Raw genomic sequence first — 89,433 nt, 5'->3', positions numbered from 1 at the left:
TAGGGCGCTCCCCTCTCCGTCTCGGCTTCGCCGAGCCACCTCTCCCCACTTCGTGGGGCGAGGAACCTTGATCTTGCGGCGCCTCGTTTTCTTCGCGCCCTCCTCTGTCCTGCCGGACATCTCCCCCGTGAGGGGGGAGATTAGAAGCTCAACCCTCACATCCCTCTCCCGCGATGGCCGTGGAACCGCGCGTGATGATGCGCGCAGTAGGAGCGCGTGCCTGTCGTGCGCAGACCGCAACAGAGCATATCAAGGCCAGGGCGCGCGCCCGGTGGGTCGTGTTCCGGCTCCTCGCGCAGCGCGAGGTCGAGCGGGGCGCGGCAGCGGCCGAACAGGCAGTCGAGGAAACGCATCGCCGCCACATGCGGCTGGCGGCCGGGATTTACCGGGGGTGGCGGTGCGGGGAGCTTGTAGCGCCGGGCTTCGGATTTCTCGCGCTCACCGGGGGCGAGCCAGGCGGGCGGCAGCGTGCGCGCGGGTACGCGGGGTTTGGGTTTTTTGGACTTGAGGGCGCGGGCAGAGACAATCTCCGTTTGCTTGGCGGTGCCATGGGCCGACACATCGGCGGGACAGCGCCCTCCTCTGCCCTGCCCGTCCTGCGCGACAGCTGCGCTGCAGCTGCGGAGGGTGGACCGGGCACCTGCCTCACAAAGAGGGAGATCGGCAGTGTCGGCCTCGACGCATTCCGCCAACTCTACATATCTCGAAAGCGCAGCCGGCTCGGACAGCGTGACGCCCCCGGCCGCCGCCGTACTCCGCCTTCCCGGACGATCCGGCCGCGCATGTTTTCGCGGCCTGCCGCCGGCGCGGCCGCCCTTCGGATTGGCGAAACCGATGGCTCTCAAGCCGGCGTTGCGGTGGACGATGCCAATGATGGCGTTGCGCGAGACCGGGGCGCCGCGCAGCGCGCTGAAGCGACCGGCGATGCGAGAGGCCGAAAGCCCCTCTTTCAGCAAGGCGGCGATCTCGTCGATTTCCTTTTCGGTATAGGCGGCTGCCATCTTCTCATTCCATTGATTGCTAAGGGCGTGCGAAGGGCCGAGCTTGCGGCCAAGCGCCAGGGTTCGGCCGCGAGGCCGTCGCTCAGGTCAGGTCGGGGAAAGTGGTGGGTTCAGGCGGCGCCGGGCGCGGCGCCGTTCAGTCGATCAAGCGCCGCCTCGGCGGCGGCGCGCGTCAGGCCCGACACCGCCCGGCCCGTCATCCGGTCGAACAGGATGACGGTGCCGTCCTCGGTGCGGATGCAGCTTGTGGCCGAATTGGCGGCCGGAGCCGGGGGAGGAGCGGCTCCGGCCGTTCCGGTGAACCGGGGTGCGGGCGGTTCGACCGGATCCGGGGCAAGCGCCCCGGGATGCGCCCGAACCGGGGAGGAGGACGGTCCGGACGATTGGAATTCGACAGGTGACTTGAATTGGAAGGATTGGGGCAGCGCGTTCATGCCGCCTCCCCTCGCGTGGCCGAGAGGCTGCGATGGCCGGCCAGCCATTCGTAGCTGATGCCGGCAATGCCCAGCCTGTGGCTTGCCGCCACCACATGCGGCCAGTGCTGCGGCGCGATGCGGCCGCGCCGGCGCATCTGCCGCGCCGCCTCGTAGCCGCAGCCGACATCGGCGGCGAAAGCGCCGATGCTGTGCCAGCAATCGATAAGCCCCGAGATATTCGTGGGCAGCTCGGAGATGCTCATCGGCCGTGCCGCCATGCTGACGGGCAGAACCGGAATCACCGGTCGTGCGGAAATGCTTGCGGGATGCTCATTCATGCGCTAAGCGTACGTTATGTACGAACGACGCGCAAGCGAAATCGTACACTTTGGACGATAATTTTCAGGCATTTTGTACGATGATGGATTCTCGGCACAGACTGCAGCAGGCGCGCGCCCAGGCCGGCTATGCCTCGCCCAGCGATGCGGCGCGGGCGCTGCGCGACGTCAATAAGAACACGCTGATCAGCCATGAGAACGGCAACCGGCCGCTGTCACGAAAAGCTGCCGAGAAATACGGCCGGCTGTTCGGCGTCGACCCCGGCTGGCTGCTGTTCAATGCAGATGGCGCCGAGGCCGCACCGGTCAATCTCATGCCCTCGCCCATCACCGTCGACGTGCCGATCGTGTCGTGGATCAGCGCCGGCGAGCTCGGCAGCCAGGACAGCGTCGTCAACCTTTCCGACTATCCGACGATCCCCACCGCCGACCTCGAGGAAGGCGAGTGGATCGCGCTGCGCGTCGACGGTCCGTCGATGAACAAGATCTCGCCGCCGGATTCGATCATCTTCGTCAACCTGCGCGACAAGCGGCTGGTGACCAATGGCTGCTACGTGATCTCGGACGAGACGGGACGGGCCACCTACAAGCGCTACCGCCCCAACGACAATCCGCCATTCCAGCCGGCGTCCTATATGGACATCCCCCCGCCGGAGCTGGAGGGCGCGATTACGATCATCGGGCGGGTGAAAAGGTCGATGATCGATATGTGAGGGTGGGCGTGGAACAGGCCCAGAAGCCGCCCCGGTCTCGCTGACGTTAACCTTAGAAGCGCAGGAATGCAGCTCTCGCAATTTCTGCTTGCAATCCAGAACAAAAACAGAACTATATAAGCAATTGCAGCCGCCGTCGCGGCATCTCCGGGGGGAGGATCAAACCATGTCTCGCCGCACTGGCGCGGTCTCGCGCCTATTCGTTGCCGTGCTCTCACTTGGGCTGGCGCTTGCGGGAGTGGTGGTGCTTTGCGCGCTCGCCGCCGAGGCGCCCGGGGCGGAAAAGGCGCCCAAGCCGGATCTTACCTCTTTGACAAAGCAGTTGGAGGCAGCCGGCAACCAAGTTCGTTCAAAACTTGCTGCCAGGGAGATCAGACGAGGGCTGGAGCAGCAGCAACAGGGCGACCTAGCAGGGGCGATCAACTCCTTCAGCATGGCTATCGCAGACGACCCTGACAACGCCGACGCGGTTTACGACAGGGCGGCGGCAGCGGCCGCAAGCGGGGATGACACTCTTGCCGCCAGCGACTGCCGGCGCGCCATCGAACTCGACCCGCAACGCGCCGGCGCATGCGCCGCGCTCATGGCCGGCCAGCCAGCCGTTCAGGTCGCCGAGACACAGGATCAGGCCGCCGCTAAGATATTGGTCGACCGCGCCGGCGCGCGCCTGGCAAAATATGGCGTCGACGGCGCGCTGCTCGACTTCGACAAGGCGATCGGCCTCGATCCCAAAAATGCCGACGCCTATCTGGGCCGCAGCCGCGCCAAAGCACTCAGCGGCGACCAGACTGGCGCGGCGGCGGATTGCCGGCGTGCCGTTGAACTCGATCCCAACCGCACGGGCAGCTGTGCCGGGCGGGTTGCCGGCGACGACGAAAAAACCGCGCCGGCGCCGGACCCCGAGCAGCCAAGGCCGGCGGTCGCCGCTTCGAACCCGCAAACCGTTCGTCCGAATTTGACGGCCACGGACGACACGCTGGCTGCAAAGACCTTGGAGACAAAAGACCAGCGCGCGCTGCAAGCGATCCTGGGTGGCGATGCCTGGCTGGACATGGGCAAATACGACAAGGCGATCGGCTCCTATGACGTGGTGATCGCGCTCGAACCCGACAATCGCTTCGGTTATTTCGGCCGTGGCAGGGCCAGAGCCGCCAGAGCCGAGTACGGCCAGGCGATCGCCGATTTCGACAGGGTCATTGAGCTCGCCCCCAATTTCGCCGCAGCGTATTTTCGCCGCGGCCTCGCCAAGGTGACGTCCGGCGATGTCGACGGCGCGCTTGCCGACTGCGACCGAGCCGCTAGTCTCGACCCGAAAGCGCGCGATGCCCACTATTGCAAAGGCATGGCCTGGCATGCCAAGGGCGACGCCGGGCGCGCGATCGCGGCCTATTCGGTGGCGATCGGCATCGATCCCAAGGATGACGCCAGCTTCTATGCGCGCGGCATGGCCCGAGCCGACCGGAAAGACTATGCCGGCGCCATTGCCGATTTCGACCGGGCGCTCAAGCTCGATCCCGGCAATGGTGACTATGCCATCGCCCGAAGGGCAGCAGCGGCGGCGAACGGCCAAAGCGATGAGGCGGTCGCTGCGGACGGCACGGATCTGCGGGCTGCCATGCCACTGTTGAAGCGCGGCGACGCCTTCTATGCAAAACGCAAATACGACCGCGCCGTCGCTGAGTACAGCCGCGCCCTGGCGCTAGCGCCAAACGAACCGTCGACCTATTCGGCGCGCGCTAGGGCGCGCATGCAAAAGGGCGAGTATGACGCGGCCTTGTCCGACGTCAACCGAGCGCTTGAGATCGATCCATCCTACATCACAGCCTATCATGCCCGCGCTCTTATACTGATAAAGAAGCGCGAGCCGGAAAAGGCCATCGCCGATTTCGACCGTGCGATCGAAATGAAACCGGACTATGCCCCGCTTTATTTCGGGCGCGGCAGCACTTGGTATTCTATGGGCGACTTCGACCGCGCCGCCGCCGATCTCGACCGGGCGCTCGAGCTCGATCCTAAATCCGACATGGCACGCCCGGGTCGTAAATTGGCAATGGCTGCGAAGGAAAAAGCTCTTGCCTCGAAGACGTCAGGCAAGCTGGCCAGCCAAGCCGGCAAGCAGACGCCCGCGCCCCAAGCGTTGACCCATGCCTACATCGACGCCGAGATTCAGAAGCAGGACTCGCAGATATTGAAGGCAATCGCCGAGGAGTTCCCGGACGATTACAGCGCGTTGATCGACAACGTCATGGTCGTGGCGCGCTTGGGAGGCAAGCAGGCGGTGCGCGACACCAGTCGGGTTACGGTCGCCAAACTGCGGCGTAGGTATGCGCCGCTGTTGCCTTCCACTCCGGACAACGAAGCTTCGCAGGCGCTCTCGGCTCAGCTTGGCATGCTCAACTACCTGATGACGCGAAAAACGCCAGCCACCTGTGACAATTACCTGCGCAAAGGGCCGGACGCGGTCAGCGCGCCTGATAGTGAATTTATGGTTCATCTGGACAAGATCGGCGCAACACTGTTTCGCGCTTTTGGTGCCGCCAAAAGAAGCGGTCTGCCGGCGGCCGAACCTGCCGATCAGGATTGGTCGCTGCTCGCGGACGCCTTCACCAGAGGCGGCGGCACGCCGGCCGAGATGGACGCCATCGCGAACGCCAATGAGGATTTCGCGGACCTGTGCCCCGCAACCGCGAAATTGTTTGCGGCAGCCCTTTCGCTGCCGGGCGAGCCTGGACGACATGTCAAAACCGCCCTGCTCTACGCCATCGTGAAGAATTAGGCGCGCCGCGGCGATGCCGGAACGTTACAGTCTGCATGAAGAACAAAAAAAGAACTTTTCCGTCTTGTACTTGTCTTCGAAATCCTCTTAGATCACGACTGCGTGAGGTTGGGTTCCCGCTGGCGGGAGGGGGTCATGAACAAATCCATCAGGGAAAATCTGATTTTCATTGCGGTGGCGCAACTCTGCCTGTTGGCGCAGCCGGCCATCGTGCATGCCGAGGACGCGAACTATCATCCGCAGGATTTTACCCAGCCTCTGAGCGCCGCCAGAGGTACGATCGCTCCGGCCGGCAGTGGCGCCTTCTACCTGAAGCCGGAGGAGCGCTGCGATCTGGTGGTGAAGGAATTCGGCTGGGACCGCGGCGAGTGCGGCTCGATCGATCAGCTGATCTTTGGCTTGACGCCGGAGATCGACAACCTGACTGTCGAGAAGCCGGTTTCGGATGGCTATGTCAGCCTCGCCGACTGGGACAGCGGCGACCGCAGCTCGGAAATCGGCTCGATCGAGGAGAGTTTTAAGGATTCGGTCAAAGCGCAGTCGCAGCGGCTCGGGCAGGACATCCGCTTCGACGGCTGGCTGGTCTATCCGCAGATCGATAAGGGCAAGAACATCCTCTACTACGCCAACATCCTGAACTGGGGCGGCGACCGGACCATCAACATCTCGGTCTCGATCTTCGACCGGCAGGGCTATGTCCCGATCAAGATCGTGCCGGTAAGCGGCAACATCACAGGCGATGACGTGCAGAAGATCGTCGCGGCATCAGCGGCCGCCTACAAGCCGCAGGCCGGCTCGTCCTATTTCGAATTTTCCAGCGGCGACAAGGTGGCCGGCTATGGCGCGCTGGGCGTGCTGGCGACGATGCTCGGCGTCAAATACGGCGGGGCCGCCAGCGCCGGGCTGATTGCGCTGGCCCTGGTGGTGCTGAAGAAAGGCGCCTTCCTCCTGCTGTTGCCTCTGGTGTGGCTGAGACGGCTGTTCAGCAGGAAGAAGGCCGATAGTTGAGCTTTCGCGCCAAGGCTGATGGCGAAGACGAGAGATCAATCTCCCGCCAGGGGGAGATTGACAGCGTCGATGTGCCTACCCCAGAAACGCATTCGTGAAATACGCGCCCAGATCCGGCTTCTCCTTCAGCGCCTTGCCATTGCCATCGAGCAGGATCCCCGAGGCGAACAGATAGCCGCCCATGGCCTCCATCTTGGCCTTGTCCATGGTGCCGATGGCGCCGGCGGCGCTCTTCAGGAAATGCCCATCGTTCAGGGCCTTCAGCGAGGCATCGATCAGCGCCGGGTTGGTGAGCGTGTCCTTGTTGGCGGCAACCAGCAGCGCGCCGGCTTCTTTCGCGTGGTCAACCGCGAATGCATAGCCGGCCCGCGTCGCCCGCACAAAGGCCGCGGCAGCCTTCGGATTGGCCGCGAGGAAGGCGTTGCTGGAGACGATCAGCGTGGTGTGCTCGTCCGGCACGCCGTAATCGGCGTAGCGGAAGCTGCGCTGCTTGAGACCCTTCAGTTTCGCCTCGACGCCTTCCCAAGTCGCGACCTCCAGCGTGAAGTCGACCGCGCCGTTGGCCAGTGCGTCGTAGGCGGAAGTGCCAAGCGTCACGGTCGAAAAATCGCCCTTGCCGCCGTCATGCCGGATGATGGTCTGCAACAGCGTGTTCTCCCAGGCGCTGCCGAAGCCGCCATAGGTCAGGCCGTCGAGGTTCTTCGGGCTTTTGATCGCGGCGCGGTCGGCGTTGAAGACGACGCGGCCGGTCTCGGACTGGACGACGGCATAGACGGCCTTCAGGTCGGCGCCCGCGCTCTTCTGGGTGAACAGGCCAAGCGAACCGGAAATGCCGAAATCGGCGACGCGGTTGGCGACCAGCGTGCCCGAGCCGGTGTCGCCATAAGGCAGGATTTCGACGTCGAGGCCCGCATCCCGGTAAAAACCTTTGTCGCAGGCAACGAACAGGCCGATGTGGTTGGTGTTGGCGGTCCAGTCGAGCGCGACGGTGATTTTCCGCGCGGTGGCCCGGGCACGCGTGACGGCCCCGGCAAAGGGCAGGCTGGCAGCCAGAAACAGCGCCTGGCGGCGGGTGAAGTCGGTCATTTCATCTCTCCATCGGATGGTCGGGAAATCGGATCGGCGGCGAGCAGTGTGTCGAGGATGCCGGCCTCGATCGCGGCCGCCTCGCGGGCAAGCTCGGCACTTTCGGTGCGCGGGCGCGGCAGCGGCACCGCCACTTCGCTGACGACACGCGCGGGCCGCGCCGACAACACGTAGATGCGGTCGGACAGAAGCACCGCTTCGCGCACGTCGTGGGTGATCAGCAGCGCCGTCCAGCGATGGCTTTGCCACATACGCTCCAGCCAGCGCTGCATGGCGGCGCGGGTGAGCGCGTCGAGCGCGCCGAAGGGCTCGTCCAGCAGCAGCATGTCGCGCTGTTGCACCACGGTGCGCAGAAGGGCGGCGCGCTGGCGCATGCCACCGGACAGCTCGGTCGGCCAGGCGCGCTCGAAGCCGGCGAGGCCGAACTCAGCGAACAGCGGCGCCACGCGCTGACGTGCGGCCCGGCGCTTCATGCCCTGCACCTCCAGGCCGAGCGTTGCGTTGTCGATGACGCGCCGCCACGGCATCAGCGCGTCGCGCTGCGGCATGAAGGCGAAGCGGGCGCCATCGAGCGGCGCGCCGTCGAAGCGCATCTCGCCCTCACCCTGGATCGCGCCGGTCAAGAGCTGGAACAGCGTCGATTTGCCGGCGCCGGAGGGACCGAGGATCGAGACGAACTCGCCTGTCGCGACGTGGAGCGAGATATCGGCCAGAACCTCCAGCGGGCCGAAGTTCTTTCGCACGTCACGGAGCTCGAGCCGGGTCATGGGCGGCCCTCGGAGGGTTCGACCTTGCTGTCGCGCCCTGCCCTTTCCCAGGGCATCGCAAAGTGCTGCACCAGCACGGCCAGACCGAACAGTGCCAGCGTCAGCGCCGAACTGACGGCGACGGCGGCGAGCACCAGGTCGGGGCGGAAATTGTTCTTGGCGCTGAGCATGTAGATGCCAAGCCCCTTCGCGGCGCCCGCATATTCGGCGAAGATGGCGCCGACCACCGCATAGGTGATGGAGATGCGCAGCCCGGCGAAGAAATAGGGCAGCGCAGAAGGCAGCCGCGCCAACCAAAAGATGCGCCAGCGCCCTGCCCCCATGGCGGCAAGCATCTGGCTGATCTCAGTGCTCGTGGCCGCATAGCCTTCGACCAGCGCCACAATCATCGGGAAGAAGGTGACCAGCGCCACGAGCAGGATTTTCGGCAGCAGCCCGAAGCCGAACCACAGCACCACCAGCGGCGCGATCGCGACCAGCGGCAGTGTCTGGCTGGCAATCAAAAGCGGAAACATCGCGCGGCGCAGGCGGGGAAGAAAGTCGACCAGCGCCGAGAGGATGAAGGCGGCGAGCAGCGAACAGGCGAAGCCGGCCAGCGTGGCGCGAATGGTAGGCAATGTGTTGTCGGCGAGCGCGGCGCGGTTCTCCCAGGCCTGCGTAAGCACGCGCGAGGGTGCGGGGAGCACGGTGGGCGCGATGCCGCCGAGGCGGGCATAGAGCTCCCAGGCGATGAGGAGGAGGGCGAACGCGAGGGCGGCGGGGGCGAGCTTGGCGAGGGCAGACGTGAGGGCTGATCTCCCCCGCAAGGGGGGAGATTGGACCGCACCCCGGCTTTCGCCAATCGCCGAGGGTTCCCCTCTCTCCTGCGAGATGGGACTGGGGGCATCTCGCCCACGCATTGGATCGAACGAAACAGCCACGACAATATCCCCGACGGCGCTTACGCGGGCTCAAACCGCGGTCGGGCTGTTCGCGGAAATGGTGATGTCGAGCGTCACGTGGCCGGCGCCGGGACCGAAGCGGCAAAAGGCTTCGGCGAGCGTGGCGAACACCGCGCCGGCATCGCCGCGCAGCTTGGTGCAGAAGTTTTTCGAGCGCTCGAAGACGCCGGAGTTTTTCAGGAAATCGATGCAGCCATAGATCTCGTCCATGTGGTCGCCTGTGCCCATCACATAGAGCGAGAATTGCGCCACCACCGGCTGGTCGGTCGAAGGCGTCGTCTCGACGGCGCGGAGCGCCGCGAGTTTGCGTTCGTCGAGCGGGATCGCGGGGCCGCCGATCTCGTCGGAGCGGCAGATCGGATCGTCCGGTTCGCCGGGACAGCCGCGCGAGACAGCGGCCGACAGAACGCAGTGCTTGCCGCTCTTCGCCGCCGCCACGAACAGGTCGCGCATCGCGGGGAACAGCACCTCGGGCGGCCCGACCAGCAGCGTCGAGATGTCGTCGGTCTCGATCCTGAGCCTGTCGCGGTAAGGATCGAGCGCGCCGAGCGCGCCGAAGATGACGCCGACGAAGTCGTCGGTCATGGGATAAAGGGAAATCTGTGCGCCGGAAAACATGGCCCGCCTCGCTCCGCTGGTATTATCCAGATCAGCTTTAGGGTCCGAAGGCTTGCCGCCCCCATCTCAGCCCCGACCGTACGGAGCACCCCTGTGGATGGCGGCGTTAAAGCACTGTTTGCAGCGGCGGGAAAGTGATTTTTTGCCGCGTCGATTGGCTGAGGCGCCTCATCTCCCCTTGGGGGGAGATGGACGCGTGATAAGATTTTCGCGAATTTCTTATAACGGCCTATCGTTCAAATTGTACGAACCGTGCTTGACGATGTTTCGTACATAAAGTACGATATTTCCCTTGTTGAGGGAACATCCTTGAACACCGCGAACCATGCCGCTTTCGCCGACCTCTCCCGCCCCTTGCTGTCGCCCTTGCCGCTCGCCGAGCGTGAAGGCCTCGCCACGGCATGGCGCATGGCCAGCCAGGACATCGCCGACGACATCCGCTTCATCCGGCAATATCTGAAGGTGATCGCCGAGAAGGAGGAGCGGCTTTCGACGGGCACGCTGGTGCATGGCCGCGCCTATGTCGAGGCCTGCGCCGCCTGGCTGCCGGAGACGGTGACGCGGTATCTGCGCAATCTGAGGCTGATCAGCGAATGCGAGGCCGCGATGATCGCCGCGGGGGTGAGCTTCGCGCGGTCGAGCGATGCGTGGTGAAACGCCCTTCCCTTCTCCCAAAGGAAGAGGAGAAGGGAAGAGCTTTCCACCGGCTACAACCCTTGGGCCGCCTGTCGAAAAATGCATCGTTTCACACAATTGCCAATTGGTGGACGCGGGTGAGAGGCGGGTGGTTAAATTCGTCCGAGGCGAAGGAGGGTAAAGCCGCGCACCAGGGAGGAACTCGTTTTGATGGACCAGCAAATCGACATCGGCATACAGCCCGACGACCAGCCCTACGAAGTCACCTCATTTGCCAAAAAGCATGGCCTGCCGATCCCGGTCGCGGACGCAGTCCTTTTCGCCCGGGGACCGTCGCCGTCGCGGATCGCCTGCGATACGGCGGCGCTGGCCCTCATCTGCGCGGTCGCGCAATATGCAAGGAAGGCGGCGCGCTAGAGTCTTTGTTTGGTGCAATTCCGGACGGAAGGCTACGGCGAAGTCGCCGAACCTAACCGCTAAACACTTTTCCTGGAATTGCGCTAGCGGCGGCGCGCCCGCCATTCTCCCTACCAGCTGAACTGCAGCCCCGCATTGCCGCCGACCTGGCTGCCGGCGAAGGCGACGCCGAGCGTGGCGGTCAGCCGGCCGCCATGGGCAAAGCCCTCGCTCAGAACCGCGGCGCCGGTGAGGCCGAAGGCATTGCTATCGCCGGCATTGCCCCAGTTGAGGCGCAGGCCGAAATGCTCGCCCTGGACGAGGTCGGGGGCGGCCAGCGCGGCCGAGATCGAGGCGTTTTCGAAAGCGCGGGTGATGCGGTTGTCGATATCGTCGACCTGGCTGGCCAAAGCCGTCTTGCCGGTGACGGTGGTGGTTCCGCCCGCGCCGTCATCGACTTTCCGCTTGGTGACGCCGGTGTCGGCGTTGATGCAAGTGTCGGTGCCCGGACTGTAATAGTAGTTAGCCCCATAGCTCGAGCAGACCCTGACATATTCGACCGCGGCCTCGGATGGCGCCGCCAGCAGCGTTGCCGCGCCAAGGATCGCCGGTGCAAGGAAATATCTGAACATCGTGCCCCCCGGCCGTGCTTACCAGGTGAGCTGCATGCCGGCATTGCCGCCGACGGTCTTGCCGGAGAAGGCGACGCCGGCGGCGCCGGTCAGACGTCCGTTGCCGCTTGGCAAGAAACCCTCGCCCAGCACGGCCGCGCCGGTGACGCCCATGGCGTTGGACTGGCCGGCATTGCCCCAGTTGACGCGCACACCGAAATGCTCGCCCTGCACCAGATCGGGGCTGCTCAAAGCCGTGGCCACGGAGGCGCTTTCGAAGGCGCGCTGGACGCGGCCATCAATATCGTCGACCTGGCTGGCCAAAGCCGTCTTGCCGGTGACGGTGGTGGTTCCGCCCGCGCCGTCATCGACTGCCCGCTTGGTGACGCCGGTGTCGGCGTTGATGCAAGTGTCGGTGCCAGGGCTGTAATAGTATCGCGCGCCATAGCGCGTGCACACCTTGACATACTCGACCGGCGCGGCCAGCGCCGACACCGAAAAGCCGCCTGCCGCGGCCAGAAATGCCAATGAAACAAGACGATGAACGCCCCGCATACCGTAGTCCCCCGAAGTTGGATTGAGAAAAGCCCTGGGCCCGAAAGCCACCATTGGAGGCGGCACCGCGTCAACAGTGGCTTCGAGCCAATACCTGACTTTTACTGGGAGTATTTCCAGCGAAAGCGAGACTGTTGCCATATGGCCACAGTGAATTGCTCATCTATTCAGCAACGCACGAGGGGAGCGAAGCTTACCCATTAAGAACTGCTAATTTTAGCGATATCTAATCTTATCGGACTAACGACTTCAACCGGGGTTCGAGCATCTCCACGCCGCAAAAACTCGGCGCGGGCCAGCCACGTCCTCGGTCATTATCACTATCGGGATGAGCCTGCGGCGGAACGGCCGCAGGAAATCAAGCCTTGGCCTTCGGTTTGGCTGCCTTTGCCTTGGCGGGGGCTTTGGCCGGCTTCTCCGCTTTGACGGCTTTTGGCTTTTCCGCCTTGGCAGCGGCCACCTTCTTGGCGGCTTTCTTCGGCTTGCCCGCGGCGTCGACCTCGGCGGTCGCCTGGTCCCAGTGCTCCATGTGAGCGCCTTCGGGCCGGCCGGCCTGCTCCCAGATCTCATGTGCCCGCTGGCGAATGCGTTCGTGCCTGTCGTCCGTCACTGTCGCCTCCTGATGTTGGGACGGTTCCCCGGCTCGAACATTAGCCGAATTTTCAGCCGGCGTCTTCGGCATCACGCATATAAGCGACCGACTTTGATGGCAATTTCGCTCAGTGTCCGTCTATGACGACCGCGACGCCCAGATGCGCTGCCTTCTTTGTAATCAATCCGGCCAAATCCGCGTCAGAGCGGTCGGTTCCTGTGCGCTGGCGCAGCAGGGAAATTGCCTCTTGCATCGACAGCAGGCCGGTCCTGTGCTCGGCCAGCAGTTTGTCGACCATGGCGGCGATACTCGGTGATTCGACGTGTGGATGATGCATGGCAACGACTCCTTCCGCGCTTCGTTGCCTCCCAAACCGTTGCTTATTGTAGGCGTTATGTCCGGATGCGAGAAGAGCCCGATCCTGCCGCGATGCGATCGGGGAAGGATCGGGCTCTGAGTGCCGGATGTTACTGGATCACCTGGATGACGCGGCGCGTGCCAGGATCGATCAGCACCGTGTGGTCGTTGACGACCGCATAGCGATACTGCACGTCCGGAACCTGCTGCAGCTCTACGGTATCAGGTACCGTTGAACCGACACCAAGCTCGAGGCCGAGCACGTTGACCGAGGCGATCGGGTGCTTGTGGACATACTCCTTGACCACGGTCTGCTGCTCGGGCGTGACGATCACCTCGTCCGCGGCCGCGACGCCGATGCCGGCCATCAGAGCCAGGCCGGCGACAGCTGGAATGAGGGTGGTTTTCATCGTTTCTCTCCTGTTGCGTTGGCGAGCTCCGCCGTGCCTCCGCGGGGGCGGAAACATCGGCAGGTCGAACATTGGAGCTCCCGGGGCAAACGCCTGCGGCAAGGGGTTGTTCCGTCAGCGACGACTAATTGATTTGGCGGAACCTTCGCATCGGCTCCGCATTGGAAGGCATTGAAACTGCCCGAGACTTTGAAATCCATAAGGCGGCGTCATGCGAGAAGGCCCCATCAGAAGCGACATCGAACTCCGAGCCCCGGTGGCGATCGCCGTCGGCGCCGGCTTCAAGCGTGAGATCGCCTCGCTGACCGCGATGCAGAACTTTCTCAAGGAATGGCCGCGGGCCTCGCAGCGCGAGAGTTGCGCAACGGCGCTGCACGCCTGCGAGGCGGCGCGGGCCGGAGAGATCGATCTCGACAAGGCGCGGCAAGCGTTCCTGGTCTTTGCGAGGAAGGCGGGGATCGAGTGGACCGGTGCCGATCCGGTGGCGGTGCTGCGGGCAGCAAAGATCAGGCGCAACCGGGCCCGCGAAGGCCGCGCGCAGCACGGAGCGCAGCGCTGACAAGTGCCGCGCGTACCAGCCTCCCTGCAAGTTCTAGGATTTGGCCCCGGATCGCGGAGCGACCGGGCGCCGTCTGGCGTGCGTTGTCCACGGGTCGCCGCTTCGCCGGTAGGCGGGCGACTGGATCAACCGGTGATTTTCGGCTGAGGGCCGCTGTCAGTTCGGCGTCGGTTCGCCCAGCGGCTCGGTAACGAAGGACGCGGCGATCAGATCGTCCGCGTCTATGCGTAGGGAGCCGTCGTTGCCCCCCATGATGGCAGCGACCTTCTGGAAGGTCTTCATCTCATGTTCGGTAATCCGGGCATCGCGCATCCTCGCCTTAAGATCGGCGACGCGCATCCCGAGCGAACGGGATGTTCCGATTTCTCGTTTCGACATGTCGGTTAGACTCCTCCCCAACCCGTGCCCTGTTTCGCCGCCGCCCGAATCCACATCCTGCGCATGCATGTGTTCTCTATGAGGCAATTTCGAACACAGCAGCGGCAACGCATGCCCGGAACGAAGGTTCCGTTAGCAGATGGTAACGAATTAATACTGGTTAACGGCCGGCCGCTCTGTTGGCGGCGGGCCGTCAACTCAGATGCGGACGGATCTTACTCGATGACCTGGACGATCTCGCGCGTGCCGGGGTCGACGACGACCGTCCGGTTGTCGATCACCGTGTAGCGATACTTGACGTTGGGAACCTCGTGCAACTCCACGGTGTCCGGCAAAGCCGTGCCGACGTTGAGTTCCGCGCCGGGAACCTTGACCGAGGCCAGCGGCTGCTTGTGTACATATTCGCGGATGACGGTCTCCTGCTCAGGCTGGATGATGACGTCTTCGGCAGCGGCGGCGCCGATACCGGTCAAGAGCAGCAGGCCCGCGGCAGCGGTTGTGAGACGCATTTTCATGATCTTCTCCTTGGTGTGCATTGATGCCTCTCACGCTGCGCCTGCGATTTCACAGCCGGTCGGCACTGTGCCTAACGCCCTTCGACAGGCCTTGTTCCGGCAAAAATTTGCCGCCGCCGTTTTTCACAAAACGTCTTCGGCGCCTGGCGAAACAATTTCGGAACAATGCTTTTCGGGCGGGGTTTTCTCAGCGAAGGGACCGACTCTTCCGAGGAGAAATCTGATGAAACACCTGCTTATCACGAGCATGATCGCGCTCGGCGTCGGTTGCGGCGCCGCGATGGCGCAGACCGAATCCGTGCAACCCAGCGGCGACAATGGCTGTGCCGCCGGTCAGGCCGACTGTCAGAAGGGCGGCAAGGTGGGCGAGCAAGCCCAGGGCAAGATGAAGACCGAGCAGAGGGCCCAGGGCAAGGCCGGCGCCAATACTGAAGAGCAGGCCCAGGGCAAGGCCAAGATGAAGACCGACGAACAGGCCCAGGGTCAGGCCGGCACCAAGACCGACCAGAACGCCGAGGACAATACGCAGCTCAAGAAGAAGCAGCAGGCTCAGGGCAAGGCCGGCGCCACTACCGAGCAGAACGCCCAGGGTAGCACCAAGATGCAGACCGAGCAGAACGCCCAGGGCAAGACCGGCACCAGCACCGATCAGAATGCCCAGGACAACACCACGCTGAAGAAGAAACAGCAGGCGCAGGGCAAGACGGGTACCAGCACTGAGCAGAACGCCCAGGGCACCACCAAGATGCAGACCGGGCAGAACGCCCAGGGTAAGACCGGAACCGCCACCGAGCAGAACGCCCAGGGCAACACCAACGTCGAGACCGACCAGAACAAGACGGCCTCGATCAACAATGTGACGGTCGAGCAGAGGACGCAGGTCACGCAGATCATCCACGAGACCAAGGTGGAGCCGGTCCGCGACGTCAGCTTCGACATCTCGGTCGGCATCGAGGTGCCGCGTCACAAGATCCGCTTGCACCGGCTGCCGGCCCGTATCGTCAAGATTGTGCCTGCCTACGAAACCTATGAGTATTTCGTGCTTGCCGACGGACGCATCGTCATCGTCGACCCCGACACTTACAGGATCGTGCTGATCCTGACCTGATCTGGACGGCGTGACGAGAAAGGCCCGCCATTCGTTCGGCGGGCCTTTTTTGCGAGACTTGAAGGCCCCCTCAGGCGCGGCGCTTCCTGCCCGCGCCCGGCGGGCGCAGCGTTCCATCAGGTGTTCCTTGAATGCAGTTCCCCGGGAACGATTTGGGGCAACTGCCAGTTCTCACACAGAAGTCCTGCGTCCGTGGTCCCAGCCGGACCGGACGAAAGGGCGACTGGGCCGCCAGCGGATCGTTCAAGCTTGCGATCCACTCGGAAAAGGTGCATGGGTCATGGCGGGTAGAGATATGGGCGAGATCGTCGACGACCGGACATGGTCGCGGCGCTCGGTTGGGCAAATGTATTTTCCGCAGTTCCTTGTGGGAATGGTGGCTACGCTTCTGGTGATCCTGGGTTGGATATTCATGTCCACCGGATCGATCTGGGAGGCATTGGGCTGGACGGTCCTTGCCGCCGTTATTCTTCAGGCCGGCTATTTCCTGGCGGTGCTGTGGCTCGTCCAGCGCGAAGGCCACGCGGCCGACCAGGCCAAGCCGAGCGATGGCGCCGCGTCGCCCGCCAAATTGCCAGGTCCGTTCGAGCGGGACGGCATTATCCAGGCACTGCTGTCGCGCCTCTTTCCACGGCTACCCTAAGCCCGAGACCGGCCGGAAACGGAGCTGGGCCGCATGGCCCCGAGAGGCGGAAGCCAAGCGGCGCAATGCCGCTCGGCTATGAAGTGACGCTTTTAGCGCGCGCGGGCGGATGCGACCGAGCCTACCGGCTGCGCGGGCGAGAACACCACAAAGGCAAAGACCAGCACGCCTGCAGCGATGATCAGTGAACCAATGCCCAGCAGCGGCTCGACGGCGTCCATTCCATAGGCGTATTTCAGGTAAAGCGGCGGCAGCAAGACCACGAGGCCAAGCGTGTAGAGGCCGTAATGGATCATGGCGAGGCGCTTTTCGGCCTTGGCCGGATTGAACGCATAATAACCGCCAAAGATGGCGCTGGTGACCCAGCCCAGAAGGTTGAAATGCGCGTGCGCCGGGAAGGCGCCGTGATCGCCTGAAATGCCCATCTTGATGCCGATGGCGATGCCCAGCAGGAAAAAGATGGTGGCCGTCTTGAAGAAGAGTTCCGATACACGTGGCATTCTGCTTGTCCTCCCAATGCCTCTGTAAACCCGACTCCCGCAAGTCTACATCCTGGAAGCCGCATTAGCCACGACACACCTAAGTCGGTGCGGCCCAGGGGCGAAAAGCCGTGAGGTCGATCGGGCCGCCCCGTCGACGGGCGCCGGACTCGGCAAAATGGGGTTTGGCAAAAAAATGGCTCGCCTCTTTCGAGGCGAGCCAAAAAAGGGAGCCGGGCTTGAGGTCGGCCCCCATCCAGGTTGCCACCTGAATATCGAACTTGGTTAACGTAGCAGAGGTTGGGGTTTATTCCACAGGAATAGTGCAGCAACCCGTCAGCGTGTCAGGGACGTCTTCCCTTTTCAACTCTTCAACCGGCGGGCGAAAGCATGCGCTTCAGCGTTCCGTCCCGCAGCCAGAACTGATGGTACAGCGCGGCAAGGGCGTGGACGGCGATCAGCACGATAAACGCGGGCTTGGCAAGCGAATGGATGTCACCCCAGGGGTCGCCCGCATAGAATGCCAACAGTCCAACTACCGGCGTCGCAAACAACAGCACGTAGAACAAACCATGTGATGCATGAGCGGCGATTTGCATCCATCGCGAGCCCCGGTTGGCGGGCGCAGGCGCGCCGGACGCGAGCCTTAGAACCAACCGAAGAAGCACAAGCGCAAGTATGGCCAGGCCGACCCAGTAGTGAGCGGATCCGAGCGCCTGGTCCGTCGCGGAAGCCGGTTGTCCGTCTTCGGCGGCGTCCACGACGCTCGTCATGCTCTCACCGAAGAAAAGCTGAAATAAAACGAGCGCGGCGATCAACCAGTGCAGCGCGATTTGATAAGCTGAATATCCGTGTCTGGTTTCCATTGCATCCATTCCCCTGAATATGAGGCGCCCCACGCCTTGGCGTTACTGAATAAGTGAGAGGAGGATGGCCAAATTTGGCTCGAAAACTCCCGCAATTGTGGCCGTAATCTTACAGATTCGTATGGCGGGCACCGGAGCCGGCCGTGGCTGTTCAAAGCCCGGCCTTGCGCCTTGCATGCGCGCGGCATTTGGGCAATGCTCCGGTTTGGGGGCGTGGTTTCCGTAATTTCGGAATCACAATTACATGTTCATCGACTACTACGAAACGCTGGAAATAAGCCCGAAGGCCAACTCCGAAACAATCGAGCGGATTTTCCGCTACTTCGCTATGCGCTACCACCCCGACAACCGGGAAAGCGGCAATGAAGCGCGTTTCAGCGAGATCGTCGAGGCCCATAATACGCTGCGCGACCCGGTCAAACGGGCGCAGTACGACATCCTCTATCGCGAGCATCTGGGCCTTCGCCACGAACTTACCGAGGAAGCGCGCGACGCCCGCGGCTTGGCGAGGGATTCCGTCATCCAGGCCAATCTGCTGTCGCTGCTCTATGTGAGGCGTCGGCGGGACGTCAACAATCCGGGTATCGGCGACGAAGAGCTCGAGCGCCTGTCGGGCTGCCCACGTGAGCACCTGGAGTTTCACCTGTGGTATCTCAAGGCGAAGGGCTTTATCGGCAGGACCGAGAACGGAACGTTCGCCATCACGGTGGAAGGCATCGACCACGCCGGGACCATGAGCGGCAAGGATCGCCCCGATGCCACCCGCCTGCTCAATCACGCAGAGTAGGCCGAGTTATTGTGCGGTCCCATCAAAAGCCCGCCTACTGGCGCCTGAACCAGTGGCGGGCTCTGTGAAGGAACAGCTACATCCCTGAGGAATCGACTGCCGTCTTCTCAACTCCCCATTTCTGGGCTCGGTTTCGCCGGGGGCGGCGGAGTCTGAACCATGCGCCATGGCGGGCAAGAACAGGGAGTGCGCCAGTGTCTTAGGCGCTCCGCACTGTCGATTGCAAGGCGACTGAGGTCCGACGCGCCGGCGCATTTGGCCCCGGCCTGCCGCGGCAAAGACAACCGCTCATACCTTTCCTGTCGTTGCTCTCGCGACCGACGGTTCTGTCGGGCGACCGGTGGCGCTCGACCAAATGGCGACAGAATCTGTCGGTCGATGATCCCGATCGGAAGCGGCTGATCTCAGGATTCGCGGCGATGGCGACGATCGTCCACGACGCGCGCGAGCACTTCGGTGGGGTCGCGGTCGACCGGCAGCGCCAGCATATTCTCGATGTCGAAGGCGGTGACGCCGATATCGCGACGCTCGCATTCGCTCATGCCGGCAAGGGCGGCGAGGTCCTTGCGGGTCTTCCAGAAGCGCGGCAGCCATAGCAAGGCCGACGTGACGGCGGCCAGCAGCCGGAAAGACCGCGAGAAAGAGGCATGCGACCGGCGATCGGCAGCGAGGCCGATGAAAGGAACCAGCGTGGTCATGGTGTTGTCTCCATCCTCGGAACTGTCCTTGAGCGACAGCAAGGATGAGGGTAGCCGCCGCCCGGCCGGAGATCGTGATGGCCCGGCGAAACTTCGGGGAAATTGCGACGAAATCGGCAGGCGGCGCAGGGTTGTCGCCGGACGCGATATCAGTCCGGCAGGCCGGCCTCGCGCAGGCCGGCGGCGATGCGTTCCAGCGTGCCCGCCTCGAAAGGCAGCTGGTCACAAATCTTGGCGATCGTCATCCCCGGATAGGCTTCCAGCAGCCTGCCGCAAACGCGCCGCGCCTCGTCCTTGCGGCCGGCATGCACCAGCGTCATCGCCAACCAGCGCAGCGCCCAGGTCGCGCCGGGCTGCCGGCTGAGCCCCCGTTGCGTCATGACCACCGCTTCTTCGTAGCGCGCGGCAATGAAATGGGCGACGCCGATGCCGATCTCGGCCATGTAGCCCATCGGGTCGCGCGGGCTCAGCCGCTCGAAATGCTCGAACTTCTCGATCGCCGCCTCGGGCCGCTCGCGATAGACATCGAGCCAGGCGCTGCGCAACCAGGCCCAGGCCGAATTCGGATCGAGCGTGCGCGCCCGTGTCAGGTGCATGTCGGCGACATCGAAGTCGCCGGCAAAGGAATGTGCGGCGCCGAGCACGGCAAGCACCATCGGGTCGTCGCCGGAGAGCGCCGCCCCCTTCTGCGCCAGGCGCAGGCCCTCCTCCCAAGACGCGGCCGGTGTTTCGGTCCAGTAGTAGGAGACGCGCTGCAGATGGCACCAGGCAAGCAGCGAAAGCGCCAGCGGATAATCCGGCTCGATCGCGATCGCCCGCTCAAGCAGCGCGCCCGCCTCCTCGTTCTGTGCCCGCTCGAGCGACCAGGTGAGCGGAAAGGCGCGCAGCACGTAGTCGTAGGCGGCGAGGCTTTCCGGCCGCTTGCGCCGCGAGCGCTCGATCTCGGCCGACAGGATGGAGGGCTGGATGGCGCCGACAACACTCTCCGCAAGCCGGTCCTGCAGGTCGAACACATCGGCCATGGTGCCGTCGTAACGGTTGGCCCAGATCGTCTTGCCGGAAGCGGAGTCGATGAGCTGCCCGGTAAGGCGGATTTGGTCGCCGGCCTTGCGGACGCTGCCGGTCAGCACGTAGCGCACGCCGAGTTCAGCCCCGGCCCGTTTCAAGCCGTCGGCCTGCCCCTTATAGGCGAAGCTCGAATTGCGGGCGATCACGAACAGCCAGCGCATGCGCGACAGCGCGGTGATGATCTCGTCGACCATGCCGTCGGCGAAATAATCCTGCGCCGGGTCGCCGCTGAGGTTCTCGAAGGGCAGCACCGCGATCGACGGTGCGTCGCCGGCGCCTTCACCCGCCCCGGCGGCCGACGCCTCGCGGTCGCCGAGGCGGCGCACGCGCTCCTCGTCGATCACATAACCCCGCCGCAGCACGGTGCGGATCAGGCCATCGGCCTCGGCGCCGAGCGCCTTGCGGATGTCCTTCATGCATTGGGTGAGCGAATCGTCGGAAACGGCGATGTTGGGCCAGACGGCATCGACCAGTTCGTCCTTGCCTACAACGCGGCCGGCATTCTCCAAGAGATAGGTAAGCAGCGAAAGCGATTTGGCGCGCAGATCGACGTCGTGCCCGCCCCTCTGCAGTCTGCCCTTGCGCAGATCGAGCCTGTGGCCGGAGAATTCGAACGTCGTCATGTCGCCCCTCGAGGAGACGTCAACCAATTCGATCCGCGCGACGGCTAGGAGTCTGTCACGGCCCTCGCATGCTCGAAGACATCACGCCCGCCCCAAGACATCAAGGCTTTCGCCCGCTGAAGATGGCGTGGCCGGCGAACAGCCAGGCGCAGTCGACTTCGCTGAAGCCCGCTTGCGTTAGCCAGGTGAGTTGCTCGGCCAGCGAAGACGGCTTGTCGATCGGCTCGCCTTCGGGATTGCGGAAATAGTTCCAGCCGAGGCGGTTGAACTCGGCGAAGGCCGCCAGGTCGCCGTCGATGGCGAGCGAGCGCGAACGCACCGCCTCGTCCCACTGCCGCGCGGCGATGGCCAGGCCGGCCGCGCTGGGCGGCCGCACGATGTCGGCCACCACAAGAACGCCGCCGGGCCGGAGCGCCGCTGCCAGATCGGCGAACAGCATCTGCTTCTGCCGGCTGTCGAGGTGATGGATGGCGAGCGAGGAGACGATGGCATGCGGCGGCTCGGAAAAACGCCGCCAGTCGCGATCGGCCAGTTCGAACGTGCCCGTAGCCAGCCGGTCGGCGTGATCGCGGCAGGTGGCTCGCGTCTGCTCGAGCATCGGTTCCGAACCGTCGAGCGCCAGCACCCGGCAGCCAGGAAACCGCTCCAGCAGCGCGCGGCTGAGCAACCCCTCGCCGGGGCAAAGCTCGACCAGCAGGCCGTCCGGCGCAACCGGGATCAGGTCGGCGATCATGTCGATCTGGCGCTCACGCTCGGGAACGAAGTAGCGACCGTAATCGAGAAAGCTGCGGGAATTGTTGTCGCTCCAGTGCTGGTCGCCTTGCATGCCTGCCACTCCTTCCCTTTTCAGCCATGCTGCCCGAAGCCGCGGCTGGCGCCATGATGCCCGGCTGAAATTCGGCTGAAATCGGCGTGAGGCGACGGAGGAATCCTGGGCGTTCCACCCAGCACCCCGTGCTTGCTTTCGAACACGCAGCCGCCATCCCGACAAAAAAACCGCCGGGCGAGGCGCCCGGCGGCTTTCGTTCACCCTCTGGTCGGTTCGACCGGCCTTATGGGGTCGTCGTCGCCGTGGCGGCGGCTTCGGCGTCGATCTTGTCGGCCAACATGGCCTTGGCCGCGGCGGTGACATCGGGGTCGACCGGCTTGTTGGCCATTGCGGCAAGGGCCGCGTCCAAATCCGCATCGGTGGGGGCGACGGTGGCAGCGGCCTTGGCCTGGGCGTCCGCGAGCGCCGCATTGGCGGCAGTCAAGGCATCTTGTTGCTCCTGGGTCGGGGTCTGGCCGGCCGCGGTGGCCGCATCGATCGCGGCCTGGGCATCGGCCACGGCCTGGGTCGCCGCGTCAACCGCGGCTTGCGCGTTCTGGGCTGCCGCGGCCTGCGAGGTGTAGGCCTGGACGGCGGCGAAGTTCTTGCTCTTGGAATGCGCATAGGCCGAGGCGCTACGCGTCAGCGAATTCAGCCGGCCGAGCTTGGAATGGATGTTCGGCGTCGCGGCCGTCGTGGTGTCGTCGGTACCGGTGTCGTCGCTCGAGGAGTCGTCCGACGCGGTGTCGGTGCCCTTGTTGTGGCCGGGAGCGGACGCCGAATTGCCATGCGAGCCGCCGCTGTTGCCGTTGCCACCGGAATTGCCGCCGCCGTTGCCGTGACCGCCGCCATTGCCGTTGCCGCCGCCATTGCCGCCGGCGCCTGCAAGCGCCGGAGCGGCCGCGAGCGCGAGAATGGCGAGGGATGCCAGAAGTGTTTTGCGCATTGTCATTGTGCTTCTCCGCATAGGAATCGTCTTCATGGCCCAACCGCTAGGCAGCCTCTTATGAGAATTTCCTAATGGCGTCGGATAAACTTTATGTAATTGCGGTCGCGAAATGCGAGCACGCCCGCCGCAGCACAGTGATTTTCGCTAAATACTTCGGTAACGCATTGAAATTTAATTGAAATACAAAGGGCCGAGTTGGCTTGGGCCGTTTGGAACAAAGAGGGCCCCTGTCTTGCCGGACCATGGTCCTAAAGACCTTCTTACTCCGCGGAAAACGCGCGAACCCGGAAATGTCCGTGCCAGCCCACGGGCAGGCTCAGTCGGCAGAATGCGCCTAGAGCGTTTCACCGTTTCACGGAAACGGCGAACCGCTCTATCTCTTTGTTTTAACGCAATTCCGGGCGGAAAACCGCTCACACTTTTCCTGGAATTGCTTCTAGGTCGGCGGAGCTAAATGGAAGGATCCGCTACGTCCGTATTGCCGGCGTCCTGATCCGTAGGCGCCGTGGCTTCAGCTTCCTGTCCATCGTCCGAACCGCCGGCGGAAAGCACCGTCAGATCCATGCGTGCGATCCGGGACGCTGCTTTTCCCTGGGCGTTCGGTTCGCTGTCGCCGGTCTCCAGAACAGAGGCCTTGGCAAGGTGGCCAACGCTGTCGGCGCTCTTGCCCGGAAAGGTTTCCGACGGCGGCTGGGGCTTGCTCGCATGATGCACCGCGCCAGCGCCGTGCTGGCTTCCAATGGGAGAGGTCATGGCTGCGCTCCTGATGTAGATGACAGCAAATCCCTAGCATTCCTGGCTGGCGCCAGCCTTGCAGCTTTAGCGATTGCTAAGATGGCTCGTCGATGCCGACCGGCGACCGGTGCCCTACCCGCTGATCATCGGCACCGTAACCGAAGTCGAGTAGCTGATCGGGTAGTTGCTGAAATAGGGGAAGCTGATGACGAAGGCGTAGCTGGCGTTGACATGCGCCATCGCGAAGCCGCCGCTCGCCGGATCGGTGGTGACGGTGACGTTCACATTCTGCAGGCCTAACGCCTGCAGCTTCTGCGTGGCGATCGCCTGGATGTCGGCCTGGGTCAGCGTGTTGTTGAGCTGCAGGGAACGCGCGGAGGCCTCCAGCGCGTAGCGCACGCTGGAAATGCTGTTCATCGACCAGCCGAATGCGAAAATGGCGAACAGCAGCATGACGAGGAAAGGCACGATCAGCGCGAACTCGAGACCGGAGCCGCCTTCAATATTGGCAGCAAATGCTCGAAGCTTTTGCTTGTAACGGATTGCTTTAGCGGACACGGACCACCTGTACATGGCCGATGACGGTGTTGTTCGGATAGGGGCCGAACGTGAAAGGCGGCGTCCAGGTGCCCGATGCTTGGATCTGGACGAAGACCGTTGGCACTTTCGGGCCGCTGCAGATGGTGGTCGAGGTGACGACGGTCGTTCCGCATTGATAGCTACGTGTAACGGTGACCGCGGCGTCGGCCGGTTTCTGTTCCCAGCTCGCCAGTGCCGCGGCCTGCGTGGCGGTATCGTCGCCACCGGCCATCACGAGGTTCGCCGCCGTCTTGACCCCTGCCCGCATCGCCAGCGAGCTGGTGACGTAGGACCAGCCGTCGAGGATGCCGAGCAGAGCGGCGCATAGCACAGGCATCACCAGCGCGAGCTCTACCGCGGCGACGCCGGCACGGTCTCTGCCAAAACGAATTACCGGTTGCCCCATAGCGCTACTCGGCGATCGCAACCGACTGCGCGGCCGGGATGTTCTTCATCCCGAGGCTCGTGCAGTCCTGGTTGATGGTCGAATTGCCCGACCACTGGATGGTGTCGGCAACGACCTGGGTGCAGCCGTTCACGCCCGAGAAATTGCCGAGATAGTTGACCTGCTGCCGGGGAAAATAAATCGCGCCGGTCAAAAGCGAGCTCGCCGTGCCATTGAAGGTGCTCTGCGCCGCCGTTCCTGTCCTGTCGCCGTAGAACAGCACGCCGGAATAGACGCCCGAGGTCGGCGCGCTCAGCGTCACGGTTGCGTTGCCGTTGATGCTGACAGTCGAACTGCCGGACATGAAGATGGTGACGCCGCTGCCGGAGACATTGGCGTTGGCGTTTATCTTCAGATTGCCCTGTACGACATAGACGCCGGGGTCGAGGGCGACATTGCCGCTCAGGCTCATGCCGCTGCAATAGGTGCCCGGCTTCAGCGTCGACTTGTTGTCGTTCTGGCATGGGTTGGAAGCCGCGGGCGTCGGCAGGCTGGCGAACGGGTCGGCTGCCGGAAGCGCCTGGGTGATCGCGGCCTTGCAGACCATCGTCGGTGGATTGTTAAGCACCACACCGCCGACGGTGATCAGGCAGTCGGTCTGGACACCTGCCGAGCCCTGGATCTTGATTGCGTCGGAGGCGTTCGAATTCGCCATGTCAACGCAGCCGATTTTCTTCGCGTTGGTGTTGCCGGAGAAAAGCAACGCCTGCGAGGCTGTGAGACTGAGAGCTATGTCGCAAGCTTTGGAGGCATCCGTAATCAACGCCACCGCCCTCGCCTGCTCCGGCACCTTGGTCTGCGTGAAGATGGAGGTGAACATACGGTCGAGATTCTGGTTGAGGATCACTTCGACCGCCTTCTTGGCCGTGTTCGGTCCCGACGCGGGCGGGGTGTTGACGACGATGGTGCCACTGCCCAGCCCGTTCGAGGCGGCCGATGAGGTGGCGGCCGTGGTGATGGTGGCGGTATCGGATCCAGCAATCTTTTCCAAGGCGCCGGCATAGGCCGCCGCGTCGGCGATCGCCTGCAGCTTCAGGCTCGAGTAGTACCAATAGGAGGTCTCGACGCCGAAGCCCGCGCCGCCGACGACGACCGGCAAGGTCAACGCGAAGATGGTCGCGACATTGCCGCCCCTGCCTTCGCAAAAGCGCCATGAGGCGAGCCGAGAAAAAAGATGTCCGAAGAACCGCCCCGAAAAGGCCATGGCCAAGCGCGCCCAAGCTATCCCAGCCATCACGTCATCATTGCCGTATGAATGAATGCCTAATTAATTCGCTCGACTTGCGCCGGTAGGACCGCAGCGGGCCGTCGCCCCCATCTTGCGGCGCACAAATTAAGACTTAAGGCCTAAATTACCTCAGACTTAAGGTGTAAGCATCAGTAAAACCATATATTTTAGCACTTTCTGCATTTTAACTTTTTTGCAAATCGCTCGTTGAGACGGCGCGCCTATCACTCTTGCTGATACGGCAAGGGCGGGCTCCATGTTTGGACGGTTTTGGGCTTCGAGGCGCGGCAATTTCGCGGTCGCGACGGCGGTCGCCATGGTGCCGCTGATGCTTGGCGTGGCGGCTTCCATCGACCTGACCGGCACGAGCGACGACGCCGCGCAGCTGCAGAACTCGCTGGACGCGGCCGGCCTTGCAATCGGCACCAAGTATCTGGCCAGCATGACGGCGAACGACGTCCAGCAACTCGGCCAGACCTTCTTCGCAGCCAATATGAGCGCCGCGGACGCGCAGGAGTATTCGGGCAGCGTCGCCGCCTTCCAGGCCACGGCCAGCGGCGATCCGAGCGCCTATTTCCTATCGCTGACGTCGAGCATCACCCGGCCGCCCGTGGTCAGCCTCATGCCGGCCTGGCAGGCGACGCGCTCCGCCCAGGTCAAGATCAAGCCTGGCGCGCAGGCCTGCGTGCTCGCGCTCGACCAGCACGCCGACAATGCGGTGAACCTGCAAGGCTCCACCAATGTGGCGATGACCGGGTGCGTGATCGCGGCCAATTCGGATGCCGCCGATTCCGTCAACCGGGGTGGCTCGGCGATCGTCAGCGCCGCTTGCGTCTCGACGGTCGGCGGCACGCAAGGATTGACGCCGCCCAGCGCCACGCTTTCCTGCGGCACGCCGCACGAGAAACAATACGCCTCGTTCGATCCACTGGCCGACGTCGTTCCTCCGGCCTACACGCTCTGCCTGCCGGTGCCCAACGGCAAGACGATAACGCTCTCGCCGGGCACCTATTGCGACAAGACCCTGTCGGGGAAGATCACCCTCAATCCGGGCACCTACATCATGCGCAACGTCACCATCAAGCCCGGCGGCAATGGCAGCCTGAGCGGCCAGGGCGTGACGATCTTCCTGATGGAGAACTCGCAGATCTACATCAACGCCAACGAGCAGGTGAACCTGTCGCCGCCGACCAGCGGCCCCTATCAAGGCATCACCATCTACCAGGCTCACGGCAACACGCAGGCGCTGACGCTGAACGGCGGGTCCGGCTCGCTGGTGAGCGGCTTCATCTACGCCCCGGACGCCGCCATCACCTACGCTGGAAATTCCGACATGAGCAGCCAGGGCAGTTGCCTGCGGCTGGTCGGCGACACGGTCACGATGACGGGAAACTCGGCCGTGAAATCGGACTGCACGGCCGTACTCGGGAACCGTGAAATGTATGCTGGGCGAATGATCACTCTGGTGAAGTGAACCGGGTTCCGTCCTAAAATTCCGCGATGATGTCGGCGCCCGGCTGCTCGTCGAACAGCACCGCGCAGCCGCGCTCGAGCGCAACATGCGTCAAGGCGCTGGTTGCTTCCTCATCCGACGACACGAAATCGCCGGTCAGCACGCGCAGTTCCTCGACGGCCTTCGACATCGGCACAAGGCGCCCGGCAGAACGGTCGCTCGCGCAGGCGTCGATGACGCATAAGAGATCGATGAGTTCAAAGCTGACCATGGCGGCCTCCGCCCACTGCATCCCTTCGAACAAAGTCAACGGCGGGGCGTGCTCGAGGGTTCCATCAGTCCCGGCTCCAGTCACAACTCGGGCGGCCTCGCTGGCGCGAGCTTGAGATCGAAGCGGGCCGGCAGGCATGGCTCGACACAGGCCCTGCGCACCGATCCGGTCGCCATCGTGTCGATGGGCAGAAGGATCGCCATCCGGGCATGGCGTTGGGGCCAGAGCGGCCCGCCGAAGACGAGGAAGACGGCGGCAACCAGGGCCACCAGAAGCAGCGTGGCAAACAGGTTCGCGATGATCCTGCCGGGTTGCATGGCCGGCAACTCCAAAAGCGTTTCCAGAAGGGAAGGAGTGCCTGCCATATCGCAGGGATGGCAGGCACTCCGTGGTCAACCACCGATGAAGGGACTTTGTCCGGCGGCTTGCTAGCCAAATGAATTGACAGCGCTGTTGTTGCGTGGAAATCGGCGCCTCAGGCCTCTGCGTTCGGCGGGTGCGACTTCAGTCCGAAAATGGCCCGGGCCCTCGGCCAGCATCGTAATCGCCCTGATTATATTAGTAATTCCTCATGATAAGGCGTATGAATGGCGAGGCGGTCGCCGAAGATCGCAAACGTCAGGCGCCGCTTCACGCATGGGAGGGATACCATGGCCGAAGTTGCAACGAAGGTGACGAAATTCGAATCCAAATCGCACAACAATCCTGACGAGGTCCGCGCGCCCGCCAAGACGCGCGTCGAAATCGTGCGGCTGCCGGGCTATACGCTCGGGCGGATGAACATGCAGCCGGGCTGGAGATGGTCCGAATGCGTGAAGCCGGTGGTCAAGACCGACAGCTGCCAAGTCTCGCATGTCGGCTATGTCGTCTCCGGCTCGATCACCGTGCGGATGACCGACGGCACGCAAAAGACTTTCGAGGCCGGCACTTCCTACACGATTCCGCCCGGCCATGACGCCTGGGTGGAAGGCAACCAGCCGTTCCAGTGCATCGAGGTGCTGAGCGCCGAACAATACGCCAAGCCGGCATAGCACGAACAGCCGATGGCGAAACGGCAGGCGCGACCGCAGGGTCGTCTCGTGAGCGCCTTTCAGAAGTGAAGAACGAGGCGCCGTGCACGGCGCCCCTCCGTCGCTTTGGCAACATCTCCGCAAAGCGACTATGCACACAACCAGCACACTATCTGCGGCTGTACTGCCAGGTTGTGGAAACTTGCACCTTCGGACGTGGCTGCTTGACATAGGCCTGCTTTTGTTCTCTTTATGTTCTACTATTTCCCCTTACAACAGACGCCGCTAATGCTGCAATGCCACACAAATGGCGACGGAAGCGTGCGATGCCCCGCCACAAATGCCGCCGCGGCTGCCACCATCCTGCATGCCGATCTCGACGCCTTCTACGCCTCGGTCGAGCAGTTGCTCGATCCGTCGCTGCGCGGCAAGCCGATCGCCGTCGGCGGCGGCGTGGTGCTTGCCGCGTCTTACGAGGCCAAGGTCTTTGGCGTGCGCGGCGGCATGCCCGGCCGCAAGGCGCGCGAGCTTTGCCCCCAGCTCATCTTCGTCGGCGGCCATTTTTCCGAGTACCAGCGCCTTGGCGATGCCGCGATCAAGGTGCTCGACGATTTCACGCCGGTGGTCGAGCGCATCTCTATCGACGAGGCGTTTGCCGACGTCGCCGGCTGTACGCATCTGTTCGGACCGCCGGACGAGATCGCGCGAAAAATCCGCCACAGGGTCAAGGCCGAGCTCGGCCTGCCGATCTCGATCGGCGTGGCGCGGACAAAGCATCTCGCCAAGATCGCCTCGCAGGTGGCCAAGCCGGACGGGCTGGTGATGGTCGAGCCCGGCACCGAGCTTGCCTTCCTGCACGACCTGCCCGTCACGCTGATGTGGGGCGTCGGCCCGGCGACCAAGGCGAGGCTGGCCGAGATCGGCGTCGAGACCATCGGACAGCTGGCGCGCACGCATAGCGGCGCGCTGGAGCGGCTGATCGGCCATGCCGCCGGCCAGAAGCTTGCCGCGCTTGCCTGGAACCGCGACCCACGCAAACTAGCGACACATCGCCGCGCGCATTCGGCCGGCGCGCAATCGGCGCTGGGCAGGAAGCCCGCCCTGCCCCGCGTCTTCGTGCCGACGCTCTTGCACCTGGCCGACCGCGTCGCCAGCCGCCTGCGCGCCAAGGACCGGCCGGGCCGCACAGTGACGGTGCGCGTGCGCTTCGCCGATATGCGCGCGGTGAGCCGCTCGATCACGCTCGACCAGCCGATCCAGGCGACCGCGATGCTGGCCGAAATCGCCGAGGAGCTGGTTCGCGGCGTGCTGGCCACCCATCCGGGCGAGCGTGACATCTCGCTGCTCGCCATCTCGGTCTCGCATCTGGAGGAGCATTCCGAGCTGCAACTCGAACTGCCGCTCGGCCTGGAGGATGAGAAGCGCAAGCCCGGCAGCCGCAAGGGGCTCGCCCGCTTCGGCGCCGACCGCGCCATCGACAAGATCCGCCAGCGCTTCGGCAAGGAGGCCGTCGGCTACGGCACGGTGGCGCTGGAAGGCACGCGCTCGGTGCCGGACGGATTCAGGGAGCTGGCGGAGAAGGAACTTTGAGGGGAGCGCCCTACGAAGGCCCCTCTCCGCCCGCTTCGCGGACACCTCTCCCCGCCTTCGGCTGGGGCGAGGAACCCAAGCTTTCCAACGCTGACATTCCGCGATTCCGCAGCTTGCCAGAAGCCCCGCGCTAGGCTGGATTGTGCGCCGAGACAGCCGCGCTTGAACGATCGGAGTCATTCATGGCCAGTGAGACGGCAACGCCGGATTCAGAGGCGGCGCCAGTTGATACCGGCGACAAAGCCGAGCGCTACGATCTCGGCCTCTGCCTGTCGGGCGGCGGCTACCGCGCCATGCTGTTTCACGCCGGCGCGCTCTGCCGCCTGAACGAAGCCGGGCTGCTTAAAAAACTCGACATGGTGAGCTCGGTCTCGGGCGGCTCGATCGCGGCCGGGCTGCTGGCGGTGCTTTGGCCGCGCTTCAAATTCGCCAACGGTGTCGCGAGCAATTTCGATATCTATCTCGACAGGATCCTGGAGTTCTCGCAGGTCTTCCTCGACGCGCCGTCGATCTTCAAAGGCCTGTTCAACCCGTTTTCGAGCGCCGCGCGTGAAGTCGCGGCCTGCTACGAGCGGCACTTGTTCGACGGCTCCAGGCCGATGCTGAAGAGCCTGCCGGAGAAACCCTGGTTCGTGTTCTGCTCCAGCAATCTCGACACCGGCTCGCTGTTTCGGCTGTCGCGGCGCTACATCGCCGATTACCGCATCGGCGTTGCTTACAATGCCGACCTGCCGGTGGCTCTCGCGGTTGCCGCATCGTCGGCCTTCCCGCCCTTCCTGTCGCCGCTGCGGCTCGACCTCACGCCCTTCGCGTGGAAGAACGACAAGCTCGACCTTTCGGTCGGCGCGCCGGTGCCGCCTGCCCGCGCCGTGCTCACCGATGGCGGCGTCTACGACAATCACGGCATCGAGCCGGCGCTGAAGCGCTGCCGCTGGCTGCTGGTCAGCGACGCCGGCGCGCCGTGGCAGGCTTCGAAGGCGGGCTACTGGAACTGGTTCTCGCAGTTGAAACGCGTCGCCGACACCACCGACAACCAGGTGCGCTCGCTCAGGCGCCGCGACCTCGTCGCGCGCTTTCAGGCAGCCAAGGACGCCGACGATCGCGGCCTGCCCAACGACGCGACCCGGCCCGATTATGCGGCGACGCGCGGCGTGTTCTGGTCGATCGCCAGCAAGCCGGACGCGACCGAGCCGACCTTCAAGCAGACCGCCGCCACCCAGCCGGCCGATATCGGCACCTCGCTGCATTTCCTGGGAGCCGAGGAAACGGTCGATCTGGTGAACTGGGGCTACTGCGCCGCCGACCAGGCCCTGCGCGGCTGGTTCGAGCCGGCGGTGCCGGCGGGAAAGGGCGTGCCGCTGAGGCCGGGCGCGGTGAAGCCGGGGCGCTGCGCGAGGGTTTCGAAGGCTGTGATGGGTGCATTCAAGGTTTGAGCGCCTTTCCTCGCCCCCACGAAAGTGGGGGAGAGGTGGCTCGGCGAAGCCGAGACGGAGAGGGGGAGTGCCCTACGAAGGCCCCCTCTCCGTCCGCTTCGCGGACACCTCTCCCCCGCCTTTGGCGGGGGCGAGGAACCCAAGCCTTCATAGACTGGCGCAATCCAATCCGGTTCATTGCCCTGCCCTGCGCATGCTAACAGGGTCGCTTTCAACCAAACAACCGAGATGGATCAGGACATGGCAGGCGAAAAAGTAGCTCTGGTGACGGCGGGCGGCAGCGGCATGGGAGCCGCGGCGGCGAAGCGCCTGGCGGCGGACGGATTCAAGGTCGGCGTGCTGTCCTCCTCCGGCAAGGGCGAGGCGCTTGGCAAGGAGCTCGGCGGCTTCGGCGTCACCGGCTCCAACCAATCGAACGAGGATCTGAAGCGCCTTACCGACGGCGCGCTCGAACGCTGGGGCCGCATCGACGTGCTGGTCAACAGCGCCGGCCACGGCCCGCGCGCGCAGATCATCGAGATCAGCGACGAGGACTGGCACAAGGGCATCGACACCTATTTCCTTAACGCCGTGCGCCCGACCCGGCTGGTGACGCCGGTGATGCAAAGCCAAAAATCGGGCGTCATCATCAACATCTCGACCGCCTGGGCGTTCGAGCCGAGCGCGATGTTCCCGACCTCGGCCGTGGCGCGCGCCGGGCTCGCCGCCTACACCAAGATCTTCGCCGACACCTATGCCGCCGACAACATCCGCATGAACAATGTGCTGCCCGGCTGGATCGACAGCCTGCCGGCGACCGAGGAGCGGCGTGGCGGCGTGCCGATGAAGCGCTACGGCACGTCGGAAGAGATCGCCGCGACGATCTCGTTCCTGGCCTCCGATGGCGCGGCCTACATCACGGGCCAGAACATCCGCGTGGATGGGGGCATCACAAGGGCGCTGTGAAAGGTAAAGAGGACGTCGCCTCAGTTGCGGCTGCGCGAATTGAGCAGCCACATCAAGGCCAGCGATGCCGCGATGTTCAGCCCGTTGCCGACGACGATGTTCCAGAAGCGTGTCGGATCGTCGTCGAGCGCGACCCAGTGCAGCCGGCCCCGGATCTCGCCCATCTTCAGGCCGTAAGCGATGTTGTACGTCGCCAGGGCGGCGAACGCGGCCATCAGGACAATGACGTAGTTGGTCTTGCGATCCATGAGAGCCGCTTTTAACAGCGCTTGGTGAAATTTTACTTACCTTGGGCAAGGCGGCGGCAACACCGGCCGCCGCCTTACACCAGTCTACTGGTTGATCTCGGGCTCGACGAGCTTGGCCAGGTTGCGCAGCGATTCCTGCCAGCCGAGATAGCAGGCCTCGGCGGGGATGGCGTCCGGGATGCCGGCCTGGGTGATGTTGATCTCGGTGCCGACCGACACTTTCTTCAGGATCACCGTCACTTCGATCTGGCCCGGCAGGTTGGGGTCGTCGAAGCGGTCGGTGTAGCGCAGGCGCTCGCCCGGAACGAGTTCGACGAATTCGCCGCCGAAGGCGTGGCTGTCGCCGGTGGTGAAGTTGCGGAAGGACATCTTGTAGGCGCCGCCGACCTTGCCCTCGAACTCGTGCACCGTGCAGGTGAAGCCGTTCGGCGGCAGCCACTTGGCCAGCGCATCGGCCTCGATGAATGCGCGGTAGACCTTCTCCGGCTTGGTCGCCAGGACGCGGTGCAGATGGATGGTGCTCGGCATATCTCGATATCCTTCCCTAGTTGATCGATGCCCCAAGGACGGGCGGCCCCCAGCCGATCCGACAAAGCCTGTCAAATTTTTTGCCTCGCGGCTACCGAGCCGCTTTGTAACGTGGATAAGACGTAGGTGCTGCGATCGGAATTCCGGCTCGAATGTCCATCGTTGCGCTTGGCGACTCAGCGCTCGTTCATCCCAGACGGCCACGCTGGTCAACTGCGATCACACGCAGCACCATGCCCAATATTTCAACATGAGTCTCGCAATATTGAGTAAAATTGAGTAATTCCGGGTGTAATTATCGCGCTTAAATTGCATTAGAAAAACCTTATTATAATCATTTCTAATCATTAATCGATGAGCGGTAATTTTTTATCTGTACTGCGACGCGAATCCTTGGAACCATAGGCCGACTTGCAGGTTGGCCTGAAAATCAGGCGCCACCGAGGAAGGAGTGTCCGATGAGCTTCGTCGTCAACGCGATAGGCGTTCCTCTTTATTATAGCGGCGCTTCCAATCATTGGTTTTCGGCAACGTCCGGACCGACATTCAACGGCAGCAGCGGCAACGACTCCATCTGGGCCTCCAGCGGCGTCAACGTCACCATGTATGGCGGCACCGGCGACGACATCTATTACCTCTATTCGGCGGGCAACAAGGTGGTCGAGTACGGCGGCCAGGGTGTCGACACGATCAACACATGGATGAGCTACACGCTGCCGAACAATGTCGAAAACCTCGTTGTCACCAATGCCCACAACTATGCCTTCGGCAACGCGCTGGACAACATCATCACCGCCACGGCGGGCGGTCAGACCCTGGACGGCGGCGCGGGCAACGATGTGCTGATCGATGGCGGCGGCGGCAACGACACTTTCATTGTCGCCAAGGGCAACGGCAGCGACTCGATCGTCAATTTCGCCGCGAACGATGCCGTGCGGCTCGATGGCTACGGGTTCACGTCCTTCGCCGCCGTCCACGACAGCATGATCCAGGCGGGCCCCAATGTGGTGCTGAATCTCGGATCGGGCGAGATCCTCGAATTCAAGAACACCACCATCGACAAGTTCCAGCCGAACCAGTTCGAGTTGCCGATCGACAAGTCGGGCATGACGCTGTCCTTCAGCGACGAGTTCAACACGCTGAACCTTCACGACAGCCAAGGCGGCACCTGGAACACCAATTTCTGGTGGGGCGGGGCCAGTGGCGGCTCGCTGACCCAGAACAACGAGCTGCAATGGTATATCAACCCCAGTTACGCGCCGACGAGCTCGGTGCATCCGTTCAGCATCGACAACGGCGTGCTGACGATCACCGCGGCGCAGACCCCGGCCGACATCAAGCCGCTGATCAACAATTACGAATACACCTCAGGCATGCTGACCACGCATGACTCGTTCTCGCAGACCTATGGCTATTTCGAAATGCGCGCCGACCTGCCGGAAAACGCCGGCGCCTGGCCGGCCTTCTGGCTGCTGCCGGAAGACGGCTCGTGGCCGCCTGAGCTCGACGTGATGGAGATGTATGGCCAGAAGCCGAATTCGCTGCTGATGACCGCGCATACCAACGAGACGGGACAGCACACGACGGTCGGTTCCACGGTAAACGTCATGGACACCGCCGGCTTCCACACCTATGGCGTCTTGTGGACGCCGGACAAGCTGGTCTGGACCTATGACGGCGTGCAGGTCGCGGAAGCGGCGACGCCGTCCGACATGGACAAGCCGATGTATATGCTGGTCGATCTGGCGATCGGCGGCCAGGCCGGCGCGCCGCCGGACCACCTCGCCACGCCAGCCCAGATGAAGATCGACTACATTCACGCCTACACGCTGGACGAACTGCAGCAGAGCCATTTGAGCGTCACGGGCGAGCATACAGCCTAGAGACGGACGATTTCAGGTCGAATCGACCTGAAATCTGAATCCGTCTCTAAATCAAGGAGATAGAGCATGATGTCGTCCGAAAACCGCTTCACACTTTTCGGCATCATGCTCTAGGTGGCCGGGGCAATGTCACGCGAGAGCGCTCCGACCTCGTCGGCCGGTTTGCGGCCAGCCTGGTTGCGCCGCGTGTTCCTGCGCGCCATCACCGATGTCGGCCTGTTCTCGCTGCTGATCAACCTGCTGCTGCTGGTGATCCCGCTTTACCTCCTGCAGGTCTATGACCGGGTGCTGCCCTCCTCGAGCGTCGAGACGTTGGTCTATCTGTCGGTCATCGCGGTCGCGGCGCTCGGCTTCCTCGGCTTGCTCGACGCCATCCGCGCCATCTACACGCAGCGTGTCGCGGCCACGGTCAACGACAGGTTGGGCGCGACGGTCTTCGCCGCGTCGCTCGGCGCCCAGCATACGCCGTCGCCGCTCACCGACCTCGCCGCGGTCTGCGCCTTCATCCGCTCGCGCGGTGTCGCTGTGCTGTTCGACCTGCCCTTCGCGCCGGTCTTCCTTGGCCTGCTCTATCTCATCCATCCGGTGTTGTTCTGGGTGACGCTCGGCGGCACGGCGCTGCTTGCCATCCTGGTCGTGGCCAACCAGCTCGCCATCGGCGGGAACGATGCGCTCTCGGCGGGGCACTCCGATCTGGCCAGCCGTGCCGAGCAGGCCTTTGCCCGCAACGCCGAGACGCTGCGCGCCATGGGCATGGTGGAAAACGCCGCGCGCGCCTGGGGCCGGCATGTGGCGGAAGCGCTTGTCCTGCACGACCGCTCTGCCGGCGCCAACGCGATCTTCAGCGGCGCCTCCAGGGCGCTGCGCATGATGCTGCAACTGGCGATCCTCGGCGCCGGCGCCTGGCTGGTGCTCAAGGGTGAGATGACGGCCGGCATGATCTTCGCCTCCTCGCTGGTATCGTCGCGAGCGCTGCAGCCGCTCGACCAACTGATCGGTTCCTGGCGGCAGATCGGCGAAGCCAGGCGCGCCTGGACGCGGCTCAGAACCGCGCTTTCGATGCAGCCGGGCGAAGCGCGCAAGCTGACCTTGCCCGACCCGACCGGCGCGATTTCAGCGCAGGAACTTTTCTTCATCGCGCCCAATGCCACCTTTGGCGCCGAGCCCATCCTCAAGCGGCTGAGCTTTGCGATTCAGCCTGGCGAAGCGGTGGCGATCGTCGGCCCGAGCGGCGCCGGCAAATCGACGCTGGCGCGGCTGCTTGTCGGGGCCGCGCAGCCGAGCGGCGGCTCGGTCAGGATCGACGGCGCCGAGCTCAGGACCTGGGACGAAAACCAGCTTGGCCGGCATATCGGCTATCTGGCGCAGGAGGTGGAATTATTTCCAGGCTCGATCGCCGACAATGTCGCCCGCTTCGACGAAGACGCCGACGACGCGGCGATCGTCGAAGCGGCAAAACGCGCCGAGGCACATGAGCTGATCCTGACGCTCAGCGACGGCTACCAGACGATGGTCGCCGGGACGCTGTCGGGCGGCGAACGGCAGCGGATCGGGCTGGCGCGCGCCTTCTACGGCAATCCGCGCATCCTGGTGCTGGACGAGCCGAGCACGCATCTCGACGGCGCCGGCGAAGCGGCGCTCGAAGGGGTGCTGGCGGCCGCGCGCGCCGCGAGCGTCACCACGATCGTCATCACCCATCGGCCTGCGATTGCCGCCGCCTGCGACCGCGTGATGGTCCTGCGCGGTGGCGTCATCGAGGCGTTCGGACCGAGCGCCGAGGTGCTGCGCCAGTTGACTGTCGACAGGGGCAAGGGCGCGCGGCAGAACACGGTGGTGACCGGATCGTTCGTGCCGACCATCCGCGCCGCGCAAACCATCCGCCACGGGTCATAGACGATGTCGACGCCAAGCCTCGCCTTCGACGACCGGCCGCGCACCGACTTCCGGCGCACGGCCTTCGCCGGCTATGCGGCAATCGCGCTGCTTGCCGGTGGCTTCGGCACTTGGGCGGCGAGCGCGCCGCTTGCCGGCGCGGTGATCACGCAAGGCACGATCGCGGCGACCGGCGGCAACATCCTGATCCAGCATCGCGAAGGCGGCATCATCAGGCAGCTGCTGGTGCATGAAGGCGACCGCGTGCGCGAGGGCCAGGAGCTCATCCTGCTCGACCGGACCGCGCCGGAGGCCGATCTCAACCGGCTGACGAGGCAATGGATCGCGCTCAAGGCAAGTGCGGCGCGGCTGGAGGCCGAGCGCGACGGGCTGGACAGGCTCGCGCCGATCGGCGAGCCCGCCCCCTCGCCGTTCCGACAGGAGTTCGAAAACCTGATCCGCGAACAGCAGAAGGAGTTCGACGCCAGGCTTGCGCGCTTCCGCACCGAGCAGTCGATCCTGGCGCAGCGCGTCGCCATGCATCGCGAGTCGGTCAAGGGCTTGAACGCGCAGAAGGCGGCAATCGAGCAGCAGACCGAGGTGGTGAAGAAGGAGCTCGGCATCAAGACCGATCTTCTGGGCAAGGGCCTCACCAACCGCACCGAATATTCCCAGCTGCTGCGCTCGGAGGCCGACCTGGTCGGCCAAGCCGGCGCGATCGAGGCGTACCTCGCCTCGGCCAACACACAGATCGTGGAGGCTGAGGCGCAGACCGAGCGCGCCACCACCCAGCGCGTCGAGGAGGCGCTGACCAAGCTCGACGACGTGCGCACCAACCTCGCCGACATCGAGGAGCAGATGCGCGCGGCTGAAGCCGTGCTCAAGCGCACGACGATCACCGCGCCGGCAGCGGGCGTCGTCGTGTCCTCGACCTATAATTCGCAAGGCAGCGTGGTCGCGCCAGGCGAAAAGATCATGGAGATCCTGCCCACGTCATCGGGCCTGGTGGTGGACGCCAAGCTCAAGCCGAAGGATGTCGACGCGGTGCATGTCGGCCAGAAGGCGAAACTGAGGCTCTCGGCGCTCAACACGCGCCTGACCCCGGAAGTCCCGGCCACGGTGAGCGATATCTCCGCCGACCGCCTGATCGACGAAGCCACCCACGAACCCTATTTCCGCGCCAAGCTGAAGATCGCCGATCCCCTGCCCGCCGGCGTGAAGGCCGAACAGCTCTATCCCGGCACCCCGGTCGACGCCTTCATCAGCACCGGCGACCGTACCTTCTTCGAATATCTGGTCCGCCCGATGATGGATTCGTTCGCAAGGGCGTTCAGGGAGCGGTAGGGCAATTCCAGGAAAAGTGTGAAGCGGTGAATTGCTCTGACGGCTGCACCTCGCTCTTTCCAAAACCTGGAACGATGATCGGCCCCCCGTGGAGTTCGAGAACGCAGCTATGCTAGCCTGGCCTTCAACGTCCATCGCTCGGACCTGAGGGGCAGATCATGTTGGATCAATGGAGTAACTTCTTCGTCATGGTGGGTGGCGGCGCGGCAGCTCTTGCCGGCCTGATTTTCGTAGCGATCTCGATCAACCCCGAACGCATCGTCCGCAACACGACCCACAAGAACCGGGCCATCAACATGCTGTCGGGCTTCAGCGCAATCTTCATGTCATGCAGCCTTGGGCTCCTAGGAGGCCAACTTCTTCCGGCGCTCGGCTTCGAATGGCTTTTCCTCTGGGGCATAGCCACATTCATATTCGTCAGAGGCTATATCGTCGCCATCATGGCGGGGATGAGTTCCATCGGGTTGACCGCGCCGCGGCTTGCGGGTGGCACGATGTGTTACCTTGCCGAGGTTGCAGGCGCGATTTTCCTGATCCTCGGACGCGGCGTCGGGCTTTACATCGCGGCGCTCGGCACCATCGTTTTGTTCGCCTTCCTGATCTCGGGCGCATGGCTGCTTGTCACCGGTATCTACGACGAGCCGGCCACGGGGTGAATTCCCTTCAGTCCATCAATCGAAGCGTCACCGCCCACAGCCTTCATGTTTCCGGCAGGCATATGGCACCGCGATTTCCACGGCAATTTCGACGCCCGCTCCAACGCTGGCTCCCCCGGTCGTAAGTCACAAGTCCCGCCATCGACGACGCGAAATGGTCGCGCCGCAAAAGATGGAGACGACGATGGCGACTTTGGAACGCACCGCCTATGAAACCGGCCGCGCGAGCCCCGGCCTGATAGGCTTTGCCCGCCGCGCGCTCAGGCTTTTCTATCGTGCGATGAAGATGCGCAGCGAGCGCGCCGCCATGCAGGCCATGCCCGACTACCTGCTCAAGGACATGGGCATCGCCCGGTCGGAAATCGACCACTACACCTCGATGCGCTACGCCCCATCCGACACAGACGGGATGGACATCCGCAACGCCGGATGACCTGCGACGCGATCGCGGCCACGCCGTCGACAAGCCCCGGGCGCTTGCCAACGCCTGGGGTTTTTTGCGTTCCGGCGCGCTCGGTTCAGGCGCTGGGCCAGCTCGTTTCAAACGATACGTCCAACGCCATTTCCACGGTGAGCGTATGAAAAATTCCACGGTCGCATCCACTCTCGTTCAAACGCTCAACCGGCAAACAAGCGCCGTCACGGCAACCAAGCCGCAAAACCAACCTTGGAGATGAAGATGCAACCCAGCACCAAACCTGCACGGCTTCCGCTCAACGGGGTCGACACGCCGAACCTGATGGCGACGATCAATTTCGTCGCCGGGCAGCCGGAGCTCGCCAAGTTCCAGTTCCGCGCCCACAATGAGTGGATCGAGGGCACGCACAGCAAGACCGTCATGAACGGCTTCTTCGGCGCCGGCAAAGAGCAGAAGCACGAGAAGCCGCATTATGCCGATGCCGATCATCCGGCGATCCTGTGCGGCACCGACAATGCGCCGACCCCGGTCGAGTGGTTGCTGCACGGGCTGGCGGGCTGCCTGATGGCGGGCGTCGCCAACATCGCCGCCGCGCGCGGCATCAAGCTCACCAGGGTGAAATGCTCGGTCGACGGCGACATCGACCTGCGCGGCATCCTCGGCATTTCCGACGAGGTCCGCAACGGCTTCCAGAACATCCAGGTGTCGTTCGAAATCGAAGGCGACGCCCCCGGCCGAGAAGCTCAAGCAGCTGGTCGAGCAGTCGCGCTCCCGCTCGGCGGTCTTCGACGTTCTGACCAAGGGTGTGCCGGTCACCGTCGGCATCAAGACCATCCAGTAAGCCGGCTGGCGGTCCGGATCCAATCCGGACCGCTTCCCCCATCGACGGAACAGAACCATGAAACGCGCGGACATCGTCATCATCGGCGCGGGCCAGGCCGGCCTTGCGCTCAGCCATTGCCTTGGCCAGGCCGGCATCGAGCATGCCGTGCTGGAGCGCGGCCGCATCGGCGAGCGCTGGCGCTCGCAGAGCTGGCGTTCGCTCAGGCTGCTCACGCCGAACTGGCTGAACGCCCTGCCTGGCTCGCCCTATAAGGGCGGCGACCCCGACGGCTTCATGAGCAAAGGCGCGTTCGTGGAAAGCCTGGAGCGCTACGCCTGGCAATGGCATGCGCCGGTCGAGACCAATGTCGAGGTCAACTCCACCAGGCGAACCAGCGACGGCTTTGCCTTGCGCACCAGCGCCGGCGACTGGTCGGCGCGCGCGGTCGTCGTTGCGACGGGACATTGCGACCGGCCGGTCATCCCTTTTGCGCCCGAGACCCTTCGCGGGCCGCTCGGCATCCACGCCTCGCAATACCGCTCCCCCGGCGAGCTGCCAGGCGGCGGCGTGCTGGTCGTCGGCGCCTCGTCCTCCGGCGTGCAAATCGCCGACGAGCTCGCCCGCGCCGGGCGGCGCGTCGTGCTGTCGGTCGGCAAGCATACGCGCCTGGCGAGAACATGGCGCGGCCAGGACATCTTCTTCTGGCTTTGCGCGATGGGCCTGATGGCGCAGCGCCAGGAAGATTTGGCCAATCCGCAAGCCGCCCGGCGCCAGCCATCGCTGCAGCTCGCCGGCCGGCCGGACAGGGCCGATGTCGATCTCGCCACGCTGCAGGCGCTTGGCGTGGAGCTGGCCGGGCGGGTGCGTGGCGTCGGCGACCGCGAAATCGCCTTCGCCGGCGATCTCGGCCAGCACATCGCGGCGGCGGAAGCGAAGCAGGCGCGCCTGCTCGACCAGATCGACCGCTTCACGGGGTCGGCGACGCCATACCGGCCCGAGCCGGTTGCGATGCTGGCGGCCGGCGCGGAGCGGCTTTCGCTGAGCGATGGGGGGATCCGCACCATCATCTGGGCGACCGGCTATGCGCGCTCGTTCGGCTGGCTGGAGCCGCTGGCGCTCGGCGCCGATGGCGAGCTGGCGCATCAGGGCGGCGTCACCAGCGTGCCCGGCCTCTACGCGCTCGGCTTCCGCTTTCTGCGCAAGCGCGATTCCAACTTCATCGGCGGCGTCGGCGCGGACGCCGAAGCGATCGCCGCCGAAATCTCGCGTCATCTCGAGCGCAACGGCCGCCAGGCGGCTTGAGGACCATGACCATGGCCAGCAACCCGATCTCTCTCATGGCCGTGCCCAAGCGTAGCCATTACGACGCCATCATCGTCGGCGCGCGCTGCGCGGGTGCAGCGACCGCGATGCTGCTCGCCCGCGCGAGCCTCAAGGTGCTGGCGATCGAGCGCAAGCCCTATGGCTCCGACACGCTTTCGACGCATGCGCTGATGCGGCCCGCCGTGCTGCAATTGTGGCGCTGGGGTTTGCTCGATCCTTTGCTCAGGGCCGGGACGCCGCTGATCGAGACGACGACCTTCCACTATGGCGACGAGGAGATCACCATCCCGCTCGCCGCCGGCTCGGAGCTTCCCGGCCTGATCGCGCCGCGGCGCACCGTGCTCGACCGCATCCTGGTCGATGCGGCGCGCAAGGCTGGCGCGGAGGTCCTGCACGAAATGGCGGTCGGCGACCTCTTCGCCGACACTCACGGCCGCGTGCGCGGCATCGAAATCCGCGCCGCCGGCCGCGCCTCAGTGAGGGTCAGCGCCGATATCGTGGTCGGCGCCGACGGCATCGGCTCGCTGGTGGCAAAATGCGTCGACGCCCAGCCCTTGCGGCACGGCGCCGTCTCGGCCGCCCATGTCTATGGCTACGCGCCGGTCGAGCCCGGCGCCGGCTACCACTGGTATTTCCGCGATGGGATCGCCGGCTCGTTCATCCCGACCAATGATGGCCTTGCCTGCATCGTCGCCTCGGTGCCGACAGGCCTGTTCGACCAGCGCTTCCGCCTCGGCCATGCGCGGGCCCGCATGGATGTGCTCGAAGCGCTGTCGCCGGCGCTGGCCGCGCAGGCCTCGCTGGCGCCGAAGGACGCCCGCCTGCAGGCGTTCCGCGGCCTGCCGGGCTATATCCGCCAGGCCTATGGCCCTGGCTGGGCGCTGGTGGGCGACGCCGGCTTCTTCCGCGACCCGATCACCTCGCACGGCATTTCCGATGCGCTGCGCGACGCCGAGAGCCTCGCGCGCGCCATCCTCGATGGCTCGGGCGCGGCATTCGCGGTCTGGCAGCAGCTTCGCGACCTGATCGCCAACCAGATTTTAGACACCACCGACGCCGTCGCCGGCTTCGACTGGACGCTCGACGATATCGGCGAGCGGCATCGCCGCTTCAGCGCCGTGCTGAAAGCCGAGGTGCAGGCGCTGGCCGGGCAACCAATACCTGCCCGCCGCGCCTCGAAGCCCGCGACCTATCGTGCCCCGGCCAACCAGGACAAACCGCCGGCCGACCTTTCACGCAACCGGACAGGAGCAAGACCATGACAGTACATTCGATAAAGGACGGGCATCTGATGCAGGACGGCTGGGTCGGCGTCATCAAGGGCCGGCCACAGGTAGGCGCCTTCGCCGAGCGTTCGCGGCGCACGCAGCCGCAGGACATCGACGCCTTCGCCGAGATGACCGGCGACCGCAACCCGCTGCATTACGACAAGGCGCTGGCCGAGGCTTCGGTGTTCGGCAAGCTCATCGTGCAGGGCGGCGTCACCTCCGGCATCCTGAACGCGGTGGTGGCGGAAGACCTTCCCGGCCCTGGCTCCGTGTTCCTCGAAGTGTCGTGGAAATTCGTCAAGGCGGTCGGCGTCGGCGAATTGATCACCGGCCGCGTCGAGGTCAAGGAGGTGCGCGCCGACAAGCCGATCACCAAGTTGGAGGCATCGGTGCGCAACGAAGCCGGTGAGCTTTGCCTCACCGGCACCGCGACGGTGTTCACCGTGCCTTTGGCCAGGGGCTGAGGGCTTCTCCTGCCCAGAGCGCTTCACCGTTTCACGGAAACGGTGAAGCGCTCTATCTCTTTGTTTTGACGTAATTCCTTACGGAAAACCGTGTCACACTTTTCCTGGAATTGCTCTGGTTACGCGCCCGCCGTCTCGGCGATGAAGGCGCGGACATGGTCTATGAACTCCTCGAAGGCGGGCTCGCCTTCGAGCAGGATATGATTCTGGCTCTCGAGCTCGATGAAGCGGGCGCCCGGAATGCCGGCGGCCATGGTGCGCCCGGATTCGACGGGCGCGACGTTATCGTCCCGCGCATGCAGCACCAGCGTCGGCACGCGCACCTTCTCCAAGAGGTCGCTGACGTCGATCACCGAAAAGGAGCTCTGAAGGCGCCAGGCATCGTCGGGCGAGACGGTGCGCAGCATAAGGTCGTCCATCCAGGCGAAATGCTCGTGCGTGGCGCCGGGGATGAACATGGAGCAGAAGGCCTGGCGGAACATCGGGTTCGGCTTGCCCCAGTTCTCGCGCATCAGCGTCGCGGCCGCCTCGCGCGTCGCGATCTCGCCGGCGTCGCCGCGCGCCCGCCAGCCTTTGACGTAGCCGCCGTAAAGGACCATGCCCGAGACCCGCTCGGGGTGGCGTATGGCGTAGGCGATCGAAACCGCACAGCTCTGCGACAGACCGAGCAAGGTGAAGCGGTCCAGCCCTGCGGCCTCGACCACGCATTCGAGGTCCGACAGCATGGTCTCGAAGGAGATGTCGACGACGTGCCGCTGCGAAAGGCCGTTGCAGCGCTCGTCATAGCGCACCAGCCGGTTGTGGAGCGACAGTTCCCGCATCCAGTGCCGCCAGATCGGGCTGTCCCAGTCGAAGGTGAGATGCGACATCCAGTGCGCGGCGCGCAGGATTGCCGGGCCGCTGCCGGTGCTGGCATAAGCGAGCCTGGTGCCGTCGAGCGCCCGGCAGAATTGCACGGCACGGCCGGGATCCTGCGCTGACGCGGCGGGTTTCGGCGGCGTGGCGGACGTAGGCTGCGGCCCGCGTCCCGTGGCTTGAGCGGTGACAGAGCGGACCTTTTCCTCCAGCGCCTCTGTCTCGGCGGCGAGCCTCGCATCGTCGGGCACGAGGCGGCGCAGGCGCTGGGCGAAAGGCAGCGCCCGTCGCGGTTCATCCGCCAGACGCTCGACCAGCTCGCGCAGGATGCCGAGCTCGACGATCTCCACCTCGCTGGCGATGGCCTGCCGCCAGGCTTCATAGTCGAAGCAGCGTTCGAGCGAGAGGTCGGCGAGAAAGCCGCCGCGGACCGAGGCCAGGACGGCTTCGAGCTCCCCGGTCGAGTGGGACGAAAGGTCGGCCTTCACCAACGGCGCCAGCCGCGCATAGTCCGTCTCGATGTTGAGCGCGACGGCATTGCGATCGGCGACGAGGGCCTTTTCGTCGGCGCCCAGCACCTGGCGGATCTTGGACAGGCTCCAGCGCAAGGCGCCGCGCGGATCGTCGGGAATGTCCCAGAATATTTCGCAGAGCCGCTCGCGCTGATGCTGCCTGGCGGTGACGGCGAGGTAGGCGAGCAGCGCCCGCGTCTTTCGCGATGGCGGCAGGTCGAGCGGCCGGCCGTTGCGCGTCACCTGCAAATCGCCAAGCACGCGCAGCTCCAGCACTTCGATGTGCGGGCTGTCGTTCATGCGTCCACGCGCTCGTCGATCGCCATGATCCCTCTTCGGCCTTCGCCGGCGCCGCCGAAAGCGGCCGCCCGCCAATAGCAAAATCGGCTAATTTAGGAAAGCTTGGTGCTGACTGCTCAGGCCACGAGGAGCGTCAACCTGGGCAGACCTAGGCACGCCAATGACCACCGCAGTCCGACTTCACGCCTTTGCTGGAACCGCTTTCGGCTTGATGACCGTCGCCAGCACCACCCCGACCACAATGAAAGCCGCGCCGATCAGGTCGTAGTCGTGCAGGCTTTCGCCGAGCAGCAGATAAGCGAGAACGGCGACGAACAAGGTCTGCAGGTAGAGCAGCATGCTCGCCCGGCTGGCGCCCAGCGTCTCGACGCTTTTGTTGTAGAGATAATACATCAGCGCGCCGCCGGGGCCGGCCAGGTAGGCGAGCGCGAGCAGGCCGTTGGCGTTCAAGGCGGAGCGCTCGTCGTTGAAGATTTCCCAGAGATGGAACGGCAGCGCCACCAGCGCGCCGGCGCCGAGAAGGAGCACGACCAGCGGCAGGAGCTCGAGGCCGAATTTGGAGCGGCGCAGCAGCACCGTGTAGAGCGCCCAGCAGAACGCGCTGCCGACGATCCACAACTCGCCGACGTTGAAGCGCAGCTTGACCAGCGCCTCGATATTGCCATGCGCGACGATGACCAGCATGCCAGCCAGCGCCGCCACCGCGCCTAGCGCCTTCCAGAGGCCGAGCGGCTCGCCAAGCACGAAACGCGCCAACACCATGGTCATGATCGGCGACATCGCCATGATGATGCCGGCGGTGGTTGCGTCTGTATCGTTCAGGCCATGGTAGATCATGCCCTGGCACAGCGTCAGGCCGATGGCGCCGACGGCGACGATCTCCAGCGGCCGCGATTTGAGCAGCGCAAGCATCGCGCCGTGATGGCGGTGCACGATCGGCAACAGGATGGCGCAGGCGAGCAGAAGCCGCCAGAAGCATAGACCCCAGGGCGGCATTTCCGGCGCCACCCATTTGGCCGCGATGTAGACGCCGGCCGACAGCAGCCAGCACAGCACGGCGGTGGGATAGCCACCCAGGGAGGGTATCGAGATAGTGGCAGGTTGCTTCGCCGGATGCGCTATCGGTATCGCCTGCATCGCATGCCCCCCGTTCGATGAACGTCAGCCCAGACGTCAGTCTATCTCATATCGGGAATGCTCCATATGGCCCGCGATGGAAGGCTCCCGGGCAGCGATCAGTGCGCCGTTTCGCCGGCTGGATGCAGCAGGTCCCAGGCCGAGCCGACGCGGCCATCGAACTGGGAAGCGAAAATCTCGGCTTCGATGTCTTCGAGGCCGTCGTCGACAAGCGCCTCGATGCTTCGCCGCAGCAAAGCAAGCTGCATCTGCCGCGCGTGACTTTTGTCGGTTTCGCGCATGATGGCCGTCACGTGATAGGCGACCACGGGCTGGCCGAGACAGGACAGGAGCGCGCCTGACCCTGCCGTCGCTACGGTGACTGCTTCCTCGATGTTCATTCCGGCGCTCCTCATCAAAAGATGCTGGGCGCCTCCCCGGCAGATGGCGACGGTATCCGCCGCTTCTTTTCTCATTTCGGCAGTCGCGAACTCTTCGCTGGCGGCCAAAATCAGTATCCTCCAGAACCGTATTAAAGGCGACCGGATAGTTAATTGATGGTTAACGGCAACGGTCGCATCTTAGGCATCCGAGTCGGTCGAAGCGCACCGATCAGTGCCCCGGAATGTTGCGCTCGGCCGATGGCGCCAGGCTTTGCGAGCCGGGCACCGAAACCGGCGCGCCCCGCAGCACCCAGTCGGCCGCGATCTGCCCGATCACCGGGGCGAGCTGGATGCCGTAGCCACCGGCGCCGGCCGCGGTGACCAGCGTCGGCTCCGAGGGATCGATCGGCCCGACGAAGGGACGATGATCGGCCGTGACGGGATAAAGGCCTGCCCAGCCCCGGCCGAGCCGCGCGCCCGGCAGATCGGGCACGCGTTCCATGAGCAGTTCGGCCAGATCGACCTTCGACTGCTCCTCGCACTGGTCGTTGTAATTGTCCGGGTCTTCCGGCGCGACCGAATGCACCTTGTGGATCTCGGCGATCAATTCGTTGCGCTTCTCATGGCGGAAATTGAGGCCGCTGCCTTGGCCGTTCACGAGATCCATGACCATCGGCATCGTGTAGTCGAGCGGCTCGTCGAGATGGATGAGGACGGCCTCATGGCGCTCGGGCCAGATGTGCAGGCGCTGGCCGAAGAGTTCGGCCACCTGTGGCGCCCAGGCGCCGCCGGCATTGACCACGACATCGCAATCGATCGGGTCGCTGCCGGTCTCCAGCCTGTAGCCGCCCGGCCCTCTGCCTACGCCGAGCAGCTTGCGGTACTGACGGATTTCGCCGCCCCTGGCGCGGACAATACCCGCCAGGAAATTGCACATGTCGTGCGGATCGAGGTAGCCGTTGTCGGGTCCGAACAAGCCGCCTTCGAGCCCGTCGGGATTGATGTGAGGAACGAGGCCCCTGAGTTCGTCGGCGCGGATCAGCCGCGACGTGAGGCCCGCCTCGGCCTGCATCTCGACCGATCTCGCGAACAGCTCCATCTGCGCCTGCGTGCGCGCCAGCCGCAGATAGCCGATGTGGTTGAAGTGAAGCCCCTCGGCCTCCCATTGCCGAAACCGGCGGAAGGAATGAACGCGAAGCAGGATCTCGAACGGATCGGTGAATTGCGACCCGACGACGCCGACCGACCTGCCGCTCGAGCCGGAAGCGATCGACTGCGCTTCGAGCACCGTCACGCGCGCGCCCTGCTCGACAAGGTTGAGCGCCGTGCAAAGCCCCAGCGTGCCGGCGCCGATCACCACGACATGAGGAGAAGCTGTCATCGATGGTCCTCCTCAGTCAGGATTGCGCGGCGAACAATGGCTGCGTCGAACAGCGGCGGCAGCGCTGCTGGACGCGATGCTACGGTCCGTTTTCAGACAGATGCAATCGGCCAGGCGGGGCATGCGAGGCGACCACAACGGCCACTATGCTTTCGCGACGGCGCCGGCCATCCGGTTCGGATGCCTGAGATGGGTCGGCGTGATGCCGGTGTGCTGGCGAAAGACGCGGCTGAAATGGCCGGCATTCTCGAAGCCGCAGCGATAGGCGATGTCACCGATGGCGAGGTCGCTGCCTTCCAGCAGCGACTTGGCGTAGTGCACCCTGAGTGCCAGATAGGCGGCCATCGGGCTGGTGCCGAGCTCGGTGGCGAAAAGGCGCTCGAGCTGGCGGCGCGAGCAGTTCAGCCGGCTGGCGATCTCTTCGACCGGGACCTTTTCCTGCAGATTGCTTTCCATCAGAAGCAGCGCCCGCTTCACCGCGCGGCTCGCGGCCTCGGGAAAGAGGCCGCCGACCGGCTGCACGTCCCGGATGTTGCGGATGCGATCGAGCACCAGGATCTTGGCCGCCTTCTCCGCCGCCTTCTGGCCGATGAATTGCGAGACGAAATAGCCGGCGAGGTCGGCCGCACCGGTGCCGCCGGCGCAGGTGGCGCGGCCGCGGTCGACGGAATAGAGGCTGTCGGCATGGGCGTTGACGTCTGGGAACTCGGCGCGGAAATCCTTGATGTGGAACCAGCTGACGGCGGCGCTGTAGCCGTCGAGCAGCCCGTAGCGCGCCAGCACGAAGCTGCCGGTGCAGAGCGCGGTGAGCGGCACGCCCTTCTCGGCGGCGCGCATCAGGAACGCCTCCTTTTCCGAGCTCAGCACGCGGTTGGTGTCGAGCAGGCCGCCGACCACGACGACATTGTCGAAATCCTCGGGATTGCCGATCGCCTTGGTCGGCAGCAATTCGACGCCGCAGCTTGCGCGGATCGGCAGGCCGCGCTCGCCGACGATCTGCCAGTCGAACTCGACCCGGCGGCTGCGGTCGCCCTCGTCGCCGGCGAGCCGCAGCGTGTCGATGAACAGCGACAGCGGCGACAGCGTGAAATCGCGCACCAAAAGAAATGCGAATTTTTTGGCCATTCGTTTGGCGACATCCCCTGCTGTGTCACAAATCCATCCTGGCCGATCGACCATGGTGGGCGCTACTTTATGCGCGCCATCACGCGAACGGTAGGCGACGCGCGGGCTACGGTCAGGCGTTAACGCGTGGGTGAATTGTCCATCACATAGGTGGTTCCCCCACTCCGTCGCTGCTTTGCAGCGCCACCTCCCCCCCTCCGGAGGGAGAGGAAATGCCAATCGCAGAGGTCGCGGCTTCGACGACAGCGCTGCTCGAGCCTTCGACGGCTAGCCTTTTCCTCTCCCTCCGGAGGGGGGAGAGGTGGCTCGGCGCGCAGCGCCGAGACGGAGTGGGGAACCACCTGTGCGATTTGCCGCACCCGCTGTGCCCCGGCCCTTGCGCCGCTGGCCCGGCCTCTGGGCGCATCTGGAGCATCGCTCTGGCCCAACCCGGACATGCACGAACAGGATGGCCATTATAACCAGACGCTTTATAACGGTCGTGACACAGCCCAAGGGGAGACGATGCGTTACATACGTCCGCTTTCAATCGAAGATGCCGTTGGCGAGCTCGCCAAGGCGGTAGGCCCGGCCGCGATCCTGGCCGGGGGCAGCGACCTTCTGGTGAGGATGAAGGGCGGCTTCATCGAGCCCGAGCTGATCGTCGACATCAAGGCGATAAGCGGCCTGGCCGACATCACGCAAACGGCTGACGGCTTCCGCATCGGCGCCGCCGTGCCCTGCGCGGTGCTGGGCGAGAACAAGGCCGTGCGCAAGGCATGGCCGGGCGTGGTCGAGGCGGCGAACCTCATCGGCTCCAAGCAGGTGCAGGGCCGTTGTACGATAACCGGCAATCTGTGCAACGCCTCGCCCGCCGCCGACAGCGTGCCGGCGCTGGTGGCGGCCGCGGCAAAAGCGGTGGTCGCCGGGCCTTCGGGCAAGCGCACCATCGCGGTGGAGAGCGTGCCGACCGGACCCGGCCGCACCTCTCTCGCCAAGGGCGAGATCATCGAGGCGATCCTGCTCGACAAGCGTCCCGAGCATGCCGGCGACGCCTATCTGCGCTTCATTCCGCGCACCGAGATGGACATCGCGGTGGTGAGCGCCGGCGTCAACCTGACGCTGGATGACAAGGGCGCGATCAAGACCGCGCGCGTGGCGCTGGGCGCCGCCGCACCCACGGTGCTGCTGGTCGAGGAAGCGGGCCAGGTGCTGGTCGGCTCCAGGCTCGACGAAGCGACGCTGGAGCGGCTGGCCAAGATCTGCTCCGGCGCCTGCCGCCCGATCGACGACAAGCGCGGCACCATCGAATTCAGACGAAAAGTCGCGGGCGTGCTGGCGCAAAGGGCCGCCGCGATCGCCTACAAGCGTGCGGGAGGCAAATGATGGCCGGTGTAGCTGTATCAACCACGATCAACGGCGACGCCGTCGAGTATCTCTGCCAGCCCGACGAGACGCTGCTGGAAGTGCTGCGCGACCGGCTCGGCCTGACCGGCGCCAAGGAAGGCTGCGGCACTGGCGACTGCGGCGCCTGCAGCGTGATCGTCGACGGCAGGCTGGTCTGCTCCTGCCTGGTGCTGGGCGCCGAGGCCGAGGGCCGCAAGGTCGAGACCATCGAAGGCATGGCGCATGGCGACCAGTTGCACCCGCTGCAGCAGAAGTTTTTGGAGCATGCCGCTTTGCAATGCGGCATCTGCACGCCCGGCTTCCTGATCGCGGCAAAGGATCTTCTGGAGAAAAACCCCTCGCCCACCGAGGAGGAAATCCGCTTCGGTCTCGCCGGCAACCTCTGCCGCTGCACCGGCTATGACAAGATCGTGCGCGCCGTCCAGGACGCGGCTGAAGTGATGAAGGGAGCCTGAGATGAATTTCGATCCGCGCTACTCCGGACGCAATTTCTCCTCGGTCGGCACGCGCCCTATCCGCCCCGACGGCATCGACAAGGTGACCGGACGCGCCCGCTACGGCGCCGACTTCAACATGGCCGGGCAGCTGGTCGGCCGGATCCTGCGCAGCCCGCATGCGCATGCGGTGATCAAGAAGATCGACACCTCCAAGGCGGAAAAGCTCGCCGGCGTGAAGGCGGTGATCACGGCGAAGGACCTGCCGGACCTCACCGACGGCGATGCCGCCATGTACGACATCCTCGACAATTCGATGGCGCGCACAAAGGCGCTCTATGACGGCCATGCGGTGGCCGCGGTGGCGGCGATCGACGCCCGCATCGCCCGCCAGGCGCTGAAGCTGATCGAGGTCGACTATGAGGTGCTGCCGCATATCACCGATGTCGATGAGGCCGCGCAGCATCACGCGCCGCTGATCAACGACCAGATCTTCACCGAGGGCCTGGAGGAAAAGCCGGCGAAACCTTCCAACGTCACCAAGCGCACGCAGTTCGGCCATGGCGACGTGCACAAGGGTTTCGCCCAGGCCGATTTCATCGTCGAACGCTCCTTCAAGACCGAGCAGACGCATCAGGGCTATATCGAGCCGCATGCCTGCGTGGCGAGCGTCAACCCGGACGGCACCGCGGACCTTTGGGTCTGCACGCAAGGCCATTTCGTCTACCGCCAGCACTGCGCCCAGCTGCTTGGGCTCGAAGCCTCGAAGCTGCGCGTCACCTCGTCGGAGATCGGTGGCGGTTTCGGCGGCAAGACCCATGTCTGGGCCGAGCCGGTGGCGCTTGCATTGTCCAGAAAGGCCGGCCGTCCCGTAAAACTGGTGATGACCCGCGACGAAGTCTTCCGCGCCTCGGGCCCGACCAGCGCCACCTCGATCGACGTCAAGATCGGCGCCAGGAAGGACGGCACCATCACCGCCGCGGAAGCGACGCTGCGCTATAGCTGCGGCCCCTACGCCGGCTCCTGGGCCGAGATCGGCGCCATGACGGCGTTCGCCTGCTACAACCTCGAAAACGTCAAGACGGTCGGCTACGAAGTGCTGGTCAACCGGCCGAAGACGGCGGCCTATCGCGCGCCGTCGGCGCCCATGGCGGCCTTCGCGGTGGAAAGCGCGGTCGACGAGCTTGCCCACGAGCTCGGCATGAACGCGGTGGATTTCCGCATCAAGAACGCCGCGCAGGAAGGCACGCGCGCCTCCTACGGCCCGGTCTACGGGCCGATCGGCATTGGCCCGACGCTGGAAGCGGTGAAGAACCATCCGCACATGAAGGCGCCGCTCAAGGCGAACCAGGGGCGCGGCATGGCCTGCGGCTTCTGGTTCAATTTCGGCGGCCAGACCTGCACGGACCTGAACATCGGCATGGACGGCTCGGTGTCGTTGGCTGTGGGCACGGTGGATGTCGGCGGCTCCCGCGCCTCGCTGTCGCTGGTGGCGGCGGAGGAACTCGGCATCGACTATTCCCAGGTGAAGGCGATCGTCGCCGACACGTCTTCGCTCGGCTACAACGACATGACCGACGGCAGCCGCGGCACCTTCTCGTCCTCGATGGCGACGATCTCGGCCGCGCGCAACGCGATCAAGATCCTGCGCGACCGCGCGGCGCAGATGTGGGACATTCCGGTCGACGACGTCGTCTGGGAGAAGGGCCACGCGATCGCCAAGGGCGAGAAATACGGCAACCTCTCGCCGCTGTCGCTGAAGGACATCGCGGCCAAGTCGGGCACGACCGGCGGGCCGATCGCCGGCCATAGCGAGCTCGTCGCCGACGGCGCCGGCGTCTCCTTCGCCACCCATATCTGCGACATCGAGGTCGACCCCGAGACGGGCGCGACCCGGGTGATCCGCTACACGGTGGTGCAGGATGCCGGCAAGGCGGTGCACCCGACCTATGTCGAGGGCCAGTACCAGGGCGGTGCGGCGCAAGGCATCGGCTGGGCGCTCAACGAGGAGTATATCTACGGCAAGGACGGGCGGCTGCAGAATGCGGGCTTCCTCGACTACCGCATCCCGGTCTGCTCCGACCTGCCGATGATCGACACGCAGATCCTGGAAATCCCCAACCCCAACCACCCTTATGGCGTGCGCGGCGTGGGCGAAACCTCGATCGTGCCGCCGCTGGCGGCGATCGCCAACGCGGTGTCGAACGCGGTCGGCGTGCGCATGACGCATATTCCGATGTCGCCGCCGAGGATTCTGGCGGCGCTCGACGCGGAGCGGGAAGGCTGAGAGGTATCCGACGGCGATGGTGGAGGTCACCCTTTGGGGCTCGCTCAGCGCCGTCGCCGGAGGCAAGTCCAGGCACGACATCGAGGCCAAGGACATAAGGGAGCTGTTCCGCAAGCTGGCGGAACAGTATCCCGGCATAGAGCCATGGATCGATCGCGGGATCGCTGTGGCGATCGACGGGACGATTTATCGGGATACGTGGAGTAAGGAGTTGCCGCCGGGGGCGGAGATTTTTCTGCTGCCGAGACTGGCGGGGGGGTGACGCAGGGGAGGAGACTCGGTCCGAGATAGAATCCGCACCTCGAGCTTGGCCGAACCTGACTCTATCGATCGCGGCCTTCTGCGGACCGTTAACGCGAGTCGGCCCGCCCCCCCCGTAAGACGACATCGCTGACGTAGCGGCACGAGCGGCGTCAGCGCCCAAATCGATCACGACGAGGAAGTCTCTTCGCTGTGTCGCAGGCTCGCGAGTTAGGATATGAAGCTGGGTTGGGACCTAGAATTGCAAATAGAGGCCATCTCGTGAACACTGCTGACTTCGGCGCGAAATTGTGGAGCCTTTGCCACGTCCTTCGCGACGATGGAATTGTCTATCACAAGTATCTGTCAGAACTCAGTTATTTGCTGTTTTTAAAAATGGCTGATGAGAGCGACTCGGAGGCCGACCTTCCTCCCGGGTGCCGTTGGCGCGACCTCCGGGCGAACAGTGGGCCTGGGATGGTTAGCTTCTATCGAAAGATGCTGACGCGTCTGGGAGAGGATGCCGCCAATGACCGAATTCGTCGCATTTTCGCTTTCCCGACCACGGTATTCTCTCATGATGAAAACCTCGCCAAGGTGTTCCGATCGATGGACGGGCTCGATTGGCACTCAATCGGCGCCGACAGGTTCGGCGATCTCTATGAATATCTGCTGGAGCGCGCTAGCACCGAAGCCCGTGCAGGGGCTGGGCAGTACTTCACCCCTCGAGCGCTGGTAGATTGCTTGGTTGATATTATGCGGCCCGTAGCTGGTGAGATCATTCAGGATCCGGCTGCCGGTACGGGTGGCTTTCTCGTTGCCACCCAGCGCTATCTACTTCGAAGTGACCCAGTAGTTTCTTCAAAAACAACATTCGAAGGTGTAGAGATAGAGCGCGATACTTACCGTCTTTGCCTCATGAACTTCTTTCTACACGGGATGACCGGAGTATTGATCAATGGCGACGCGCTCACTCGCGACGCCGACGGCCTTCAGCCCGCCGACCTCATTCTTGCAAACCCCCCATTCGGTAGTTCCGGGGGCGGAGCGCGCGCGCGAAGGACCGATTTGAAGGTCGTAACCTCGAACAAGCAACTACTATTTGTTCAACATATCTATCGCTCGCTAAAGCCGGGAGGGCGTGCTGCCGTTGTGGTGCCTGACAACGTCTTGTTCGAGACGGGCGCCGGCCGTCGAGTGCGCAAGGAGTTATTCGACACTTGTGACGTGCATACCATCCTTCGACTCCCGGTTGGAATCTTCTACGCCACAGGGGTAAGCACTGTGGTTTTAATCTTCACTAAGTCACAGCCGGATCGGCTGACAGGCAACGATCGACTATGGGTCTATGACCTCCGCAGCAATTATCCCAAGCTCGGTCGTGGAAATCAATTCGATGCGTCGAGCCTCGCCAACTTCAAGTCATTCTACGGCCAAGATCCACTTGGTAAGTCGTTTCGTCCTGAACAGGGAAAGGACTTCCACTCTTGGACGAGACAGGACATTATCGATCGTGACTATGACCTAAACCTCGTTCGTTCCTCGGAGCACAATGTTGAAGATGTCGCCGACCCCGAAGAGTTGGCAATAGCAATTGCTGACCGATTGCGCGAGGCCCTGTCTGAGATAGAAGGTTTGGCCTCCGACCTAGCAGACCTCCGCAAGCCAGCGACCGCGGGTTCGACGTGACAATAGCACGCTGGGACATACCGGGTGACTGGACGTGGTCCACTATCGCCGACATTGGTGACGTCCATAGTGGAGGCACGCCACCAGCGCATCAAGCCTCGAACTTTTCCGAAGTTGACGGCATTCCTTGGATCACACCCGCAGATATGTCGGGTCACAGTGAAACCTACATAGTGCGAGGGCGCCGAAACCTTACTGCTGACGGCCTTAGGTCATCAGGCGCACGGCTCTTGCCGGCTGGCACAGTGGTGTTTTCGTCGCGGGCGCCAATAGGCTACTGTGCAGTCGCAGCTAATGCGCTTTCCACCAGTCAGGGTTGCAAGAATATCGTCTTGAATAGCGGCAACGTGCCAGAATATCTGATGCACTACCTTCGTTATTCAAAGACGTACGCGGAGGGTTTTGCAAGCGGCACGACCTTCCTTGAGCTCTCTGCCGCGAAAGTTAGAACTTTGGCGGTACCTGTTCCGCCACGCGACCAACAAGAAGCAATTTCTGTCGGCTTACAGCATCTGCTAGGACGTATCCGGTCGATTAGAGCTTTACTCGCCCCAATCCCGGACATGGCTGCAGTCCAAGTCGATCGGATTCTTGCCGATGCCTATGAAGGCAGACTGACCGAAGGTTGGCGGCGCGCTACCGTTGTCTCGGCGCCATCATTCTCGCGAGTCGCGGATCTCCTGGCCACGCCAATTCAGAATGGGCTTTCGGTCAAGGGTCGGGACAAGCCACCGGGCGTTCGCGCTCTCCGACTGAGCGCTTTGAGGTCCCGCAGGGTCGATTTGGAAGATGTGCGGTTCCTCCCAATAGATGAGGCGCGGGCCAAGCGATTTTTGCTCAAAGATGGTGATATTCTAGTAAGCCGTGGAAACGGAACGAAAGCTTTGGTCGGACGCGCCGCTCTAACGGACGGACTCGATCAGCCAACCATCTACCCGGACACAGCGTTCAGACTCCGGGCAAACATGGCGCTTGCACTGCCTGAATGGCTCTCTCACATTTTGAACGCGCCCCAAATCCGCCGCATAGTGGAGACCTCAGCGCGAACTACGGCAGGAATTTGGAAGATTAGGCAGTCGGATATAACCGATCTTAATATTCCGGTTCCGGGGCTTGCGGAGCAGCAGGAGGTTATCAATCAAGTTGGCCGTGCTTTGGCACAAATCGACGGCATTTACTGGAGCGTGGCGAACGCGGAGGAAATGCTGAATATCCTTGAGTCGACGGTGCATTCGTTGGCGTTTCGCGGGAACTTTACAAAGTATGCTATAGGAAAGCTGCTTGATGTTACATTGGACGAACTGCGATTACAGGCTGCTGAGACCGATATCCACCCTCCGCCGATCACGCCGGTCGAGTCCTATAGGGGACCTGCAAAGATGAGCCGGGCCTTGAAATCTCGCATTGACCCAGAGGTGCAGAATAAGCCCTACCTTGCCTCGTTACTTGGTGACCAAACAAAGGGGACCTTGCCGGCTAAGGCACTTTTCGAGATTTCGGCGCTATCCATCGTGGATTTCTACAAGCAGCTTACCTGGGAGATTGACAGCGGTCACCTCAAGGAGAGCAAAGACGGGTTTCAGGACGGGCGATGAGGCTGGATAGAGCGGAAATATACGGCTTTCGTAACCTCGACGCTTTCGAGATCACGTTTGACAAACGTCGCTTGACTACAGTTGTTATCGGCGAGAACGCTTCGGGAAAATCGAACCTAATTGAGGCTTTAGTCGAAATCTTCCGCGCTGCCGATCTGGGCGTTAACGTGCATTTTCAGTTCGAGGTAGAATACCGGTTAAGCGGTCGAAAGGTAAAACTTTCTAATAAGAATGGCACCATCGCAGCCACACTTGATGGCAAGGAACTAACTAAGACTGCGCTTGACGATCGGCGCGCGGACGTCTTGCCCGACATGATATTTGGTTACTATTCCGGCAGCAGTCGCCGCCTTGAACGCCTATTTGACGATCATCAACGACGTTACTACAACGTTATTAAAACGAATGAGGATCCGGCCGCCTGCCGTGCGGCATTGGCTGAGCGGCGACTCTTCTATTGCCGTCCGATCCACGGTGTATTCGCGTTGGCGGCCTTCTTCGCTTTCCCTGACCACGAAGTACTCCATTCGCTTAGAGAGAAGCTTAATATTGGCAATTTTGGCTCTGCACTTGCATACTTTCGGGAGCCCTGGTTCGCGAAATCGAAACCTCGCTCCACCCGTGACCCATTCAAACTATGGGGTGCTGCCGGTCCCGCTGGGGCTTGTGCCCGCGCTTGGCTCGATGCGGCCTATTATCCGATTGACCTTGAGGATCAACCTCGAGACGACTATCGCGACAAGGATGAAAGTGAATCACAGCTTGCATGCTTCATTCGATCGAGCGCGGATTTGGCCAAGCTAGCAGCTAATTATTACGATGATTCTGACATGTTTGCCGCCCTTGAGGCCGCCGACATTTCCGACTTATTCAGAGACCTGCTGCTATGGGTCTCACGGTCAAACGAAGGCCACGAGATCGGCTATTCGGAACTCTCGGATGGCGAACGACAGCTTCTCATGGTCTTAGGGCTAACCCGAATTTCCAGAGGCAAGCGGGTGCTTTTTCTGCTCGACGAGCCTGACACACATCTAAATCCGTCTTGGCAACTCGAATACCTCAAGTTGATCAAGAGTTGGACAGGTCAGGACGAAGAGGCAGATAATTGCCAATTCATATTGACGTCCCACAACCCTCTGACGATTGCCGCTCTCAAGAAGGAGGAAGTGCGCGTGATGTCCAGCGCAAGCGGTGAGGCCCGAGCCTATCAACCCAGGGTCGATCCGCGCGGGCTTGGATTTTCCGGCGTGCTCGTGGACGTTTTCGGCCTACAAAGCGCAATCGATGAGCCGACCAGAGACCTCATTGACGAACGCAATACGCTAGTCCGACAAGAGGCTCTGACATCGAAGCAGAAGGCACGACTTGAAACGCTTACGTTCGAATTGGCAAACATGGGCATTACCTACGAGCACAGGGATAGGCTGTATCGAGAGTTTCTGAGGCAATTTGATAAACTTCAATTGGAAGGCGACCGCCCGTTGACGCCAGATGAGCTTGAGGAAATGGCAAAAGAATCTGAGCGATTGGTTAAAGAGATCCGCAGTCGCCAATGATCTTTGTCAAGCGCGACCTCAGCAAAGTCGATCCGAATGTTATGGCGGCAGCAGTAGCAGCCAGTGCCGCTTTGGATGCCATTATCGATCCAACGGACCGTAGGACTTTCATCGATTCCAACCAAGCTGTGTGGACAGCCTTTAGGTCAGCGCTGCTACAGATGTCACACAGGAAGTGCTGGTATTCTGAGTCCTTTGAGGCGGTGTCGCGCTACGATGTCGATCATTTTCGCCCAAAAGGAAAGGCTCGCATCAGCCGAGAAGAAACGAGTGAAGGATATTCATGGCTTGCTTTTGACCCAAGCAATTTCGTTCTGGCCGGACAGTTATGTAATCAGGCCAATCGCGAATATTCAGACATCACGGTAGGAAAAGCTAACTGGTTTCCGCTTTATGATCCATCTAAGGCTGCGACGCTCGCGAATCGTGACTACAGCGAAGAGGCACCGATCCTTCTAGATCCAACGGACAAACAAGCGCCAGCCTTGTTAGAGTTCAATGAGGATGGGACAGTTCAACCGAATTCCTCCCTCGCGCCAGACTATCAGTCCCAGATCAACTGGGCCATTGAGCTCTTGGGCATACGGCAAACTCAGCTAAACGATGCGCGTCGCCAGCACCGCACAACTTGTAGAGTTCTCGTTCGCATTTATAAAGGCATCTTTCGCAAACCCCCGCACGCTCGCACCGATGAGGAACGGGAGAATCTGAAAAATATTGCTGAAGAGTTGCTTGCGTTGGGTAGCGCCAAGTCTCAATTTAGCGCGATGACACGTGCCCTTCTGCTTGCGGAAGGATTACCGCAGTTCGTCATACATGATGAATACGATTAAACATTAGAGATCGGGTTCACTTAAGGCTGTTCGTCGGCAATCCGCTCGCGATAGGACCAGCAGCGTGCGGCCGGATGGTTCGGGACATCGGCCAATCGGAGAGCCCACCGAGCCGCGGAACTTTCGGCGGCGGAATGCTGGCAGCGTAGGCCAAGATCGTGCTGTTGTGCGGGTCGCTGTGGAAGCCAAGCTCGGCCTTCGACGCCCTACGCCGCCTTTCCCTCGATCCGGCCTCTAGTTAGCCGCAGCCCAGTTAATCGAGGCGCCCCCCTCACACCTCCAACCTCGGCTGCGTATTCACCTCCAGCGCCTCTTCCGCCTCGTCCTCCTCGCCCAGCACCTCGCCATGCACGCCGAGCGCGCGGCCGATCCAGATCGGGTCGATCAGGTGGTCGCGCTTGGGGTTGGTGGTGTTGGGGTGGATGAGGATGCTCAAGCCGCCGTGGTTCAGCATCAGCCAGGGCACCAGCGTGGCGAAGATCTCGGTGGCGAAGGAGACCTGGTACATGGCCTGCTCGTGCGGGCCGACCGGCTCGTCGCGCCAGTTGCCGAGGCGCACGCGGAAGCGTTCGCCGATGCGCTCGCGCAGCCATTCGGCGTGTTGGCGCTCGGCCGCGCCGCCGTAATAGATGTGGGCGTGGTAGCTGGCGATCTCGGCGAGTTGCCTGACTTCGCTCATTTCGGTGTTTCCCCTTCGATTATTTTCTGCCCGGCAAGAGACTAGCGCAAGCGCGGCCGGCTTGTCTGCACTTACCGCAGCCGCCTTAGAATTGTCTTCGGCTCAGCGGCCGCTTCAGGGCGATGCGGGCGAAGTTTTGCAGCGTGCGCGGCACCGGCGGCTCCTCGATCGCCTCGATGGCGCCCCTCTCCGCCGACGTTTGCCGGAAACGCGCCACCCAGTCCTCGGTGAGCTCGTCGCGCTGCACCGCGAAGCCGGAAACCGGCACGTATGCCGGCACGGGCACGCCGAGCAACTCGGCGACGGCTTCGACATAGGGCTGGGGATCGGCCAGCAGATCCTCGTAGACGAAATGCCGGGAGGGCCATTGCGAAAGGTCGAGATAGGCCCGCCAGAACGCGTAGCTCTGCTCGATCTGGAAGAAGGCGCGGCTGATGCCGGCGAAGCTGTATTCGACCCCAGGCCCGGCGCCCCCGCTTGTCCAGGTGTTCGAAACACTGGCGCGGTAGAAGGAAATGGCCTGCCGAAGACGGTCGCGGCGTTCGAGCGTTATGAAGCCCAGATCGTGTTGCTTGCGCATTTCGAGCAGGAAGTCCTTGCCGCATCTGCCCTTGGACCAGGCCAGCTGGCGCGGAAACACTTTTAGGGCGAAGCAGCCGTTTTCGGTCGAGGCCTTGCGCAGGACCGTTTCTTCGAGCGCGTCATAGCTGCGCGGCCCGGAGCCGATATGGGACGGCTTCAGCCATTCCCTCGAATGGCCCATGAGGCCCGTCGCATTCGTCAGGCTGGCGAGCCAGCTCGAACCGCTCCTTGCCTCGGTTAGGACCGCAACCCCCTTCACCATGCCCCCTTCTTGCGCATGCAGCACAACGGCGACAATGCGCCTCGCCTCGATTACAGACGCCGTGTCGGGTGACGTCAAGGTTGTTGGCCGGGCGCAGGCGTCTCGGATAATCGCATACGCCGGCGCTGCCCCCGCTCCGTCTCGGCGCTGCGCGCCGAGCCACCTCTCCCCCGCTCCCGCGGGGGCGAGGAAATGCTAATCGCCAAGAGCGCGGCCTCTGCAAGCTTGGGTTCCTCGCCCCCGCCAAAGGCGGGGGAGAGGTGGCTCGGCGAAGCCGAGACGGAGCGGGGGAGCGCGGTCTGCGATTGCGCACAGCGTCGGAACGCCCCTACCCTTTGCCGTTCGGCCCACTCCCCCACAGCGCCCGCTGGATCAGCCCGCGCTTCCGCTTCCTCGACACCAGCTCGACATCGCTCACCAGCCGCGCCCCGCCCTCGCGCCGTTCCAGCGTGATTTTTCGCGTGTGAAACGCTTCCAGCTCGGCGCGGTGGGCGACGCTGATGATGGTGACCGTGGGCAGTTGCCGGATCACCGTGCGCATCATCTTGTCCTGGCTCTTCTCGTCCAGCGCCGAGGTCGCTTCGTCGAGCACGACGATGTCGGGCGCATGCAGCAAGAGACGCGCGAAGGCCAGGCGCTGCTTTTCGCCGCCGGACAGCGTCTGGTCCCAGGGCGCCTCCTCCTCCAGCCGGTCCTTCAGATAATCGAGGCCGACCTTGTCGAGCGCGGCATTGATCTCCTTGACCGTCCAGTTGTCGGCGGCGGCGGGATAGGCGGTGGCGCGGCGCAGCGTTCCGGACGGGATGTAGGGGCGCTGCGGCAGCATGAAGAGCCGCTTGCCGGGGTGGAAATCGACGCTGCCGCTGCCCCAGGGCCACAGCCCGGCGATGGCGCGCACCAGCGTCGACTTGCCGGAGCCGGATTCGCCTGAGACCAGCACGCGCTCGCCGGGCTCGATCGCCACCTCGGTTTCCTTGACCACCGAGGTGCCGTCGTCGAGCGTCACCGAGAGATCGTCGAGGCTGAGGATCGCCCCGTTCCTGGTCTCGCCGCGCTGGATGCGGCCGAGCGTGTCGTTCTCCTCGGCGCGCTCCAGCCCGTCGAGCGACATCATCAGCGAGGCGATGCGGCGGGCCGAGGCGTTCCAGTCGGCGAGCCGCGGATAATTGTCGACCAGCCAGCCGAAGGCGCCCTGCACGATGGCGAAGGCGGAGGCCGCCTGCATCACCTGGCCGAGCGACATCGAGCCGTCGAGGAATTTTGGCGCGCATAAAAGCACCGGCACCACCGGCGCGAACAGGCTGGAGACTTGCGAGACGAGCGCGGTGCGCATGTGCTGGCCGGTGAGCCGCGCCCAGCGGCCGAGCACGGCGGCGAAGGTGCGGTCGATGCCGGCGTTCTCCTCCTCCTCGCCGCCCAGCAGCGCGATGCTCTCGCCGTTCTCGCGCACGCGCGTCAGCACGTAGCGGAACTCGGCTTCCGTCTGGTTCTTCTGCTCGGAAAGCTCGACGAAGCGGCGGCCGATGGCGAACATCGAGGTCGAGGTGATGGCGGCATAGATGACGGCGGTGACGACGAGGAAGCCGGGCACGGTGATGACCGAGCCGCCCAGCGAAAAACTCAGCGCGCCGCCGATGGTCCACAGGACGACGATGAAGGTCGAGGCAGCCAGGAAGGCGTTGAGCACGCCGGCGACGAAATCGACCGGCGATTCCGTGGCGATCCTGAGATCCTCGGTCAGGCGCGCCTCGGGGTTGGCGTGGTCGCCCTTGACGAGGTTGAGCTGGTAGTAGCGGCCGCTGGCCAGCCAGCGCTGGATGACCGCCGTGGTCAGCCAGGAGCGCCAGCGCCGCTGCATGGTCATGCGGATGTAAACCTGCGTGACCACCAGGCTGATGCTGCCGGCGACGAGCGGCAGGAAGATGGCGCTCAGCCAGTAGACGGTGTGGGCGTCGCGCTGCTCGATGGCGTCGAAGATCGCGCGGTTCCAGCGGTTGATGCCGTATTGGAAGCCGACATTGACACAGATCAGCACCAGGAGCCCGATCGTCAGCGGCCAGGCGAGCTTGTCGGCGCGAAAACCCCAATAGCCGCGCCCGCTGATCCAGAAGCGCCGCAGAAGATATTTTTTGCGCGCGCGCTCGGCCTCTTCGGGCGACAGCCGCGGACTGGGCTCCGCCTCCTCCGGCGGCGGCGACCCGGCATGGCCGATGGCCTCGGGCGCGGCGTCGGCGGGTGTATTTTTTTCGCGCGGGCTCTCGCCGGCCGGTGGCTTTGCTTGCCGCGCCTTGTCCTCTTTCAGCCTGTCTTCTGGTTTGTCTTCCGCTGCCCTATCCGCGCGCTTCGGAGCGCCGCGCGGTTTCGACCGGCGCGGCTTTTCGTGGCGCGGGGCATTTGGGCGCGGCGTCGCCGGGCGCGGCTTGCTTTCACCGCGCTCAATGGCGCTGTCGGCCGGTTTCGGTTTGCGCTTGGCCGGGGGCATCGCGCGACAACGGCCCAAAAATCAAAAGGTTTCATGGGAGTGCTGCCCAGGACAACCGCATAGGGCGCTCCCCCTCTCCGTCTCGGCTTCGCCGAGCCACCTCTCCCCCGCCTTTGGCGGGGGCGAGGAACCCAAGTTTTCCGAGGCCGCGCCCTTCGCGATTGGCGTTCCTCGCCCGGGCGATTAGCATTTCCTCTCCCCCACAAAGTGGGGGAGAGGTGGCTCGGCGCACAGCGCCGAGACGGAGAGGGGAGCGCCCTATGCGATTGCGCACGACCTCGGAGCGCTTCCGTCGCCCCGGCCCGGCGCGGCTACCCCTGCCCTTTCGCGGCTGTTTCCAGACCGGATTAGCGTGAATGCCTGCGCGGCAAGTCAGGCGGCGTTGCCGCTGCGGGGACTGCGCAGCGGCTCGAAAACGACCTCGGCGCCGGTCGCGTCGAAAGCCAGCGCATCGCGCATCGGCAGTGCCGGCGAAAACAGATAGCCCTGCGCGATCATGCAGCCCAGCGAGCGCAGGATCATACGGTCGGCGTCGGTCTCGACACCCTCGGCCATCACCTCGATGCCGAGCGTGCGGCCAAGGCCGATGACCGCCTCGACCAGCGCCTGGTCCTCGATCGATTTCGCCAGGTCGCGCACGAAATCCTTGTCGATCTTGATCTTGCGGATGCGGCTGTCCTTCAGCGAGACGAGCGTCGAGAAGCCGGTGCCGAAATCGTCGAGAACGATCGATATGCCGGCATCGGCTAGGTGCCCGACCTTTTCGTCGACCCTGGCGCGGTCGACCGGCGCCTCCTCGGTGATCTCGATTTCGAGCATCGCGGCAGGCACGTTCCTCGCCGTCAGGCCGTTCAGGATCATGTCGTCGACATTGCCGGCCTCGAGCTCGCGCGGCGAAAGGTTCATCGCCACCCGCACATCCGGGCGTCCCTGCCGCACCAGCTCCGCGATCATGGCGCAGCAATTTGAAAACACCGTCTCGGTCAGAAGCGAAAGCAGGCCGGTCTCGCGCGCGGCGGTGACGATCTCGGGCGGCGAGATGGCGCCGTGGACCTCGTGATGCCAGCGCAGCAGCGCCTCGAAGCCGACGACCGCGCTGGTGTCGAGGCGCACCAGCGGCTGAAACCAGGAACAAAGAGCACCGTTTTCAATAGCCCCACGCAGATCGCGCTCGATGCAGTTCTTGCGCTCCAGCGCGGCGTCGAGCCCGGCGTCGAACAGGTAATATTCGTTCCTGCCGCCGCGCTTGGCGGCGTAGAGCGCGAAATCCGCCTTGAGCAGCATCTCGGTCAGGCGCGGCTTTTCCGACTGATAGATCCCGACCGACGCGCCGACGCGCACGGAGTTCAGCTCCGGATCCGGATTGGCGATGGCCGCGATGATGGCCGACGCAAGCTCGCCCACCTGCTGCCCGGATTTTTCGGCGGAGAACAGCAGCACGAACTCGTCGCCGCCGATGCGCGCGATCGTGGCACCCTGCGGAGCATGGGCCTCGATCCTGCGCGCCACCTTGACCAAAAGGTCGTCGCCGATGGTGTGGCCATAGGTGTCGTTGACGGATTTGAAGCCGTCGAGATCGATCAGCATGGCGACGAACGGGCCATCGGAAAGGCCGAGCTCGCGGATCGCCTGTTCAAGCCCGTAGCGGTTGAGCAGATTGGTCAGCGGGTCGCGCCTGGAGTTGCGCTCCATCTCGGCGGCGAACTCGCGCGCCTCGTATTTGAGACGGCTGGTCTCCTGGAAACGGGATTGTCCCAGAAGCGCGCTTCGGATCATGCCGCCGAGGAACATCGCGATGGTGAAGGCCAGCACATAATTGGCGACGCCGCCATTCGCCAGCACGCAGCCGGCGGCGATGATAAGCGGCAAGGTGATGAAGTTGATCGAAGCCGGCGCGTAGGAGGTGCCGTAGGTGACCGAGCCGGCCGCGGTGCCGGCTAGCACGATCAGGTAGAGCGGCGCCTCGGCCGTGGTGTATCCGTCGCTGAGCAGCGCCAGAAATGACCAGGCGATGCCCGAGGCGAGCGCCAGCAGGCCGTAGACCGACAGCCGGGCGCGAACGGCCTCCGGCCTGTCGTCGGCGGCGCCGGACTGGGCGATGGCCAGCACTAGGCGCGCCCCGTTGATCAGGGCGATCGCCGTGAACCACAGCACCGCGGCAAGGCCGCCGCCGGAGATCAGCTGGACCACCAGGATCAGCGCCGAGAGCACCGTGCCGACGGGCATCGAGATGAAGACGCACTTGCTCAGATCGGCGAGCTGGTCGCGCAGGATGCCGCCTTCCACGGCTTCGCTCTGTCCCTCCGAAGAGGGGCCTGCAACCAGCCGCTCGTCATGCTTCGCCATGCTTAACGTGGTTAGGCGAGCGGGATGAAAATCGTGTTAAGGATTCCGGCGGTTAGGGCATATTTCCGCTGCGTAAGAAAATACGCGTGCGACCGTCGAACGCCCGCAAGCGCCCTTGTCGCGGATCGCTCGCGATAATGTGTATGGTCGCCATTTAAGTCTTCCCTTATCAACGACTGAGCATGCCATCCACAGGTTCCGGACAGCCCCGTCCGGGAAGAAAGCATCTTTTTCGATGAGGCAAGGGATGGAGGGGGGACGAACATTCCGGAACAGGTCTTGATCCGCCGCGGGCGGCACCTTCCGGCATCTTCAAGCACGGCAATCAACGCGGACCTCTGAGCGTATCCGGTATCCGCGACAACACGAAAACCGGGATGCCGTCCCGGATTCCGTGACCGGCTGCTGCTTGCCTTGTCCTTCGGTTTGAGCGGGGTCTTTGCATGTCGCATCTTCTGTTTCTGCTGGTGCTCGCCTTCATGGCCTGGCGGTGGTTCGCCAAGGCCCTGGGCGAGAGGAAAGACATTCGGCCGGAACGCGGCCGGGCCGCTTCGCCGCTGTCCGCCGACGATGCGGAGGCCGACGAGATCGCCGATGTCGCCAAGGCGGTCTCCAGCTTCCTCGGCGAGAAGGGTTTTCTGGGCGAAACCGGACTGCTCGGCGAGAAAGGCCTTTTGGGCGAAACCGGCCGGGAGTTGCTCGGCCAGGCTGTCAGCCGCACTTTGCAGGACTCCGGCGTCGCTGGCGAGATCGAGCGCAGAACGACCGAGGTCATGAAGCCGATCAGGCAGGCCAAACAGGCGGCAAAGAAAACGGCGCAGGCGCAGGGCAAGCAACGGGTCAAATATCTGCTCGATGGCGACGGCGGCTATCGGCAGCGCACCGACCGCACCGCCCGGCTGGAACAATCGTTCAGGGGCAAGGGCCTATGCTCGCCGCGCTAGCGCGGCCTACGTCCTTGAATCGCCTATCCGCTCCAACCGTTTGTTTTGCATCGTAAATCCATGAGGCACGCGCGGGGCGTGGCTCCAACCAGCGAGGGAAAGAAAATGGCAATCACCAGACAGGTCATCACATCGTTGCAGCGCGACGGCACGGACGCGCTCGGCACCAGGACCGTGGCGATGAAGATCGTCGACGAGAGCATCGTTTCGGGTTCGCTGCTGACGGTCGAAAGCAACCATTTCTGCATCCTGAAGTCGCGCGGCGCGGTGCTCAACGTCTACGAGACCGGCCAATATGCGCTGCAGACGCCGGACAAGCCGCTGGTCGGCTCGGTCGTGCAAGGGTTCTTCGGCGGGTCGTCGCCCTGGGTCTACGAGGTCATCTACATCAACCGCTCAAAACTCCTGGTGCGCAACGAGGGCGTGGCGACCAGCGCCGAGATGGCGGAGATGTCCTATGTGGTGGACTACTACATCCACATCGACAGCAAGGAAGAGGCGCTCGACCTCATCACCCATATGCCTTTCGCCGGTGCGGTGATCGACACCAAGGAAATCGCCGACTATGCCGGGCCGGCCATCGAGCAGGCGATCAACCAGATCATCCAGATCACCAAGATGGAAAACGTCAACGAGCGGATCAGCGACGTGCGCGAGGCGGTGAAGGCGCATCTCACCGATTTCCTGAAGGTCTACGGCATCATGCTCAACGACCTCAAGGTGCTGATCATGCCGCGCGACGAGCGCATGCGCGAGCTGATCTCGCTGCAGGCGATCGGCCTCAGTCCAATCGAAGCCGTGCGCTATTACCTTGCCTTGCGCATGGCGGACAAAGGCCTGGTCTCGGCGCCCAACGCGGCGGCCGGCGTGCCCTTCCAGATCGGCGGCCAGCCGACGGGCTTCTACCCGCTCGGCGACGAAGTGGGCGCGACGCGATGAGCCGCTTCTACGAGGCCGGGCCGCTCGCCAAGGTCGGGATCAACCTGTTCTACGGCTACGGCTACAATTTCTACCGCCAGGAAAACCAGCTCAGGGCCGACGACCAGCGGGTACGCCAGATGGCGTGCTCGCTGCTCGGCCGCGCTCGGGCGGCGATCGACGACGCCGAGAGCCGCTACCGGCGCGAGAACATCCCGACGCCGACGCGGGCCAATCCGTTCCCCGATCCGGCGATCGTCGCCAACGCCCAGGCGCTGGAGCGGCTGGGACGCGAGGTCGGCGGGCTCGAAGGGCTGATCCGCCACCAGCCGGTGCCCGAGAACGACCGCATGACCCAGCGCTACCGGCTGGAAGCCGCGACACTCGTCACGCTCGCCGAAAAGGACGCGGTGCTGGTCGGCCAGGCGGAGCTGCTGCGCTCGCTGGTCGAGGGCGTGGCGGGCGAAGCGATCCTGGCGAACAAGAGCGAGATCGAGACCGGCATCGCCGCCATCACCACAACATTGCGCGACCGGCAGACGTTTTTGCTTTGAGATCGGTGGCGGGGCCGCCACAACAGGCGGATGAACATCGAACCCGTTGGAGCGACCGCGCTCAGGCTGATGCAGGGCCTTGCCCAGCAAGTCACGGCGCTGCGGCCGGAGTTGCTCAATAGTGACGCCACTGTCGGCGAGCTGGCCTGGGTCTGGGCCAAGGATTTCGACGCGCTCGGCCCCTTCTGGCGGCACCGGCTGTGGTTCGTCGATGGGCGGCTGGCGGCGTGGGGCTGGGCCTGCCTGCCCCACAGGATCCCGCGTGGCGACGGCACGATGCTCGAGGTCGAGACCGCAAATCTGACCTGGCAGACGCATCCGGAGCGCGCGGCGCTGCTCGGCGAAATCCTCGACTGGTATGACGATGTGGCGAACGGTGTCGATCGGCTGCTGACGCTGCAATCCGCCGACGTCGACGCGCAGGCGATCGCCCCCGCGCATGGCTACGCCTTCGATCCGGAAGCCGGCGGGGATGACGGGACCTGGGTGCAGTTCAACACGCGGGAATTGACGGATGTGCCCGATCCGCTGCTGCCCGAAGGCTTCCGGTTCCTGACAGCTGCGGATGCCTCCCCGGCCGACGCCGTCAAGGCGCATTGCGATGCCTGGCAAGCGTCGCGCTTCAACGAGGCGGCGTTCGAGCGCGTGCGGCGGACCTGGCCGTACCGGGCCGACCTGCATGTACTCATCGCCGCGCCCGACGGCACGCTGGCCGCGACAGCCATCATCTGGCTGGATGGGATGACCCGGACCGCCGAATTCGAGCCGGTCGGCACGCATCGCGATTTTCGCCGGCACGGACTGGGCACCGCCTTGCAGTTGCACGGCATGCAGCGCGCAAAAGCAGCTGGCGCGACGCGCATGCTGGTCGCCTGCCGTGGCGCGCCGGCCGATCCGGCCGCCCGCGCCATGTATTACGGCGTCGGTTTCCGCCCGATCAGCCGCGACCTGCCGCAGGTGAAGGTGGCCACAGTTCAATGAGACGCACGATCCCGCTGCCAATGCCCTACAGTTGGTCGCGGACAAACTTGCCGGCGCTCGCAAGGGCGCGGCGACCGGCACTCAATTGCGCATTCCAGACCGGCCAGGCGTGGATCATGTGCGGCCAGATCTCGAGGCGAACCTTGACGTCGGCCGCGCCGGCGGCATCGGCGAGCCGCGTCGCATCCGATAGCAGCGTCTCGGCGGAGCCGACCTGGATCAGCATTGGAGGAAAGCCGCTCAGATCGGCATATAGGGGCGAGATCAGCGGATCACGGCGGTCAACGTCACGGGGAACATAGGCGCTCGCCAGTTCCTCCAGATAGGCGCGGTGAATGATGGGATCGATCGCGTCCCTGGTTGCCAGCGTCGCCCCGGACATCGAGAGGTCCGTCCAGGGCGAGACCAGCCAAAGACAGTACGGCAGCCGCTCGCCCGCCGCGCGCAACCGGCCGACCAGCGACAGGCTGAGATTGCCGCCCGCGCTGTCTCCGCCGACCACGATACGATCCGGCACGACGCCTTGCCGGGCAAGGAAGCGCCATGCCGCGAGCGCGTCTTCGTGCTGCGCGGGAAATGGATGTTCCGGCGCGCGCCGATAGTCGATCGCCAGCGTGCGCATTCGCATTGCCCGGCCGGCCTCGGTCACCATTCGACGATGGCTCTTGATCGAGCCGGAGCAGTAGCCGCCACCGTGGAAGAAGAGCAGCACCTTGTCCTCGTCGCTTCCAGGCGCCAGGGACCACTCCGCGGCGAGGCCGTCGAAGACCACCGCCTCGCATCGTATATCGCCCGCAACCGGCCACGACGAGCCGACCTCGTCGAGCCGCGCCCGCCGTTCGTCCCAGCCCACCGGACGCGGCCTCGACGCCAACAGGGCGCGGATGGCGCCAATCTCCGTCAGATCGAGCTGTTCTTCCGCGTCGCTCATTTGCTTTCTCCAATTCGAAGTCAGCTGGCGGGGGAGCGGTTCACCGCCCGCGAAAATTCCGCTCGATCTCTTTGTTTTTACGCAATTGCGGACGGAAAACCTATCGCGTTTCCTGGACCGTCGTCGAGTTGCCGGATGACGGAAGAGAGGGCTCCGCCGGCCTGGCGTCGTGCCCTGGCGCCTGCCGAGATCCTGAAGCGCCTCGGCAAGGTTCTTCGTCGTTTTCGCCCGGTCCAGCGACGACCGTTCCTCAGCCCGCGTCAGGTTTGACCCTCCAACGGTGTGGAATGTAAGGATGACTCCGGCTCGGCAGGAGGGTCGGCATGGGTCTCGATATAGCGGTTTTTTAAAAGCGTCTCGACGATGGAGCAGGAATTCCCCGGCTATGTGAGGTCATCGACCCCGAAGGCGTTAATCTCGACTGGGACGGGACGAAGTGGTGGCGTGTAGTATTGGTTTGGGAACGTCCCCCACATCGAAGCGCTGAGCATCACAATTGGAGAATATCTCGGCGAGGCGTCCGCTTTGGTGCGGCTTGTTCTCTATTCTAGCGGCGATTTTGGTGACATCATCGAGGAGGCTAGCTTCGGCGAGCTCCAACAGGAATAACGGCCGATCCAGTTAGCAAACGCCCAACTACAATCGGCGAGAACGAACTTGCGACTGCATGCTCGCAACATCGCAATGACGGCTCGCCTGCGTATCCATACCAATCGATTCGGCTGCGCCCCACACTGTAATCGTGCAAAATGGCAAAAATTGCGGTATCATGTAAAATCACCGAAGCTACCCGTTGCACTCGGTGGATGTAACACGATCACCCGGCATGATTATGGCATTACGACCCTATACTTCTAGACGAGCTATCAAATGACCGAAACGGCAAATGCCTCTCTTGCCAGTCGCTCACATGATGACAAATTTTGCGTTTTTCTGTCTTATTCTCGAAAGGATATTGCGTTTGCAGAGCAGCTTGTCTCGGCACTGGAAGCTTTCCACTACAACGTGTTAATTGATAGATTTGGAATTTATGGAGCCGAAAGTTGGCGAGCGCGCTTAGAGGAGTTGATCCTTGAAGCTGATACAGTTGTATTTTTACTGACGCCGAACTCATCGGAGTCAGAAACCTGCAAATGGGAGGTCGAAAGAGCGTCTGAGCTACATAAACGAACCGTTCCCGTACTGATCAGCCCTTTAGGAAGCTCGAAACCTCCCCTGCTTCTTCAAGAGCTAAATTACATTCGCTTCTTTCCGGACCCAGCCGTTCCGGGCTCTGGGTGGGGGGCGGGTTTGGCGCAATTAAACATAGCCCTATCTGTGGATGTGAATTGGATACGGGAACATACCAGAATAGCTGGACTCGCCAGCCGATGGGAGAAAGGTAGTCGGCAACCAGATCTCTTAGTTCGCGGATCAGAACTCGTATCGATGCGCCATTGGCGAAGCGCCAGCCCTCCCAATGCACCAGCGATTACCTCGCTCCAGTCCGCATTTTTGGACGCTAGCGAGACAGCCGAAATAGACAGGCAGAACACGGAACGTGAACGCCTGCAGGAAATGAAGGCGGCTCAGGATGCCCGGGCGCTGGCCCTACTAGAGGCGGAGAAGGCGCTTCAACTGGCCGCTGACGCCCTTCGTCGGCGCTCTCGATGGAGGAATCTCCTGTTTGCTGCAGTCGCGGCAGGGGCGACCATCACAGCAATATTGTTTCTCCAGGCTACAGAAAAGAACAGAGAAGCTACCGCATATCTTAAGCGCGCAACAGCAGCAGAAAAAATCGCTAATTACGCTGAAAGCAACGCAAAAAAATCTGAACTTCACGCAATAGTAAATGAGTTTTCTACAAGTCTTTATGTTATCAAAAACGGATATTCAACCACTTATAACATAAATAACTATTTGGAAACTGGCGTCAGACTTGGATTCTCCCTTATAAATAACAACAGAAATGACGAAGCAATACAGCATCTTAGTAAATTCCGCTCAGATGTGGCCGTACTGTTTCCTCATAGCAATAAATACGGCATCGATTTCTATATAACGCTGGCAGATATAGGCGTATCTATAGCAACATTAAACAAAAAAGAGACCACTGCTAATCGATCATCGATCACCGACAAGCTATTTTTATCGCTCAATAGTCTCAGATACACTGATCAATCGATGGAAATTCGCGACGAGTTAATGGAGGATATTTTCCGAGTATATTTTTACGCTACAAACCTTTTGATCTCCTCTAAACGATACGATCGAGCTTTTCAATTGGCGTTAGACATAGACGAGAGAATATCTTCACGCCCTTCAATCGAAACGGACCTCCCACGACTTGCAATCAGATCGAAGGGGCTCTTGTCTTGGTGCGCCATTCTTGCCAACAAGCCGACCGAGGCGCTACAATACGCAACTCTTGCCAAAAGTATTTTGGAGCGTTTTGACGTCTTGGACATGACGTCTGTCGAGCTAAACTATGGTCACGCACTTTTGATCAACGGCAATGATTTAAAAGCGGAAGCCGAGTACGATCAATTTCCACCAGAAGATGTAAAAAAAGACTTTGAATCAATGCTAGCCGCTGGCTTTTGTTTTCATGTATTTGCCAAATACGGCGTTATCGATGAAAAATGTGGAAAATGAACCAATAGCAAACGCGCCTAAGGAGAAAATCATGAATCGCCCTATAGATATATGTTTGTTCACTCTATTTCTTCTGTTACCGCTACAATTCTGCGAAACCGGCTACGCTAGAACACCTTGTCATATCGCCGATCCAAACGATGCAACTTTGAACGTTCGCGATTCCCCGGGCGGTACTGTGATAAACAGACTTGTTAACGGACGTCTCGTCTACGTAGACGATACGAAAAAAGACAGCCGCGGGCGTAGCTGGGCCCTCGTATCTGGCGACCTGAATTCAGAGTTTCGAACGTGGGGTTGGGTCTTCCAATCTTCGCTTCAATGCATCGACACAAACCGCTTCCCCCGAGAAACCATCTCTGTGAAAGTCTTACATTCGGCCGGCTTACTACCGCAGAGCGCATTTGGATACAAACCATTTCCAATTTCCTGCGACATAGTTCCAAATGGGTGGGGCGTTACGATAAGCAAAGAATTATTTTCACGTTATAAATCAAGAGGATTTTCGGAAACCGCCGTTTGTCTTGGATTAGGAACTGACGGAATTAACTTCGACCCCGAAACGGGCAAGCGACTGCGAGTCTATCAGCAGGCCGGTGATACATTTAACCTACTTTACCCCCTTCATCTACCGGATTGCTTTAAGACCATCAAGATCATTGGCAGTAAAAATCCGCAATATCTCTTGAGATGGCGGCCTACAAACTGTCAAATTCATTTTCATCCAACCACTGGAGTAAAGATTAACGACCCTCGTCTCGTCGAGCTCGCGGCGGGAGGTGAGGCGGGACCCGGAACCGACGAAGACAACCAAAGCAGCACCGTATCTGAGAGCCGCCTGAAGGAAATATTAAATGGAAACTGAGACGCACGGTTCGGCGCGGATGATAAGCGTTCGCGCTAGCCCGTCGGTATCATTGGAGGCGCCATGTTACCTACCTTTTCCGGGCATAGCGCGTATCAGGCTTCATGCGAGTGGTTATAGTGCCTGCAGCTCGGACGACGCGATCGAGGTTGCCGCAGAAGAGTGAAGCCGAACCGGAGCCCCAACCCATGACCCTCACAAACCGAGACCTCATCGAACTCACCGAATGGCGGCGCAAGCTGCATCGGCAGCCGGAGATTTCCAACGAGGAGGAAAAGACGGCCAGCGAAGTTGTCGCCTTCCTCGCCGATACCGGGCCGGACAAGGTGCTGACGGGCTTGGGTGGGCACGGCGTGGCGGCGGTCTATGACAGCGGGCAGGCCGGGCCGACGGTGCTGTTCCGCTCGGAACTCGACGCGTTGCCGATCGAGGAGCTTTCGGGCGTCGCGCATTCATCGCAGGTGCCGGGCAAGTCGCATATGTGCGGGCATGACGGGCACACCGCGATCCTGGCCGCGCTCGGCCGCCAGTTCGGGCGCGACAGGCCGGCGCGCGGGCGCGTCGTGCTAATGTTTCAACCGGCGGAGGAGACCGGTAATGGCGCCGCCGGCGTCGTCGCCGATCCGCGTTTTGCCGAGATCGCGCCGGACTTCGCCTTCTCGTTGCACAATCTGCCGGGCGTGCCGTTCGGCGAGGTGCGGCTCAAGGCCGGCACCGTCAACTGCGCCTCGCGCGGCATGCGCATCGTGCTCGAAGGCAAGACCGCGCATTCCTCGATGCCCGAAACCGGCATCTCGCCGATGCCGGCGGTGAGCGCGCTTATGCCGGCGCTGCCCCCGCTCGGGCGCGGCACTTTCGCGGACGACGATTTCGGCATGATCACCGTTACCCATTGCTCGATGGGTGAAGCCGTGTTCGGCATCGCGCCGGGCTATGCCGAAGTGTGGGCGACGTTGCGCACCCGCCGCGACGAACGCATGGCCGAGCTGGCCGCCTCAGCCGAAGCGCTCGCGGCGGAAATCGCCGCCAAACACGGCCTCGGCGCGCGCTTCGACTATCACGAGATCTTTGTCGCCAGCGTCAACGCGCCGGACGCGGTCGAGCATCTCAACCGCGCGCTCGACGAGGAAGGCGTTGCGCGCAGCGAGGCGAGCTTGCCGATGCGCGCCTCGGAGGATTTCGGCATTTTCGGCCACAGCGCCAAGTCGGCGATGTTCTTCCTCGGCGCCGGCGAAAAGTACCCTTCGCTCCACAATCCCGACTACGACTTTCCCGACGACCTGATCCCGATCGGCGCGCGGATTTTCATGCGCACGGCGCGCAATCTTCTAGGGTAAACGGCGTCACCACGCATAGCGTAGAACCCCCTTGCCGGAATAGGATCGGGTGACGTCGGAGAACTCGCCCTCGAAGCTTGCCGCCACCGACCAGCCGTTCAGCCATTTCCTCTCGACCGCCGCCGTCACCAGCGCGGAGTCCTGCGCCATGGCCGCGCCGTTGACGACGAAGCTGGCGCCGGGCAGCGTCTGGAAGGTCGCGGTCAGGTTCCTGTCCGGATTGAAGTCATGCGCCCAGGCCAGGCGTCCGCGCAGCGTCAGATCGCCGTCGGCCATGGCAAAGGACCTGTCCATGCGCAGGCCGAGCTCGGCGCGGGTGTCGGTGAGGTTTCTGGCGTTGTAAGCCAGCGCGAAGGTATCGGCGCTGCCGCCGACCGCCTGCTCGGCATAGGAGGGCATGTCGAAGGCGGTGAACTGGGCCGCCGCGTAGGGCGTAAAGCCGATGCCGCCGGCGGCAAGGCGATAGCCGCCTTCGAGGCGGCCGGACCACGCATTGGCATCGAATTCACCGCGCAGGTGGTCGGTGCCGGACACGGTCACGAACCGGTCGGTGGTGAAATCCTGCCAGCCATAGGCCAGCGCGCCGGTCAGGTAGGCGGCGCCTGCATTGTGACGGAAGAAAGCGCCAGCCTGGAACAGGTCGGAGCGGCCGCTGCCCTGACCATCGACGCTGAAGCGCGTGCCGCCGCCGGCCACAGCGAAGCCGGCGACCGTATCGGGCGACAGGTGATAGTCGGCGCCGGCGGCGAAGCCGTAGAGACTGGTGCGGGTGTCGTTCGACCCGACAATTGCATTGCCGTCAGTCAGTTGCGAGCCGCCATAGCCCGCCGCCCAGGCGCGCCAACCCTGTTCGACCGGCCGCGACGCCTCATTGGACAACGCCGCGTAGGCGTCGTGCTTGGCCTCGCCTTCTTCGGCATAGCCCAGGCCGCCCGTGGCTTGAGTGTCGGAAGCGCCGCCAACCGGAACGCCGCGCCCGGTAATGAACGGATCGGTGATCAGGCCCAGGAACTGGTCCATGGCATAGAAGGTCGCCTGCTCAGCGCCGGTGCCGACCTCGCCGGAAAGCTGGGTCAGCCCGGCGGGCGTCAGGCCGCCGAACACGATCGGGATGCTGCCGTTGGTGTCGAAGTAGCCGACGACGGCGTCGGCGACATTCTGCTGGTTGACGGAAAGCCCAGAGCCCGGCGGCGGAACGAAATTCAACTCGAGATCGAGATAGGCATGCGTCTGGTCATAGCTGAGCGAGGTGTGGAAGCCGGACGGCAGGTTGCCGTTGAGCGTTGTAGCGTCGAACTCCCCGGTGATGCTGCCGGCGGTCAGGATCGTGTACTGCTTCGCGACATAACTGCCGGTGGCAAAAAGCGGGAAGACGGTGGCGCCGCCGAGCGAGGCGTTGTTGGTGACGTTGGCGGAAGAGGAAGACGTCGGATCGACGACCACGCCATAATAGGCGCCCGACTGCATCGTAAGGCTTGAGAGCGTCATCGAGGATCCGGGCGTGCCGTCGCCCGCCGTGAGGAATCCCCCGGAATTGACCACCGTGGCGCCGATGCTGCCGTTACCGGCAAGATAGGCGCCGCTTTCAACCGTGGTCAGTGACGACGCCGCGATGGAACCGGTCACACCGAGCATGCCCGCGCTTACCGTCGTCGCACCGGTATAGGTGCTTGTCCCAGACAGGATCAGCGTGGCGCTGCCGGCTTTGGTCACCGACCCGCTGCCGGTGATGGCCTGGTCGAGGATCGCGGCCGTCGACTGTTGGAAGGTGAGCGAGCCGGTAAGGGAGATGGCGCCGGTAAGGCCGGACAAGGTGTTGGCGAAGGTGAGGACATTGTCGCCGCCGGTGAAGACGATGCTGGCGGCGCGCATCACGCCGTCGCCGCTCAGTCCGCCCGAGATGCTCCCGGCATTGGTGATGGTCAGATTGCCGCCGACGAGGCCGGCGCCGCCCGCGCCAGGCGCGGCCCCCGCCATGGTGCCGATTCCGGCTGCGCCGCCATTGCCGCCGGACACCGCGCTGCCGATGGTGATCGTGATCCCGCCGAGATCGGTGAGCAGCAACCCGGTTCCACCGCTGCCGCCACTGCCGCCGACGCCTTGGTGGGCGCTTCCGCCGTTGCCGCCCTTGCCTCCCGTAACCGCCAGGCCGAGCGTTCCGAGGTCGCCCGAACCGGCCACCACCGCGCCATAGCCGCCCGCACCGCCACCGCCACCGCCGCTGAGAAGAAACCCTCCCGCGCCGCCATTGCCACCTTTGCCGCCGGTCGCGGTCGCGAGGGGAAGCGTGGCGCCGACGAAGCCGTGAGCGCCGCCGCCACCGCCACCGCCGGAGTTTGTCTCGAATACGGCGTCCGTGCCGTCTCCGCCCGAGGCTCCCGCGATCGGTCCGCCACCGCCGGGCGGTCCGAAGAGCCCAGAGCCGGCGCCACCACTGCCACCGGCCACCCCCGCGCCACCACCACCCCCGCCGCCGCCATAGCCGCTGCCGGCGCCATCTCCACCCTTGCCACCTGCGCCGGTCGCACTATCCACTCCGGCAGCACCGCCAGGGTTAATGGAACCACCCGCGCCGCCATCCGCGAGCGCAGGAGCGACGTCGAATGTTGCGCTTGCCAGGAGCAGTAGCGCCACGCTTCGCGTGATGCCGCGCCGAACAACGGCTCGGCGCGCATCGGGGAAAGTTCGACGTCCGCGCGCAAACGCGGGAGGTGTCGAAGCCACAGGACTTTCATCTGGCCGCTCTGCCGTTGCCGTTTCGTCGCCCACCCGTCCGTCTCCCCTGAAAACAACCGGACAATTCGCGGACGCGTCACGGCCTGCAAGGCGGTGCGAAAGAAATGAGACGCCAGGTCAAGAAAACGAGACGCCTTGCAAAATCGGATCAGTGAGGCTCGCCGCCGACGGCGGCCGACGGGATCTAGATTGCTAGCGCAGCGTCGGCATCACGGCGATGCTTCGATTCTCCCGCCAGCAAGTGCGGATCACGCAAGAGCGGATCGCCAGGAGTTTCGAAAGCGCGCCAGGCGCCTGCCTTCAATCATGGTCGGGATGCTGGCGGCTGGCATAGGTCTCCAGCGCCGCCGCCGGCGTGGTCGCCTCGGTGGTCGACCGCGGCAGGCTGCCGATATGGTCCAGCCAGGCGATGCGGCTTTCGCAGCCGAATTCCTGCTCCGGCGCGATCGCTTCCGGGTCGTCGAGGCTGGCCAGCGCCACATCGAGCCGGTCGGCGCCGACATAGCGGAAATGCAGCGAGGTTCCGCACCTGGCGCAGAAACCGCGTTCGACCGCTTCGGACGAGCGGAACCAGGCCGGCTCGCCTCGGGTCCAGGCGAAGGACGCCGCGTCGGTTTCGGCCAGCGCCCAGAACGGCGCGCCCACCGCCTTCTGGCACGTGCGGCAATGGCAGACATGCGGCTTGGTGAGTCGGCCGCCGATGCGATAGCGGATGGCGCCGCATTGGCAACCGCCGGTCAGGTCATTCTCGCTTGCCAAGGCCAAACCTTTCGCCGGTACTGTTTTTACGTGTTTCGCCTACGACCGGTGAACCGCCTAATAGCCTATGCGCCCGGCTCTGTCCTGTGCCACCGGTGGCCCGCCTATGTCGGCCAGACAAGCCGGTCGCAGCCCGCGGACGGATCGCCCCATTTTCGGCCACGGATTCTAAACCTCCCGGCTGTCGAAAATGAACATCTGAACCCCCGACTCGTCGGGTGCGTAGAGGCGGCGGTCCACGCCGGCGGCTTTTCCCTCCGGGCTCGCGAAACCCTTCTTCATCGCGTCGAGATCGTCGAAATGCAGCGTCCCGATCAGGTAGACATCGGACGGTCCGGCAAGCACCGTGATCGGCCCCCGGCTGACCTCGTATTTCCTCAGGCCCGGTATCTTCTTGGCCAGCGGTATATGCGTCTCGAAATAGTGCCTGTCGAAGGCTTGCGCGTCAGCCGGCTGCTTGTAGATGACGACCATTCCAGCCATTGCGGCTCTCCTTTTCGTTGCGGATGCAACCAAGGACGAAATGGCGACTGGAAACGGAACGAGGCGGCGAAAAAACTCTCGAAGGACGGCGACGGCGTTTGTCCGGTCTTCCCCCGCCTTTCGCCGCCATCTCGCTTGTGCGAAGAGGCGTTCCGTGTACTGTCCGGCCTAAATTAGCGGGGACTCACGGATGAGAATTGCGGTGACCGTCGCGCTCTGCGCGGCAATAGCGGGATGCGTGTCCTCGCCGGTCGATTATGGCGCCTCGCTTTCGCAGCAGGATCCGAAATGGGCATCGCCGGAATGCCAGCAGGCCCGCGCGGCGGCCGCGGATTATGCGCAGCGCGAGAAGGACCATCCCGGCTGGGGCATGGGCGTGTTGCTTGGGCCTTACAGCATGGGGATGGTGGCGGCGATCAAGGAGCATGAGCAGCAGCAGCGCCGGCTGCTTGCCCGCCAGATGCATCTGCAATGCTCGAGCCAACCGCTGCCGAAGGACCTGGATTTCGATCCGGCAATCTATGCGCCGAAGAAGGAGCATTATCCGTAGGCGGAGCGTTTTTGATTTTTACTCCGGTCGTTGCGCCGCCGCCTTGCCGGTCGCGATTGCCATTTCAGCCTTCGCTCCATGCCTTCAGCAGCGGACCATCGCCGCCATAGACCGGGTCCTTGTCGGGACGGCCGACTTTCGGGATCGTGCGCAGCGCCTCGGCGTGCTGCTCCGGGCTCCGGCACAGATCGTATGTGCCGAAGGGCGGATAGGCGCCGACGACAAGCAGATCGGCGGACGCCGACAGCCGCTGGTGGCCGGTGCCGGCCGGCAGGATTGCCACGTCGCCCGCCTCGACCTCGAGCACCTTGCCCCTGTCGCCGCCGAAGTGGACTTCTGCCGAGCCGCGCGCGATGCCCAGCACCTCATGGATGCGCGAATGATAGTGGACGAAGCTGTAGATGCCGTTACGCCAGCTGTTGCCCCAGCCATTGGCGGCGAAAACATCCTCGAAGACGGCGGCCGGATCGACGTCGTCCGGCAGTTCCACCGCGCCGGGATAGATGAGCATCGGCCAGCGGGGATGGTTGGGCACCAGCCCGTCATCGGCAAAGCGAAAAGCAAGCGGTTCGAGCTTTTTGACCAGTTGCGCCATCCTTGCCCCTTCCTGCATCCTCAATCATCGGGTCTAACGGTTTTCCGCGCCTTTTGCTCCGGTCACCCCGAGGAGGTCACAATGAATGCGTTTCGCCTTTCGACAATCGGCTTGCTTGCGTTCGCGCTGCTGTCGGCCTTTGTTGCCGGCGCCGCGACTGCCAAGGCCGCGCCTGCGGACGATCTCTACAAGCTTTGCCGTCAGGTGAAGAACGACGACACGATCCGCCCCTATTCACACGAACTCTACGGCGGCACGGTCAAGGCGTTCAAAAGGCTGTTTCCCGACGCCACGAGCGCGCTGCAGGAGCAGGAGTTGCAGACCCAGGCCAGTTACCGCTGCATGAACGGCAAGGTGCTGGCCTGCTTCGTCGGCGCCAACCTGCCCTGCGCCAAGATGAACACCGCGCGCGACAATCCGGGCGCCGACGAATTCTGCAAGGCCAATCCGAATGCCGACGTCGTGCCCGCTTTCGCGACCGGCCACGACGCCGTCTATTCCTACAAATGCGCGAGCGGCAAGGCGGTGGTTGCCGGCAATTCGTGGCAGCTCGACAAGCGCGGCTTCGCCAAAAAACTGTGGACGGTGGTTCCCGAGCGCTGACCAAAGGCCACGTGGCCCCAGCCATTGCCGCGAGCGGCAAGGCTGGCAGCTACGGCAACGTCTAAACCTCGAGCATGACCTTGATGGCGCGGCGTTCGTCCATGGCGCGGTAGCCTTCCGCGACCTCGGCCAGCGGCAGTTTCAGGTCAAAGACCTTGCCGGGCTTGATCCTGCCTTGGAGCACCCGATCCATCAGGTCGGGCAGGAAGCGGCGCACCGGCGCCGGGCCGCCCAGCATGCGCTTCTGGCCGAAGAACAGTTTCTGGCCGTCGAAGCTCACGCCATGCGGCACGCCGACATAGCCGATCGTGCCGCCGGGGCGCGAGCAGGCCAGGGCCTGGTCGAAGGATTCTCCCGTGCCGACGCATTCCAGCACCGAGTCAGCACCGACGCCGCCGGTGAGGTCCTTGATGCGCGCGATCCCCTCCTCGCCGCGTTCGGCGACGATGTCGGTGGCGCCGAACTCGCGGGCGAGCTTCTGGCGGCTCTCGTGGCGGCTCATGGCGATGATGCGCGCCGCGCCCATCTCCTTCGCCGCCAGCACGCCCATCAGGCCAACCGCGCCGTCGCCGACGACGACCACCGTCGATCCCTCGCGCACCTCGGCGGCGTCAGCCGCGTACCAGCCGGTGCCGAGCACATCGGAGACGGCCAGAAGGTCGGGCACCAGCTCGGCCGGCGGCACTTCGGCGGTCGCGACCAGCGTGCCGTCGGCCAGCGGCACGCGGGCATAGGGCGCCTGCGCCCCCGACATGAATTCGCGCTGCTCGCAGGAGGACTGGAAGCCGAAGCGGCAATGCGGACAGGTGTTGTCGGAAAGGCAGAACGAGCCGACCACAAACTGGCCGGGGCGGACCGTGCGTACTTCCGCCCCCACCTCGACGACGATGCCGCAATATTCATGGCCCATATGCTGCGGGGCGTTCACCGGCTGCAGGCCGCGATAAGGCCACAGATCCGAGCCGCAGATGCAGCTCGCCGACAGCTTGATGATAGCGTCGGTCGGACGCAGGATTTTCGGATCGGCGATTTCCTCGCAGCGGATGTCGCCGGGCTTGTGCAGAACGGTTGCAAGCATTTTTGCTCCTTTCGGGGGAATCCGGTTTCAGACGCCGTAGTCGTCGTCGGAAACATGTTGCATCCAGTCGACGGCCTTGCCGTCCTTGATTTCCTGGATGGCGATGTGGGTCATTGCAGTGGCCGGCGAGGCGCCGTGCCAGTGCCGCTCTGCCGGCGCGATCCAGACGACGTCGCCGGGGCGGATCTCCTCGATCGGGCCGCCCTCACGCTGGACACGGCCGAGGCCGGAAACGACGATCAGCGTCTGCCCCAGCGGATGCGTGTGCCAGGCGGTGCGGGCACCGGGCTCGAAGGTCACCTGCGCGCCCTGCACCCGCGCGGCGTCGAACGGATTGAACAGCGGATCGATCCGTACCGTGCCGGTGAACCATTCGGCGGGGCCTTTCGCGGATGGCCGGCTGCCGGCGCGAAGAATGTCCATGGATGGTCTCCTTAAAGACGTGTTCGGTGCGGCGCGCGGATCCGACAGGCGCATCCGAGCCTGCGCGACATGACCTGTCCGGACTGCGCAGGCGGCGACCGGCTCGGGACGCCGGTTGCCAACAACATATTGCAGCGCAAAACCGTCGATTAGACCCAATAATCCGTATGGACTTATCGGATAGTGATATGAATGACGGCAGGAGGCTTCGACATGCAGCGCGACGACATGAAAGATCTGCTGTGGTTCGTGGCGGTGGCACGCGAGCGCAGCTTCACCAGGGCGGCTGCTGGGCTCGGCACCTCACAGTCGACGCTGAGCGCGACGATCAAGGCGCTGGAGGCGCGGCTGGGCGTGCGGTTGCTGACGCGCACGACGCGCAGCGTGGCGCCTACGGACGCGGGCGAGCGGCTCTACCAGTCGCTCGCGCCGCGCTTCGAAGGTATCGAAGCCGACCTCGCGGGCCTGGTCGCTTTTCGCGACAGGCCGGCCGGCACGGTGCGCATCACGCTCTCCGATCATGCGCTGCAGTCGACCGTGTGGCCGAAGCTCAAGCCGGTGCTGAGCGACTATCCCGACCTCAGCGTCGAGCTCTACAGCGACAACGGCATGCGCAACATCGTGGAGGAGCGCTTCGACGCCGGCGTGCGGCTCGGCGAAAGCATCGACAAGGACATGATCGCGGTGCGGATCGGCCCGGACTGGCGGCTGGTGGCCGTCGCCTCGCCGGAGTATTTTCTGCGCCGCCCTGCGCCGAGGACACCGCAGGACCTCGTCGGCCACGACTGCATCAATCTGCGGCTGACGACGTTCGGCGGTCTCTATGCCTGGGAATTCGCCAAGAGCGGCCGCGACCTCCGGGTCCGGGTGGAGGGCCAGCTGACCTTCAACTCGACCATCCCGATGATCGACGCCGCGCTAAGCGGCCGCGGCATCGCCTATGTGCCAGAAAGCCTGGTCAGCCGCCATGTCGCCGAAGGGCGCCTGACGCTGGTGCTCGGCGACTGGAGCCCGCCCTTCGCCGGCTATCACCTCTACTATCCTAGCCGGCGGCAGCTTTCGCCGGCCATGGCAGTCATCGTGGAGGCGCTAAGGCATCGGGGCTAGCGCAAGAGCAGCCGGGAGACCTTGAGCCGTGGCGCGAAGAAGCAGCGCAGATAGGGCTGGTTGGTTATGACGTATCTGTTCTCGCAGATATGATATCGGCCGTCCGGCGATTCCTGCACGCGATCGCGCGGGATGTTGAAACCATCGGGCAGATACACATAACCGCCGTCGGCCCTGGACTGGACCGAGGACTCCGGTATGGGGCGGCAATCCGTGCCGCCGCAACATTTGAAGTTCGTTACCGGGTCGACCTTGTTTTGGTACCAGTCATGGGCGCTGGCGCCTGTCGCGGCGGCAAGGCAGATCGCGGTGACGATGACCCTTCGCATGGCATTCCTCGACGAGGCGGAGGCGCTGCTCATTGGAGCATCATGTTATTAGCGTTCCGCCGGAAACGCCATTGCGTCGAGAAGGCCCGGCACCGATGGATGACAGCGGGTTCAAGCCGGGTCCTCGGGCCGAGGCTCCGGCCTTGCCCTTCACACCAGCCGCTGCCCGCCGTCGATGTGGATGGTCTCGCCGGTCATGAAGTCGTTCTGCATCAGATAGAGGTAGGCAGGCGCGATGTCGGCGGGCGTGGCGATCCTGCCTGATGGGATGCGCGTGCCCATCTCGTTGAAGTAGCCCGTCTTGGCCGCGCCGACGATCTCGTCCCACATTTCGGTGTCGACCCAGCCGGGCGAGACGATGTTGACGCGGGTCGGCGCGAGCTCCAGCGCCAGCGCGCGGGCGAAATAGCTGAAGGAGCCGGCGACCGCCGCGACGACCGAGCCGCCGGGTACCGGCGGGCGGTCCTTATTGATGCCGGAGGTGAAGATCATCGAGCCGCCTTTGCTCAGCGTGCGCGCGGCATGCTTGGCAAGCATCACCGCGCCGGTCAGCTTGCCGTCGACGAACCGGCGCACGAAATCCATGTCGGTCTCGCCGATTGGGTAATTGGGTGGCGGCGTGCCGGCCGTCGCCACCAGATGATCGAAGGCGCCGACCGTGTCGAACAGGCGGGCGATATCCGCTTCCCTTGCCATGTCGGCGGCAATGGCAGTCACGCGCCCTGCCCCGCCGAGCCTCTTTTCGGCGGCCCCCAGTTTCTGCGCCGAACGGCCGACGATCACGACTTCGGCGCCGTGTTCAAGCGCGGCGGCCGCGACGCCGTAGCCGATGCCGGAGCTGCCGCCAACGACAATGATCTTCTTTCCATCGAGTGAAGCCATGGGTAGCCTGGTCATGGGTCTTCTCCATCTTCGAGTTGTGGGATGTCGCGTTCAGGCGCGGCCGGCGTGGGCGGCGGCGATGTCGGCGAGGATGATCTTCTTCATCGAATACATCGCCTGGCGCGCCCGGTCGGCCTTGGCGCGGTCGGGGTCGTTCATCAGCCGCAGGGCTTCGCTCGGGATGACCTGCCAAAAGACGCCAAACTTGTCCTTCAACCAGCCGCAGGGCTGTTCGGAGCCGCCGCCGGCCGTGAGCGCGTTCCAGTAATAATCGGTCTCGGCCTGGTCCCTGGTCTCGATGTAGAGCGATATCCGCTCGTTGAAGGGCGGCACGCCGCCGGCGTTGAGGGCGGTGAAGCGCTGCCCTTCGAGCTCGAAGTCGAAGATCGCATGCGGCACGGTCTTGTTGGTGCCGCCGACATGGTCGGTGAAGGTGATCGTGTCCAGCGCCCGGCTGTTTTCGAAAACCGACAGATAGAAATCCCGCGCCGCTTCGGCGTCGAGGTTGAACCAGAGGAAGGGATGAACGGTGGCCATGATGTCCTCGCAGGCTTGATCTGAAGTGAGTGTTGATCACAAATTCTGTGAGGATTTTTGGCTGGAAAAAGCTCGACGGACAAACCAAAGTTTGGCAAGGATTTGTTACCAGAACTCACAAATGGCTTTGTCGTCATGGCCCGCAGACTGCCGCCGCTCAACGCCTTGCCGGCCTTCGAGGCCGCCGCCCGGCACCTGAATTTTTCGCGGGCCGCGGACGAGCTCAACCTCACCCATGGCGCGATCAGCCGCGCGGTGAAACACCTGGAGGACCAGCTCGGCGTGCAGCTCTTCGAGCGGGCGACGCGCTCGGTTCGGCTCACGCCGGTCGGCGAGCCCTATGCGGTTGCGGTGCGCGAGGTGCTCGACCAGCTCGCGCTGGCGACGCACGCGGCGACCTCGCGCCATTCCGGCTCGACGCTCAATGTCAGCACCTCGGACGGTTTCGCCGGCAAATGGCTGGTGCCGCGGCTCTATCGTTTTCACCGCGCGCATGGCGACATCGACGTGCGCGTCTCGACCACCGGCAGGCTGACCAATTTCCGCGGCGACGGCATCGACGTCGCCATCCGCTATGGCGGCGGCCACTATCACGGGCTGACGTCGGAATTCCTCACCGGCGAAGAAGTGTTTCCCGTCTGCAGCCCGAAGCTGCTGGAAGGCCCGCATCCGCTCAGAAAGCCTGAGGACCTGAAACACCACACACTGATCCGCGACGGCTACCGCATCGACTGGACCGCGTGGCTGGCCAGCGCCGGCGTCGAAGGCGTCGATCCGAACAGCGGCCTCACCTTCGATTCCGCCACCTTCGCGGTGGAGTCCGCCGTGCAGGGCGAAGGCGTGGTGCTCGGCCGCACGATGCTGGTTTCCGCCGACCTCGCCACCGGCCGGCTGGTGCGGCCCTTCGACCATGCGCTGAAAGCGGTTTCCAGCTTCTATCTGGTCTACCCGCCGGAAGCGATCCGCCAGCGCAAGGTGAAGGCGTTTCGCGATTGGCTGTTTGAGGAGATCACGCCGGGCTGACGGCCCGATACCGGCTGCAGAAGCAATCGTCGTCAAGGTTTGCGCCATGCTGACAAAATCTGTCACTAGCATGCGCTATCTGTTGTTCATCCAACCAACCAACGAAAGCAATCAAGATGAGCAACAACCTCAGCCCCGCCCTCCATATCGCTCTGGCCTATTACGACGCCTGGAGGAACCACGACCACGCAACGGCGATGAAAGTCGTCGCGGAAGACGTCGTCTCGGAAACCCCGTTCGGCTCCATTGTAGGCGCCACCGCCCTGCATAAGTCGGAATCGGAATTCGCGGGCATGCTCAAGGGAGCGACCATCGTCGCCTCGTTCGGTGACGAGACCACGGCGCTGCTCATGTATTACACCCACACCCATCCGGTCCCCAGTACCCTCTCGGCGAAGTACTTCACGGTCGAGAACGGGAAGGTCACAGCGATCAAGGCGCTCTTCGACAAGAGCGTGTTCGCCATTCAGTGAAAACGGCCCAGCCGCACTGACACTCACAATCCCTCAGAGAGTAGTCTCATGATTATCAACAATGCTGTGACGGGCCGCCACGGGCGGCTCGCCGCCGAACCCCTGCCGCACCCTGCCGGTACCAGCGACATCGCAACCGCTACGCCCAAGAAGAGCAGCGTGTGATGAAACGGGTCCAATACCATCAGTATGGCGGTCCGGACGTGATGCGGCTCGAGGATTTCGAGCTCCGCACGCCTGGGAAAGGCGAGGTTGCCGTCAAGGTCAATTTCGCTGCCATCAACCCGATCGACTGGAAGGTTCGCGCCGGCCACCTGAAGATGGTGACCGGGAAGAAGTTTCCGCGCGCTTTGGGCAGCGACATCTCCGGCGTCGTGATTGCGATCGGCCCAGGCGTCACCCGCTTCAAGGTAGGCGATGCCGTGTTCGGATCCGTCCACATCAAGGAGGGTGGCGGGATCGGTCAGGCCGCGATCGCACCGGAAACCTTTCTTGCCAAGAAACCCGGCTCCGTTTCCTTCGAGCAGGCCGCGTGCCTAGGCACCCCTGGGATCACGGCCTGGAACGGCCTTGTCGACAAGGCCAACCTCAAGGCCGGGGCGCAGGTCTTCATCAACGGCTGCACTGGTGCTGTCGGTGAATGCGCCGTCCAGATCGCGCGGATGCTCGGGGCGAAGGTCTCGGGAAGCTGCAGCCTGCAGCAGAGGCAACGCGCTGAGGAGATGGGCGTCAGCCGCGTCTGCGACTATCGCACGACCGATCTCTCGCAGGTCAGTGATCGGTTCGACGTCGTGTACGACACGGCCGGCACGATGACGGTGGCGACCGGGCTCGGACTGCTGCGCAAGGGTGGCGTCTATCTCGACATCAATCCGACTCCGGCCAAGTTCATCCGCGCGATGTTCGACCGCAGGCTCAAACCGATCGTCTGCACCGCGCGGGCCGACATCCTGGCCGGGCTTGCCCGCGCGGCTGCCGACGGAAAGCTCCGGCTTCCGGTCGCCGAGATCGTTCCGCTCGAGGATGCGATCGCGCTGGTCACAGCATTGGAGCAGGGGCGCAAGCTCAACGGCAAAGCCCTCGTGTCGACGTCATAGGCAACCCCCTGCCAAAATTTGTCATTGGCGGGTAGGATTGTCTGATGTCCAAGAGCAATCGGCTTTTCGATCTGATGCAGATGCTGCGCCGGCACAACGGTCCCGTGCCGGGCACCGAGCTCGCGCGTGAGGCCGGGGTCTCGTTGCGTACCATCTACCGCGATATCGGCACCCTCCAGGCAATGGGCGCCGATATCGAGGGGGAGCCAGGCTTCGGTTATGTGCTGAAGCCTGGCTTTCTGCTGCCGCCGCTGATGTTCTCGCAGGAGGAGCTGCAGGCACTGACGCTCGGCGCGCAATGGGTCGGCCGCCAGACTGACGACGGCCTGGCGTTCGCGGCCCAGAACGCGATTGCGAAGATCGGTGCGGTGCTGCCGGCGGAACTGCGCCACCTGCTGACGGACAACGCTTTTCACGTCGGCCGCAATAGAGCCGAGACGCCGGCCGTCGATCTTCGGATACTCCGTCAGGCTATGCGCGAACAGTTCAAGCTGCACATCGCCTACAAGGATCCGTCGAGTGCCATCACCCAGCGCGTCATCTGGCCCATCATGCTCGGCTTCATTGAAGACAAGCGCTTCATCGCTGGCTGGTGCGAGCTGCGGCAGGATTTTCGGACATTCCGCGCCGATCGGATCGAGCGCGCCCAGCTGATTGAAGAGCGGTATCCCGGTCGACGCCGAGACTTGGTCAAGAAGTGGCGCGAACAAGTCGCAAATGCTGAAGGCGCCCCTGGAATTTGAGCCGGTCTATCTGGTCTAACCGCCGGAAGCGATCCGCCAGCGCGAGGTGAAGGCGTTTCGCGATTGGCTATTTGCGGAGATCAGCCCGCTTTGACGAGCGCCCGCGGCCGCCATGCCAACAGGCGCATGGCGTTGGCCGTCACCAGCACGGTGGCGCCCGTGTCGGCGAGAATAGCGGGCCACAGGCCGGTGATGCCGACGATCGTCGTGACCAGGAACACGACCTTCAGCCCCAGCGCCACCGTTATGTTCTGATGGATGTTGCTCAATGCCCGCCGCGACAGCTCGACCATGGCGGCGAGGTCGCCGACGCGGCCGTGCAGCACCGCTGCATCGGCGGTCTCCAGCGCGACGTCGGTGCCGCCGCCCATGGCGATGCCGACATCGGCGGCCGCAAGCGCCGGCGCGTCGTTGATGCCGTCGCCGACCTTGGCGACCTTCTTGCCGGAGGCCTGCAATTCGCGCACGACGCGCTGCTTGTCCTGCGGCAGCATCTCCGCATGGACGGGAAGCCCGAGGCCCTTGGCGATCGCCGCCGCCGTGCGCCTGTTGTCGCCGGTCAGCATCACCGGTTCGACGCCTGCTTGACGCAGCGCCGCCAGGCCGGCTTGCGCGTCGGCACGCGGCTCGTCGCGCATGGCGATGATGCCGGCCGGCGCGCTGGCGGCAATCAGCACCGAAACCGACTTGCCCTCGTCGTTGAAGGCGGCGATGCGCGCCAGCTGCTCGGCGGGAAGTGCCGCGCGCTCGCCGGCGGCGGCCGGTGAGCCAAGAAACAGCTCCTTGCCGCCGACCTTGCCGGCAACGCCCTTGCCGCCGAGCGCAAAAGCCTCGGACGCCGGCGGCACCGGCACCTTGTCGGCTTTGGCCTTGTCCAGGATAGCGAGCGCGAGTGGATGGCTGGAGCCTGTCTCGAGCGCCGCCGCCATCGACAGGACATTGGCTTCGCTGTGTTCGACGGCGACGATGTCGGTCACCTTGGGCTTGCCTTCGGTGAGCGTGCCGGTCTTGTCGAGCGCGATCGCGTTGATCGAGCCCAGCGCTTCCAGCACCGCGCCGCCCTTGATCAGCAGGCCGCGCCGCGCGCCGGCCGACAGGGCGGCGGCGATCGCGGCCGGCGTGGAGATGACCAGCGCGCAGGGGCAGCCGATCAAGAGGATGGCGAGGCCCTTGTAGATCCATTCGCTCCAGCCGCCGCCAGCGACCAGCGGCGGCAGCACCGCCACCAGCGCGCCGAGCGCCAGCACACCGGGCGTGTAGACCCTGGAGAAGCGGTCGATGAAGCGCTCGGTCGGCGCCTTGCTCTCCTGCGCCTCCTCGACCAGCTTGACGACGCGCGCGATGGTGTTGTCGGCCGCGGCCGCCGTGACCTTCACGCGCAGCACGGTATCGGTGTTGATGGTGCCGGCAAACACGGCGTCGCCCGCCTTCTTGCGCACCGGCACGCTCTCCCCGGTGACCGGCGCCTCGTCGATGGCGCTGTCGCCCTCGACGATCGCACCGTCCGCGGCGATCCGGTCGCCGGGGCGAACGAGGGTCACCGTTCCGACGGCAAGGCTTTCGGCCGGCACCTCTGCGACCGCGCCATCG

At 63.7% G+C, this 89,433-nt stretch carries 92 protein-coding genes, 1 pseudogene and 1 riboswitch; of the genes and pseudogenes, 45 read left to right on the top strand and 48 right to left on the bottom strand.

Translation table 11 applies throughout. From position 1 onward, the window contains the following. Positions 1-155: 155 nt before the first annotated feature. The 3 genes from KVT37_RS27460 to KVT37_RS27450 all read right to left on the bottom strand — a co-directional run bounded on the left by KVT37_RS27460 (position 156) and on the right by KVT37_RS27450 (position 1,680). Positions 156-1,001 (bottom strand): GcrA cell cycle regulator, encoded by an 846-nt coding sequence (locus KVT37_RS27460; RefSeq protein WP_217578142.1) that lies wholly within the window; start codon positions 999-1,001, stop codon positions 156-158. Between the two features lie 110 nt (positions 1,002-1,111). After that, entirely contained in the window at positions 1,112-1,435 is a 324-nt protein-coding gene (locus KVT37_RS27455) for a hypothetical protein (protein ID WP_217578141.1), read from the bottom strand. Next, positions 1,432-1,680, bottom strand: a complete 249-nt coding sequence (locus tag KVT37_RS27450; protein ID WP_254634297.1) for a hypothetical protein — start codon at positions 1,678-1,680, stop codon at positions 1,432-1,434. Before KVT37_RS27450 ends, KVT37_RS27455 begins: the two co-directional genes overlap by 4 nt. Positions 1,681-1,835: 155 nt before the next feature. On the opposite strand from KVT37_RS27450, the gene KVT37_RS27445 reads away from it, so the two are divergent. From KVT37_RS27445 to KVT37_RS27435, 3 genes are all read left to right on the top strand, one after another. Continuing rightward, positions 1,836-2,468 carry a S24 family peptidase gene (locus KVT37_RS27445; protein ID WP_217578140.1) on the top strand — a complete coding sequence of 211 codons (633 nt, stop codon included), beginning with the start codon at positions 1,836-1,838 and terminating at the stop codon, positions 2,466-2,468. Between the two features lie 166 nt (positions 2,469-2,634). Next, a complete protein-coding gene (locus KVT37_RS27440) occupies positions 2,635-5,244 on the top strand; it encodes a tetratricopeptide repeat protein (RefSeq protein WP_217578139.1) in 2,610 nt (869 codons plus the stop codon). Positions 5,245-5,379: 135 nt separating this feature from the next. Further along, positions 5,380-6,252, top strand: a complete 873-nt coding sequence (locus KVT37_RS27435; protein WP_217578138.1) for a DUF2167 domain-containing protein — start codon at positions 5,380-5,382, stop codon at positions 6,250-6,252. Positions 6,253-6,327: 75 nt separating this feature from the next. Here KVT37_RS27435 and KVT37_RS27430 read toward each other — a convergent pair whose 3' ends face one another. From KVT37_RS27430 to KVT37_RS27415, 4 genes are all read right to left on the bottom strand, one after another. Then, a complete protein-coding gene (locus KVT37_RS27430) occupies positions 6,328-7,338 on the bottom strand; it encodes an ABC transporter substrate-binding protein (RefSeq protein WP_217578137.1) in 1,011 nt (336 codons plus the stop codon). Beyond that, on the bottom strand, positions 7,335-8,105 hold the full coding sequence (locus KVT37_RS27425; protein ID WP_217578136.1) for an ABC transporter ATP-binding protein: 771 nt from the start codon (positions 8,103-8,105) through the stop codon (positions 7,335-7,337). The genes KVT37_RS27430 and KVT37_RS27425 overlap by 4 nt, the downstream gene beginning before the upstream one ends. Next, entirely contained in the window at positions 8,102-9,025 is a 924-nt protein-coding gene (locus KVT37_RS27420) for an ABC transporter permease (protein ID WP_308642781.1), read from the bottom strand. The genes KVT37_RS27425 and KVT37_RS27420 overlap by 4 nt, the downstream gene beginning before the upstream one ends. 30 nt (positions 9,026-9,055) lie before the next feature. After that, positions 9,056-9,664, bottom strand: a complete 609-nt coding sequence (locus tag KVT37_RS27415; RefSeq protein ID WP_217578135.1) for a Ykof family thiamine-binding protein — start codon at positions 9,662-9,664, stop codon at positions 9,056-9,058. Continuing rightward, positions 9,655-9,767, bottom strand: a riboswitch (TPP riboswitch). (Overlaps the previous gene by 10 nt.) 206 nt (positions 9,768-9,973) lie before the next feature. Between KVT37_RS27415 and KVT37_RS27410 the strand changes: the two genes are divergently transcribed. Then, positions 9,974-10,318, top strand: coding sequence for a hypothetical protein (locus KVT37_RS27410; RefSeq protein WP_217578134.1), 345 nt, complete (start codon positions 9,974-9,976; stop codon positions 10,316-10,318). 192 nt (positions 10,319-10,510) lie between these two features. Continuing rightward, positions 10,511-10,717 (top strand): hypothetical protein, encoded by a 207-nt coding sequence (locus tag KVT37_RS27405; RefSeq protein WP_217578133.1) that lies wholly within the window; start codon positions 10,511-10,513, stop codon positions 10,715-10,717. Positions 10,718-10,827: 110 nt separating this feature from the next. Here the strand turns inward: KVT37_RS27405 and KVT37_RS33855 are convergent, their stop codons facing one another. From KVT37_RS33855 to KVT37_RS27380, 5 genes are all read right to left on the bottom strand, one after another. Continuing rightward, the gene (locus KVT37_RS33855; protein ID WP_217578132.1) at positions 10,828-11,328 is read right to left on the bottom strand and encodes a porin; all 501 of its coding nucleotides are present in this window, start codon (positions 11,326-11,328) and stop codon (positions 10,828-10,830) included. 18 nt (positions 11,329-11,346) lie between these two features. Next, positions 11,347-11,862 (bottom strand): porin, encoded by a 516-nt coding sequence (locus tag KVT37_RS27395; protein WP_217578131.1) that lies wholly within the window; start codon positions 11,860-11,862, stop codon positions 11,347-11,349. Between the two features lie 358 nt (positions 11,863-12,220). Further along, the gene (locus KVT37_RS27390) at positions 12,221-12,472 is read right to left on the bottom strand and encodes a DUF2934 domain-containing protein (protein WP_217578130.1); all 252 of its coding nucleotides are present in this window, start codon (positions 12,470-12,472) and stop codon (positions 12,221-12,223) included. A gap of 109 nt (positions 12,473-12,581) precedes the next feature. Next, positions 12,582-12,791, bottom strand: coding sequence for a hypothetical protein (locus KVT37_RS27385; protein ID WP_217578129.1), 210 nt, complete (start codon positions 12,789-12,791; stop codon positions 12,582-12,584). 130 nt (positions 12,792-12,921) lie between these two features. Beyond that, positions 12,922-13,221 (bottom strand): DUF1236 domain-containing protein, encoded by a 300-nt coding sequence (locus KVT37_RS27380; protein ID WP_217578128.1) that lies wholly within the window; start codon positions 13,219-13,221, stop codon positions 12,922-12,924. A 211-nt stretch (positions 13,222-13,432) separates the two neighbouring features. Between KVT37_RS27380 and KVT37_RS27375 the strand changes: the two genes are divergently transcribed. Beyond that, on the top strand, positions 13,433-13,780 hold the full coding sequence (locus KVT37_RS27375) for a DUF982 domain-containing protein (protein ID WP_217578127.1): 348 nt from the start codon (positions 13,433-13,435) through the stop codon (positions 13,778-13,780). Between the two features lie 156 nt (positions 13,781-13,936). On the opposite strand, the gene KVT37_RS27370 is transcribed toward KVT37_RS27375, so the two are convergent. Next, on the bottom strand, positions 13,937-14,158 hold the full coding sequence (locus tag KVT37_RS27370; protein ID WP_217578152.1) for a hypothetical protein: 222 nt from the start codon (positions 14,156-14,158) through the stop codon (positions 13,937-13,939). A gap of 215 nt (positions 14,159-14,373) precedes the next feature. Continuing rightward, entirely contained in the window at positions 14,374-14,673 is a 300-nt protein-coding gene (locus tag KVT37_RS27365; protein WP_217578126.1) for a DUF1236 domain-containing protein, read from the bottom strand. Positions 14,674-14,896: 223 nt separating this feature from the next. Here KVT37_RS27365 and KVT37_RS27360 point away from each other — a divergent pair, with 223 nt between their 5' ends. Both KVT37_RS27360 and KVT37_RS27355 read left to right on the top strand, forming a co-directional pair. Next, positions 14,897-15,781 carry a DUF1236 domain-containing protein gene (locus KVT37_RS27360; RefSeq protein ID WP_217578125.1) on the top strand — a complete coding sequence of 295 codons (885 nt, stop codon included), beginning with the start codon at positions 14,897-14,899 and terminating at the stop codon, positions 15,779-15,781. A 295-nt stretch (positions 15,782-16,076) separates the two neighbouring features. Further along, complete coding sequence (locus KVT37_RS27355; protein WP_254634295.1) at positions 16,077-16,424, top strand: exopolysaccharide production repressor protein; 348 nt, start codon at positions 16,077-16,079, stop codon at positions 16,422-16,424. Between the two features lie 92 nt (positions 16,425-16,516). Here the strand turns inward: KVT37_RS27355 and KVT37_RS27350 are convergent, their stop codons facing one another. Both KVT37_RS27350 and KVT37_RS27345 read right to left on the bottom strand, forming a co-directional pair. Continuing rightward, the gene (locus tag KVT37_RS27350) at positions 16,517-16,924 is read right to left on the bottom strand and encodes a hypothetical protein (protein ID WP_217578124.1); all 408 of its coding nucleotides are present in this window, start codon (positions 16,922-16,924) and stop codon (positions 16,517-16,519) included. A gap of 350 nt (positions 16,925-17,274) precedes the next feature. Then, positions 17,275-17,769 carry a cytochrome b/b6 domain-containing protein gene (locus KVT37_RS27345; protein WP_254634294.1) on the bottom strand — a complete coding sequence of 165 codons (495 nt, stop codon included), beginning with the start codon at positions 17,767-17,769 and terminating at the stop codon, positions 17,275-17,277. Between the two features lie 244 nt (positions 17,770-18,013). Here KVT37_RS27345 and KVT37_RS27340 point away from each other — a divergent pair, with 244 nt between their 5' ends. After that, entirely contained in the window at positions 18,014-18,556 is a 543-nt protein-coding gene (locus tag KVT37_RS27340) for a J domain-containing protein (RefSeq protein ID WP_217578122.1), read from the top strand. Between the two features lie 404 nt (positions 18,557-18,960). Here KVT37_RS27340 and KVT37_RS27335 read toward each other — a convergent pair whose 3' ends face one another. The 8 genes from KVT37_RS27335 to KVT37_RS27300 all read right to left on the bottom strand — a co-directional run bounded on the left by KVT37_RS27335 (position 18,961) and on the right by KVT37_RS27300 (position 25,695). Then, entirely contained in the window at positions 18,961-19,254 is a 294-nt protein-coding gene (locus KVT37_RS27335; protein WP_217578121.1) for a hypothetical protein, read from the bottom strand. A 149-nt stretch (positions 19,255-19,403) separates the two neighbouring features. Beyond that, positions 19,404-20,945, bottom strand: a complete 1,542-nt coding sequence (locus KVT37_RS27330) for a tetratricopeptide repeat protein (RefSeq protein ID WP_217578120.1) — start codon at positions 20,943-20,945, stop codon at positions 19,404-19,406. A 100-nt stretch (positions 20,946-21,045) separates the two neighbouring features. Next, complete coding sequence (locus tag KVT37_RS27325) at positions 21,046-21,771, bottom strand: trans-aconitate 2-methyltransferase (protein WP_217578119.1); 726 nt, start codon at positions 21,769-21,771, stop codon at positions 21,046-21,048. Positions 21,772-21,997: 226 nt separating this feature from the next. Continuing rightward, on the bottom strand, positions 21,998-22,705 hold the full coding sequence (locus tag KVT37_RS27320) for a hypothetical protein (protein WP_217578118.1): 708 nt from the start codon (positions 22,703-22,705) through the stop codon (positions 21,998-22,000). Positions 22,706-23,152: 447 nt separating this feature from the next. Further along, complete coding sequence (locus KVT37_RS27315) at positions 23,153-23,455, bottom strand: hypothetical protein (RefSeq protein WP_217578155.1); 303 nt, start codon at positions 23,453-23,455, stop codon at positions 23,153-23,155. Between the two features lie 114 nt (positions 23,456-23,569). Further along, positions 23,570-23,995 carry a pilus assembly protein gene (locus KVT37_RS27310; protein ID WP_308642778.1) on the bottom strand — a complete coding sequence of 142 codons (426 nt, stop codon included), beginning with the start codon at positions 23,993-23,995 and terminating at the stop codon, positions 23,570-23,572. Continuing rightward, positions 23,985-24,422, bottom strand: a complete 438-nt coding sequence (locus tag KVT37_RS27305; RefSeq protein ID WP_217578116.1) for a TadE/TadG family type IV pilus assembly protein — start codon at positions 24,420-24,422, stop codon at positions 23,985-23,987. The genes KVT37_RS27310 and KVT37_RS27305 overlap by 11 nt, the downstream gene beginning before the upstream one ends. 4 nt (positions 24,423-24,426) lie before the next feature. After that, entirely contained in the window at positions 24,427-25,695 is a 1,269-nt protein-coding gene (locus KVT37_RS27300; RefSeq protein ID WP_254634293.1) for a pilus assembly protein TadG-related protein, read from the bottom strand. Between the two features lie 250 nt (positions 25,696-25,945). Here KVT37_RS27300 and KVT37_RS27295 point away from each other — a divergent pair, with 250 nt between their 5' ends. Next, positions 25,946-27,163, top strand: a complete 1,218-nt coding sequence (locus tag KVT37_RS27295) for a TadE/TadG family type IV pilus assembly protein (protein WP_217578115.1) — start codon at positions 25,946-25,948, stop codon at positions 27,161-27,163. Positions 27,164-27,176: 13 nt separating this feature from the next. Here KVT37_RS27295 and KVT37_RS27290 read toward each other — a convergent pair whose 3' ends face one another. Next, on the bottom strand, positions 27,177-27,413 hold the full coding sequence (locus KVT37_RS27290; RefSeq protein ID WP_217578114.1) for a hypothetical protein: 237 nt from the start codon (positions 27,411-27,413) through the stop codon (positions 27,177-27,179). 80 nt (positions 27,414-27,493) lie between these two features. Next, the gene (locus tag KVT37_RS27285; protein WP_217578113.1) at positions 27,494-27,730 is read right to left on the bottom strand and encodes a polymerase; all 237 of its coding nucleotides are present in this window, start codon (positions 27,728-27,730) and stop codon (positions 27,494-27,496) included. A 333-nt stretch (positions 27,731-28,063) separates the two neighbouring features. Here KVT37_RS27285 and KVT37_RS27280 point away from each other — a divergent pair, with 333 nt between their 5' ends. The 4 genes from KVT37_RS27280 (at position 28,064) to KVT37_RS27265 (ending at position 32,391) form a co-directional block, all read left to right on the top strand. Next, positions 28,064-28,444, top strand: coding sequence for a cupin domain-containing protein (locus KVT37_RS27280; RefSeq protein ID WP_217578112.1), 381 nt, complete (start codon positions 28,064-28,066; stop codon positions 28,442-28,444). Between the two features lie 300 nt (positions 28,445-28,744). Next, complete coding sequence (gene dinB / locus KVT37_RS27275; RefSeq protein WP_308642777.1) at positions 28,745-30,013, top strand: DNA polymerase IV; 1,269 nt, start codon at positions 28,745-28,747, stop codon at positions 30,011-30,013. A 182-nt stretch (positions 30,014-30,195) separates the two neighbouring features. Continuing rightward, positions 30,196-31,446, top strand: a complete 1,251-nt coding sequence (locus KVT37_RS27270; protein WP_217578110.1) for a patatin-like phospholipase family protein — start codon at positions 30,196-30,198, stop codon at positions 31,444-31,446. Positions 31,447-31,686: 240 nt separating this feature from the next. Next, entirely contained in the window at positions 31,687-32,391 is a 705-nt protein-coding gene (locus KVT37_RS27265; protein WP_217578109.1) for an SDR family oxidoreductase, read from the top strand. Positions 32,392-32,411: 20 nt separating this feature from the next. On the opposite strand, the gene KVT37_RS27260 is transcribed toward KVT37_RS27265, so the two are convergent. Both KVT37_RS27260 and KVT37_RS27255 read right to left on the bottom strand, forming a co-directional pair. After that, positions 32,412-32,639, bottom strand: coding sequence for a hypothetical protein (locus tag KVT37_RS27260; protein ID WP_217578108.1), 228 nt, complete (start codon positions 32,637-32,639; stop codon positions 32,412-32,414). An 84-nt stretch (positions 32,640-32,723) separates the two neighbouring features. After that, entirely contained in the window at positions 32,724-33,167 is a 444-nt protein-coding gene (locus tag KVT37_RS27255) for an SRPBCC family protein (protein ID WP_217578107.1), read from the bottom strand. Positions 33,168-33,625: 458 nt separating this feature from the next. Between KVT37_RS27255 and KVT37_RS27250 the strand changes: the two genes are divergently transcribed. From KVT37_RS27250 to KVT37_RS27215, 9 genes and pseudogenes are all read left to right on the top strand, one after another. After that, positions 33,626-35,050 (top strand): family 16 glycosylhydrolase, encoded by a 1,425-nt coding sequence (locus KVT37_RS27250; RefSeq protein WP_217578106.1) that lies wholly within the window; start codon positions 33,626-33,628, stop codon positions 35,048-35,050. A 126-nt stretch (positions 35,051-35,176) separates the two neighbouring features. Then, complete coding sequence (locus KVT37_RS27245) at positions 35,177-36,943, top strand: type I secretion system permease/ATPase (RefSeq protein ID WP_217578105.1); 1,767 nt, start codon at positions 35,177-35,179, stop codon at positions 36,941-36,943. Between the two features lie 3 nt (positions 36,944-36,946). Continuing rightward, positions 36,947-38,266, top strand: coding sequence for an HlyD family type I secretion periplasmic adaptor subunit (locus tag KVT37_RS27240; RefSeq protein WP_217578104.1), 1,320 nt, complete (start codon positions 36,947-36,949; stop codon positions 38,264-38,266). Between the two features lie 158 nt (positions 38,267-38,424). After that, positions 38,425-38,922: a hypothetical protein gene (locus tag KVT37_RS27235; RefSeq protein ID WP_217578103.1), complete on the top strand. Its 498-nt coding sequence runs from the start codon at positions 38,425-38,427 to the stop codon at positions 38,920-38,922. Between the two features lie 184 nt (positions 38,923-39,106). Beyond that, positions 39,107-39,355, top strand: coding sequence for a DUF1127 domain-containing protein (locus KVT37_RS27230; protein ID WP_217578102.1), 249 nt, complete (start codon positions 39,107-39,109; stop codon positions 39,353-39,355). Positions 39,356-39,595: 240 nt separating this feature from the next. After that, positions 39,596-40,024 (top strand): annotated as a pseudogene (locus tag KVT37_RS33850) (OsmC family protein); the annotation flags it as partial. 214 nt (positions 40,025-40,238) lie between these two features. Beyond that, a complete protein-coding gene (locus KVT37_RS27225) occupies positions 40,239-41,465 on the top strand; it encodes an NAD(P)/FAD-dependent oxidoreductase (RefSeq protein WP_217578101.1) in 1,227 nt (408 codons plus the stop codon). 5 nt (positions 41,466-41,470) lie between these two features. After that, positions 41,471-42,748: an NAD(P)/FAD-dependent oxidoreductase gene (locus tag KVT37_RS27220; RefSeq protein ID WP_217578100.1), complete on the top strand. Its 1,278-nt coding sequence runs from the start codon at positions 41,471-41,473 to the stop codon at positions 42,746-42,748. Then, complete coding sequence (locus KVT37_RS27215) at positions 42,745-43,218, top strand: MaoC family dehydratase (RefSeq protein WP_254634292.1); 474 nt, start codon at positions 42,745-42,747, stop codon at positions 43,216-43,218. Before KVT37_RS27220 ends, KVT37_RS27215 begins: the two co-directional genes overlap by 4 nt. Positions 43,219-43,337: 119 nt before the next feature. Here KVT37_RS27215 and KVT37_RS33565 read toward each other — a convergent pair whose 3' ends face one another. From KVT37_RS33565 to KVT37_RS33845, 5 genes are all read right to left on the bottom strand, one after another. Further along, complete coding sequence (locus KVT37_RS33565; RefSeq protein WP_254634291.1) at positions 43,338-44,885, bottom strand: alpha/beta fold hydrolase; 1,548 nt, start codon at positions 44,883-44,885, stop codon at positions 43,338-43,340. Positions 44,886-45,065: 180 nt separating this feature from the next. Next, a complete protein-coding gene (locus KVT37_RS27205) occupies positions 45,066-46,022 on the bottom strand; it encodes a DMT family transporter (RefSeq protein ID WP_217578099.1) in 957 nt (318 codons plus the stop codon). Positions 46,023-46,120: 98 nt separating this feature from the next. Next, a complete protein-coding gene (locus KVT37_RS27200; protein ID WP_254634290.1) occupies positions 46,121-46,402 on the bottom strand; it encodes a hypothetical protein in 282 nt (93 codons plus the stop codon). A gap of 211 nt (positions 46,403-46,613) precedes the next feature. Continuing rightward, positions 46,614-47,765: an FAD-binding oxidoreductase gene (locus KVT37_RS27195; RefSeq protein ID WP_217578097.1), complete on the bottom strand. Its 1,152-nt coding sequence runs from the start codon at positions 47,763-47,765 to the stop codon at positions 46,614-46,616. A gap of 144 nt (positions 47,766-47,909) precedes the next feature. Continuing rightward, on the bottom strand, positions 47,910-48,890 hold the full coding sequence (locus tag KVT37_RS33845; protein ID WP_217578096.1) for a GlxA family transcriptional regulator: 981 nt from the start codon (positions 48,888-48,890) through the stop codon (positions 47,910-47,912). A gap of 504 nt (positions 48,891-49,394) precedes the next feature. On the opposite strand from KVT37_RS33845, the gene KVT37_RS27185 reads away from it, so the two are divergent. The 8 genes from KVT37_RS27185 (at position 49,395) to KVT37_RS27150 (ending at position 58,910) form a co-directional block, all read left to right on the top strand. Beyond that, the gene (locus tag KVT37_RS27185) at positions 49,395-50,255 is read left to right on the top strand and encodes a xanthine dehydrogenase family protein subunit M (protein ID WP_217578095.1); all 861 of its coding nucleotides are present in this window, start codon (positions 49,395-49,397) and stop codon (positions 50,253-50,255) included. Next, positions 50,255-50,731: a (2Fe-2S)-binding protein gene (locus KVT37_RS27180; RefSeq protein ID WP_217578147.1), complete on the top strand. Its 477-nt coding sequence runs from the start codon at positions 50,255-50,257 to the stop codon at positions 50,729-50,731. Before KVT37_RS27185 ends, KVT37_RS27180 begins: the two co-directional genes overlap by 1 nt. Before the next feature lies 1 nt (position 50,732). Next, positions 50,733-52,997 carry a xanthine dehydrogenase family protein molybdopterin-binding subunit gene (locus tag KVT37_RS27175; protein WP_217578094.1) on the top strand — a complete coding sequence of 755 codons (2,265 nt, stop codon included), beginning with the start codon at positions 50,733-50,735 and terminating at the stop codon, positions 52,995-52,997. Between the two features lie 16 nt (positions 52,998-53,013). Continuing rightward, on the top strand, positions 53,014-53,259 hold the full coding sequence (locus tag KVT37_RS27170; RefSeq protein WP_217578093.1) for a MoaD/ThiS family protein: 246 nt from the start codon (positions 53,014-53,016) through the stop codon (positions 53,257-53,259). Between the two features lie 260 nt (positions 53,260-53,519). Beyond that, on the top strand, positions 53,520-54,926 hold the full coding sequence (locus KVT37_RS27165) for an N-6 DNA methylase (protein ID WP_217578092.1): 1,407 nt from the start codon (positions 53,520-53,522) through the stop codon (positions 54,924-54,926). Further along, on the top strand, positions 54,923-56,521 hold the full coding sequence (locus tag KVT37_RS27160) for a restriction endonuclease subunit S (protein ID WP_217578091.1): 1,599 nt from the start codon (positions 54,923-54,925) through the stop codon (positions 56,519-56,521). The genes KVT37_RS27165 and KVT37_RS27160 overlap by 4 nt, the downstream gene beginning before the upstream one ends. Then, entirely contained in the window at positions 56,518-58,077 is a 1,560-nt protein-coding gene (locus KVT37_RS27155; RefSeq protein ID WP_217578090.1) for an AAA family ATPase, read from the top strand. Before KVT37_RS27160 ends, KVT37_RS27155 begins: the two co-directional genes overlap by 4 nt. Continuing rightward, complete coding sequence (locus tag KVT37_RS27150; protein WP_217578089.1) at positions 58,074-58,910, top strand: hypothetical protein; 837 nt, start codon at positions 58,074-58,076, stop codon at positions 58,908-58,910. Before KVT37_RS27155 ends, KVT37_RS27150 begins: the two co-directional genes overlap by 4 nt. 271 nt (positions 58,911-59,181) lie before the next feature. Here the strand turns inward: KVT37_RS27150 and KVT37_RS27145 are convergent, their stop codons facing one another. The 4 genes from KVT37_RS27145 to KVT37_RS27130 all read right to left on the bottom strand — a co-directional run bounded on the left by KVT37_RS27145 (position 59,182) and on the right by KVT37_RS27130 (position 65,261). Continuing rightward, on the bottom strand, positions 59,182-59,589 hold the full coding sequence (locus KVT37_RS27145; RefSeq protein ID WP_217578088.1) for a DOPA 4,5-dioxygenase family protein: 408 nt from the start codon (positions 59,587-59,589) through the stop codon (positions 59,182-59,184). An 85-nt stretch (positions 59,590-59,674) separates the two neighbouring features. After that, positions 59,675-60,433, bottom strand: a complete 759-nt coding sequence (locus tag KVT37_RS27140; protein WP_254634289.1) for a Stf0 family sulfotransferase — start codon at positions 60,431-60,433, stop codon at positions 59,675-59,677. Positions 60,434-60,761: 328 nt separating this feature from the next. Next, positions 60,762-62,915, bottom strand: coding sequence for an ABC transporter ATP-binding protein/permease (locus KVT37_RS27135; protein ID WP_254634288.1), 2,154 nt, complete (start codon positions 62,913-62,915; stop codon positions 60,762-60,764). Between the two features lie 372 nt (positions 62,916-63,287). Further along, positions 63,288-65,261, bottom strand: a complete 1,974-nt coding sequence (locus KVT37_RS27130) for a bifunctional diguanylate cyclase/phosphodiesterase (protein WP_217578087.1) — start codon at positions 65,259-65,261, stop codon at positions 63,288-63,290. A gap of 443 nt (positions 65,262-65,704) precedes the next feature. Between KVT37_RS27130 and KVT37_RS27125 the strand changes: the two genes are divergently transcribed. From KVT37_RS27125 to KVT37_RS27110, 4 genes are all read left to right on the top strand, one after another. Further along, on the top strand, positions 65,705-66,205 hold the full coding sequence (locus KVT37_RS27125; RefSeq protein ID WP_217578086.1) for a hypothetical protein: 501 nt from the start codon (positions 65,705-65,707) through the stop codon (positions 66,203-66,205). Between the two features lie 105 nt (positions 66,206-66,310). Beyond that, the gene (locus KVT37_RS27120) at positions 66,311-67,144 is read left to right on the top strand and encodes an SPFH domain-containing protein (RefSeq protein WP_217578085.1); all 834 of its coding nucleotides are present in this window, start codon (positions 66,311-66,313) and stop codon (positions 67,142-67,144) included. Further along, complete coding sequence (locus KVT37_RS27115) at positions 67,141-67,677, top strand: hypothetical protein (protein ID WP_217578084.1); 537 nt, start codon at positions 67,141-67,143, stop codon at positions 67,675-67,677. The genes KVT37_RS27120 and KVT37_RS27115 overlap by 4 nt, the downstream gene beginning before the upstream one ends. 30 nt (positions 67,678-67,707) lie before the next feature. Beyond that, complete coding sequence (locus KVT37_RS27110) at positions 67,708-68,658, top strand: GNAT family N-acetyltransferase (protein WP_217578083.1); 951 nt, start codon at positions 67,708-67,710, stop codon at positions 68,656-68,658. 25 nt (positions 68,659-68,683) lie between these two features. Here KVT37_RS27110 and KVT37_RS27105 read toward each other — a convergent pair whose 3' ends face one another. Next, the gene (locus KVT37_RS27105; RefSeq protein ID WP_217578082.1) at positions 68,684-69,589 is read right to left on the bottom strand and encodes an alpha/beta hydrolase; all 906 of its coding nucleotides are present in this window, start codon (positions 69,587-69,589) and stop codon (positions 68,684-68,686) included. 870 nt (positions 69,590-70,459) lie between these two features. Between KVT37_RS27105 and KVT37_RS27100 the strand changes: the two genes are divergently transcribed. From KVT37_RS27100 to KVT37_RS27090, 3 genes are all read left to right on the top strand, one after another. Then, positions 70,460-72,223, top strand: coding sequence for a toll/interleukin-1 receptor domain-containing protein (locus tag KVT37_RS27100; protein ID WP_217578081.1), 1,764 nt, complete (start codon positions 70,460-70,462; stop codon positions 72,221-72,223). Next, positions 72,204-73,088, top strand: coding sequence for a hypothetical protein (locus KVT37_RS27095; protein WP_217578080.1), 885 nt, complete (start codon positions 72,204-72,206; stop codon positions 73,086-73,088). Before KVT37_RS27100 ends, KVT37_RS27095 begins: the two co-directional genes overlap by 20 nt. 188 nt (positions 73,089-73,276) lie before the next feature. Next, entirely contained in the window at positions 73,277-74,425 is a 1,149-nt protein-coding gene (locus KVT37_RS27090; RefSeq protein ID WP_217578079.1) for an amidohydrolase, read from the top strand. A 6-nt stretch (positions 74,426-74,431) separates the two neighbouring features. Here KVT37_RS27090 and KVT37_RS33955 read toward each other — a convergent pair whose 3' ends face one another. The 3 genes from KVT37_RS33955 to KVT37_RS27075 all read right to left on the bottom strand — a co-directional run bounded on the left by KVT37_RS33955 (position 74,432) and on the right by KVT37_RS27075 (position 78,403). After that, the gene (locus KVT37_RS33955) at positions 74,432-76,960 is read right to left on the bottom strand and encodes an autotransporter domain-containing protein (protein ID WP_308642776.1); all 2,529 of its coding nucleotides are present in this window, start codon (positions 76,958-76,960) and stop codon (positions 74,432-74,434) included. A gap of 501 nt (positions 76,961-77,461) precedes the next feature. After that, complete coding sequence (locus tag KVT37_RS27080) at positions 77,462-77,920, bottom strand: GFA family protein (RefSeq protein WP_254634287.1); 459 nt, start codon at positions 77,918-77,920, stop codon at positions 77,462-77,464. A gap of 168 nt (positions 77,921-78,088) precedes the next feature. Next, positions 78,089-78,403 carry an EthD family reductase gene (locus KVT37_RS27075; RefSeq protein ID WP_217578078.1) on the bottom strand — a complete coding sequence of 105 codons (315 nt, stop codon included), beginning with the start codon at positions 78,401-78,403 and terminating at the stop codon, positions 78,089-78,091. Positions 78,404-78,593: 190 nt separating this feature from the next. Here KVT37_RS27075 and KVT37_RS27070 point away from each other — a divergent pair, with 190 nt between their 5' ends. Then, entirely contained in the window at positions 78,594-78,953 is a 360-nt protein-coding gene (locus KVT37_RS27070) for a hypothetical protein (protein ID WP_217578077.1), read from the top strand. 64 nt (positions 78,954-79,017) lie between these two features. Here KVT37_RS27070 and KVT37_RS27065 read toward each other — a convergent pair whose 3' ends face one another. After that, positions 79,018-79,548 (bottom strand): cupin, encoded by a 531-nt coding sequence (locus tag KVT37_RS27065; protein ID WP_217578076.1) that lies wholly within the window; start codon positions 79,546-79,548, stop codon positions 79,018-79,020. Between the two features lie 81 nt (positions 79,549-79,629). Between KVT37_RS27065 and KVT37_RS27060 the strand changes: the two genes are divergently transcribed. Next, positions 79,630-80,151: a hypothetical protein gene (locus KVT37_RS27060; RefSeq protein ID WP_217578075.1), complete on the top strand. Its 522-nt coding sequence runs from the start codon at positions 79,630-79,632 to the stop codon at positions 80,149-80,151. Between the two features lie 61 nt (positions 80,152-80,212). On the opposite strand, the gene KVT37_RS27055 is transcribed toward KVT37_RS27060, so the two are convergent. Together KVT37_RS27055 and KVT37_RS27050 are read right to left on the bottom strand one after the other, a co-directional pair. Further along, entirely contained in the window at positions 80,213-81,229 is a 1,017-nt protein-coding gene (locus KVT37_RS27055) for a zinc-dependent alcohol dehydrogenase family protein (RefSeq protein WP_217578074.1), read from the bottom strand. 27 nt (positions 81,230-81,256) lie between these two features. Beyond that, a complete protein-coding gene (locus KVT37_RS27050; protein ID WP_217578073.1) occupies positions 81,257-81,652 on the bottom strand; it encodes a cupin domain-containing protein in 396 nt (131 codons plus the stop codon). 213 nt (positions 81,653-81,865) lie between these two features. Here KVT37_RS27050 and KVT37_RS27045 point away from each other — a divergent pair, with 213 nt between their 5' ends. Then, positions 81,866-82,759: a LysR family transcriptional regulator gene (locus KVT37_RS27045; protein ID WP_217578072.1), complete on the top strand. Its 894-nt coding sequence runs from the start codon at positions 81,866-81,868 to the stop codon at positions 82,757-82,759. Here KVT37_RS27045 and KVT37_RS27040 read toward each other — a convergent pair. The 3 genes from KVT37_RS27040 to KVT37_RS27030 form a co-directional block, all read right to left on the bottom strand. Further along, positions 82,756-83,121, bottom strand: coding sequence for a hypothetical protein (locus KVT37_RS27040; protein WP_217578071.1), 366 nt, complete (start codon positions 83,119-83,121; stop codon positions 82,756-82,758). The genes KVT37_RS27045 and KVT37_RS27040 overlap by 4 nt on opposite strands. A gap of 117 nt (positions 83,122-83,238) precedes the next feature. Further along, positions 83,239-83,985 carry an SDR family oxidoreductase gene (locus KVT37_RS27035; RefSeq protein WP_217578070.1) on the bottom strand — a complete coding sequence of 249 codons (747 nt, stop codon included), beginning with the start codon at positions 83,983-83,985 and terminating at the stop codon, positions 83,239-83,241. A 36-nt stretch (positions 83,986-84,021) separates the two neighbouring features. Continuing rightward, positions 84,022-84,507, bottom strand: coding sequence for a VOC family protein (locus tag KVT37_RS27030; RefSeq protein WP_217578069.1), 486 nt, complete (start codon positions 84,505-84,507; stop codon positions 84,022-84,024). Between the two features lie 135 nt (positions 84,508-84,642). Here KVT37_RS27030 and KVT37_RS27025 point away from each other — a divergent pair, with 135 nt between their 5' ends. The 4 genes from KVT37_RS27025 to KVT37_RS27010 all read left to right on the top strand — a co-directional run bounded on the left by KVT37_RS27025 (position 84,643) and on the right by KVT37_RS27010 (position 87,843). Then, complete coding sequence (locus KVT37_RS27025; protein ID WP_217578068.1) at positions 84,643-85,530, top strand: transcriptional regulator GcvA; 888 nt, start codon at positions 84,643-84,645, stop codon at positions 85,528-85,530. Between the two features lie 116 nt (positions 85,531-85,646). Next, positions 85,647-86,003: a nuclear transport factor 2 family protein gene (locus KVT37_RS27020; protein ID WP_217578067.1), complete on the top strand. Its 357-nt coding sequence runs from the start codon at positions 85,647-85,649 to the stop codon at positions 86,001-86,003. Between the two features lie 164 nt (positions 86,004-86,167). Beyond that, the gene (locus KVT37_RS27015) at positions 86,168-87,100 is read left to right on the top strand and encodes an NAD(P)-dependent alcohol dehydrogenase (RefSeq protein ID WP_217578066.1); all 933 of its coding nucleotides are present in this window, start codon (positions 86,168-86,170) and stop codon (positions 87,098-87,100) included. Between the two features lie 44 nt (positions 87,101-87,144). Further along, complete coding sequence (locus KVT37_RS27010) at positions 87,145-87,843, top strand: YafY family protein (protein WP_217578065.1); 699 nt, start codon at positions 87,145-87,147, stop codon at positions 87,841-87,843. A gap of 80 nt (positions 87,844-87,923) precedes the next feature. Here KVT37_RS27010 and KVT37_RS27005 read toward each other — a convergent pair. Continuing rightward, positions 87,924-89,433 (bottom strand): heavy metal translocating P-type ATPase (locus KVT37_RS27005; protein WP_217578064.1); only part of this gene is annotated, 1,510 nt, incomplete at its 5' end.

This window comes from Mesorhizobium sp. GbtcB19 (genome assembly GCF_019091085.1).
Taxonomy (GTDB): domain Bacteria; phylum Pseudomonadota; class Alphaproteobacteria; order Rhizobiales; family Rhizobiaceae; genus Mesorhizobium.
Note: the sequence above shows the minus strand (reverse complement) of the source record. Positions and strands in the feature narration are given on the sequence as shown.

What these genes read in the sequence shown, in the direction of transcription:
- KVT37_RS27460 (WP_217578142.1), bottom strand. Translation starts at nt 1,001, where the DNA reads ATGGCAGCCGCCTATACCGAAAAGGAAATCGACGAGATCGCCGCCTTG.
- KVT37_RS27455 (WP_217578141.1), bottom strand. Translation starts at nt 1,435, where the DNA reads ATGAACGCGCTGCCCCAATCCTTCCAATTCAAGTCACCTGTCGAATTC.
- KVT37_RS27450 (WP_254634297.1), bottom strand. Translation starts at nt 1,680, where the DNA reads ATGAGCATCTCCGAGCTGCCCACGAATATCTCGGGGCTTATCGATTGC.
- KVT37_RS27445 (WP_217578140.1), top strand. Translation starts at nt 1,836, where the DNA reads ATGATGGATTCTCGGCACAGACTGCAGCAGGCGCGCGCCCAGGCCGGC.
- KVT37_RS27440 (WP_217578139.1), top strand. Translation starts at nt 2,635, where the DNA reads ATGTCTCGCCGCACTGGCGCGGTCTCGCGCCTATTCGTTGCCGTGCTC.
- KVT37_RS27435 (WP_217578138.1), top strand. Translation starts at nt 5,380, where the DNA reads ATGAACAAATCCATCAGGGAAAATCTGATTTTCATTGCGGTGGCGCAA.
- KVT37_RS27430 (WP_217578137.1), bottom strand. Translation starts at nt 7,338, where the DNA reads ATGACCGACTTCACCCGCCGCCAGGCGCTGTTTCTGGCTGCCAGCCTG.
- KVT37_RS27425 (WP_217578136.1), bottom strand. Translation starts at nt 8,105, where the DNA reads ATGACCCGGCTCGAGCTCCGTGACGTGCGAAAGAACTTCGGCCCGCTG.
- KVT37_RS27415 (WP_217578135.1), bottom strand. Translation starts at nt 9,664, where the DNA reads ATGTTTTCCGGCGCACAGATTTCCCTTTATCCCATGACCGACGACTTC.
- KVT37_RS27405 (WP_217578133.1), top strand. Translation starts at nt 10,511, where the DNA reads ATGGACCAGCAAATCGACATCGGCATACAGCCCGACGACCAGCCCTAC.
- KVT37_RS33855 (WP_217578132.1), bottom strand. Translation starts at nt 11,328, where the DNA reads ATGTTCAGATATTTCCTTGCACCGGCGATCCTTGGCGCGGCAACGCTG.
- KVT37_RS27395 (WP_217578131.1), bottom strand. Translation starts at nt 11,862, where the DNA reads ATGCGGGGCGTTCATCGTCTTGTTTCATTGGCATTTCTGGCCGCGGCA.
- KVT37_RS27385 (WP_217578129.1), bottom strand. Translation starts at nt 12,791, where the DNA reads ATGCATCATCCACACGTCGAATCACCGAGTATCGCCGCCATGGTCGAC.
- KVT37_RS27380 (WP_217578128.1), bottom strand. Translation starts at nt 13,221, where the DNA reads ATGAAAACCACCCTCATTCCAGCTGTCGCCGGCCTGGCTCTGATGGCC.
- KVT37_RS27375 (WP_217578127.1), top strand. Translation starts at nt 13,433, where the DNA reads ATGCGAGAAGGCCCCATCAGAAGCGACATCGAACTCCGAGCCCCGGTG.
- KVT37_RS27370 (WP_217578152.1), bottom strand. Translation starts at nt 14,158, where the DNA reads ATGTCGAAACGAGAAATCGGAACATCCCGTTCGCTCGGGATGCGCGTC.
- KVT37_RS27365 (WP_217578126.1), bottom strand. Translation starts at nt 14,673, where the DNA reads ATGAAAATGCGTCTCACAACCGCTGCCGCGGGCCTGCTGCTCTTGACC.
- KVT37_RS27360 (WP_217578125.1), top strand. Translation starts at nt 14,897, where the DNA reads ATGAAACACCTGCTTATCACGAGCATGATCGCGCTCGGCGTCGGTTGC.
- KVT37_RS27355 (WP_254634295.1), top strand. Translation starts at nt 16,077, where the DNA reads ATGGGCGAGATCGTCGACGACCGGACATGGTCGCGGCGCTCGGTTGGG.
- KVT37_RS27350 (WP_217578124.1), bottom strand. Translation starts at nt 16,924, where the DNA reads ATGCCACGTGTATCGGAACTCTTCTTCAAGACGGCCACCATCTTTTTC.
- KVT37_RS27345 (WP_254634294.1), bottom strand. Translation starts at nt 17,769, where the DNA reads ATGGAAACCAGACACGGATATTCAGCTTATCAAATCGCGCTGCACTGG.
- KVT37_RS27340 (WP_217578122.1), top strand. Translation starts at nt 18,014, where the DNA reads ATGTTCATCGACTACTACGAAACGCTGGAAATAAGCCCGAAGGCCAAC.
- KVT37_RS27335 (WP_217578121.1), bottom strand. Translation starts at nt 19,254, where the DNA reads ATGACCACGCTGGTTCCTTTCATCGGCCTCGCTGCCGATCGCCGGTCG.
- KVT37_RS27330 (WP_217578120.1), bottom strand. Translation starts at nt 20,945, where the DNA reads ATGACGACGTTCGAATTCTCCGGCCACAGGCTCGATCTGCGCAAGGGC.
- KVT37_RS27325 (WP_217578119.1), bottom strand. Translation starts at nt 21,771, where the DNA reads ATGCAAGGCGACCAGCACTGGAGCGACAACAATTCCCGCAGCTTTCTC.
- KVT37_RS27320 (WP_217578118.1), bottom strand. Translation starts at nt 22,705, where the DNA reads ATGACAATGCGCAAAACACTTCTGGCATCCCTCGCCATTCTCGCGCTC.
- KVT37_RS27315 (WP_217578155.1), bottom strand. Translation starts at nt 23,455, where the DNA reads ATGACCTCTCCCATTGGAAGCCAGCACGGCGCTGGCGCGGTGCATCAT.
- KVT37_RS27305 (WP_217578116.1), bottom strand. Translation starts at nt 24,422, where the DNA reads ATGGGGCAACCGGTAATTCGTTTTGGCAGAGACCGTGCCGGCGTCGCC.
- KVT37_RS27300 (WP_254634293.1), bottom strand. Translation starts at nt 25,695, where the DNA reads ATGGCTGGGATAGCTTGGGCGCGCTTGGCCATGGCCTTTTCGGGGCGG.
- KVT37_RS27295 (WP_217578115.1), top strand. Translation starts at nt 25,946, where the DNA reads ATGTTTGGACGGTTTTGGGCTTCGAGGCGCGGCAATTTCGCGGTCGCG.
- KVT37_RS27290 (WP_217578114.1), bottom strand. Translation starts at nt 27,413, where the DNA reads ATGGTCAGCTTTGAACTCATCGATCTCTTATGCGTCATCGACGCCTGC.
- KVT37_RS27285 (WP_217578113.1), bottom strand. Translation starts at nt 27,730, where the DNA reads ATGCAACCCGGCAGGATCATCGCGAACCTGTTTGCCACGCTGCTTCTG.
- KVT37_RS27280 (WP_217578112.1), top strand. Translation starts at nt 28,064, where the DNA reads ATGGCCGAAGTTGCAACGAAGGTGACGAAATTCGAATCCAAATCGCAC.
- KVT37_RS27270 (WP_217578110.1), top strand. Translation starts at nt 30,196, where the DNA reads ATGGCCAGTGAGACGGCAACGCCGGATTCAGAGGCGGCGCCAGTTGAT.
- KVT37_RS27265 (WP_217578109.1), top strand. Translation starts at nt 31,687, where the DNA reads ATGGCAGGCGAAAAAGTAGCTCTGGTGACGGCGGGCGGCAGCGGCATG.
- KVT37_RS27260 (WP_217578108.1), bottom strand. Translation starts at nt 32,639, where the DNA reads ATGGATCGCAAGACCAACTACGTCATTGTCCTGATGGCCGCGTTCGCC.
- KVT37_RS27255 (WP_217578107.1), bottom strand. Translation starts at nt 33,167, where the DNA reads ATGCCGAGCACCATCCATCTGCACCGCGTCCTGGCGACCAAGCCGGAG.
- KVT37_RS27250 (WP_217578106.1), top strand. Translation starts at nt 33,626, where the DNA reads ATGAGCTTCGTCGTCAACGCGATAGGCGTTCCTCTTTATTATAGCGGC.
- KVT37_RS27245 (WP_217578105.1), top strand. Translation starts at nt 35,177, where the DNA reads ATGTCACGCGAGAGCGCTCCGACCTCGTCGGCCGGTTTGCGGCCAGCC.
- KVT37_RS27240 (WP_217578104.1), top strand. Translation starts at nt 36,947, where the DNA reads ATGTCGACGCCAAGCCTCGCCTTCGACGACCGGCCGCGCACCGACTTC.
- KVT37_RS27235 (WP_217578103.1), top strand. Translation starts at nt 38,425, where the DNA reads ATGTTGGATCAATGGAGTAACTTCTTCGTCATGGTGGGTGGCGGCGCG.
- KVT37_RS27230 (WP_217578102.1), top strand. Translation starts at nt 39,107, where the DNA reads ATGGCGACTTTGGAACGCACCGCCTATGAAACCGGCCGCGCGAGCCCC.
- KVT37_RS27225 (WP_217578101.1), top strand. Translation starts at nt 40,239, where the DNA reads ATGAAACGCGCGGACATCGTCATCATCGGCGCGGGCCAGGCCGGCCTT.
- KVT37_RS27220 (WP_217578100.1), top strand. Translation starts at nt 41,471, where the DNA reads ATGACCATGGCCAGCAACCCGATCTCTCTCATGGCCGTGCCCAAGCGT.
- KVT37_RS27215 (WP_254634292.1), top strand. Translation starts at nt 42,745, where the DNA reads ATGACAGTACATTCGATAAAGGACGGGCATCTGATGCAGGACGGCTGG.
- KVT37_RS33565 (WP_254634291.1), bottom strand. Translation starts at nt 44,885, where the DNA reads ATGAACGACAGCCCGCACATCGAAGTGCTGGAGCTGCGCGTGCTTGGC.
- KVT37_RS27205 (WP_217578099.1), bottom strand. Translation starts at nt 46,022, where the DNA reads ATGCAGGCGATACCGATAGCGCATCCGGCGAAGCAACCTGCCACTATC.
- KVT37_RS27200 (WP_254634290.1), bottom strand. Translation starts at nt 46,402, where the DNA reads ATGAACATCGAGGAAGCAGTCACCGTAGCGACGGCAGGGTCAGGCGCG.
- KVT37_RS27195 (WP_217578097.1), bottom strand. Translation starts at nt 47,765, where the DNA reads ATGACAGCTTCTCCTCATGTCGTGGTGATCGGCGCCGGCACGCTGGGG.
- KVT37_RS33845 (WP_217578096.1), bottom strand. Translation starts at nt 48,890, where the DNA reads ATGGCCAAAAAATTCGCATTTCTTTTGGTGCGCGATTTCACGCTGTCG.
- KVT37_RS27185 (WP_217578095.1), top strand. Translation starts at nt 49,395, where the DNA reads ATGCGTTACATACGTCCGCTTTCAATCGAAGATGCCGTTGGCGAGCTC.
- KVT37_RS27180 (WP_217578147.1), top strand. Translation starts at nt 50,255, where the DNA reads ATGGCCGGTGTAGCTGTATCAACCACGATCAACGGCGACGCCGTCGAG.
- KVT37_RS27175 (WP_217578094.1), top strand. Translation starts at nt 50,733, where the DNA reads ATGAATTTCGATCCGCGCTACTCCGGACGCAATTTCTCCTCGGTCGGC.
- KVT37_RS27170 (WP_217578093.1), top strand. Translation starts at nt 53,014, where the DNA reads ATGGTGGAGGTCACCCTTTGGGGCTCGCTCAGCGCCGTCGCCGGAGGC.
- KVT37_RS27155 (WP_217578090.1), top strand. Translation starts at nt 56,518, where the DNA reads ATGAGGCTGGATAGAGCGGAAATATACGGCTTTCGTAACCTCGACGCT.
- KVT37_RS27150 (WP_217578089.1), top strand. Translation starts at nt 58,074, where the DNA reads ATGATCTTTGTCAAGCGCGACCTCAGCAAAGTCGATCCGAATGTTATG.
- KVT37_RS27145 (WP_217578088.1), bottom strand. Translation starts at nt 59,589, where the DNA reads ATGAGCGAAGTCAGGCAACTCGCCGAGATCGCCAGCTACCACGCCCAC.
- KVT37_RS27140 (WP_254634289.1), bottom strand. Translation starts at nt 60,433, where the DNA reads ATGGTGAAGGGGGTTGCGGTCCTAACCGAGGCAAGGAGCGGTTCGAGC.
- KVT37_RS27135 (WP_254634288.1), bottom strand. Translation starts at nt 62,915, where the DNA reads ATGCCCCCGGCCAAGCGCAAACCGAAACCGGCCGACAGCGCCATTGAG.
- KVT37_RS27130 (WP_217578087.1), bottom strand. Translation starts at nt 65,261, where the DNA reads ATGGCGAAGCATGACGAGCGGCTGGTTGCAGGCCCCTCTTCGGAGGGA.
- KVT37_RS27125 (WP_217578086.1), top strand. Translation starts at nt 65,705, where the DNA reads ATGTCGCATCTTCTGTTTCTGCTGGTGCTCGCCTTCATGGCCTGGCGG.
- KVT37_RS27120 (WP_217578085.1), top strand. Translation starts at nt 66,311, where the DNA reads ATGGCAATCACCAGACAGGTCATCACATCGTTGCAGCGCGACGGCACG.
- KVT37_RS27115 (WP_217578084.1), top strand. Translation starts at nt 67,141, where the DNA reads ATGAGCCGCTTCTACGAGGCCGGGCCGCTCGCCAAGGTCGGGATCAAC.
- KVT37_RS27110 (WP_217578083.1), top strand. Translation starts at nt 67,708, where the DNA reads ATGAACATCGAACCCGTTGGAGCGACCGCGCTCAGGCTGATGCAGGGC.
- KVT37_RS27105 (WP_217578082.1), bottom strand. Translation starts at nt 69,589, where the DNA reads ATGAGCGACGCGGAAGAACAGCTCGATCTGACGGAGATTGGCGCCATC.
- KVT37_RS27100 (WP_217578081.1), top strand. Translation starts at nt 70,460, where the DNA reads ATGACCGAAACGGCAAATGCCTCTCTTGCCAGTCGCTCACATGATGAC.
- KVT37_RS27095 (WP_217578080.1), top strand. Translation starts at nt 72,204, where the DNA reads ATGAAAAATGTGGAAAATGAACCAATAGCAAACGCGCCTAAGGAGAAA.
- KVT37_RS27090 (WP_217578079.1), top strand. Translation starts at nt 73,277, where the DNA reads ATGACCCTCACAAACCGAGACCTCATCGAACTCACCGAATGGCGGCGC.
- KVT37_RS27075 (WP_217578078.1), bottom strand. Translation starts at nt 78,403, where the DNA reads ATGGCTGGAATGGTCGTCATCTACAAGCAGCCGGCTGACGCGCAAGCC.
- KVT37_RS27070 (WP_217578077.1), top strand. Translation starts at nt 78,594, where the DNA reads ATGAGAATTGCGGTGACCGTCGCGCTCTGCGCGGCAATAGCGGGATGC.
- KVT37_RS27065 (WP_217578076.1), bottom strand. Translation starts at nt 79,548, where the DNA reads ATGGCGCAACTGGTCAAAAAGCTCGAACCGCTTGCTTTTCGCTTTGCC.
- KVT37_RS27060 (WP_217578075.1), top strand. Translation starts at nt 79,630, where the DNA reads ATGAATGCGTTTCGCCTTTCGACAATCGGCTTGCTTGCGTTCGCGCTG.
- KVT37_RS27055 (WP_217578074.1), bottom strand. Translation starts at nt 81,229, where the DNA reads ATGCTTGCAACCGTTCTGCACAAGCCCGGCGACATCCGCTGCGAGGAA.
- KVT37_RS27050 (WP_217578073.1), bottom strand. Translation starts at nt 81,652, where the DNA reads ATGGACATTCTTCGCGCCGGCAGCCGGCCATCCGCGAAAGGCCCCGCC.
- KVT37_RS27045 (WP_217578072.1), top strand. Translation starts at nt 81,866, where the DNA reads ATGCAGCGCGACGACATGAAAGATCTGCTGTGGTTCGTGGCGGTGGCA.
- KVT37_RS27040 (WP_217578071.1), bottom strand. Translation starts at nt 83,121, where the DNA reads ATGAGCAGCGCCTCCGCCTCGTCGAGGAATGCCATGCGAAGGGTCATC.
- KVT37_RS27035 (WP_217578070.1), bottom strand. Translation starts at nt 83,985, where the DNA reads ATGACCAGGCTACCCATGGCTTCACTCGATGGAAAGAAGATCATTGTC.
- KVT37_RS27030 (WP_217578069.1), bottom strand. Translation starts at nt 84,507, where the DNA reads ATGGCCACCGTTCATCCCTTCCTCTGGTTCAACCTCGACGCCGAAGCG.
- KVT37_RS27025 (WP_217578068.1), top strand. Translation starts at nt 84,643, where the DNA reads ATGGCCCGCAGACTGCCGCCGCTCAACGCCTTGCCGGCCTTCGAGGCC.
- KVT37_RS27020 (WP_217578067.1), top strand. Translation starts at nt 85,647, where the DNA reads ATGAGCAACAACCTCAGCCCCGCCCTCCATATCGCTCTGGCCTATTAC.
- KVT37_RS27015 (WP_217578066.1), top strand. Translation starts at nt 86,168, where the DNA reads ATGAAACGGGTCCAATACCATCAGTATGGCGGTCCGGACGTGATGCGG.
- KVT37_RS27010 (WP_217578065.1), top strand. Translation starts at nt 87,145, where the DNA reads ATGTCCAAGAGCAATCGGCTTTTCGATCTGATGCAGATGCTGCGCCGG.